Source organism: Microlunatus ginsengisoli (assembly GCF_039537205.1).
GTDB lineage: Bacteria > Actinomycetota > Actinomycetes > Propionibacteriales > Propionibacteriaceae > Microlunatus > Microlunatus ginsengisoli.
Genome location: NZ_BAABAB010000025.1, coordinates 1 through 88593, shown reverse-complemented (window position 1 = coordinate 88593; position 88593 = coordinate 1). Strand labels below are relative to the sequence as shown.

The window sequence follows — 88593 nt, the reverse complement described above, 5'->3', positions numbered from 1 at the left end:
TACACCCCAGCTGAAACACTGGCCAAACACATCGGTGTTGCGTTGACCCCCTGAGCCCGCCGCGAAGTCGCGGTTGGACGCGCGAAGTGGGCCGATCGGATGGGGCGGAGATCTGGACGCGCGAAGTGGGGGTGTAGGCGCTGGGGCGTGGGGGGACGGAGGCATGCCCGAAAGGGCAGCCGCCCCGGCCCCGCGAGCTCTGGTCGGCGCCGACCGTGGCTGGGATCATCGATGGTGACTCCGCTGGAGGTGAACCGATGCCGACCGGACCTGCGCTGCGCGCGGGCGACACCGTCGTCTGCCCCCTGATGGACGGGCCCAAGCCGCACGTGGGCGGGCCGATCACCCCGGCCGCCGCCGTCCCGACGGTGCTGATCGGCAACATGCCGGCCGCGGTCGCCAACGCGATCCCGGGCGGAATCGTCTGCGTCTCGCCGGCACCGAACGGCATCGCGATGGGCAGCATGACGGTGATGATCGGCGGCTTCCCGGCGGCCCGGCTCGGCGATCAGAGCCTGCACGGCGTGCCGATCGCGCCCGGTCCCGGCTGCCCGACCGTGATCATCGGCGGCTGATCCGCGGGTGGTGATCGCCGGCGGCCGACCGGCTCAGCCGCGGAACGGCACCGCCGCGGTCCGCACCACGAACCGGCGATAGGGCTCGTCCTCGTCCAGCGCCCCGCGCAGCCGTCCGGTCACCTCGACCGCGATCGCGCCGACCGTCGGCTGCGTCGCGGGGTCGTCCAGCTCCGGACAGCTCACCGCGATCGTGCCGTACGTCCCGGGCGGCACCTGCGCCGGTGTCCCGACCCCACCGAAGACGGCGGGGTCGGACGAGACGAAGCCCGCCTCCAGCGGCCCCGCCGGGTACCAGCGAGACTCCGTGCCGTCCTGGTCCTCGACATGGACCACCACCGAGCCGGGGTCCAGCTGGAACTCCGCCGCCGCCTCGCCCGCGCCGACGGCCTGCAGACCGATCCCGATCCCGGTGACAGCCGCGGCATAGAACGTCGCGACGGCGACGGGTTGCTGCCGGGCCCGGGCGGCGACCCGCTCGGCGAGGGCGGCCACCGGATCGAGCGCGGGATGTCGCAGGTCGATCTCACGCTGCACTCCCGCCAGCTCGGCCCGCTCGTCGGGGTCGGTGTCGGTTCGCCAGGTCCCGATCGCGGGGCTGCCGTCGCGCGACGTCCGGACGAGCAACCGGGCCGAGCCGTCGCCGCCGACCACGAGCTCCTCGTCCACCTCTCGCGGGCCGGGTGAGACCCACTGAATCCGGGCGATCTCGGCCATCACTTCACCTCGGCGGTGAACGACTTCTCGAACAGCGTCTTCAGCTTGTCGTTGAACTGCTTGACCATCGGGTTGAACTGATCGGCCCGGATCGAGGTGTTCTTCGACGAGCCCATCAGGCTCTGCACGCTGTAGGTCACGTTCTGGTCCGGCGCGGCCTTGCCCGTCCCCAGCGGCGAATGCCCGCCACCCGCGGCGGCCGCCTTGTCCGCGTCCAGCTGGGCCTTCATGTGCGCCACCAGGGCGGCCATCTGCGGATCGGGCGGACCCAGCGCCGCGACACCGCTCGGGGGCGTGGTCATCACCCGGTTCACCTCGGCGGCGATGGTCGACTGGAGATCCGCGACGCCGGTGGCCAGCGCCGGCTTCACCACCGTGCCGATCAGGTCGGCGGCGACCTCGGTGCAGGCCCTCCTCGAGTTCACCGAGACGACGTCGTACGCCTTCCGGTACAGCTCCGTGGCCCGGGTCATCTTCGGCGCCGGTGCCGGCGCGCCGCCCGGGGCGGCTCCCGGTGCCGCGCCCCCTGCCGGTGCTGCCCCGCCCGCCGGTGCCACGCCGGGTGGTGGTGCCGCCGCACCGATCGCGGCGGCCTTGACCAGAGCCGCCATCTTGGTCGCGAACGCGGCCGGGGTGACGCCGGACTCGATCGCCGAGCCGGCCGTACCCCAGGTCGCCGGCAACGCCATCAGCTGACCGGTCAGCCCGCTGGACGGGAAGATCACCGGCAGCCCGAAGAACGTGCCCGGCCCACCGGCCGAACCGACCGTGCTGCCCGCTACGCCGGCCGCGTTGGCCTGCTGTGCACCACCGGTCGCGGTCATCGCCGGCACCGACGACTTCACGTTGATGCTGGTGTCGCCGACCCCGGCCACGTTCACCGTCGCACCCTGGGCGGCGTCGAGCGCGGCCTCGTACGCCGCGACGATCTGGGTCGTCATCCGCGCCGCGTCGAAGCCCGCGTCGACGCCCTGCCCGGAGATCGTCACGTTGCTGAAGTTCGCCGTGCTCTGGAAGGCCACCGCCCGCGGCACGCTCGGACCCAGCTTCGGATCCGATGCGGCGGTGAGGCCCTTCTCCAGCTCGGTGCGGACCGCGGCGTCGACGACCCCGGTCCGGGCCGCCGCCGCCATCTTGGTCTTCACCGCGGCCCGCTTGGCGCGGAACGCGTCCGTCACGGCCGGCAGCGTCGTCTTCAGCTGGGCGATCAGCGGCTTCTTCAGCGAGGCCAGCACCATCCGTTCGACGGTCTTCTTGTCCAGCGCGGCCATCGCGCTCGGCGCGCCTGCGGGTGCGGCCTGGTGCAGCAGCGCGTTCAGCATCTCGTTGCTTTGGCTGTACTCGTCGTCGATGCCGAGCAGGTGGCCGTACTCGTGGGCGGCGATCACCTTGTCGTCGTTGGTGTAGCCGCCCTTGTTCAGGTAGTAATTGCCGGCGTCGATCGGATTTCCGGTCTTCGGGTCGGCCTGGACCGACTTCGGGTGCACGATGATCACCTGGTCGTGCGCCTCGGCGAGCCCGAAGACCGCGACCGAGTTGAAGGTCACCGGCAGCCGCTTCTTGGTGTTCGGTTCGGTGAAGTTGAACTCCTCACCGACCAGCGTCAGCTTGCCGTTCCACGGCTTCACCTGCTCCTTGACGATGTCTTGGCACCAGGTTCGCCGGTCGTCCGGATCGTTGGCCGGGATCTCGGTCGGGCTGCCGAGCAGGGCGCCGAGCGGCGGCGTGCCGGGCGGTGCTCCGGGCGCGGTCGGGTCGACGCCGTTGCGGGACTGGTTGAGGAACTGGATCCGGACGGTCACCGTGACGCCGGTGTCGCCGCTGCGGGTCATGTCGTAGGAGACGTCTCCGCCGTACTTCTGTGCGCCCGCCTTGCCGCCGGCGCCCGGCTGGTTGTACAGCGTCTCGTCCGGTGGGGTCTCCTTGACCGCGACCCGCTGCAGGGCCCCGTCGGCAATCTGCCGGACGGCCGCCAGCACGGCCTGGTTCCCGGCCAGCCGCTGCAGATCCAGCGACGGCGCGGGAGCGGTCCCGGCTCGGCCGGCGACCCCGCTCGGGTCGGCCACCCGGGTAGGCGTTCCCTTCTGACGCACGGGCGCGGCCTGGTGCTGGGGTCCAGGCACTCGCGCATGCTCCCCCATGGCAGAACTGAACCACCCGGGCCGAACGGCGGTCTACGTGGCCGGTGGTGCGGTGCCCGGACGGACCCGAGGATCTGCGCGTTCGGGCAGGCGCGCCGTCAGGCTCCGGCGTCCACCCTGGTCAGCCGGAACACCGGGAACACCCGAGAGGTCTTGGTCTCGTAGTCGGCGAAACCGGGGCGCAACTCGACCATCCGCCGCCACAGTTCGTCCCGCTCGCTCCCGGTGATCTCGGTCGCGTCGACGGTGAACGTCTCCGTGCCGACCTCCGCGGTGATCCGTGGATGCGCCTTGAGGTTGTGATACCAGTCGGGATTGGTCGGCGCGCCGCCCTTGGTCGCCGCGATGACCATCTCCCCGCCGTCGGGCAGGTAGACCAGCGGATTGACGCGCTCGAGCCCGGATCGGGCGCCGCGGTGATGGATCAGAATCATCGGTGCGCCGGCGAAGGGGCCGCCCACATTGCCCTGGTTGGCCCGGAACTCATCGATCACCTTGTCGTTCCAGCCGCCGCCCGGTCTGGAGGCATTCGTACTCACCCCCTCACTGTAGGAGGGGCAGTGGACGGACGCCCGCGCCGTCGGTCAGTCGTGCGTCATCGCGTCGATGCACACCGTGATCGCCAGCACCAGCGCCGGATCGACGCCGGGGTGGATCTCGACGCCGTACGTGTCGCGGAGCCGGAACCACTTCTTCGACACCTCCGCGACGGTGTCGCCGTCGCGCTCGATCTCGTACTCGTGGTCGACGATGTTGCCGTGCGCCTTCAGGTCCGGCGCGCCGTCGACGTCGATGGTGAACCGCTCCCGGATCCCGACCAGGGCCTTGCGAACCGTCGCCTTGCCCGCCGCGCCCTCGATCTCCATCGAGTCGCGGACCCGGAGCATCCGCTCCTTGATCTTCGCCACCTCCCGGCCGGAGGTGTCCTCGATGATGAACGTGTCGCGCACCCGGAGGGCCTTGCCGTCCACCTTGTACGCCCGCTGCCCGGCCTCGTTCTCGATCCAGTAGTCGTCGCCGATCGCGATCAGCTTCTGCCGCATCTGGAAACGCAGCACCGGCGCCTCGTTGCGGCCCAGTCGGTCTCGCAGCCCCATCAGATCCCGTCCCTTCGTCGTCGATCTCCGACCCTAGGCACAGTTCGCCGCCGAGACATGACCCGAAACGGATGATCCGGGCAGCGACCAGGAATCCGGGCGGGTCAGCGGCCGCGGTGGCCGAACAGCCAGCGATAGCCGAGGTAGTTGGAGATCATCCCGACGCCCATCGCGCAGATCTTCGCGAACGGAGCCAGGATGTCGTGGGACAGCTGGGGGACCAGCAGCTGGCCGAGATGGATCACCGTCCAGATCACCGCGGACTGGATCACCAGTGCCGAGACCAGGGTGACCGCGACGAACTGGACCACGGTGCCCTGCACGCTCCGGGTGGTACGGAAGACGAAGGCCCGGTTGAGCAGGTAGCTGACGCAGAGGGTGATCGAGGTCGAGATCACGTTGGCGACGAGCGGTGCCAGACCGACCACGACCGCGAACAGCGTGAACAGACCGAGGTCGAGCAGCGTGTTGAAGCCGCCGACGAGGACGTACCGCCAGAACGCGCCGCGCGGCCGGGCCGGCTGGTCGCCCGTGCCGCTGCCAGCACTGCTCGCCGTGCTGTCCGGCAGGGAGCTCATCGGGGATCCGGCCCGCGTACGGCGCCCCAGCGCAGGTACTCCAAGCGGGCCGCCTCCTCCCGGGCTCGCAGCACCCCGTTGAGCACGAGGCCGACCACGAAACTGAGGATCGCGATCAGGATCAGGGAGGAGGCCAGCACCGCGGTCGGCAGCCGGGGAACCAGGCCCGTCCGCCAGAACTCGACGACGACCGGGATGCCGAGGATGAGCCCGAGCAGGGTGAACAGCGCCGACACCAGGCCGTAGAAGACCACCGGGCGCTCGTGCTGGAGCAGCAGCCCGATCAGCCGCAGGATGCGGAAGCCGTCGTGGTAGGTCCGCAGCTTGCTCACGCTGCCCGCCGGCCGGTCCTTGAAGCCGACCGCCACCTCCGTCTGCGGCACCCGGAGCCGCATCGTGTGCACGGTGAGCTCGGTCTCGATCTCGAACTCCCGGGACAAGGCCGGGAACGACTTGACGAAGCGGCGGGAGAAGACCCGGTAGCCGCTGAGCATGTCTGTCACGGTCTCGCCGAACAAGAAGCCGACCAGCCGGTTGAACAGCCGGTTGCCGGTCTCGTGCCCCGGCCGGTACGCGCTCTGCCCGGTGGTCTCCCGGCGGACCCCCAGCACGTGGTCGAGCGGGCCCTCGCGCAGCGCGGAGATCATCGCGGGCGCGGCACCGGCATCGTAGGTGTCGTCGCCGTCGATCAGCAGATAGATGTCGGCGTCGACGTCGGCGAATGCCCGCCGGACCACGTTGCCCTTGCCCTTGCGCGGCTCGGTCCGCACGATCGCGCCGGCCTCACGGGCGACCGCGGCGGTGTTGTCGGTGCTGTTGTTGTCGTAGACGTAGACGGTGATGTCGGGGACCGCCCGCTTGAGATCGCAGACCACCTGAGCGACGGCGGCCTCCTCGTTGTAACACGGCACGATCGCAGCGATCGTGGGCGTGCTGGTCATCACATCTCCCTCTGCCGGCCGCCGGTGGTCTCGGCGGGTTGTTCGAGGGTAGTCGAGCCCGGCTCGCCGCGACGGGTCTCGACACGGACTCCGCGGCGGCGCGATGGGCCGGACCGGGGTTGTCCGACACCTATCGTTGTGCCGTGCTTCGCCCCGACCCTCAGCCGCAGCCGCCGCACCAGGCTGCCCGGCTGCGCCGGATGCTCGCGTCCACCGATGTGATTGCGGCCGTTCTCGCGCTGTTGTTCGCCGGCTTCTTCGTGGTCGGCGGCTCCTTCGCCGCAACGGACAGCACGATCTGGTTCAGCGCCTCGGTCGGCGCTGCGCTCGGCAGTCTGCTGATCGTGCTGCTGCTCGCGGTCGTGCTGTACCTGCCGATCAGGATCGGTTATCGCTGGTTGGACCGGCGCTGGGACTCGGCGGCGGACCCCGACGCGGCCGCTGCGGCGCAGGTCATTCCCATGCGCCGGGCGCTGCGCCGGTGGTTGCTGCCCAGCGTCGGCATCCTGCTGGCCGGCTGGATTCCGTGGCTGCTGATCCACTACCCGGGCAGTGTGGACTCCGACACCATTACCCAGTTGTTCCAGTCGTTGGGCCTGGCGCGGCGGGTCGACCATCATCCCTGGTTCGACACGGCGATCTTCGGCTGGTTCTGGGATCTCGGTCGCCCGTTCGGCAGCTACAACCTCGGGCTGTTCGCGTTCCTGCTCTTCCAAGTCGTGGCCACCGCGTTCGCGATGGCGCTGGTGCTGGTCTATCTCGCCCGGCTGGGCCTGCCGAGAGGCCCGCGGCTGGTGCTGACCGTGTTCGTCGCCGCCTTCCCGACCTTCGCGATGTCGGTGGCGGTGATGAGCAAGGACACCTTCGCGGCGATCTTCTGGCTGCCGTTCTTCGTGTTGTACGTCGAGGCGCTCCGCACCCGCGGCCGGTTCCTGATGCGACCCTGGATCGCGCTGGGGGCCGTCGGGGTCTGCATCCCGCTCGTGCTCGCGAAGCGCCCGAACGTCTACGTCCTCGTGCTCTGTGTCGTGGTCCTGCTGCTGGTCGTCGCGCGAGGCACCCGGCTCCGGCTTCTGCTCGGCACCGGCGTGGTGCTGGTCGTCACGAGCGTGCTCTGGCCGCACGTGGTCCTGCCCGCGCTGGGAGTGGCGCCCGGCACGGGCACCGACTCGCTCTCGATCCCGCTGCAGCAGACGGCACGCACGGTGCGGCAGCACGGCAAGGACATTTCGCCGGCGCAACGAGCGGCGATCGACCGGGTGCTGCGATATGACGGACTGGCCAAGGCGTACGTCCCCCGCCGCTCGGACTCGGTGAAGGGTCGCTGGGACGACGAGGCGCCGTTGAGTGCGAAGCTCGCGTACTTCAAGGTCTGGCTCACGCAGCTCTTGCGCTATCCCGGGACGTACTTCGCGGCCACCGCGAACAACACCTACGAATACTTCGCTCCCGTCTCGCGACTGGATTTCCAGAGTGACCTCGACCTGCGCCGCTACATCGACTTCTGGGTGTCGCGGAGCTTCAAGGGGACGACTCGGGCCCAGGTCGAGGAGGTCGCGCTCGCGCTGCGCCCTCCGGCCGCGCTGGCGCCGGTGCGGTCAGCGGTCAACCGGGCCACGACCACCTTCACCACGGGGAACCTGCTCGCGAGCAAGGCCTTGTACTGCTCCTGGATCCCGCTCCTGGCGCTCGGCTTCGCGCTGCGTCGACGAAACTGGTTCCTCGCCTTGGCGACCGTGCCGCTGTTCCTCAACCTCGCGATCCTGGTCGCCGGCCCGATCGCCCTGCCGCGCTACATGATCCCGCTGATCCACGGCAGCGTGCTGATGGTCGGGCTGCTGCTCGTCCCGATCCGTTGGCTACCCGCGCGGCTCGACCCGGTGGCCGAAGGTGACCGGCCGGCGGCCGTCTCGGACGCGCACCACCCTGGTTGATCGCCGCCGTGCCGCCCCGCGCGACCAGGTCAGTCGGACTCGTCCGCAAGCGCGAAGGCGTACCAACCGTCGCCGCGATCGGTGTACTGCCAGGACGGCTGGGTACCGTCAGGTGCGGCGCCGGGCGGGCCTGAGGGCAGATACGCGAACCCACTCGCCTCGTCGGCGTTCTCGTAGAAGTAGTAGCCGCCGTCGTCGGTCTGGCACGCGGTGATCCCATACAGACCGACCCCGGACGGACACGCGATCGGGAAGGCTCCAGGGGTGTCGGCATCGGCCGGCGCGGGAGGAGCCGGTGGCGGCCCCGCGAGCACGACGAGCCGGTCGAACGCGGCGCGGCTCAGTCCGAAGCGGACTGTCTGCGGCAGGTCGAGGCGGGTGGCGACGAGAAGGAGCGCGATCAGCACCGGCACCGCGACGAGGAACGGCGGGCGCTGTCCACGACGCAGCGCGCTGATCGACATCGCGAGCCAGGTCGGAACCGCCAACACGAACAGACACCAGGAGACGACCACACCGATGGGCGTTCTCTCCGCGTAGCTGTGCGCCCACGCGTTGACGGCAACGGCGAGGATTGTCACCGCGAGGAGCAGACCGGCTGCGCCGCGCGAGACCGCCGGCGCGTGCTCCGCCGTGCGGGGCATCGAGCCCGCGTCAGCCGACATCGTGCTCCCCCGGGTTGGAGACGGACCCGCCGTCGGGCCGCTGCACGGCCAACGGTAGCCGCGTCGCGGTCAGGCTGGGTCAGATCGGCATCGTCGAGGAAGCCGCGCTAGCAGACGCCGGGAATGTCGGCTCCCGGCGTGATCGGGTATTCGACGAAGTCCACCTCGCTGGTCTCCGGCACGCTGATCATCACGTCGTCCGGTGCCCTGCCGACGATAGCGAAGCCGGCATTCAAGTCGCAGGAATCGCCGGCGGTCACCTGATACTGGCCCGGCTGCAGCTCGACGACATACCGTCCGCTGCCGTCGGTGACCGTATGGATCTCGTTCGCGTAGGTGGCATTGACGAGCCACTCGAATCGGACATACGCGTTGGGATACGGCCGCCCGGTCTCGCGGTCGGTGATCTGACCGGATACGACACTCGTACCGCCCGTGTTCGTACCGCCCGTGTTCGTACCGCCCGTGTTCGTTCTGCCCGTGTTCGTTCTGCCCGTGTTCGATGTATCGGTGTTGGATGTGTCACCGCTCGGGGTGTCGCCGCTCGATGTGCCACCGTACGGCGATGCGCACGCCGCCAGCACCAGCATCATGACTGCCACGATCGACCACTTCTTCATGCCGCCCCCAACCCGTCGCGACCGCGTGAGCACGCGCACTCTCCAGAACCCCGCGGATCCCGATCTGATACAGCTCAGCGGCTGTTCGGGCACCGGCCGGGCGCGCGGCTACGGATCTGGAACTCGTGGCGGGCCGCTTCAGGCGGAGCCTCGGCGGCTTGCGGCGCCCCGCTGCGACGCTCGAGTTGCGTCGTCAGGTCACGCTAAAGCGCCGGTGTCTCCGGTCATCACCAGTTCCTCGGCTATCTCGCGCAGCTTGCGGTTCGTTCTGCTACTCGCCTGCTGCAAGACGGTGAAGGCCTCCTCCTGAGTGACCACTCGCGTGCTCATCACGATGCCGATGGCCGCGCCGATGACGCGAGACGAACGAAGGGCCGCTTGGAGTTGCTCGACCTGGTCATCTTGAAGCACACCCTCGCGGTGTAGCTCCAAGATCATCTCGCGATCGATGTCGACGTGCGCCTCCAAGTCGTCGATTCTGAGCCGATCCTCCGCCGCGAGGGACTCGATAGCCTCGACGCGTCGTCGTACTTGCTCCTCGCGGGCCTCGCCGGCGTCAGCGCGACCTTGGGCTATCGCCTCGCGGGCTTCGCTGGCGTCAGCGCGACCTTGGGCTAGCGCCTCGCGGGCTTCGCTCGCATCCGCCCTGTCTGCACTGGCGTCCGCGCGGTTCGTGAGCGCCGCCAACTCTTGCCGAAGGGTGGCAAGTTCGTCGCGGAGTCCGTCGATCTGCTGCTGAAGGCCTGCCTCGCCGTCCAGCTCGTGGTTCATCCTTCGGATTATGCCCACAGATTGCTGAGAATGGGCGAGGGCTGCGCTGGCTTCAGGTGGATCTCGACCCCGAGCGGCCGCGCAATCGTGTGGCCGTCAGTCCGAGCCGGCCCTCCGATCGGTCTCTACAGCTAGCGCTCCCCTCCGTCCAGGTGCATCATGCTGAATGCGCTGCTGGCGCATCGGAGACAGAGCGCAGGCTGGAGCCGCGAGCCGTCGGATTCAGCGGGCTCGAGAGAAAGAACCACAAATGACAACTCAGGCCAGTCAGGTTGTGCTGATCAACGGCTTCGGCGTCCTTTTCGTCGTACTGAATGCGTTCGGACTCGGGCTCAGGCTTCCGGTGGGCAAGTTGTTGGCACAGGCCGTGGCGCATTGGAAGATTGCCGTTTTGACATTGGTCGCCAATTTCGTTGTGATTCCCACCCTGTTCGTCGGCTATCTCGTCACGATAGCTTCATCCATTCCGGACGAGATCAAGGTCGGGTTCTGCATCGCCGCCTTGTCTGCGGGGATGCCGTTCGCCCCAGTTCTTGCCAAGCTGGGCAGGGCAAACATCAACATCGCCACCATGCTCTTGGTGCTCCTGACCGTTGCCACCACCATTGCCCTCCCGCTCGGGTTGCCCCTTGCAATCGACGCGGTCGACGTTCAGCTCAAGACCTCGTCGTGGGATATCGCCTGGCCGCTCCTTCTCTTCCTTCTCCTGCCATTGGCTCTGGGCTGCGTCTTCAGGCTGTTATGGTCCGATCTCGCAAAGCCGCTGCAACGCTGGACCGTGCGCGTTGCGATTCTCTCCTTGCTTTTGAACCTGAACTTCACACTCCTTGTGTATTGGGGCCTTTTCGTCCAAACGTGGGGTACTGGGAGCTACCTCGCTGCGCTTGCCGGCCCGTTCATCGGACTTGGCTGTGGTTACCTTCTGGTCACGGCCGTCCGGGTCAAGAACGTCCCCATCAGGCACGCCGCCGAAATCACCACGGCCGTTCGAAACATCGCGCCCATGCTTTTGATGATGATCTTTCCGTTTGCTGCCGACCCGCTGATCACCGTCTCCATCACGATCCTGAACACGATCGGTATCGTCACCGTCCTGCTCTTCGTACTGGTGTGGCGGCGGACCAACTCCGGTGCTCCTCCGACCGACGAGCCGAAGACCGCCCAGGCGGCTCAGGGAGCCGCGATCGAGTGACCACCCTGGAGATGCGAACCGACGACTGAAGTCGGCCACGTCAGTCGGGCCGAACGGTGTGGAGCCAAGGGGACTCGAACCCCTGAACCTCTTCCGGCAAAGGTCAACATTCCCGCCGTCTGGGTCCGGTCGCGCTCGGTAGAACACCGACGCACAGTGGCGGGCTCACTGCGTAGCGTGGTCGTTGCTGTGCTTCGGCGCTGTACTCCGACTCCGGCCGATCTGCCGACCAAGGTAACCGCCGGCGATCGCAACGGCACCGATGAGGCCAAGTAGGAAGAATCCAAACGCGATCAGCTCAGAGACGAAGCTTGCCGCGTGCTCGTGGATGTACCCCCACGAGATGTACAGCGTTCCGACCGTTGACGTCACCAGTGAAACGACGACCCAGCGGACAGCGATCCAGGCCAGGGGACGGCGCCGCCAACCGTCGAGCCCACCCCATACGAAGGCCACGAGCGCGTAGAGGGCGAACATGAGTAGGCCAGTGCCGAGTCCGTCGTCGTCGGCGAAGATCGGTGGGCCCGCCTGGACTGCGAGGGTTCCGCCCGCGAAGACCAGGACAGCGAACGCGGTCTCAAGCAAGAAGCGGACGGTGCCCTTGGGCGGATAGCTCAGCACGGAGCAAGTGTGCCAAGTGTGAGGACGGGCATCGGATCGAATCACAGCGGCACCCGGCGGCTCAGCGAGCAGCTCGACTCGGGCCAAGCGAGCGGGGATGCAGCGTTCCCTGTCAAGGTCCCGTTGCTGTACTTTGCTGCTGTACTCGGCCCTCGCGGCGAGTGCTACGAAACAGGCTCTGACGAGGGGTGGAGCTGAGGGAACTCGAATCCCCTGACCCTCTGCTGCAAACAAGACCTGGGCCGCCGCTCCGTGGCCGATCTGATGCTCGCTGAGTCCGGGAACGTCCACGCGTGTCCCGGTGCGGGCGCGGCCATTGTCACTCAGTTGGTCACTCAACGGAATGCCAGCGGTGGCCCCGCGAAGATCCTCTGTTCAGCGGGTGCGCTCGACGACGCGCCAACCTTGGTCGGTTCTTGCTAGTCGATACTCGACGCGTACGTTGCCAGCCAGAGTGGTCCAAGCGCGTGCGGTGAGGTGGCTAACGACCGCGTGCCAGCGTCCGGTCTGCTCCATCATGCTCAGCGAAAATGCCCGCTGTTCGAGGTCTGCGCACGGTTCGGCTTTCGTGGTCAGTCTGCTGACGGTGTCGCAGTCCCCGGCGGCTTCCGCCTCGAGGTACAAATCGGCTACGGCGATGGCTGCGCGTTCACTGAAAGCGTGCGGCGATAGGAAGAGATACCAGCCAACGACGACCAGGAGCGCTGCAGCCGCTGCTCGCCAGCATGTGCGATGGGTGAGGCTCCGACGCCGACGACTCCTGGTCGGGACGCCGCTCATGGCTCAGAACGATACTTGTTCGGATGTACCGTGCAGAGGGTTGGCGCGAGCGGTCTTCGTCGGATGATTGCGGTGAGTGTGGCGGCGCGGCCCGCGGCGAAGCGGGGACAGGCGCTGCTTGCCGGCGCTTGCGCCGGCCCTTGATGCGGCCAACGTCCGACGCTACTTCCCTCGCGCGTTGGCAGGTGTGCCCGGCGTTGAGCCGAGCGAATGGACGCCGCCGGAGATGCGGCATTCCTCTGTATCGCTGTCGTCCGATGCCGGAATCCCCATCGAGGAGATTGCGCGGCTGGTCGGGCACCGCGGCACGACGGTGACTGAGCTTGTCTACCGCCACCAGCTGCGGGCGGTGATCCAAACCGGCGCGAGCGTTATGGACCGCTTGTTCTCGTCCGAGTTCGTGCAAGATCGTAGTCACGCAGTTAGTCACTCAGGTGCCGAGGACAGCGGTGCAGAGGTCGGCGAAAACGGGTCGAACATGGCTCTGACAGGCAGAACGGTGGCGTGGAGCCAAGGGGACTCGAACCCCTAACCCCCTGCTTGCAAAGCAGGTGCGCTACCAATTGCGCCATGGCCCCGGGCGGCTGACGAGGGCAGCCGGACCGACGCACGATCGTACGCCACCAGGGCCATCGACGGTAACCGGCGAGACGGCGGTTGTGGACGGGGTTTTCGTCGGAGTACACCCTAAAGGTCCATCCGATGATCCGCGGCGGTGAGAAGAGTCATGATGCAGAGAGACAGTCGAGCCGGGAGGCGCAATGACGGAGGCAGTGCTGCTGGTCGGGACCAAGAAGGGTCTGTGGATCGGGCGGTCCGACGAGGACCGGCGAACCTGGACCTGGTCGGAGCCGGAGTTCTTGATGCAGGGCATCTACGCGACCGGCATCGACACCCGAGGGAAAACCCCGAGGCTGTTCGTGGGCGGCACCAGCGAGCACTTCGGGCCGGGGGTCTATCGCTCGGACGACCTGGGGCACACGTGGACCGAGACCCAGGGCGCCACGGTCAAGTTCCCGGCGGGGCTGGGGGCCAGCGTCGAGCGGGTCTGGCAGATCCAGCCCGGCCCGGCGAACGACCCCGACGTCGTCTACGCGGGCACCCAGCCGTCGGCGCTGTTCCGGTCGGCCGACCGGGGCGAGTCGTTCGAGCTGGTGCGCTCGCTGTGGGACCACCCGCACCGGCCCGAGTGGGATGCCGGGTACGGGGGCCAGGCCATCCATACGATCGTGCCGCACCCCGACGACAGCCAGAAGCTGACCGTGGCGATGTCGACCGGCGGGGTCTATCAGACCGCCGACGGCGGGAACAGCTGGAACCCGTTCAACAAGGGGATCAAGGCGTACTTCTTCCCCGATCCGTGGCCGGAGTTCGGCCAGTGCGTGCACAAGGTCGCCGCGCACCCCTCCCGGCCCGACCGGATGTACGCCCAGAACCATCACGGCGTCTACCGCTCCGACGACGCGGGGCGGCAATGGGTGTCGATCGCCGACGGGCTGCCGGCCGACTTCGGGTTCCCGATCGTGGTCCATCCGCACCAGCCGGACACGGTGTTCGTGTTTCCGCTCACCGCCGACAGCGAGCGGATCCCGCCGGGCGGCCGCGCCCGGGTGTGGCGGTCCACCGACGCGGGCGAGAGCTGGACCGAGTCCAGCAGTGGCCTGCCCGACGGGTTCTTCGCCGCGGTGATGCGGGACGCGATGACCGCGGACAACGCCGACCTGACCGGCCTGTACGTGGGCAGCCGGGACGGCTGCGTCTTCGCCAGCCTGGACGACGGCGAGTCCTGGTCGGAGATCGTCCGGCACCTGCCGGACGTGCTCTCGGTCCGCGCCGCGGTGGTCTGAACGAAAGTTCCCGACTGAGAGCAGCTTCACACGGATCGCCAACTGTCCGGGGTGCCATTTACTCTGGATCGCATGTGGTCGCAGCGCGAGGTCATCGATTATGCGCTGCAGCGTCGCTCCACGCTGGAGACGCTGCGGCGTCCCGGCCGCAACCTCGCGCGCCTGGACGCGTGTGACGCCGACCCGATGCTGACCCGCGCGGCGAAGCACCACGGCGAGCTCAGCGATGCGCCCTGTCCGGTCTGCGACAAGCCGGAGCTGACCACGCTGCGCTATGTCTTCGGCGACCAGCTGGGGCAATATTCGGGGCGGATCAAGGCCACCCGCGAGCTGGAGGAGATGGCGCACGAGTTCGGTGAGTTCAAGGTCGTGGTGGTCGAGATCTGCCTGGCCTGCCGGTGGAACTTCATGATCCAGAGCTATCTGCTCGGCGACGGGGTGAAGCGCAAACCCCCGCGCCGGCAGCCGACCGTCGAGGACCTGTATGGCTGACCCCGACTGGGGCCCCGTCGAACCACTGCCCGGGAAGCGGGCCGGCAAGAACGGATCGACCACGCCGACCAAGGCCAAAGAGCCGAAGACCAAGGGTCGATTGTGGGCGGGGCGGATCGCCAAGGTGGTCGCCGCCGCCGCGCTACTCGGCCTGGTCGCCGTCACCGCGATCGTCTTCATCGGCTACAACACCGTCCAGCGGCCCAACCCGAACGCCGACTTCGAGACCGCGACCACCTTCGTCTACTACAACGACGGCAAGAGCCAGCTCGGCAGCTTTGCCATCCAGAACCGGCAGCCGCTGACGTTCGAGGAGATGCCGGACAGCATCAAGCAGGCGATCGTGGCCGCCGAAAACCGGACGTTCTGGGACGATCCGGGCATCTCGATCCGCGGCATGGTCCGCTCGGCCTGGGTGATCGCCCGCGGCGGCGACCTCCAGGGCGGTTCGACCATCACCCAGCAATACATCAAGATCCTCTACCTGAACTCCCAGCAGACCCTGACCCGGAAGTTCAAGGAGCTGTTCCTCGCCTACAAGATCAACAAGGAGCTGAGCAAGGAACAGATCCTGGAGGGCTATCTCAACACGATCTATTTCGGTCGTGGGGCTTACGGCATCCAGGCCGCGAGCAAGGCCTACTTCAACGTCGACGCCAAGAAGCTCACGGTGCCCCAGGCAGCGGTGCTGGCGGCGGTGGTGAACAACCCGAGCATGTTCGACCCGGGCGTCTCCGACGACAACGTGCCGCGGCTGACCGAGCGCTATCACTACGTGCTGACCTCGATGGCGCAGATGGGCTACATCACCTTCGAGCAGGCCGCGCAATACGCGCCGCTGCCCAAGTTCCCCGAGGTTCCGACCAACGAGCGGTACGGCGGCCCCAAGGGCTTCCTGCTGAAGATGGTCGAGCGCGAGTTGTCCCAGGCCGGGTTCGACGCCGGCCAGATCTCCGGCGGCGGTCTGAGCATCACGACGACCTTCGACAAGAAGGCGCAGGCGGCGGCGGTGAAGTCCGCGCAGACGTACACGAAGCGGTCCGCGGACGCGGCCGGCCAGAAGGCCAGCAAGCTGCACGCGGCGATCGCCTCGGTCCAGGTGGGGACCGGCGAGGTGCTGGCGCTGTACGGCGGACCGGACTACGTGAAGAACTCGCGCAACTGGGCGACGACGGCGCGGCCGACGGCGTCCACGTTCAAGACGTACGCCCTGGCGGCCGGGCTGAAGGACGGCTTCAGCCTGCGATCGATCTTCAACGGGAACACGTTCACCCCGAAGGGCGACAGCACCTCGGTGCGCAACGAGTTTTCCTACCAGTACGGCCCGGTGAGCTTGCTGAAGGCGACGGCGGACTCCATCAACACCGCGTTCGTCGACCTGACCACCCAGATGGACGACGGCCCGGCGAAGGTGATGAAGGCGGCCCAGGCCGCCGGTGCGCCGAAGGGAGCCGGCTGGGACGACAACTCCCGGGTCGCGCTCGGCACGGCCGAGGTGAGCCCGCTGGACCAGGCGAACGCGTACGCGACGTTCGCCAACGACGGCACCTACGTCCCCGCGCACGTCGTCAAGGAGGTCAAGGACGCGTCGGGCAAGGTGATCTATTCCGCCGATCCGCAGGAGAAGCGGGCGGTCAGCGAGGACGTCGCCCGGGACGTGACGTACGCGCTCGAGGACGTGGTCGAGCAGGGCACCGGCTCCACCGTGCGCACCCTCGACCTGCCGATCGCCGGCAAGACCGGCACCAAGGACGTCGCCGACGACATCGTGTCGGCCTGGTTCGTGGCCTACACCAAGCAGATCTCGACCGCGGTGATGTACGTCGCCGGTGACGGCGGCAACGCCGACCTGGACGATTTCCGGCGGCCCGGCGACTCGACATTCTTCGGCGGTACGTATCCGGCGCTGACCTGGGCGGCCTATATGAAGGTGGCCACCGACGGGTTGCCGGTGAAGAAGTTCGCCGAGCCCGCGTGGGTCAACAAGGACTCGGCGCCGAACCAGCCGACGTACGCCCCGACGACCGCGCAGCCGACCCAGACCGAGACCGCCAAGCCGAGCCAGACGCCGACCGCGCCGCCCACCACCACCGCCCCGACCCAGAGTGCGACCACCGAGAGCCCCACCAAGGAGCCGACGAAGAAGCCGACCGGAGGCGCCTCCAGCGGCGGCAACCCCAATGGGAACGGCAATGGCAATGGCAATGGGAAGGGCAATGGGGGCAACGGGAACGGGCAGCAAGGCGCCGACGAAGCCGGCGGCGGCTGATGTCGCTGGTCCGGACCCCCGCGCCGGACACGCCGACTCCCGACGTACCTCCTGCTGATCCGCGCAGCCCCGACGCACCGAACTCCGAGGCCCGGAGCCGGGACGCCCGCACCCCGGACGCCCGCACCCCGGACGCACCGTCGCTCTCCGACGGATTCGTCCGAACCGTCAGCGCCCGGCTGGGCGGCCCGATCGGGCGACACGCGGCGACCGCGGTCTGGTGGACCCCCCAGCGAGTGGTGCTGCTGACGGCGACGGTCTGCTACCTGATCGCGGTGGTCTGGCGGCTGCCCTGCCGGATCACCGCGCCCGGACAGTCCCCGGACCACTTCAAGCTGATGTGCTACTCCGACATCGGCCTGCTCTACTCCGGTCGGGGGTTGATGCAGGGCAACGTGCCCTATCTGGATTCCGGCAACTACGACGTGCTGGAGTATCCGGTTCTCACCGGCTGGTTCCTCGAGCTCGAGCGGCGGCTGGCCGCGCTGTTCGGCGCCGCCCAGGGGGTCGATCTCACCGACGTCCAGCAGGTGCACTCGACCCTGGTGTTCGTCGACGTGAACACCGTGCTGCTGGGCGCCTGCTTCCTCGTCGCCGTGTGGGCGCTGTTGCGCACCATCCCCGATCGGCCGTGGGACGCGATGATGCTGGCCGCATCGCCGTGCGTCGCGGCGGCGGCACTGATCAACTGGGACCTGTTCGCGGTCGCGCTCACGGCGCTGGCGATGATGCTCTGGTCGCGGCGCCGCCCGGGCTGGGCCGGGGTGCTATTCGGGCTCGCCATCGCCGCGAAGCTGTATCCGCTGTTCATCCTCGGACCGCTCTTCTTGCTCTGCCTGCGCAGCCGGCGGCTGCGGTCGTTTGCGGTCCTGATCGGCGCGGCGGTGGTGTCCTGGAGCGTCGTCAATCTTCCGGTGATGGTGCTCGCGCCGGACGCCTGGCTGCACTTTTGGCGGTTCAACGCCGATCGAGGGCCGGACCTGGGCTCGCTGTGGTACGTGCTGAGCCTCGCCGGCTATCAGATCGACCACGTCAACGTGCTGAGCAACGGCTTCTTCGCACTCGCCTGCGTCGGCATCGCGGCGCTGGTCCTGCTCGCCCGCCGGCGACCCCGGCTCGGGCAGGTGGCGTTCCTGGTCGTGCTGGCGTTCGTGATGACCGGCAAGGTCTATTCCCCGCAGTACGTCCTCTGGCTCGTCCCGCTGCTCGTGCTGGCCCGCCCACGCTGGCGGGACTGGTGGGTGTTCACCATCGGCGAGCTGCTCTATTTCGGCGCGATCTGGTGGTTCCTCGGCGGCGAGCTGCAACCCGGCGGCGGTGACCAGGTCCGGCTCTATTGGCTGGCCGTGATCGTCCGGCTCTGCACCCAGGCGTACGTCGGTGCGATGGTGGTGCGCGACATCCTGCGTCCCGAGCACGATCCGGTCCGCGCGGGCGGGCTGGACGACCCGTCCGGCGGGGTGCTGGACGGTGCCGCCGATGTCGAGTGGTTGCGCCGGTCGACGGTCACTGGACCGCGCAGCGAAGCGCGCCCTACGACGAGCGAAGGGCACAAGGCCGAGGACCGTGCCCTGAGCCTGTCGAAGGGAACTGGACCGAGCGGCGAAGCGCGCCCTTCGACGAGCGAAGGGCACGAGGCTGGGGATCGTGCCCTGAGCCTGTCGAAGGGCATCCCTGCAGACGACGGCGAACGTACCGACGGTGACTGAGACCGCGGCCGCGACCCGGACGGACCGTCCCGCAGCGACCCCGGACGTCTGGTCCCGGCGGATGGTGGTCCAGGCGTGGCTGCTCAGCCGCGGGCTGATCGCGCTGGTCGCGCTGCTGCTCGCGGTCTACCAGGGTCGGAGCCTGGTCGACCAGGTCAGCAACTGGGACGTCCAGCACTTCAGCCGGCTGGCGGTCGGTGGCTATCTGTCGGAGCCGAACGGCCAGCTGATGGCTTTCTTCCCCGGGCTGCCCTTCGTGCTCGGTACGTTCGCCCGGCTCGGGGTCCCGATCTGGGTCACCGGCGTGCTGCTGGCCGCCGTCTGCTCCGCGCTGGCCGCCGCCGCGCTGCTCCGGCTCGGCGGCCCCTGGGCGGCGATCGGCTGGCTGTTCGCGCCGACCGCGGTGTTCACCACCGTGCCCTACACCGAGTCGCTGTTCTGCGCCGCTGCGTTCTGGGCGTGGGAGCGAGCCCGGGCCGACAAGTGGGGCGCGGCCGCGGCGCTGGCCGCGGTGGCATGCACGGTCCGAGTGTCGGGGCTGTTCCTGGTCGGCGCCCTGTTCGTGATGATCCTCACCACCCGAAGCGTCTCCTGGACGGTCCGGGCCCGCCGAACCGCGTGGCTGCTGATCCCCGCGGCGGTGCTGGCCGCGTTCGCGACGTACCTCTGGACGCTCAGCGGCAGCTGGACCGCCTGGTATCACGCTCAGTCGACCGGCTGGGTCCGGCAGCTCACCTGGCCGTGGCAGTCGTTCCTGAACACGATCCCGGCGATCCTGCCCGGTGCGTACGCCGACCACCCGTGGTGGTCCGCGGTGTTCCGGGCCGAGATGGCCTCGATGGCGCTCGGGGTGCTGGTCACGGTGTACTGCCTGGTCAGGCGTCGTTGGGCGGAGGCCAGCTGGGTCGGCGTCCAGGTGCTGGCCTTCTCGCTCTCGTACTGGTTCTTCTCGGTCAATCGGGCGATCCTGCTCTGGTTCCCGCTGTGGATCATGCTCGCCGAGTGGGGCACCTGGTCGCCGCGCTCCCGGCCCGCCCGAGTCGTGCACCGGACGCTGGTCGTGCTGGTCGGAGTGGTGATGGTCGGCGGGATGGTGTTCTGGAGCTGGCTGTTCTTCACCGGGCACTGGGCCAGCTGAGCGACCTAGACTCGCCTGCGTGCTGCGATGGATCGAACTCGACGGGCTGGCCAATCTCAGGGATCTCGGCGGGCTGCCGACGACGTCCGGGGAGGTCGTCCAGCCACGCCGGCTGCTTCGTTCGGACAATCTGCAGACGCTGACCGCCGCTGACGTCGACGCCCTGCTGACGCTCGGGCTGACCGACGTGATCGATCTCCGCAGCTCCTACGAGTCCGATGCGGAGGGCCCCGGTCCGCTGACCCGCGAACCCCGGGTCAGCATCCACCAGCACTCGTTCTTCCGGGAGTGGCGCGACGGTGTGGGGGAGGACAAGTACGAGATCGGCGACGCGGGCGAGCGGCCGGAGGTGATGCCGGAGGAGGCGTTGCCGTGGGTCGACCTGGAGCCCAGCGTGGAGCTGGCGAACCCGATCTCCTCGATCTATCTCTCCTACGTCTTGGACCGGCCCGACTCGGTGCTGTCCGCGCTGCGGGAGATCAGCACCGCGCGCGGCGCCGCTCTGGTGCACTGCGCCGCCGGCAAGGACCGGACCGGCACCCTGGTCGCGATGACGCTGTCCCTGGTCGGAGTCGAGCGGGAGGCGGTGATCGAGGACTACGCGGCGAGCACCGAGCGAGTCGAGGCCGTGGTGGGCCGGCTGCTGGCCTCGCCGACGTACGCGGAGAACCTCCGGGACCGCCCGATGGCGTCGCACGCGAGCTATCCGGAGACGATGCGGGTCTTCCTCGAGCACGTCGACGAGCGGTACGGCGGGGTGCCCGGGCTGGTCGAGCGGATCGGCTGGACCCGCTCCGACACCGACCGGCTCCGCCGGCAGCTCCTCGCGCCCTAGCCGCACCCTCAGGAGAGAGTTCGGATAGAGCTGGGAGCTGGCTGGGAGCTGGGAGCTAGACGGCGACGATGCGGTCGACCACGGCGGTGGTCAGCCGGACCTCGACGGGCACCTCGTCGCCGACCGCGGGCGGGCTGACCGAGCGCGGCAGGAAGACCAGCGACGACTGCATGTGCGGCGGCTCCAGGAACCAGCGCTTCTTGCCGGCCAGGGTGTACGGGCTCAGCGCGAGACCGGCAGCTTCCAGCGATCCGGTGGCTACGGAGATGGCGCGGGCCCGCATCGAGCGGGCCGAGGTCGGCGCCTCCAGCCCGATCCCCTGCGCCGTCCCGCCGGCCACCACCACGATCCAGCCGTCCGCGGGCACCCGGCGTTGCCGGTAGCCGGCCCGCTCGCCCCGGCGGACCGAGTGCACGTCCAGCACGGTCGCGGTCACCCGGTAGGCGCCGGGGTCGCCGAGCCACAGCCTCGTTCCCTGCCGCAGCCGGACCGGGGTCGGTGCGCCGCCGGAGCCGCCGAGCTGGCGTCCCAGCGCGACCACCTCCTCGGCAGGCAGGTGCGACAGCCACAGCGGCCCCGGCGCGGCGCTGAGGGCGGCGCGGCCGAGCGACTCGGCCTCGGCGTAGCGACCCTGGTCGCGGATCGGCAGGTGGATGGTCCAGCCCTCGAACCGGATGCGCGGCTGGTAGTCGCGCACGACCGCGAGCCGGTCGGCCGGAAGTCCGTGCCGCCGCATCGAGGTAAGCACCTCGACCAGCACCCGCGGCTCGTCCGCCGCGGTGGTGATCCGTTCCAGGTCGCCCACTCGGGAGACGGTGCTGATCACCCGACGGTCGCCGGCGAGCGAGGTCGCGAGCGGGTCGGCGCCGTCGTACGGCTGCAGGATCACGATGTCGCCGTCGAACGCGTCCCGGACCTGCGCCACCTCGGCGGGCGTGCCGACCGCGATCGCGCCCGAGCGCACGGCCTCCGCGCCCGGCGAGGCCGCGCTCAGCGCCTGAGCCTCGGCGGCGAGCCGGGGGAGGGAGAAGCCGTATCCGTTGCCCTTGGCCACCGGCACCAGCGGCACCGACCCGGCCACGGTCCGCTGGTGCTCGCGCCAACGAGCCTCGTCCAGCCACATCGTCACCCCGGCCACCGGGTCACCGCCGCTTCATGTAGAGGTCGAACGCGGCGTACAGGACGGGATTGATCGGCTTGTCCCACTCGCCGAGGTATTCCACCGCCTCGCCGCCGGTGCCGACCTTGAACTGGATCAGCCCGAGATGCGGATCGTCCGCCTCCAGCCCCTCGGTGATCCCGCGCAGGTCGTACACGTCGGCGCCGGCCTCCAGCGCTTCGGTGATCATTCGCCATTGGATGGCGTTCGAGCCGCGGACATCGCGCTTGGCGGTGGTGCTGGCGCCGTAGGAGTACCAGGCGTGGGTTCCGACCCGGACCCAGGTGGTGGCGGCCACCAGGTCGCCCTCGTGATGGGCCAGATAGAGCCGGATCCGGTCCGGGTCCTCGGCCAGCAGGGCGTCGAACATGGTCCGGAAGTAGGCCAGCGGCCGCGGCGTGAAGCCGTCGCGCTGCGCGGTCTCGACATAGATCGGGTGGAAGGCGGCCAGGTCGTCGACGGTGCCGCGGGTGACCTCGACGCCGGACTTGGCCGCCTTCTTGATGTTGCGCCGCCAGAGCTGGTTCATCCCCTTGAGCAGCTCGTCGGGGGTCTTCCCGGCCAGCGGAAGCTGGAAGACGAACCGAGGCTGGCCGGCCGCGAACCCCTCGTCGTCGCCCGGGGGCCGCCAGCCGAGACTGCGCAGCTGATTGCGGGTCCGGGTGACCGCGTGGTCGATCTCGTCCGGCAGTGCCGCGCTCAGCCGGGTCACCTTCGGGTCGGCGATCGCGGCCTTGATCGTCTCGCTACGCCATCGACGGGCGACCACGGGGGCCCCGATCCGGACACCGAACGCACCCGCCTTCTTGACGTGACGCACCATCGGGTCCAGCCAACCGGCCAGCTCGGGATCGACCCAGTCGATCACCGGTCCCTCCGGCAGGTAGGCCAGGTAGCGCTTGATGCGCGGCAGCTGCCGATAGAGCACCAGCCCGGCGCCGACGATCCGCTCGTCGTCGAACCAGCCGATCGACTCCGAGCGCCACTCGCTCTTCACCGAGCCCCAGGCGGGAGTCTGCAGGAAACTGACCGACGGCCGCGTCGCGTTGAAGGCGACGTGCTCCTGCGCCGTGATGGTGCGAACGGTGTAAGCCACGATGAGCCAATCTAGACGGCCTCGGAACGGTCGACCGACAGCCCCGGCCGGCCGCAGGGCCGTCGTCTGGTGACCGGTGCCGGCCGGGGCTCGTGACGTTCAGACCCGGGATAGGCATTCGCACAGGGGAAGCCTGCCCGCGCGGGGATCGCAAAGCAGGCGGGATGCGTCTGTCCTATCCCGGGCGTTCGGGGAGGGTTTCCCTGGCTGGAGGTTACTGGAATCACGGTTCCCCGACCGGCAATACGACAAGTCTCCCGCGCGGGGCAAAAAACAACGTGAATCGCTGAAATAGGTGCCTCACCAGCGGCTTTGTGAGAGCGCTCTCCGAGATCCGGAGGACCGGAGCCGTCGGTCTCAGGTCCGGATGGCGACCAGATGCCGGGTGGTCGAACTGCCCTCCGGACCGCGGGCATCGAACGCCTCCACCCGCCGCTCCAGCTCGGAGTCGTAGCCGGTCATCCGTTCGTAGTGCTGCCGCAGGTGCTCGCTCCAGGTCGGCACCGAGAAGACCTCGACGTACACGGTGTGATCGGCGACGTCGCGATACAGCACCCAGCTGGTGGCGCCGGTCCGCCGCCGGGACAGGCCGAGGGCGCGGGCGGCGGCGAGGAACTCCTCGACCCGCTCCTCGACGCAGTAGGTCACCTCGACCACGACCGGCCCGTCCACCGGGTCGGGTGCGACGTCGACCTCCGGGTCGGGCCAGGGCGCGCTGATCGTCCGGTCGAGGCTGGCGCTCGGCAGCCGCCAGACCAGCAGCGTGCCGGCACCGACGATCAGCAGACCGGTCGCGACCAGCAGCGCGGGAGAGACACCGATCCACTGCGCGACGGCTCCCCAGACGAGGGCACCCACTCCTTGGCCACCGAGAAAGACCAGCAGGTACGTCGACATGCCGCGAGCGCGGACCCAGCCGGCCAGCGTCAGCTGGAGATTGGTGTTGAACGTCGACAGCATGACCAGCCAGCCCACGCCGGAGGCGAGCAGCAGCACCATCAGCAGCGGGGCGGAGCCGACCACGGCGGTCGCCACCATCCCGACCGCGTAGAGCAGCGTGAACGCCCCGAGCAGCCGGTTCGGACCCAGCAGCCGGCGGATCCGGGTCAGCAGCAGCGCGCCGATCACGGCGCCCGCGCCCAGCGCGCCGAGCAGCAGGCCGTAGCCACCCGAACCGAGCCCCAGCCGGTCCGAGGCGACCACCGCGAGCAGGGCCCACAGCGCACTGGCGGGGATCACGAACAGCGCCGAGCGGAGCAGGATCCGGCGCACCACCGGTGCGTTGGCGACGTAGCGCGAGCCGGAGCGCAGCGCGGGCACGATCCGCTCGGGCTCCCGATCCGGGCCCGGTGCGGGGTGCCAGCGCAGCAGCGCGACGACGACGAAGACGGTGGACGCGGCGTTGATGCCGAACACGACGGCCGGGCTCGAGGCGGCGATGATGACGCCGGCCACGGCCGGACCGATGGCGCGGGCGAGGTTGATGTTCATGCTGCCGAGCGCGGCCGCGCCGGGGATCAGCTCGCGCGGCACCAGCTGGGGCTGGATCGCCTGCCAGGCCGGGCTGGCGAGCGCGGTCGTCACGCCGAGCCCGAAGGTGAGCAGCAGCACCACGCTCGGCGTCGCCAGCCCGAGTGCGGTCAGCACGGCCAGCAGGCCGACGACGGCGATCGCGGCGAGCTGGGTCGCGATCAGATAGCGCCGGCGGTCGAAGATGTCGGCCAGCACGCCGGCCGGGAGCGAGACGAACAGCACCGGGAGCAGGCTGGCGGCCTGGGCCATCGCGGTCAGGGCGGCCGCGTTCGGGCTCGTGACGAGCAGCCACTGAGCGCCGACGGTTTGCATCCAGGTGCCCACGTTCGACACCAGCTGGGCGATCCAGAGCGCGCGGAACGCGCCGATCGCCAGCGGGGCCCAGGTGCCGGGGTGAGGCGCTTGGTCGGTGGTCGTCATCGAGAGCCACGCTATCCATCGCGCAACCCCCTGGTTTTGTCCCCCCAGCCCTGCCTCGAGCCCCGAATCGCGCGGTGCGCCCGGGACTAGGGGGACGAAATCAGGGCTACTTGACGACGACCTTCCCCGGGTTGAAGTTCTGGCCCGGGTCGACCGCGCTGAACAGGCCGTCGATGAAGTGCACGCCGGCCGCCGAGATGTCCTGCTCCATCCACGGTGCGTGCTCTACGCCGACGCCGTGGTGGTGGGACAGGGTGCCGCCGTTGTCCACGAACGCCTGCTGGATCGCGCCCTTGACGATGTCGTACTGGGCCAACACCTCGTCCTCGCCGTGCTTGTAGGCGAAGGTGAAGTACAGGCAGGCACCCGAGTGGTACGAGTGCGACATGTGGCACATGATCCAGCCCTTGACGCCGATCTTGTCGAAGGCGTCGTTGGCCGCGGCCCGGACCGCGTTGTAGAGCGGGATCAGCTTCGACCACGGTGCGGCCGTCTCGGACACGTCGCCCACGGCGTGCCGGTCCAGCAGGAAGTCGCGGATGTAGGGGGTGTCGAACTTCTTCTGGTCGTACAGCTGGCCTGGACCCTTGCCCGCGACGATCCCGCCGTGCTTGCCGACGACGTCCTTGACCATCGCCTTCTGCCGGGACACGTCGGCCCGGCCACCCTCGTACCCGATGAAGGACAGGCAGATGTCGTCCAGGTTCCAGCCGCGCTTCTGGAGCACCTTCATCACGGTCTCGTTGACCAGCTTCGAGATGCCCGAGCTCTTCTTTCGGGTCGCGAAGGAGAACGCCGTCTCGTAGGAGTCCGAGATCCGGGTGACCGTTGGGTGCGCGTCGGAGGTGGAGATCTCCTGCATCGCAGCGATGCCGGCCTCCCAGCTCGGGAACAGATAGCCGAGGATGAGCCGCTCGGTCGGGATCCGGTGCACGTTCACCGTGGCCTCGGTGATCACGCCCAGCCGGCCCTCGCTGCCGAGGATCATCTCGCGCACGCTCGGCCCGGTCGACGTGCTGGGCAGCGGCCGGAGCACCAGCACCTTGCCGGGCAGCACCGCGTGCAGGCCGCGGGTGATGTCGGCGATGTCGCCGTACTTGTCGGACTGCATCCCGCTGGACCGGGTGGCGATCCAGCCGCCCAGCGTGCTGTGGGTGAAGCTGTCCGGGAAGTGCCCGAGGGTCCAGCCGCGCCGCCCCAGCTGCTCCTCGATGTCGGGGCCGAGCGCTCCGGCTTGGATCCGGGCGAGACCGGACTCCTCGTCGATGTCGAGCACCTTGTTCATCCGGCCCATGTCGAGGGAGATGACGGGACGGGTCTCCTCCGGCGGCGCCTCGAGGCTGCCCGCGATGTTGCTGCCGCCACCGAACGGGATGATCACCGCGTCCGCCGCGACCGCCTTGTCCACGATCTGCTGGACCTCAGCCTCGTCACCGGGATAGACCACCACGTCCGGAATGCGGGGGATGTCCTTGGCCCGCAGCCGGACCAGGTCGCGCAGGCTCTTGCCGTAGGTGTGCACGATCCGGTCGAGATCGTCGGAGGCGACGTGGTCGGCGCCCACCACCTCGGTCAGCTCGGCAACGAGATCGCCCGGGATCCGCGCGGCCGGAACGCTCAGCTCGGCGAGGTCCATCGCGCCGACCGGCGGGATATTCACGTCCAGATCGACGACCTTCTGCACGAACGGCGCGAAGTCCGGCTTGTCCTCGTGGTGGAAGGCGACGCCCTCGACGCCCCAACCCCACCACTTCATGTGCTTGACGGTCGTCATTGCCCTCGTTCGTCCTTCGGCCGCTGGAAGACTCAGCTTTCCACTGAGCGTCGACGCGATCGTACGTGCGGATGCAGTTCGCGGTACGTCGTGGTGTAGTCGACCAAGCCGACTACCTCCTTGGCAATTCTGTCCGAGAACTCCATCGGCGTCTCGCCGTCGTCGGGATGCATCGGCTCGCCGAAGGTGACGTAGACCGGTGGCCGGCCCTTGCCCGGCCAGCCGGTGTCGCGCGGCATCGCCTCGTGCGCACCGACGATTGCCACCGGCACGCAGGGGACGTCGCGACTGATGCAGAGCGCCGCCGCGCCCGGCTTGAACGGCGCGAGCTCGCCGGTCTTGCTGCGGGTGCCCTCGGGAAAGAGCAGCAGCGGTACGCCGTCGTCGAGCAGGCTGGTGGCCATCCCCTTGCGCCCGCGCAGGCCGGTGCGGTCGACCGGGAAGGCGTTGAAGAACAGCGAGGTGAGCCCCTTGCGCCACCAGACGTCGAAGAAGTAATCGGCGGCGGCGCCGGCGGCGACGTAGCGCGCCAGCTTGCGCGGCAGCGCGCCGAGGATCAGCGGGGCGTCGAGATGGCTGGAGTGGTTGGAGACCACGACGAAGGGTGCCTGGAGGTCGGCGAGCTGCTCGCGGCCGAGCACCGTGACCGTGGTCAGCCGCCAGACGACCGGCTTGAGGATCAGCCGCTGGGCGACGAAGCGAGCCCCGGCATGCACCGGCGAGGTGAAGCGGCTACGACTCGGCACGAGCCCCACCCTAGTACCGGGGTGGCGTTTTCCCCGATTCACACTGTGTTAACGCGCCCGTCGGGTCCCGCCGCAGCCGGTCCCCGGATCGTCTTCGCGCGGGTTCGACCTTGTTCGCGCGACTAGCTCGACGCGCGGAGTGGGTTACCCGCGCGAAGTTGGTCGCCATCGTGCGGGCGGGCGAGGCAGACCCGCCGGGCTCGGGCCCCGGATCCGACGTCGACGGCCGGGAGGACTGTGGGTGAGCCCTCAGTGGCGGGAGGAATTGATCTTCGCCGAGACGGCGTGGACCGCCGCGCGGGGAGCATGGCGGAGCAGGAAGGTGAGCACCTTGTATCGCCGCGACGGGATCGACACGATCTTGCCCTTGGCCACGTCGGCCAGGGTGTCGGCGACGACCTCGTCGGCATCCAGCCAGAGCGACTCCGGGATCGCCGAGGCGTTCACCTTGGCGCGGTGGTGGAACTCCGTCCGAACCCAGCCGGGGCACAGCACCGTCACCTGGACGCCGGTGCCGGCCAGCTCGACGGCGAGGCTCTCGCTGTAGACCGAAACCCACGCCTTGATCGCGGAGTAGTTGCCGAGCGTGATGAGGCCCGCGGTGCTCCCGACGTTGATGATGGTCCCGCGACCGCGCTCACGCATGGCCCGGGCCGCGGCTCCGCCGAGATGCAGCACCGCGCGGATCATCACGTCGATACCGTGGTCGTGCGGGGCGAGGTCGGCATCGGCCAGCCTGACCCGCATGCCGAAGCCCGCGTTGTTCACCAGCGTGTCGACGGGCGCGTCCGTGCTGGCGATCCGCTCGGCCACCCGTGCCACATCGTCGGGGGCGGCGAGGTCGGCCGGCAGCGTCTCCACCCGGACGCCGTAGCGCTGGGCGAGCTCGTCCGCCGCACTGCCCAGCCGCTCCGCGTCGCGGGCGACGAGGATCAGATCGTCGCCGCGGGCCGCGAGAGCGCGCGCGAACGCGGCCCCGATCCCCGAGGTTCCGCCGGTCACCAGAGCTGTCGGCATGGGAAGACCCTAGGTCAGGCGATCAGGGCGGCGGCCTGACGGGCGATGTCGAGTTCTTCGTTCGTCGGCACCACCAGGACCGTGGTAGGGGAGTCGTCGGTGGAGATCACCCGCGCCTCCTTCGAGCGGACCGCGTTGCGCTCTGCGTCGACGGCGATGCCGAGTCCCTCGAGCCCGGCCAGCGCGGCCGCCCGGACCGGCACCGTGTTCTCGCCCACGCCGGCGGTGAAGCTGATCACGTCGACCGAACCGAGCACGGCGAGGTAGGACCCGACGTAGTGCTTCAGCCGATGGATGTAGACGTCGAACGCCAGCGCCGCGTGCTCGTCGCCGGCGTCCATCCGCGCCTCGATCTGGCGGAAGTCGTTCTCCCCGCACAGCCCCTTCATCCCGGACAGCTTGTTCAGCGTGGTGTCGATCTGCTCCACGCTCATCCCCAGCTGGTAGTGGAAGAACAGGTGCAGCCCGGGGTCCACGTCGCCGGACCGGGTCCCCATCACCAGGCCCTCCAGCGGGGTGAGGCCCATCGACGTGTCCACCGCGACCCCGCCGCGGATGGCCGAGATCGAGGCCCCGTTGCCCAGGTGCAGCACGATCTGGTTCAGCGAGCCGACGTCGCGGCCGAGGAAGTCCGCCGCGGCCCGGGACACGTACCGGTGGGACGTCCCGTGGAAGCCGTAGCGGCGGATCCGGTGCCGTTCGGCCAGCTCGCGCGGGATGGCGTACGTCCGCGCCGCGGTCGGCAGGGTGGCGAAGAAGGCGGTGTCGAACACGGCCACGTGCGGTACGTCGGCGAAGCGGGTCCGCGCGGCCCGGATGCCGGCGATCGCGCCCGGGTTGTGCAGCGGCGCCAGCGGCACCAGGTCTTCGATCGCAGCCACCACGGCGTCGTCGATGAGCACCGGGTCGCTGAAGTCGGGGCCGCCGTGGACCACCCGATGGCCGACCGCGACGATGCCCGCGTCCTCCAGCACGATGCCCGCGTCCGCGATCTGGCGGCGCATCACCTGGATCGCCGCGCCGTGGTCGGCGACCGCCTCGCCCTGCTCCGGTGTCTCGCCGATCCGCTCGACGATGCCCTTCGCCCACACCTCGCCGGTCCCGGGCACCAGCAGCTGGTATTTCAACGAGGAGGATCCGGCGTTGATCACCAGCACCGGGCCGTTCGCCTGGGCGTTCACGCCGCCGCTCCCTTCGTCAGGGCCTGCGCTTGGACGGCGGTGATCGCCACCGTGTTCACGATGTCCTCCACCAGCGCGCCGCGAGACAGGTCGTTCACCGGCTTGCGCAGACCCTGCAGCACCGGACCGATGGCCACCGCGTGGGCGCTGCGCTGGACCGCCTTGTAGGTGTTGTTACCGGTGTTCAGGTCGGGGAAGATGAACACGGTCGCCCGGCCGGCCACCCGCGAGTCGGGCAGCTTCGTCCGGGCCACGTCCAGATCCACCGCGGCGTCGTACTGGATCGGGCCCTCCAGCAGCAGGTCGGGGCGGCGCTGCGCGACCAGGGCGGTGGCCGCCCGCACCTTCTCCACGTCGGCGCCCGACCCGGAGGACCCGGTGGAATAGGACAGCATCGCCACCCGCGGGTCGATTCCGAACTGGGCCGCGGTCTCGGCCGACGAGGACGCGATGTCGGCGAGCTGCTCGGCGGTCGGATCGGGCACGACGGCGCAGTCGCCGTAGACGAGCACGCGGTCGGCCAGGCACATCAAGAACACGCTGGACACGGTGCTGACGCCGGGCTTGGTCCTCACGAACTCCAGCGCCGGGCGGATGGTGTGGGCGGTGGTGTTGGCGGCGCCGGAGACCATCCCGTCGGCCAGCCCGAGGTGGACCATCATCGTGCCGAAGTAGGAGACGTCGGTCATCACCTCCCGGGCCCGCTCGACGGTCATCCCCTTGTGCGCCCGCGCCTGGGCGTACGCGGCGGCGAACCGCTCGAGCAGCTCCGGGTTGGAGGTCGAGACCACCGGTGCGCTGTCGATGTCCAGGCCGAGGGCGGAGGCCCGGGCCCGGGTCCGGTTCTCCTCGCCGAGCAGGGTGAGGTCGGCGACGCCGCGGCGGAGCAGGATCGAGGCCGCCTCGAGGATCCGGTCGTCGGTCGACTCCGGCAGCACGATGTGCTTGCGGTCCGAGCGGGCCCGCTCCATCAACTGGTACTCGAACATGAGCGGAGTTGTGACGCCCGAAGTCGGCAGATCGACCGCAGACAGCAGTGCCTCGGCGTCCACGCCCTCGGCGAACAGCCGCCGGGCGGTCTCGATCTTCTTGGTCGATTTGCTGGTCATCGGGCCGCGGACCCGGGACAGCCGCTCCGCGGTCCGGAACGTCCCGTCGTCGGTCAGCGCGATCGGCAGATCCTGCTCCACGCCCTCGCTGAGCCGGCGGATGGTCTCCGGGATCTCGTACCCGCCGGTCAGGATGATGCCCGCCAGCGACGGGAACGTGCCCGACTGGTGGGCCAGCATCAGCCCCGGGATCAGGTCCGTCCGATCACTGGGGGCGACCACCGCGACGTCCGGCGTCAGCCGGGCCAGCACGTTCGGCAGGCTCATCGCCGCGACGATCAGGCCGAGCGCCTCGCGGTCCAGCCAGGACTTGTTGCCGAGCACGAGCTCGGCCTGCGCCGCGTCCATCAGCCCGGCGAAAGTCGGCGCGGACAGGATCGGGCTCTCCGGCAGCGCGGCCACCAGCTTGTCGGGCAGGTCGCTCAGGGCCTGCCGAGTCACGGCCAGCTGGTCGGGATCGACCCGGTTCGCGATCACCGCGACTGGCTGCGCGTGCTGGGCGGTGAGCTCGTTCAGCGCGGCGTCGGCCGCGGCCCGGATCTGCTCGGGGGTCCGTTCCCGGCCGTGGACGACCAGAACGACGGGCGAGCCGAGGTTCGCCGCGATCCGGGCGTTGAAGGACATCTCGGTCCCGGTGGTGACGTCGGTGTAGTCCGACCCGACCACGAGCACCACGTCGTAGCGATCGCTGAGCTGCCCGAACCGCTCCACGATCATGTGCATCGCCTCGTCGGCGTTGTCCCGAGCGAGGTCGTAGGAGACTCCGGCGGTCTCCTCCAATGTCTGGTCGATGCCCGGCTGGGTGATCAGCATGTCGGCGATGTAGTCGAACCCGGCGTGGATCAGCGGCCGGAAGATCCCGACCGACCCGACCTCCCGGACAAACGCGTCGAGCAAACCCAGGGCCACGGCCGACTTGCCGGTCTGGCCCTCGGCGGAGGCGACGTACACACTGCGAGTCACAGTGCAGGACCCTATTAGGGTCGCGCGATCCCGGTCGAGGGTCCCACACCTCGGCCGGAGGCGCCTATGTTGGATCAGGTGGGGACCAGACCGCCCGACATCGCGGGACTGACGGAGTGGCACCCGCTTGCCCGGGGCGGCTTCGCGATGGTCTGGCAGGCTCGGCAGGCGACCCTGAACCGGCTGGTCGCGGTGAAGGTCGACGAGCGCCGGCTGGACACCGAGAGCGAGCGGCAGCGGTTCCTGCGCGAGGCCGGCGCGGCCGGCCGGATGTCGGGACACGCCGGGATCGTCACGGTGCACGACGCCGGGATCCTGCCCGACGACCGGCCGTATCTGGTGATGGAGTTGTGCCCCGGCGGGTCGCTGAACACCTGGGTGAAGCGGGAGGGGCGCCCGAGCGAGGCGGCTGTGGTGGAGGTCGGCACCCGGATCGCCGGGGCGTTGGCGGCGGCCCACGCCCGCGGCGTGATCCATCGCGACGTCAAACCGGCGAACATCCTGATCGACGCGTACGGCCAGGCCGGCCTGGCCGACTTCGGACTGGCCGCGCTGCCCGAGCCCGACGCGCCGCCGACGGAGGCGCTGGAGGCGCTGACCCCGGCGTACGCACCACCGGAGGTGCTGGCCGGCGAGCCGGCGACCGAGGCCGGCGACGTCTATGCACTGGCCGCGACCCTGTATGCGCTGATGGCCGCGCACTCGCCGCACTGGAACGAGCCGGGAGTGCCGACGCCCGCGGAGATCGCGGCCCGGCGCGGCGAGCCGATCGAGCGGGTGGCCGACGTGACTCCCGCGCTGATGGATGTCCTGCTGGCCGGGCTGGCGGACGACCCCGCGGACCGGCCGACGGCGGCGGAGTTCGCCGAGCGGCTGGCCGGCGCAGGGCGGGCGGCCGATGCCGCCCCGGTGGGGACCGCATCGGCGACGGTTCCGGGCGGTCGGGACCAGCCGGGCGCCCGGCAGCGCAACTGGGTCGTGCTGGCCGCCGTCGGCGTGATCGTACTCGGGGTGATGGCGGCCTGGCTGGTCGCCGGCCGCACGCCCGGCTCGGGCGCCGCGACGCCGCCGCGCGGTGCGACGAACCCGGCCCGCAGCGCGGCGACCCCGGCCGGCACGGCCGCACCGGGCTCGTCCACCGGTCGTGCGGCGGCTCGGACGTCGCCCGCGTCGGCGCCGACCGCGCTGCCGACCGGATTCGTCGACTGCACGGCTCGGGCCGGTGCGCCGGCGTTCTGTCCGGCCGAGCCGGAGTGCTGGACGAGCGTGTTCTCCTACATGGACTCCCCCTATCAGGCGGTCGCCCAGAGCTGCTCGAAGGCGCACGTCTACCAGACGTTCGCCGCGGTTCGGCTCGACTCGCAGCCGCGGCGCAAGTCCCAGCTGAACGCCGCGCCGGAGGTCAAGGCCGCCTGCACCCGGGCGGTCGCGAACCGGCTGCTGCGTGGGGTCGAGGTCGACGGCAGCTGGGAGGTGATGGCCATCCCGCCGCAGTTCGAGCACGACACTGTCTACCGCTGCATCGCCGGCAAGGGCACCCGGACCGGGGCGCTGGAGCTGCGGCCGAGCTGACCGAGGGCTCGGGTCCGCTCGGGAACGCTCGGGACCGCTCGGGACCGGTCAGGTCGCGGATCGGGCCCGGTCGACCGCGTCGAGCAGCCGGTCGAGCAGCCGGTCCAGGGACAGCGCGCTCGCGTCGTCGAACCCGCCGGCCTCCCAGATGGCGGTCGTCGTCGGATACCGCTCCGAATCGAAGTACGTCGTCCAGAACGAGCTGCGGGCACCCCAGTAGGCCTCGTACGACACCCCGGTGCTGCGCGCCTCCGCCTCGTCGCCGATCATCGCCCGGGCCGCGCCGAGCAGCTGCCAGCGGACGAAGTTCGCGGCCGCGACGGTGTCGGCGCCGGTGAACCCGGCCGCGGCGAGCGCGGCGTACAGGCTCTCCTCCACGTCGAGCACGTTCGGCCCGAGCGGCAGCCGGGACTGGTTGTGATCCAGCAGCCAGGGGTGGCGCCGGTACAGCGCCCAGCTCTCTCGGACGAACGACTCGAGCCGGTCTCGCCAGCCGAGGCCGGGGGCGGGCCGGTCATGCTCGGCGTAGACCGTGTCGATCATCAGCTCGACCAGCTCGTCGCGGCCGGGGACGTAGGTATAGAGCGACATCGCGCCGACGTCGAGTGCGGCGGCGACCTTCCGCATCGACAGCTGGGTCAGGCCGGCCGCGTCGGCCAGCGCGATACCCGCCTCGACCACCTGACCGAGGGTGAGCCGGGGCCGTGGTCCTCGGCTGCCCGGGGGCGGCTCGGGGTTCCAGAGCAGGTCGATCACCCGGCGCCCCTCGGCGGTGCTCTCGGGTGGTTGCTCCGGCGCGGTCATCGTCTGGCCTCCTTTCCGTACAGTGTATGGTAATGTCGGATCAACTCGGTACGGCGTACGAAATGGGGTTGCGGATGATCCACACCGAGAAGCTGACCCGGACCTTCACGGCGAAGAAGGGGAAGACGGTCGAGGCTGTGAAGGGCATCGACATCGACGTGGCCGAAGGGGAGCTGGTGGCCTTCCTCGGCCCGAACGGGGCCGGCAAGTCGACCACGCTACGGATGCTCACCACCCTGCTGCCGCCGACCTCGGGCTCGGCGAGCGTCGCCGGGCGGAGCATCGTGACCGATCCGGCGGGGGTCCGCTCCCGGATCGGGTACGTCGGTCAGGGTTCCAGCGCCGGCCACCAGTTCCGGGTGCACGACGAGATGATGGCGCAGGGCCGCTACTACGGGATGAGCTCGGCCGCCGCCGCGACCCGGATGAAGGAACTCGTCACCACCCTCGACCTGGGCGGCTTGGAACTGCGCCGGGTCAGCACCCTGTCCGGTGGTCAGCGGCGCCGGCTGGACGTGGCGATGGGGCTGATGCACTCGCCGGAGCTGTTGTTCCTGGACGAGCCGTCCACCGGGATGGACCCGCAGAACCGGGCCAACCTGTGGGAGCACATCGCCCGGCTGCGCAGCGAGCACAACACCACGATCGTGCTGACCACGCACTATCTGGAGGAGGCCGACGCGCAGGCCGAGCGGGTGCTCGTCATCGACCACGGCGAGATCATCGCCGACGACACCGCGCCGGCGTTGAAGGCGCGGCTGGCCGGCGACCTGATCTCGGTAGCGGTCGCGCCCGGCGCGGTCGATTCGGCGGTCCGGCTGATGGCCGACACCGGCGACGAGATCGCGACTCGGCCCGCCGGGCCCGAGGTGGTGGTCTCGGGCCGGTTCGACGGCGGCACCCGGGCGCTGCCGCCGCTGCTGCGCCGGCTCGACCAGGAGGGGATCGAGGTGCTCGAGGCGGACGTCCGGGTGCCGACGCTGGACGACGTCTTCCTCAGCCTGACCGGACGCAGCCTGCGCGAGGGCGAGAACAACGAGGACGCGCCGGTCGTCGAGGGCAGGGCCGCATGAGCGCGCCCGCAATCACCGCCATGGTTCACGACACCCGGGCGGTCTTCATCCGGGAGATGTCGCTGATCCTGCGCGACCCGTTCTCGATCATCTTCTCGCTGATCCAGCCACTGGTCTTCCTCGGGCTGTTCGGGCCGCTGCTGGCCGGCTCGATCGACCCCACGGTGCTGAACGGTGCGTCGCCGCTGCAGTGGTTCCTGCCCGGCGTGGTGGTGATGATCTGCCTGTTCGGCACCTCGATGACCGGATCGAACCTGCTCTACGAGATCAGCCTGGGGTCGTACGAGCGGACGCTGGCCGCGCCGATCCACCGGTCCGCGATCCTGGTCGGCCGGTCGCTGAAGGAGCTGGCCCCGCTGGTCGTCCAGGCGGCGATCATCGTGCTCGTCTCGATCCCGTTCGGGTTCGTGTTGTATCCGGTGCAGGTGATCGCCGGGCTGCTGCTGCTCGGCGTGTTCGGGGTGGGTATGGGTGCGCTGTCGAACGCGCTGGCCATCGCCGCCCGGAAGAGCGAGTGGCTGTTCTGGGGAGTGCAGCAGTCGCTGCTCTTCCCGCTGCTGATCCTGTCCGGGATGATGCTGCCGCTCGAGGCGGGCCCGCGCTGGATGCAGGTGATCGGCGCCTTCAACCCGCTCACCTACATCGTCAACGCCGAGCGGGCGCTGTTCTCCGGATCGTTCACGGATCCGTCCATCCCGCTGGCCGTCTTGGCCGCCCTGATCACCTGCGCCCTCGGCATGTGGGCCGGCATCGCCCAGGTCCGGCGCAGCACCACCTGAGCGGCCCCCGGGCGTGTGCCCTGAGCCGGTCGAGGGGCCCGGGCATGTGCCCTGAGCCCGTCGAAGGGCCTGCTATATAGCGCTCGACAAGCTCAGCGCGCGGGTACGTCAGCCGAGCCGCTCGCGCAGCCAGGCCAGGTCGGCCGCCTGACCCTCGCGCCCGCCCGGCGTCTCGACCACGACGGGCACGCCCGCCTCGCGAACCGTCTCCACGATCGCTTCGCCCGCGATCTCGCCCGCGCCGAAGTTGGCGTGCCGGTCGGCGCCGGAGTCGAACGTGTCCCGGGAGTCGTTGGCGTGGATCAGGTCGATCCGCCCGGTGATGCTGCGGACCTTGTCGACCAGCCCGACCAGATCCTCGCCGCCGGCGTGCGCGTGGCAGGTGTCCAGGCAGAAGCCGACCGTGTCGCCACCCTCGGCACCGCCGATCGCCTCCCACAGCCGGGCGATCCGGTCGAGGTGCCGGGCCATCGCGTTGTCGCCGCCGGCGGTGTTCTCGATCAGTAGCGGAACCGGCATCTCCAGCCGGTCGATGCACTTGAACCAGTTCTCGAATCCCAGCTCGGCGTCGTCGGTCTTCAGCACGTGGCCGCCGTGCACGATGACTCCGGCCGCCCCGACCTCGGCGGCGGCGGTGACGGTCTGCTGGAGCAGCTTGCGGCTGGGGATCCGGATCCGGTTGTTGCTGGTGGCGACGTTCAGGACGTACGGCGCGTGGACGTACAGCGCGATGCCCGCCGCCTCCGCATCGGCCTTGAGCCCGGCGGCGCCGCCGGCATAGGCCACCTTCGGGCCCTTCCAGCCCTGCGGATCGCCGAGGAAGAACTGGGCCAGCCCGGCCCCGCGAGCCTGGGCCTCCGCGATCGGATCGTCCTGCTCGCCGTGCCCGCCCATCACCAACGCAGTCATGGTCCCGAGGCTAGTCGGCGCCTCCGACACCTGGACTCGCCTCTGGCGCCCGGACTCGTCTCCGCCACCTCGCCGGCTGGCGCCACCGACACCGCCCCGATCGTCCGCCTTGCGCGCCGACCCCGACCTGTCCACCCGACCACCTCCCCGCTTGCCAAAATCCGGCCGCGGCCGGAAAGTCGGGGAGGATCGGGCCCCGAAGCGCCCCAATTTCCCGCCATGGGTGGACTACGAAGCTCCTCGATCCGGATGGGTCGAGCCGACCCTGGATCGCCCCAAATTCCAGCCCCGGCCGGAAGATCGGGACAGAACCCAGCCCGAGGCGCCTCAGTTTCCAGCCGCGGGCGGAAAGGGAGGTGGGGTCTCGAGCCGGAGGCCCCCAGTTTCCGGCCGCGGCTGGAATGTCAGGTCGGAACGGACCCGGAGTCCCCCCGGTTTTCAGCCGCGGGTGGAACCTGCGAGGGGGCGACTCAGCTCGGAGTCGCCGCGTCGACGATCAGGGAGACGGATCCGGCGGGGAGGTGTCGGCGATCTGAGCAGGAGCCGTCTGCTCCTGGGCAATCAGGGTCCGCATCGGCGGCTTCGCCTGCTCGAGCTCGGCCTCCAGGTCCGTCACCCGGGCCCGCAGCAGCTTCAGCTCGTCACCTCGGCGCTCGAAGACGATCACCACGGCGACCACGGCCAGCCCGATCAGGGCTCCCAGCCCGACCCCCCACAGGGTCGCGTACCGGAATCCGGGCGCCTGGACACTGAGGATCCGCTGCCCGTCGTGCGCGGCGTTCGAGCTGCCGACCACGATGGACAGCGTCATCAGGTTGGGGATCGCCAGCACGACGGCGGCGATCAGCAGACCGATCTTGACCTTCCAGCTGAGCGCCCGGCGGCCGACCTGGGCGAGCAAGAGCAGCGGCAGGAAGGTGAAGATGCCGCCGTAGATCAGCCCGAGCATGATCCCGGTGCTGATCCGGCCGTTCGCCTGGCGGCCGATCGACTGCGCCCAGGCACGCGGTACGAACGCGGCCAGGATCAGGTACACGGCGACGGCCACGATCAAGACGGCGATGGCGATGACGAGACGGCGCAGCCAGACCTTGACCACGTTCTCCCGATCCTCGACCGGCTGTACCGGCTGCACCTGGCTCGTTGTCGCCTGCTCGGAGCCGGCGGCCGGCGGGGCCGAATGCTCGCCCGGGTTCTCGGTCACCCGCCGATCATCTCAGGACGTCGAGCCGGGACCCTGCTGCCACCAGTCCCGGACCCGCCCGGCAGCCATCCCGCCCAGCCCGCCTGCGACCGAACCCACCTTGCCGATCACCTTGAACAGCGGATCCGCCGAGGTGGTGAACGTCTGCTTGTACGCGTTCGCCGCCGCCTTCACATCCTCCGACAGCGGCGCGTCCTTGTCCGCCGAGCGGCGCGCGTAGTCGCCAGCGAGGATCGCGCGATACACGTCCCCGGCGGCCCACTTCTGCAGCTCGGCGGCGCGCAAGGCGGCCAGCGGATGCGTCTGGCCGGTGATCTGGAGCAGCTTCAGCAGTGAGTCGCGGACATCCCCGGACGACTCGTACTCGCTCGCCTGGTCGAGGAAGCCCGACACGTCCATCTCGTCGGGATTCTCGGCGCCGGCCAGCGAGGCGTGCACCCGCAAGGCGACCTGCGGATCCTGACAACACAGCAACCCGGCCCGGTCACCGGTCAACTCCGCCTTGCGGTGCCACTCGCCCAGGCCCATGACGATCGCCCGAAGCCCCCAGGCGCCGATCGGCAGCCACTGGAGTGAGGTGGCGATGTTGATGAGCTGGAGCAACATCGTCTGATAGACAGCATGCCCGGACAGCACGTGCCCGACCTCGTGCCCGACCACGAACCGCAGGCCGTCCTCGTCGACGAGGTCCAGCATTCCGGTGGTCACCACGATCACCGGCCTGTCCAGCCCGACCGCCATCGCGTTCGGGCGCGGGTCGCGCTGGACGTACAGCTCGGGCACGGGTTGTAGGTCGAGTGTGGTGGCGCACTCGGCGACCAGCTGGTGGATCTTGGGGTACTGCCGCGGCGACACTCGGACCGACGAGGCGAGATAGAACAGGCGCACGCTGCGGTCGCCGATCGCACCCGAGATCGCGCGGAGCACCTGGTCGAAGCCGGGAATGGCGCGGAGCGCGACCAGTGCGCCCCGGTCGGCGGGGTGCTCGTACGCCCGTGAGCTGAGGTCGGGGAACCGGACCCGACCGCCGCCGAGGGCCCAGCGCGACTCCTGCGTCATGCGTTCGAGCGTACGCGGCGGGCGGACCAACTGATTGGAGCAGATCGTTCGGGGAGTAACCCGAAGGATCTACTCCAAACCCGGCCGCGGACCGGCGGCGACGACCAGCTCCAGGAAATAGGCGTGCAGCCGCGGGTCGCCGGCGACCTCCGGATGGAACGAGGTGGCGAGCAGGCCGTCCTGGCGGACCGCGACGATGTGGTCGGGTCCGCCGTGCGGGTCGGGTGCGGTCGCCAGCACCTGCACCGCCGGCCCCGCCGACTCCACCCACGGCGCCCGGATGAACACGGCATGGAATGACCCGCCGGGCAGCCACGGGGTGGCCAGCTCGGTCTCGAAGGAGTCGACCTGGCGGCCGAACGCGTTCCGCCTGACCGTGATGTCGAGGCCGCCGAACGTCTGCTGGTCCGGCGGTGCGTCCACCAGCCGGTCGGCCAGCAGGATCATCCCGGCGCAGCTGCCGTACGCAGGCAGCCCGCCCCGCAGTGCCGCCACCAGCGGGTCGCGCAACTCGAAGGCTCGAGACAGCTTGTCGATCGTGGTCGACTCCCCGCCCGGAATCACGATCCCGGCCAGCCCGGCCAGCTCGCTCGCCCGGCGCACCAGCCGCGGCTCGGCACCAGACGAGGCCAGCGCGGCCGCGTGCTCGCGGACGTCCCCCTGGAGGGCGAGGACCCCGATCGTCGGCCGGGTGGTCACCAGCCCCGCTCGGCGAGCCGGTGCGGCTCGGGGATCTCCTCGACGTTGATCCCGACCATGGCCTCGCCGAGCCCGCGCGACACCTTCGCGATGACGTCGGGGTCGTCGAAGAACGTGGTCGCCTTGACGATCGCGGCGGCGCGCTGCTCGGGGTTGCCGGACTTGAAGATGCCCGAGCCGACGAACACGCCCTCGGCGCCGAGCTGCATCATCATCGCGGCGTCGGCCGGGGTCGCGATGCCGCCGGCGGTGAACAGCACGACCGGCAGCTTGCCGGCCTCGGCCACCTCCTTGACCAGCTCGTACGGCGCCTGCAGCTCCTTGGCGGCGACGTACAGCTCGTCGGGGGAGAGCGAGGTCAGCCGGCGGATCTCGGCCCGGATCTGGCGCATGTGGGTGGTGGCGTTGGACACGTCGCCGGTGCCGGCTTCGCCCTTGGAGCGGATCATCGCCGCGCCCTCGGTGATCCGCCGCAGCGCCTCGCCGAGGTTGGTGGCGCCGCAGACGAACGGCACGGTGAACTGCCACTTGTCGATGTGGTGGGCGTAGTCGGCTGGGGTCAGCACCTCCGACTCGTCGACGTAGTCGACGCCGAGCGACTGCAGCACCTGGGCCTCGACGAAGTGCCCGATCCGCGCCTTGGCCATCACCGGGATCGAGACGGCGGCGATGATGCCGTCGATCATGTCTGGATCGCTCATCCGTGACACCCCGCCCTGGGCCCGGATGTCGGCCGGCACCCGCTCGAGGGCCATCACGGCGACCGCGCCGGCATCCTCGGCGATCTTGGCCTGCTCCGGGGTGACGACGTCCATGATGACGCCGCCCTTGAGCATCTCGGCCATGCCGCGCTTGACCCGGCCCGTTCCGGTCGTGGTCGTGCCGGTGCTGCTGGTGACGGGGGTGGACTCGGACATCTGCTGGGCTCCTGTGCTGAGATCTGTGCGCGCCCACATCCTAGGTCCGTGGGTCTCGGTAGGGCTGCGAGTTCCCATCTGCGGAGCGGGCCCTGCACCCGAACCGGCCGCTCGATTCGCGTCGGAGCGGCCCGCCCAGGTAGCCTTCTGCGTTGGTGTCCGCCCCGCGGGCGCCACAGGGAGCCGTCGGTCCCGACGACCGAGCCGGCTCCCGATCGCATCGCCCTCCTGCCATGGGACGTACCCATGGCCGCCGAGACCAGAGGAGGTGGAGTTCGCGCATGCGCCCGTACGAGGTCATGGTCATCTTCGACCCCGACACCGAGGAGCGGTCGGTCCAGCCGACGCTCGAGAACTACCTGAAGGTCATCACCAGTGGTGGTGGCACCGTGGACAACCTGGACATCTGGGGCCGTCGCCGGCTGGCGTACGAGATCCGCAAGAAGTCCGAGGGCATCTACGCGGTGATCAACCTGACGGCCGAACCGGCCGACGTGAAGGAGCTGGACCGCCAGTTCACGATCAACGAGCAGATCATGCGGACCAAGGTGATCCGCCCCGACCTGCACTGAGATCGGAGTCGTCGCGGAACTGTCGGAGTCCTCTGACAGGCTGCGACCCGCATCGGATCCTCACGCACGGAGACATACATGGCAGGCGAAACCACCATCACCCTCGTCGGCAATCTCACCGCCGACCCGGAGCTCCGCTTCACCCCGTCGGGTGCGGCGGTCGCGAACTTCACCGTGGCCTCCACGCCGCGGCAGTTCGACCGCAACACCAACGAGTGGCGCGACGGCGAGGCGATGTTCCTCAACTGCGCCGTCTGGCGGCAGGCCGCGGAGAACGTGGCCGAGTCCCTCCAGAAGGGCATGCGGGTCATCGTCCAGGGTCGGCTGAAGTCGCGCAGCTACGAGACCCGCGAGGGTGAGAAGCGCACGGTCTTCGAGATCGACGTCGACGAGATCGGCCCGGCACTGCGCTATGCCACCGCTCGGGTCAGCCGCAACAGCGGCGGCGGTCAGGGCGGTGGTCGATCCAACGACCGCGGCCAGGGCGGCGGTGGCTACGGCGGCGGCCAGCAGGGCGGCGGCAGCTACGGCGGCGGCGGGGACGACCCGTGGGCCTCCGGCGGCGGCCAGGGTGGCGGCGGCTCTCGTCAGCAGAGCTCCGATCCGTGGGGATCGCCGCAGGCCGAGGAACCACCCTTCTGAGCAACCTGCCTCACCAGGCAACACCGAACACACGACACGACAACCGGCACATTCCGGCACCGGGCCCGCTCTATGGGTGGAGCGGCGCCGCGGGAGCCGGGCTCTGAAAGGAGAGCACCACAATGGCCAGCACCCCACCCGACAAGCGCAAGCCGAAGAAGAAGTCCAACCCGCTTCGCGCCGGTCAGCAGATCGACTACAAGGACACCGCCACGCTGCGGAAGTTCATCTCCGAGCGCGGCAAGATCCGCGCCCGCCGGGTGACCGGCCTGTCCGTCCAGGAGCAGCGCCGGGTCGCCATCGCCATCAAGAACGCCCGCGAGGTTGCGCTGCTGCCGTACGCCTCGACGGCTCGCTGAGAGGAGACGGCAGATGAAGCTCATCCTCACCGCCGCGGTCGACAACCTCGGCATCGCCGGCGACGTGGTCGAGGTCAAGGACGGTTACGGCCGCAACTACCTCGTGCCGCGTGGCTTCGCCATCGGCTGGACCAAGGGCGCGGAGAAGCAGATCGACGGGATCAAACGGAGCCGCGACGCTCGCGAGATCCGCGGTCTGGATCACGCCCAGGAGGTGCGGGCGCAGATCGAAGCGCTCAGCATCACGCTGCCGGTCCGGGCCGGCGCGACCGGCAAGCTGTTCGGTGCGGTGACGCCGAACGACGTGGCCGGTGCGATCAAGAAGGCCGGCGGCCCGTCGGTCGACAAGCGCTCCGTCGAGATCGCGAAGCCGATCAAGAACGTGGGCAACCACACGGTCGGCGTGAAGCTGCACGACGCGGTCATCGCGCACGTCCAGCTTGCCGTCGTCGCCGACTGACCACCGTGCACCGCGTGCGAGCCGACCGGGATCTTCCGGTCGGTTCGTCTCGTTTCTGCGGCCGGGGTGCCGGCGACCCGCGTACGCTCGATCGCGTGACGGCGGGGTGGCGCGCGTGATCCAGATCGACCCGGAACTGCAGTTCCGGCGTGAACGCGACGCCAAGGTGCGGGTGGTCGTCACCGTGGTCGCGGGGCTCTGCATGATCGCCAGCGCGCTGCTGCCGCACATCACCGTGGTCAGCGCCGAATACTACGGCCGCTCGCTGCTGCGCGTGCAGTACTTCTTCCTCAAGGCCGACGCCACCGCCGCGGGCTGGGGATCGGCGAGCGATCCGATCCTCGTGGCCAGCGGCATCAACGCCGCCTACTACGGGCTGGCCGCGCAGGAGGCGGGGCTGGTGCTGTCGGCGTTCTCCATCTGGGCGTTGTTGACCGAGGGCGTCGGGCGCTGGGTGCGCCGGCTCGCGGTGGTGGCCGGCTGGCTGCTGGTGATCAGCGCGCCACTGGTCATCACCGGCTGGCGGCTGCTGAATGCGGGCGGGGTGCCGACGAAGCTCGGTGCCGCGAGCCTGTTCGCGCTGGCCGCCGGGCTGATCATGGTGATCGGGGCCCGCGCCGCGAAGCGTCGGTTGGACTCCACCTGGTACTGGTCCAAGCCCGATCTGATCACCTGATCACCTGATCACCGGTTCCCGCGCCTCGCGTTCCCGCGCCTCGCGTTCCCGCGCCTCGCGTTCCCGCGCCTCGCGTTCCCGCGCCTCGCGTTCCCGCGCCTGACGCTCCCGCGCGCTCCGCACCCCGCTCCCCGCGCACCCCGCACCGCGCGCGCTCCGCACCCGCCCCGGAAACTGTGCAGCTGTTGCAGACGCGCCCGGCGTGTCGCTGCAAGACACGCACAGTTTCCTGGGGAGAGCGGGCTGGGTTCCGGGGGAGGGCGGGAATCAGACGGCGCCGGTGCGCATCCAGGCGCTGCCCCGGATCCGCCAGAGCAGGGTGAGCATCCGGGCGGCGACGTACCAGCCGTAGGCGACCCACAGCCAGACCAGTCCGGCGCCCGTGTGTTGCACGACCAGCGCCGCGGGGACGTACGCGAGCAGCGCGATCAGCCCGGCCAGCGCAAGATAGCGGCCGTCGCCGGCCCCGATCAGGACGCCGTCGAGGACGAAGACCACACCGGCGATGGGCGTCGCCAACGCCATCACGACCAGCACCTGGGAGAGCAGCGCCTGCACGGCCGGGTCGGGACTGAACAGCCCGACGTACAGCGGCCGGGCCAGCACCAGCGCCGCCCCGAACACCAGGCCGAACAAGATGCCCCAGCCCATCATCCGCCGGGTCATCGCGCGGCCGAGCGCGACGTCGCCGGCCCCCAGGGTCCGGCCGATGATCGCCTGTCCGGCGATCGCGACGGCATCCAGCGCGAAAGCGAGCAGGGTCCAGATCGACACACTCACCTGGTGCGCGGCCAGCGCCACCGCGCCGAACCCGGCGGCGACGAACGTCGTCAGGGTGATCCCGGTCTGCAGCGCGGCGGTGCGGAGCACGAGCCACACCCCGGTCCGCGCCGCTCCCAGCACTCCCCCCGGCCGGAAGTGCAGGGGAGCGTGCGAGCGCCGCATGCCGCGGACCACCACGGCGGCTAGCACCAGAGCCGCGCTGCCCTGGGCGATCAGCGTGCCGAGCGCCGATCCGGCGATGCCGAGCCCGACGCCGTAGACCAGCAGCAGGTTCAGGCCGACGTTCGCCAGGTTGGTGGCGATGACGACGTACAGCGGGGTCCGGGTGTCCTGCAGCCCGCGGAGCACGCCCGTGCTGGCCAGGGTCAGCAACACGCCGGGCAGCCCGAAGGCGGCGATCCGCAGGTATGTCCGCGCCTGCTCCGCGACCACCGGCGACACGTCGTAGAGCCCGACCACCGGTTCCAGCACCGCCTGCAGCAGCACGGTGAGGCCGACGCCGACGAGCACGGCCAGCACCATTCCGTCGAAGCCGGCGGTCAGCGCACCGACCCGGTCACCCGCACCGAGCCGGCGGGCCACCGATCCGGTGGTGCCGTACGCCAGGAAGATGCTGAGCCCGATCAGCACGCCGAGCACGTTGCTCGCGATGCCGAGACCGGCGAGCTGGTCCGTGCCGAGATGACCGACGATGGCCGAGTCGGCCAGCAGCAGCAGCGGCTCCGACACGAGCGTGGCGAAGGTCGGGATCGCGAGCGCGAAGATCTCCCGGTCCAGGGTGCGGCGGCTCGCGGTCACGCGCTATTGCTATCAGTGCTCCCCGACCACGCCGGAGGATCTGGTCGCGCTGAGACTCACAGGCTTGCACAGGCGACACGCCACCACGTTCGGGCCGGGATCGTCGGGGGTGGGCTCACCATGGGAAGTCGTGGAGTCCCGGCCGTGCCACGGCTGCGGGGACACTTCCCATCCACGCACCAGCGCGGTACGTCGTCCGGGGCTCCACGCCGATCGTGCGGCGGTCTGCCGTGAGTTGTCCACAGCCTCGTCCCCAGCTGTGGAGAATCACACTGATGTGATTCAGGCGCGGACGGGGCTACTTCCAGAGGGTGGCGATGCCGAAGGCGGCGGCCATCCCGCCCATGCCGATCAGGATGTTCCAGTTGCCGAGGTCGCTCATGAACGGGATGTCCGATCCCGCGATGTAGTAGACCACCAGCCAGGCGACCCCGAGCAGGCCGACCGTGATGAAGGTCGGCGGAACCCAGCGGCGGCTGCCCGGCTTGACGACCTTCTTGGGCTTGGCCTCCTGCTGAGCCTTCGCTCGCTTCTTGTCCTCGGCGGCCTTGCGGCCTCTGGATTCCGGCACCACACTCTCCTCGCGTTGAGTAGGTAGCGTAGTCAATGAGCCGGAGCCGAGTCATTTTGCCGCGCTCGTGCCCGACCCTGACCTCGAGGAGCCACCCGTGCGCGACCGCCTTCGCCGCGTCGGTCGGGTGCTGCAGCGGGCGCGCGCCGCGCAGCGCTGGCGGGATCGGCGGCGGAGCCGGGTGGGTCGGCTGGTGACCGCCGTTGTCTGCGTGCTCGCGGGCCTGATGATCGCCACCAGCGCACTGAACGCGCGGGGCACGGACCTGCGACCCGGCCGGAACACCGACCTGGTCAGCCTGATCCAGTCCCAGTCGCGGCGGAACGCGCAGCTGAGCAGTCAGCTCACCGAGATTCGCCGGCAGGTCGACGCGCTCTCGGCGGCCAACAACGCGCAGGAGCCGGACCTCGGCCCGGAGCTGCGCCGCCAGTCGGTGATCGCCGGGGTCGAGGCCGTGGCCGGTCCGTCGGTGACCGTGACGCTGACCGATGCACCGTCATCGGTGGCCGCGAACGGCATCGATCCCGATCTGCTCGTCGTCCACCAGCAAGACATCCAGGCCGTGGTGAACGCGTTGTGGTCCGGCGGCGCCGAGGCGATGACGATCCAGGGGCAACGGGTGATCGCCACCACCGGGGTCAAGTGCGTCGGCAACACGGTGGTGCTGCACGGTGTGCCGTACGCGCCGCCGTACGTGATCAGCGCGATCGGCGATCCGGTCCGGCTGCGGGCCGCGCTCACGTCCTCTGAGGCGATCAAGATCTATCAGCAGTACGTCGCCGCCTACGACCTCGGTTATCAGGTGCGGCAGGATGCCCGCTCGACCTTCCCCGCCTACGACGGCTCGCTCGACCTCGACTGGGCCCACGTGAACCGGGAAGTCTCGCCTTCCGCGTCCCCGACCCGCTGAGCATCGCTCGGGCTCGCATTTGCGCCCCGCCCGGCACCCGCCCACTCACTCCGCACCGCGGAGGTCGAGTCCGCACCTCGCGCGCAGGGCGCGGAGTGCACCTCCGGGGCGCGGAGTGAGATCCGGCGCGTCGCTGCGGCCCGTGCTGGCGCGGCGCCGGCGCCATTCGCGGGGCGTGGCAGTCCGGAGCACGAGAACGAGGCGGCGCCGGACGTACGACGTCGGCGAGAATGGGCGGGTGGCTCCGCGCATCCTCGTGATCGACAACTACGACTCGTTCGTCTACAACCTGGTGCAGTACCTCGCCCAGATCGGCGCCGAGGTCGAGGTCTGGCGCAACGACGACCCGCGGTTCGCCGATCCGTCCTTCCACGAGGGGTTCGACGGGGTGCTGCTCTCGCCGGGGCCGGGCACGCCCGAAGAGGCCGGAGTGTGCATCGACGTGATCCGGTCGCACGCCGGCACGGTCCCGATCTTCGGCGTGTGCCTGGGGCTGCAGTCGATCGGGGTGGCGTACGGCGGCGTGGTCGATCGGGCGCCCGAGCTGCTGCACGGCAAGACATCCCTGATCGAGCACGAGGGGGTCGGTGTGCTGGCGGGACTGCCGAGCCCGTTCACCGCCACCCGCTATCACTCCCTGGCGATCGAGCCGGAGACCATGCCGGCCGAGCTGGAGGCTACCGCGCACACCGCCAGCGGCGTCATCATGGCGGTTCGCCACCGGACGCTGCCGGTCGAAGCCGTCCAGTTCCATCCCGAGTCGGTGCTGACCGAGGGCGGTTACCAGATGCTCGCCAACTGGCTCGCGGTCTGCGGTGATGCCGAGGCTCCCACCCGGGCGGCGGGGCTGGCGCCGCTGATGTCGGCCGGCTGAGCGTCCCGCGCCGAACTCCGGTCGGCCGTGTTCACTCCCCGGGCTTCGGCCGCACGATCGAGGCATCGGGTCGGCTCGCGGTCAGCCGGAAGGTGCGGGCCGCCACTCCCGCGCCGTCGCCGAGCACCCAGAGCGTTCCCGAGTCGGCGTCCCAGGCGGTCTCCCAGCCGGGTAGTCGGGTCGGGAAGAGCGGCTCGACCGCGAGCTCGGTGCCGGCGTAGGCCCGGAGATCCAGGGCCACCTGCGGCGTCGCCCCCTCGCGGCGGAAGACGGTGACCAGGGTGTCGTCGGCGCCGCGCAGCCCGAGGCTCAGCCAGGGGTCGTTCCAGCCGGGCAGCCCGGTGGGCCAGGTCGGCCGACGCTGCGGGATCGAGCTCCGGATCGACTTGTACGTCCGCACGGCCTCCGCGACCAGGTCTCGTTGGGCCGGCCTCAGCCGGTCGAGGAATCCGGACAGGTACAGCCGGCCGAGCAGACCGAGGGAGAGGACGTACGCCGTCTCCTCGTCGTCCATCTCCGCGCTGGGGTACGCCCAGCTCCCCGCCTGCTCGGGGAGGATCGTCATCGGTGCGGCGACCGAGATCGGAGCGTACGCGCGCGGATCCTCCTGGTCGGTCGTGGACTGGAGCTGGAGCCTGGACAGCATGGCGAAGTCCATCCGCATCGCGCCCGACGCGCAGTTCTCGATGATCAGGTCGGGGTGCCGGTCGAGGACGGCGTCGAGCCAGGCCAGGTGCGCGCGGTTGTGCTCCAGCAGGCCGGCACCGACCGAGTCCGCGTCGAAATCGGTGCCGGGACCCGGATCGATGTTGTAGTCGAGCTTGAAGTAGCCGACACCGTGGCTGCCGACCAGCCGATCGATCACCTCGTCCAGGTGCGCCCGGGCCGCTGGATGCCGGAGATCCAGGTGATACCGGCCGGCCTCCCGGAGGCGCGCACCCGCTCGTTGGAAGAAGGCCGCCGGCGGCAGCGTCTCGGCGACCGGACTGTGGACACCGACGACCTCCGGCTCCAGCCAGAGCCCGGGCACCATGCCGCGGCCGCGGATCGCCTGGAGCACCTCGTCCAGACCGCCGGGAAACCGCGTGCCGGACGGGCGCCACGCGCCGACGCTGTCCCACCAACCGCTGCTGTCGTCGTACCAGCCCGCGTCGATGCAGAAGGCCTCGGCGCCGGCCAGAGCGGCCTGCTCGATCAGCGGGAGCAGTTTCGCCGTGCTCGGATCGCCCATCAGCGTGTTCATGTAGTCGTTGTAGACGAGCGTCGGTGTGGTGTTGTCGGGGTGCGGGCGCCGGGCTGCGCGCCGGTGACCGGTCAGCGCACCGACGACGTGCTCGAGGTCGGTACCGAACGCAACGGTGGCCGGAACCGTGCTGAATCGCTCGCCGGTCCGCAGCCCGGTGAGCCAGCCGTGATCGACGTCGGTCGGTCCGCTGAGCGTCAGCCGGAGCGCGCCGTGCACCTCGGCCAGCTCCGAGCGCCAAGCGCCGTTGTGCTCGATCTGCCAGCCGATGGCCCAGCCCGCGTCCTGATCGACCACCGCGCCGAGCGGCAGAGCGTCCGCCGTCGACCAGGTGCCGGTCGAGACCCACCGGTGCGCGCCCTTGCGGGTCGCGCCGGATGGGAGGCGCAGGTCGACGAGAAGGTCGGCGACTCGATCGAGCTGCCACCGGCTCTCGCCCGTCCACTCGCCCCTCGCGCCATAGACCAGCGTCGTCTCGAGTGCGCCGGCCGGCGCCGCCGCGACCCCCGCGTCCGCCGTCGACGCGACCTCTGCGCCGGCTGCCGACACCAACGCCGCGGCCGCCGCTGCCGCGGGCGTCGGGGGCGTGCTGCCCGGCGTCGACGCCGCTGCCGCTTCCGCCGTCGACGCCGCTGCCGCTTCCGCCGTCGACGCCGCTGCCGCTTCCGCCGTCGACGCGCTCGCGGCTTCCGCCGTCCACGCGGCTGCCGCTTCGGCCGTCGGCGTCTTCTCGGTCGTCGCGTCCGCTGGCGCCCCGGTCGGACCGCCCGTCGGCGCGTTCTCGGGGCCGTCGGCCGGCGGGTCGGAGCGACCGTCCGGCACGGTGGCCACCGCTGAGGCGCGCCGCAGGACTCGTGCGGTGACCGGGGCGCTCAGCGAGGTCACCGCCGTCAGCACCTGCCGTGCACTGCCGGTGTTCACCACGGTCGTCGTCGCACTGAGCGTGCCCGGCGCCCGGCTGGTCAGAGCCAGCGTCGCCGCCAGTGCCGACTCCGGATCCTCGAGGTCGAGCGCCCAGCCGTGCTGGATCGGGTGATGGGAGCGATAGCGCAGGCGCTCACCGACCAGGGTTCCGCTCAGCCGCTTCAGCGGGTGAACATGACCGTCGCCGACCGTGAGGACCTCGACCAGCGGCACAGCCGGACCGTCGAAACGCGCGCGCACGGTCTCGGTGTCGACGCCGACGAGTGCCGGCGGCCCGTCGTTCGGAACCGCGATCTCGACGGCGATTCCCGGAAAGTCCAGCCGCACCGTGTCCATCGCCTCGCCTCGCCTCGCCCCGACCCTCTCCGCTCCTGCGCCTGACGTCCATCCGATCACAGGTCGCAGTCCGATCAGAGGTCGCAGTCCGATCAGAGGTCGTAGCCCGATCAGAGGTTGCAGTCCGATCAGAGGTCGCAGTCCGATCAGAAGTCGCAGTCCGACCAGAGGTCACAGGGAGCGGGGCGAGACTCGTTCGGGACGACCGGCCACAGCCGTCGGTCACCGACGGGCCGGCGGTCCGCGCCTCACCGGACACCTCGCGGTCGAAACTGGACACTGATCCGTGGCCCGACGGGCCGAGCCGTCTTCGGGATGGAGTGCTCCCACGTCCGCTGACAGCTGCCACCCATCACGATCAGATCGCCCGGACCCAGCTGCTTGCGGATCGTGACGCCGCCTCCACGTGGACGCAGGTGCAGGAACCGGGCGGAGCCGAGGGAGAGGATGGCGACCATCGTGTCCTCCGACTTGCCGCGCCCGATCGTGTCGCCGTGCCACGCCACCGAGTCGCGGCCGTCGCGGTAGAGGCACAGGCCTGCGGTCCGGAACGGCTCGCCGAGCTCGAGGCGGTAGTGCCGGCTCAGCGCCTCCCGGGCAACCGCCAGGCTCGGGTGCGGCGGCGGGTCAGCCTCGTCGTAGAAGGACAGCAGTCGGGGGACGTCGACAACCCGCTCATACATCTGGCGACGCTCGGCCCGCCACGGGACCTCGTCGACCAGGTGGTCGAACAGGTCGTCCGCACCGGCGATCCAGCCCGGCAGGACGTCGATCCAGGCGCCGCGGCCGAGCTCCTCGCGCACGATCGGAGCCAGCGGGCGCACTGCGACGCCCTCGTCGAGATCGAAGAGCGAGCCTTGGAGGACGGAGCCCTGCACTGTCATCGGCATGAGCAAACGCTAGCACGAATAGAACATGTATGCGATAGTATTTCGAACGTGATCTCGAATCATCGAGATTGCGAATCAGTCGAACACAGCGCTCAGGAGGTGGCCAGCTCCCATGCCTCACCGTCCGGACTCGCGACCACGACGACATAGCCGTCGAGGTCGCGGACCCAGAGCTCGCGATGGCCCGGGCCGTTGCCGCCGCCCTCGGGTGGATTGCGATGCGGTTCCCGGACGACCTCCGCACCGAGCGTTGCGGCTCGGGTCACCACGTCGTCGAAGTCGCTGACCTCGCCGAACCAGACCAGCACGCCGTTCCCGCGGGGTCGCTCGGGGTCGCCGATCGTGCCGTGATGGTGCGCGACGTCGAGCCGGTGCAACTGGAGCACGAGGGTGCCGCCGGCCAGCAGCCGTTCGTATTCCGGACCGCCGTGGTCGCTGGTGAGACCGAGTAGGGCCTGATACCAGCTGCTGGCGGCCTCCACGTCGGTCACCGCGAGCAAGGTCTGCGGTTGAGGCGCGCGCACGGGCGCCACCAGCCCCAACCGGTTCCCGGCCGGATCGTCGATCTCGACCAGCCAGCGCTCGCCGTGATCGAGGTACGGTCGCTGGACGACGGCGCCGCCGGCTGACTCCACCCGGGCGAGGGTGGGGTAGAGGTCGTCGACCTGCAGCCAAAGCAATGGTCCGGCGGCCGGGTCATCGGGACGCCGGTCGTTGACCCACTGGCCGATTAGGTTCGGCGCCTCGAAGTTCTCGTCACTGGTTGACCAGCCGAGCACGTCGGCGTAGAAGGTGGCCGCCCGCGCGATGTCGTGTGCGGGCAGCTGGAGGTAGTCGACGGTTCCGCGTCGCGGCCACTGATGCGTCATCTCGGGCTCCTGGTGCTTCGTGGGTGGTGATCGGCCTTGATGGATCGTCTCGGGAACCGTCTCCCGGTCCGACCATGCGGCCCCGCTCGTGCGCTAGCGGGCGCCCTCGGGCCCAGGCGTGGGCGTGGACGTGGACGCCGGTTCAGTGGACGCCGGTTCGGTGGGCGCCGGGATCGAGCGGGCCGAGTCGTCGAGCAGCAACGACGCGGAATGGCGCCACCAGTCCCGGTACGCATCCGCGGTCCAGCCGCGATCGCGGACCAGACGGACGTACATGGCCGGGTCCATCAGCACCCAGAGGGTGTCGGTCGCCGCCTCGGGTGTCCAACCCGTGCGGAGCGTCCCCACTTCGCTCAAGACGTCGACGATCCAGCGTGCCGTGACCGCCCGCTGGCCGGCCAACTGATCCGCCAGTGCGCGGAGATCGGGCGACGCCCGGGCGCCCTCGAAGGCGGCCAGCACGAGCCCGGCCGACCGGGTCTGGGCGGCGGTGACGACGTCGGCGGCGAGGTCGAGCACGACGGACGGCTCGGCGGCGGCGCGGGCGTCGACGGCCCAGTCGCGCTCGATCATCGACACCGGCTCGTCGTCACCGGCGATCGCGACGTCGATCGCCGACTTCAGCAGGGCAGCCTTGGTGCCGAACGCGGCCTCGACCGTCGGCACTGACACGTCCGCTCGCCCTGCGACCAGTCGGAGTGTCGTGCCGGCGTAGCCCTGCTCGAGGAAGGCGGTTGCCGCGGCGTCGATCACCCGGCGACGCGTCGCGCGTGCCTGAGCCGTACGCCGGTCGGACCGGTAGGCACGCGATGTCGGCGCCGAAGACTTCACCTCGACCACTATTCGCTATGGCAGTGCCATAGTCAATGGACAGGAGGTCGGGCGGCGCCGCTCAGCTGTTTCCGGTCCCCGGTGTCGCCGTCCCGTTCGGATCCGGCGGATTGGGCGGGCCGGTCGTCGGCGGCGGGGTCGGCGGGGCGACGGCGACGGTCAGCGTGATGGTCGTTCCGCGCGAAGCGGTCGACCCCGCAGCTGGGTTCTGCGCGATCACCAGATCGGCCGCGACGCCGCCGTTGGTCTGCTGGTCGACCCGCTTCACCTTGAAGCCCGCATCCTCCGCCTCGGCCTTCGCGCGGTCGTACAGCTGCTCAGTAAGGTTCGGAACCTCGGACTTGCCGGTCGCGAAGGTCAGCGTGATCGTGGTGTCGAGCGCGGTGGTCGAGCCTCCGCTCGGGCTGACCGACAGCACCTCGTTGGCCTTGGCGTCGGCCGACTCGCTGCTGGCCTCCTTTTTGGTGACGTTGTTGAAGCCGGCGGCGACCAGCTCGTCCTCGGCGTCGTTGACGTTCTTGCCGACCAGGTCCTTCGGCACGGTGCCGGTCTTCGGGCCGTCGTTGACCGTGATGGTGACCGAGCTGTTCTCCGCGACCTGAGTTCCCGAGACCGGATCCTGCCCGGTGACCGTGCCCTTGGTGTCCGCGTTGCCGTTGGTCTTCTTGACGATGACCTTGAGGTTGCGCGAGGTCAGCTGATCGGTGGCCTGCTGCTGGGTGTACGTCAGCACGTTCGGGACCTCGACCATCACCACCTCGGGCGCGCGGTTGAGGTAGCGGTAGATCCCCCACGCCCCGAGCCCGACCACCAGCAGCCCGAGGATCACCAGGAACGCGATCAGTCCGGCCTTGCTCTTGCGCTCCTCTTCTTCCGGCTCCTCGGTCTGCACCGGCGGCGGTGCGGCGACAACGCGGGTCGGGGTGGCCGCCTCGCTGGTCACCCGGGGTACCACCGCCGTCGCCTGCTGGCCGACCAGCACGCGGCCGATGTCGGCCTTCATGTCGCGGGCCGTCTGATACCGGTCCGCCGGGTCCTTGGCCAGGGCCTTGAGCGTGATCGCGTCGATGTCGGCGGAGATGGACGGATCGAACGTGCTCGGCGGGACCGGGGTCTCGCGGACGTGCTGATAGGCCACGCTGACCGGCGAGTCGCCGATGAAGGGTGGGCGACCCACCAGCAGCTCGTACATCAGACAGCCGGCGGAGTAGAGGTCGCTGCGCGAGTCGACGGTCTCGCCACGGGCCTGCTCCGGGGAGAGGTACTGCGCGGTGCCGATCACGGCCGCCGTCTGGGTCATCGTCGCGGACGTGTCGGCCACGGCGCGGGCAATGCCGAAGTCCATCACCTTGACGCCACCGGTCGGGGTCAGCATCACGTTCGCCGGCTTGATGTCGCGGTGCACGATGCCGGCCTTGTGGCTGTAGCTCAGCGCGTCCAGCACGCCCTGCATCAGTTCGAGCGCCCGCTCGGGCAAGATCTTGCGACCGTCGCGCAGCACGTCGCGCAGCGTCGGACCCTCGACCAGCTCCATCACGATGTAGGGGATCGAGACGCCGGTGACCGGGTCGGGGTCCTCGCCGGTGTCGTACACCGCGACGATGGTCGGGTGGTTCAGCCCGGCCGCGGACTGTGCCTCGCGCCGGAACCGGGCCTGGAACGTCGGGTCGGTCGCCAGGTCGGTCCGCAGCATCTTGACCGCCACCGGCCGGCCGAGCCGGGTGTCCACCGCGCGATACACCTCGGCCATGCCGCCTCGCCCGAGCACGTTACCCAGCTGGTAGCGCCCCCCGACCATCCTCGGCTCGCCAGTCACGGGTTCGATCCTCTCCACTCGCCGGGTCCTTGTCGAGTTGGGGTCGGCTGACCGGCCCGGCTCCCCGGGGTTCGTCGGCTCACAGGGCCGCCTCCATGACCTTCTTCGCGATCGGGGCGGCGAGCCGGCCACCGGCGATGTCGTTGCGCGGGATGTCGGCGTCCTCGACGATCACCGCGACCGCGATCTCGGGGTCATTGGCCGGGGCGAACGAGGTGAACCAGGCGAACGGCTTGCGCTTGGGGTCCGACTGCGCCGTTCCGGTCTTGCCGCCGACCTCGACGCCCGGGATCTTGGCGTTGGCGCCGGTGCCGCTGTCGACCACCGTCACCATCATCTGCTGGAGCTTGCGCGCGTTGTCGGCGCTCATCGCTCGGGACAGCACCTTCGGCTTGGTGGTCTCCAGCGGCTTGAGGTCGGGGGCCTGCACCATCGAGACGATGTAGGGGTCCATCACCACGCCGTCGTTCGCGATCCCGGCCGACACCATCGCCATCTGCAGCGGGCTGGCCGCCACGTCGAACTGGCCGATCGAGGCGAGCGCGAGCTGCGCCTTGTTCATGTTGTCGGGGAAGACGCTGGCCACGCCGCCGAGGTCGGAGAGGTGCCGCTGGTTGAAGCCGAACTTGTCGGCCTGCTCCTTCAGCTTGTCCTGGCCCAGCTGCAGGCCCACGTTGGCGAACGCGGTGTTGCAGGACACCCGCAGCGCCTGCGTCAGGGTCACCTCGCTGCCGCCGCAGTTCGTGCTGTTCGGCAGATCGGTGGTGGTGCCAGGCAGTCGCAGCGGGTTCGGCGCCTTGACCTTGGTGTCCGGCTCCATCCCGTCCTCCAGCGCGGCCGCGGTGGTGACCAGCTTGAACGTCGACCCGGGCGGATAGATCTCCCGCGCGGCCCGGTTGCTCAGCGGCTTCTGCGGGTCCGCGAGCAGGCCGGTGTAGGCCTTCCGTGCGGCGTCGATGTCGTGGGTGGCGATGTCGTTGGGGTCGTACGTCGGGCTCGTCACCAGTGCGAGCACCGCCCCGGTCTTCGGGTTGAGAGCGACGACCGCACCCTTCTGGTCGCCGAGCGCCTCGTACGCCGCGCGCTGCACGTCCGGCACGATCGTGGTCTGCACGCTCGCTCCTTCGGGCTGCTGCCCGGTGACCGTGTCGACCAGCCGGCGGACGAACAGGGAGTCGGAGGTCCCCGCGAGCTGCTGGGTGTAGGTGGCCTCCAGCCCGGTCGAGCCCTGGTCGTAGGAGTAGAAGCCGGTGATCGGGGCGTAGAGCTTCCCGTCCGGGTACGTCCGCTGGTACTTGAACCGGTCGTTCGACGGCTTGCTGGTGGCGATCTCGGTCTTGCCGGCCGCCAGGATCGCGCCGCGATCGCGGGAGAACTCGGCGTCGCGAACCCGCCGGTTCTGTGGGTTCGCGGCCAGCGCGTCGGTGCGGACCAGGCTGTTGAACGTGATGTTGCCCAGCAGCAGGGCGAACATCACCATGGTCACGAACGCGACCCGCCGGATCGGCCGGTTCACGTCAGCCCCCGAAGGTGTAGCCCCCGAACGGTCAGCCCCCGAACGGTCAGCCCCCGAACCGGCAGCCTGCGAGCCGCCGTCTCCCGGAAACTGTGCAGCTCTTGCGGTTTCCCCCGGCGTGTCGCTGCAACAGCTGCACAGTTTCCGGGGAGGGGGAGGGGGAGGGGGAGGGGGGCCGGGGCGAGGGGGCGCGGGGCGAGGGGGGCCGAGGCGAGGCGGGCCGAGGCGGTGCCGAGGAGGGCCGGGGAGGAGGGACGGCAGGTCATCAGGCCACCCGCACGATCTGGGTGGTCTGCGCGTCGGGGGAGAAGTCGTCGTCCAGGGTGGCAATCGGTTTCCGGGCCTGGTGCGAGATCACCATCAGCAGGCCGACCACGACCCAGTTGCTGACCAGCGACGAGCCGCCCTGGGACATGAACGGGGTGGTCAGCCCGGTCAGCGGCAGCAGCCGGGTGACACCGCCGATGATGGCGAAGACCTGCAGTGCCATCGCGAAGGACAGGCCGGCGGCGAGCAGCTTGCCGAACGGCTCACGGCATTGCAGCGAGGCCCGCAGACCCCGGGCCACGATCAGCCCGTAGAGCAGGACCACGGCCATCAGCCCGGTCACGCCGAGCTCCTCGCCGATGGCGGCGGCGATGAAGTCGCTCCGAGCCAGCGGCGTCAGACCCGGCCGGCCGAGCCCGAGCCCGGTGCCGAGCAGACCGCCCCAGGCCATCCCGAACTGGGCCTGGATCACCTGGTAATAGAGGTCGAAGTTCGAGAACGGGTCCAGCCAGGCGCCGACCCGGACCTGGACGTGACCGAAGGAGGTGAACCCGAACCATGCGCCGGCGACGAACAGCAGCAGACCGAGGACGACCCAGCCGGCTCGTTCGGTGGCGACGTACAACATCATCACGAACAGGCCGAAGAACAGCAGGGACGTGCCCAGGTCGCGCTGCACCACCAGGATCGCGAGGCTGATCAGCCACATCAGCAGGATCGGGCCGAGATCGCGCGCCCGCGGCAGGTCGATGCCGAGGATGCGATATCCCGCCAGCGCGAGCACGTCGCGCTTCTCCACCAGATAGGAGGCGAACGCGATGGCGAGCAGGATCTTGGCTGCCTCGGCGGGCTGGAAGCTGTACGGCCCGAGGTGGATCCAGATCCGGGCGCCGAACTTCTCCTCGCCGATCAGCGGCAACATCGGCAGCAGCATCAGCGCGATGCCGGCCAGGCCGAGGGTGTAGGTGAACCGCTGCAGCGGCCGATGGTCGCGCAGCACGGCGACGATCAGGATGAACAAGATCACGCCGAGAGCGGTCCAGATCAGCTGCTGCCGGGCACCGTGGGCCGGCGGGTTGCTGATCAGGTCGATCCGGTGGATCATCGCCAGCCCGAGCCCGTTCAGCAGCACCACGCAGGGCAGGATCACCGGGTCGGCGTACGGCAACCGGAACCGGACCGCCAGGTGCGCGCCGACGGCCATCAGCGTGCAACTGCCGGCGAGGTAGGGCAGGGTCGGCGAGAGCTCGCCGACGACGTTGAGGTCGACCACGACGTACGCCGACAGCGTCAGCACCAGCGCGAAGATGACCAGCACCAGCTCCACCCCGCGGCGCTTGCGCGGGACGACGGTGACCGAGTTCAACACTGGGGCTCCGGGGTGGCTCGCCCGGTCGGGGCTGCTGTGGTCGGCGCGGGAGTGGTCCGTTCGGGTGTGCTCTGCGCCGGCTTGGCTGGTGAGCTCTCGGCCGGCTTCGGGCTGGTCGTGGACTTCGGGGTCGAGTTGGTGGTGGACTTCGGGGTCGACGAGCCGGTCGGCTTGGGGCTGCCCGACCCGTTGGACGTCGGGGTCTTGCCGGCGCAACGCTTGACCGCGTCGGCGAGTTCCTGGACCGTGACGCGGGCCGCGTCCAGGCTGCCGACGTCGATCGTGGCGCGCACCCGCTCCTGGTAATACGGCGGCAGGTCGGCGACGGCGATCGGCTGCACCTCGTACACCTGCGACAGCGGGACTCCCGGCACCGACTCCGAGATGCCCTTGAAGATCGCCACCTGGTCTCCCGCGGCGCCGACGTAGTACTGCGTCTGGGTCCAGGAGTACGCCGCGCCCAGGCCGGCCGCTAGTACCAGCAGCGCGGCGGCGATCAGGAGGATCGGCCGCACCGCGCGCCGGCGGTGCGGAGCGCGCGGGTTGTAGCGGGCCTCGTCCTCGACCTCGGTCTCGCCCGGTCCGGATGCGGCCGCGTTCGGACCGTCGGCGCCCGGGTCCAGCCGGCGGGTGACGATGGTGTCCTCGGCGGCCTCCTTCGTGTCCACCGGCGGTACGTCCCGCTCGGCCGCGGCGCCGAGCACGGCACTGTCGTCGGTCCCGGCCTCGGTGACCACGTCGGCGAGGATGACGGTGATGTTGTCGATCCCGCCGGCCTCGAGGGCGAGCTCGACCAGCCGGCCCAACGCCAGCCGCAGATCGGGCTCGGCGAGCGTGGCGGCGATGTCCTCGTCGTCCACCAGGCCGCACAGTCCGTCGCTGCAGAACAGCAGCCGGTCCCCGGCCTGGACCCGCACCAGGCTCATGTCGGGCTCGGAGCTGACCTGGCCGTTCAGCACCCGGAGCAGCAGCGAGCGGTGCGGATGCACGCTGGCCTCGGCCTCGCTGATCTTGCCGTCGTCGACCAGCGACTGGACCCAGCTGTGGTCGTGGGTGAGCCGGCGCAGCTCACCGCCGCGGAGCAGATAGGCCCGGCTGTCACCGATGTGCGCCAGCCCGAGCTCGGCACCGTCGAACAGGGCGCCGGTGACCGTCGTCCCCATTCCCTCCAGGCTGTAGTCGTCCTCGACCAGGTCGGCGATCCGGTCGTTCGCCCGGTGGATGGCACCGGCCAGCAGCTCGAGCATCTCCTCGCCCGTGGCCGGGGTGTCGATCCGCCGGATGGTGTCGATGGCGACGGCGGAGGCGAGGTCGCCGGCGGCCGCGCCGCCCATCCCGTCCGCGACGACCAGCAGCCGGGGGCCGGCGAAGCCGGAGTCCTGATTGTTCTTGCGGACCAGGCCGATCTCGGAGTGGGTGACGATCCGCAGCTGGAGCGGGACCGATGTCTCCTCGGTCGGCGGCCCGTCCGCCGGATCCTCCGCGGCCCGCGATTCCTCGCTGTCCGTCGGCACTACGGCTCCAGCTTCATGATCGTCTTGCCGATCCGGACCGTGTCGGCGAGCGTGATCATGGTCGGCGCGGTGATCCGCTGGCCGTTGACGTAGGTCCCGTTGGTCGACCCGAGATCCTCGATGTAGTGCCCGTCCTCGACCGCGGCGATCCGGGCGTGCCGGGTGGACACGTAGTCGTCGTCGAGGATCAGCTGGCAGTCTGCGCCGCGGCCGATCATCACCACGCCGCCGTCCAGCCCGGCCGACGTGCCCGCCTGCGCGCCCTGGGAGATGACCACCTTGTGCGGTGCGCCGCGGCGGCGCTTGCCCTTCTTCGGCGGCGGCGGCTCCTCGAGCGGTCGCGGCTGGTCGGGATTGGGCACGGTACGTCCGAAGAGGTCGCTGCGGATGACCGAGACCGCCGACAAGATGAACAGCCACAACAAGGCCAGATAGAGGACCTTGATGATGGTCAGCGTGATCTCGGACATTCCGGCGTCACCGTCCGGACGGGGCGTGCACCAGCATCCGGGTGGAACCGATCTCGATCCGGCTGCCGTCGCTCAGCGGCGACTGGCGCACCTTCTGACCGTCGACCACGATGCCGTTGGTTGACCCCAGGTCGACGATGTCGATGCTCTCCTCCGGCCCGTCGGTGCGGACCCGGATCTCGGCGTGCATCCGGGAGACGCCCGGATCGTTGATCCGGAGGTCCGCCTCGGTGCCGCGACCGATCACGAAGCCCGGCGGGGTGAGCGGGTGCCGGGTGCCGTTCACCTCCAGCACGAGCTGGTGCCGGGCCGGGCGCGGAACGGTCGCGTTCCACGCCGACGACTCGGCCGGAGCCACGGCCTCGTCGCGATAGAGCGGAGGCGGCTCGGCGTCGGGGTCGTTGCCGGTGTACGGGCTGCGATCCGCGGACGGGGCGCGATGGTGGGCCGGGCCGGCGGCGGCTGCGCCTGCGGCGGGTGGACCGGCGGTGGGCCCGAGCGGGCTCGACCCGGGGTCGCGGTGCGGGCCGGACCACGGCCGGCTGGACTCGACCCCGGCGACCGCCTCGCTGCTGACGGTGAACCGGCCGACCGGCAGGGCCTCGTCCAGCTCGAAGTGGATCCTGATCGGACCGTTGAAGACGTATCCCATCTCGCCCGCGTGCCGGCGCAGCTCGCCGGCCAGCTCGGTGGTCAGAGTGGCGCTGTAGGGAACCAGCTTGTCGTGGTCGTGCTGGGAGAGGTTGACCACGAACTCGTTCGGCACCAGCCGCTTGTCCCGGGACATGAGCTTGGCCTCGGTGTCGAGCTCGCGCTGCAGTCGCGCCGCGATCTCGACGGGCTGCACGTCACCCTTGAACGCGCGCGCGAACACGCCGCTGACGGCTCCTTCGACCTTCTTCTCGAAGCGACCGAGAAATCCCATGACCCTCCTCTCCCATCTCCGATGCAACCTGCATCGTATCTGCGGGCGCCAGCATGCCCGGGGATCGCGAGCCGCGCGCCACGCCGCAGCGCCGGGCCCCAGACAAATCATCGGATGGAATCCTCGTCGGAGTTACCACGCAGACTCCATCCGATCCTGCGCCGCGGCGCCCGCGTGCCGGGCGGCCGGGAGCGGAATCGTGGCACGAGCACGCCGCGGGCCGTGCTAGCCTTTCCCGGCTGGTGCGTAGGACGTACGCATCGGGCGCGAGTGGCGGAACGGCAGACGCGCTGGCTTCAGGTGCCAGTGTCCGCAAGGACGTGGGGGTTCAAATCCCCCCTCGCGCACACACATTGCGGATCGGAGCAGATCTTTCGGGTTGTTCCACCGAGGATCTACTCCGGTATCGAGCGCCGGCTCGGGGCGGCTCAGCCCAGGTGCGCAACGACCGCTCGTCGCCAGACGTCTCGATCGGCCGGAACCGAGGCGACCACCGTGCGGGTGTCGGGCATCAGCTCGGCCAGTCGCTCGGCGGTGGACAGCGGGTGGCCGGGGTCGCCGGCCCAGGGCAGCAGCAGGGTCGGTGCGGCGATGCCGGCGACCGCCGACGGGTCCGGCAGGTCGCTGAGAGCGGCCCCTTCCAGCACGAACGGCAGCAGGTCCTCTCCGATCGCCGGCTCGGTCACCGGCTCCAGATCGGCCACCACGGGCGGCGGGGGCAGCACGGCCGACGTCGCCGTGATGAACGCGGCCACGCCCCGCTCCCGGACCAGCTGCGCCGCCTGCCGGTATGCCGCACCCTGCGCGACCCGGGTCTCCCACGCGGTCGGCGGGATGGTCAGCACCAGCCGGCGAAAGCGGTCTGGCCGGGCGACCGCCGCGTGCAGGATGGTGGCGGTCCCCATCGACGCCCCGATCGCGTCGACCGGCTCGTCCGCGCCGACCGCGTCCAGCAGGGCGAGCAGATCGTCCGCGAGCCGCGGCCAGCTGTAGCTCATCGGGTCCGGCGACCCGGTCGAGCGGCCGTGCCCGCGGGCGTCGTACGCCAGCACCCGGCGACCGGTCAGCCCGGCGGTCAGGTCGAGATCCATCCGTCGGGTCAGCTCGCGACTCGCGGACAGGCCGTGCAGATCGACGACCAGCGGGCCCTTGCCGCGGAAGTCGCCCTCACCGCGGAAGTCCCCCTCACCGCGGAAGTCCCCCTCACCGCGGAAGTCGTAGTCGATCGTCGCGCCATCTCGTTCGAGCTTCACCGGATCGATCGTGCCAGGTCGGCGACGGCCGGACCGAGGTCGGGCAGCCGGGCGTCGGGCCCGAGCCTGTCCCGCCGGCCCCGCCCGCCGAGCGCGCCCTCGCTCAGGGTCGCAGCTCCAGCACCAGGTTGAAGGGCGTGCTCGCCGCCTCGCGCACCCGGCCGAAACCCGCCTCCCGGGCGACCCCGGTGAGCCGGGCCACCCCCGCCTGGGCGCCGAGCGCGCGGCCGACCGGCTGGGACTGCGAGGCCGGCGTGCAGATCAGTGTCGAGGCCGCATAGAACAGCCGGCCGACCGGGTTCAGGTTGTCGGCCACCGTGTCGCCGGCGCGCGGCTCCACCAGCAGCACCACCCCGTCCGCGGCCAACGCAGCACGCGTGTGCCGGAGTGCGCCGACCGGGTCGCCCATGTCGTGCAGGCAGTCGAAGAAGCAGACCAGGTCGTAGCCGGTGCCGGGAAACGAGCCGGCCGGTGCCACCTCGAAGGTCGTGTTCGCCACCACACCACCGGCGGCGGCGGCCGACCGGGCGGCGGTGATGGAGGACTCGTGGTAGTCGAACCCGACGAAGGTGCTGCGCGGGAAGGCCCGGGCCATCAACACCGTCGACGCGCCGTAGCCGCAGCCGACGTCGGCCACCAACCCGCCCTCGGCCAGCCGCTCCGGGACTCCCGGCAGGGCCGGCAGCCACTCGCTGACCAGCGATGCGGCGTACCCCGGCCGGAAGAACCGCTCGGTGCCCGCGAACAGGTCGTGGTGGTGTTCGTGCCAGCCGAGGCCCCGGCCGGTCCGGAACGCCTCGGTGACGAGTTCGTCGCCCTTGGCCGCGCCCGTCACGACCTGGAAGCCGCCGGCCACGAAGGCCGGGCTGTCGGCGTTGGTGAACGCCTCGACCTGCTCCGGGCTGAGCGACCACCGGTCGAGGCCGTCGCTCCGCCCGTCGTAGCTCACGTAGCCGGCCGCGGCCTGCGCCGACAGCCACTCGCGGACGTTCCGCTCGGTGGTGCCGGTCGCCGTCGCCAGCTCCGCGGACGTGCTCGAACCGAGGTCGGCCAGCGCCCGATAGAGCCCGAGCCGGTCGCCGATCACGACCAGGCTCGCGTTCAGCACGGCACCGAAATCGCCGACCGCCTGCCCGACGAGCTCCTGCAGCAGGTCCGCGTCGATCTCGGTCCGCGGAGCGGTCGTCAACTGGGTCATGGGAAGCCTCCTTTGCCTGTGCCGGCAGGGTTGCCGACGTCGAGCACCCTCGTCGGTACGTCCTGCGACGCCCTTGCAGCCGGCGGGCACGGGCGTTGCAAGGTTCCTGCCACACGACGGACGATGCTGTGGCCATGACTCCCGAACCGCGCCGGACCATCCCGTGGGTGGCCGCATCGCGCGACGACCTGCTGGCCGGGGCGGTCGACCGGCGAGAGGTACGCACCGCCGACGCCAAGTCCGGCGCCACCTTCGAGCGGCTGGTGGTCGACGGCCGCCCCTGCTTCTGCAAGACCCTCTCCGGCTCCGACGACTGGATCATGCGGGTCACTGGCAACACGACCAACTGGGAGTTCCGGGTCTGGCGGGCCGGGCTCTACCAGCGGGTGCCGGACTGCATCGACCACGCGATCCTCGGCATGGCGCTGGAGGGGGCCGGACCGGATGCCCGGCTGAGCATCCTGATGGCGGACCGGACCGCCGATCTGGTCCCGGCGGGCGACGAGCCGATCCCGCTGCGGCACCATCGTGACTTCCTGGACCATCTGGCCGCGTTCCACGCCGGCTTCCTAGGCTGGCGTGACGACCTCGGGCTCTATGCTCTCGCCGACCGCTTCCGCTTCTTCGCACCGGACAACATCGCGGCCGAGCTGACGGTGACCGACGTGCCGATCCCGCTGGCGGTGGCCGACCGGGGCTGGCGGGCGCTGCCCGGACGCGCCCCCGGGCTGGCCGAGCAGGTGTTCGCGGTGCACGCCGATCCCGGGCGGCTGGCGCGGGCGTTCGCCGGCACTCCCATGGCCTTCGTCGCCGGTGACTGGAAGCTGGGCAATCTCGGCCGGCGCCCGGATGGCCGGACCGTGCTGCTGGACTGGGCCTATCCGGGCGAGGCGCCGCTCTGTCTCGAGCTCGCCTGGTATCTGGCGCTGAACGCGGCGCGGATTCCCGAGTCGAAGGAGTCCGCCATCGGGGCCTACCGGGCCTCCCTGGAGCGACACGGGATCGACACCGGTGGCTGGTGGGACCGGCAGTTCGACCTGTCGGTGCTCGGAATGGCCGCCATCATCGCCTGGGAGAAGGCCGTGGGCTCCGAGGAGGAACTCGCCTGGTGGTCGCGGGCGGCGGCACGGGCCGAGCGGTGGTTGTGACCGGCGCGCCGACGCGGCCGGGCCGCTCGGCCTATGCGGGCGGCGCCGAACGCTGGCACTCGGATGCCGCGCTGGTCTACGCGCCCCTCGCCGAGCACCTGATCGCTCGGTCGCCGCTCGCTCCCGGCGGTATCCGAGCGCTCGACGTCGGCACCGGGACGGGGGTTGCGGCGGACGCGCTGCGGGCCGCCGGTGCCGCGGTAGTCGGCGCGGATCTGGAGCCGGACATGGCGCGGTTCGCGGCTCGTCGCGGACCGGCGCTGGTGGCCGACGTGGCCCGGCTGCCGTTCGCCGACGCCGGGTTCGACCTGGTCGTCGCGGCGTTCGTGGTGAATCACCTCGCGGATCCGGCCGCCGGTCTCGGCGAGCTACGGCGGGTGACCCGGGCCGGTGGAGCCGTGCTCTGCTCGGTGTTCTCCGTGGACCGCTCGGCGGCCAAGGCCGCGGTGGACCGGGTCGCCCTCCGATACGGCTATCACCCGCCCGACTGGTATCGGCAAGTGAAGGTGTACGCCGACCGGGTCGGCACCTCCGCGGCACTGGCGGCGGCGGCTCGGACGGCCGGGTTCGCGGAGGTCGAGGTCTCGTGCCAGCCGGTCGACGTCGGGCTGGCGGATCCAGCGCTGGTCGTGCGGGCGCGACTCGGGATGCCGCAGCTGCGGACCTGGTTCGACTCCCTCGACGCGCGGCGACGGGCATCGCTGGTCGGCGAGGCCACCGAGGCCGTCCGCGAGACCGGCGAGCGGTTCGCGCCGGAGGTGATCGAGGCGGTGCTGCGGCCCCGTTCCCCGGTGCGGATCAGCCGAGCAGGAGACGGGCCGCTCGTTTGAGCGCGTCCCCGTGCTCGCCGGCGTCGACGATCAGCTGGTCCACCCAGTGCGCGGCCTGGCTTCTGATCTCGGCGGATCCGGTCGCCACGGCCAGGTCCGCCGCGAGCCACCAGGCCTCCAGCGCCGCGACCTGGGGCAGCACCGCCAGCTGCGCGCGTACGTCCTCGGCGTCGTACGCCTGTCCGGCGCGGGCCAGGGCGGTGGCCAGCAGCACGCCCCCGATCGCCCGGTAACGACGGTCGCCACGGTCCTCGGCGGCGTCCCGGACCCGGGTCGCCGGCTCCAGCGCCGCGCCGGGATCCGCGGCGGACAGCGCGAGCCGCGCGAGCAGCACGTCGGCCCGTTGGTCGAACCGCCACCGGTTGGTGAACCATCGCTCGGCCGTCGCGTCGACCGCTTCGCGCAGGTGCGCCGCCGCCTCGTCCAGGTCGCCGTCGCGCAGCAACCCGTCGGCCAGGTCGAGGTGACACTGGGCCCAGATCTCGGTCGACCCGGCGCGGGCCAGCCCGGCCCGGGCCAGATCGGTCGCCTGCGGCGCGCCCAGATTCCGCAGGATCCAGCTCCCGTAGGTTTCGGTCACCCCGGCGTAGCGCACCCCGGTTCCGCGCCGATCCAGCTCCAGCCCCAGCCGGTCGAGCACGGCAAGTGCCTCGGCGGGCCGGCCGACCATTCCGTACGCGTGGGCGGTCATCTGCAGCGTGTGCTCGACCCAATAGCCCTGCAGACCCCGGTCCGGCTCGGCGCCGAGCAGCGGTTCGAGCCTGGACAGGGCCTCCGCCGGCCGGCCTTGATGGACCCGCAGGATGCCCGTCCACGCGGGCATCCCGACCGCCGTCGGCGGGTTCAGGCCGGCTGCCTCGGTCAGCAGGTCGTCGGTGAGTCGCAGCTCACCACGCCCGCGATGGGCCAGGGCGACGGCGATCAGGCAGCTGGCCTTGATGCCCGGGTCGGTCGCGGCGGCCGCTCCGGCGGTGCCGAGCCGGATCGCCGTCGCCGTGTCGTGCCGGTTGCGGGCGGCCCAGGCCCTCAGTTCGAGCGCCTCGCCCGTGCTGTCGCCGGCCATCGCGGCCTGCGCGTCGGCGTCGGCACCGTCCAGATCGCTGCGGGCCAGGCGGATCCGGGCCCGGCGCAGATGCAACTCGGGCGTGTTCGCCGCGGCGAGGGCCTCGCTCAGCAGGGCGTCCGCACCCGGTAGGTCGAGCCGGGCCCGGGCGAGATCCGCGGCAATCACGAGACCGCCGACCAGCGTCGGAACGTCGCCGCCTAGGCGGGCGTGCCGGATCAGCTCCTGCGGTGCGGGATCGGGCCGCTCGGCGATGATCGCGGCCGCCCGACGGTGGATCCAGGACCGCCTGGTGCCGCCGGTGTCGGCCGCGACCGCCGACCGGATCAGGTCGTGCCGGAAGGTCAGCACGGCGTCGTGCTCGACCAGGAAGGCCCGGCGGACGCCCTCGTCGAGGTGGTCCAACACCGTCAACGCGGGCGTGTCGAGGACGCCGGCCAGCAACTCGAGGTCGATCCGCGGTCCGAGCACGGCAGCGGTCCGCAGGGTGGTCGCGGCCTCCCCGGTGGCCGCCAGTCGCTCGGCCACCGCGGCCCGGACCGTCCCCGGCAGGTCGTCGGCCGAGCGGGACAGCTCGGTGACGAGCAACGCGTTGCCGCCGGATCGGGCGTACACCTCGGCGGCTCGGGCGGCGCCGACCATCGCCCGGACGTCGGCCAGGTCCAGCGGCGGCAGTGCCAACCGGATCGCATCCGGCGGGAGGGCGAGGGCCGGATCGTTGGCTGCACCGAGGACCAGCAGCCGGTGCTCGGCGCGCCGGCGGAGGATATGACCCAGCCAGGCCCGGGTCCGGGGGTCCGCCGACTGCAGATCGTCGACGACGAGGACGAGCCCGTGCGGGCAGACGATGCGGTCCAGCACCGCGCCCACGTCGTCGAAGGCGCGCTGCTGCAGCGCGGCGGTGGTCGCGCCGGGGCCGGGCAGCCCACGATCAGCGGGCTCGGCGGGACGGCCGAGGGCCGGCGGCGACCCTCGGCCGGCGCGATAGCCGGCCAGGGCATCGAGCACGGGTTGCAGCGCCAGATCGTGGTCCTCCGCCCGCGCGGTCAGCACGATCGCCCCGCGCCGCCGCGCGGCGGCGGCCCAGCGCTCGAGCAGCGCCGTCTTGCCGGCGCCCGGCTCGCCGAGGACGACGACGACGCGAGCGCCGCTTCGCGACTCGGAAAGCGCGGCGTCGAGTCCGGCGAGCTCGCGATCCCGGCCGACGAACAGCGGATCGGGTCGGGCCTGCGGCGCTGCCGTCTCGAGCACCGGTTCCTCGCGCAGGATCTGCTCGTGCAGCGTGCGGGTGGCCGGAGCCGGATCGACGCCCAGGTCGTCGGCGAGCCGCTCGGCCAGCCGCGCATAGGTCGCCAGCGCGGTGGCGGGGCGGCCACCGCCGACCTGGGCGCGCATCAGGATCCGCGCCGCCGACTCGTCGTATGGGTCGTGCTCCAGCGCGGCCCGGGCCTGAGCGGCCGCCTCGCCGACCTGGCCGGCGGCCAGTGCGGTCTCGGCCGCGATCTGGCGGGCTTCGGCGATCAGCGCCGTGGTGGCGGCGCGGGCAGCCGCGGCCCACGGCGCGTCCGGCTCGTGGGCCAGCAGCGGCCCGCGCACCAACGACAAGGCACCGTCGATCGCTGCCCGGGCGCCGCCCAGGTCGCCGGCGTCGCGGCGCCCGGCGGCCGCCCGGATCAGCGCCTCGCACTCGGCCCGGTCCCACCAGTCGGCCAGCAGGGCGTACCCGCCCGTGCTCCGGACCAGCCGATCGGCGCCGACCAGCGCGCGTCCCCGGCTGACCAGGACGGCCAGGTCGCGGGACGGGTCGGCCGGCAGATCGTCGGGCCAGACCGCGTCGATCAGGGCCTCGTTGCTCACCGGCGCGCCCTCGGCGAGCCCGAGCACCGCCAGCACGAGTCGCGCCTTCCGGCTGCGCAGGTCGGCCAGGTCGGTGCCGTCGAGCGCGAACGCACCCAGCAGCCGTACGCCGAGCCGTGCCGGCCGCTGTCGGTTCACAGGCACCAGCGTGCTCTTCCGACGCGACGGCTGACCAGCACCAGGCCGCGATCGACGGCCGGGAGCGGCTCCCTCGTCTATGCTGCCGAGCATGCTCATCCTCGGACTCATCCTGTTCGGCATGCTCGTCGGTGCCGGCGCGCAGTTGATCCTGGGCAAGCGGGCCAAGGGGATCGACTGGACGCTGGCGTTCGTGGCCGGACTGGTCGGGTCCTTCGTCGGCGGCCTGCTGATCAGCCTGCTCTCCGGCGACGGGCTGAAGTTCCGGCCGAGCGGGATCATCGGCTCGTTGGTCGGTGCGCTGCTCGTCACCTTGGGCTGGCAGTGGTTCCGCCGGCGCTCCAAGTCCAACGCCGCGCACTGAGCGCGGTCTCTCCCGGGCCGTAGCGGACGGGTCGGCCCGGGTGGTGCTGACGACCGTGGGCTCGCGCATGGCGGGCCATCGGGCGATTTTTTGCCAGCAATCCAAAAGTTCGCAATAGTAAGGCATGGGACAGCGGTGTCCGACGAGACCCGCCCACGAGAGGCAACTCCCCCATGCGCTTCGTGATCGTCCCCGGCATTGGTGGCTCCGACTCCTTCCACTGGCAGAGCATCTGGCAGGCCGAGTGGGGCCCGATCGCCTCCCGGATCGAGCCCGCCTCCTGGACGGCGCCGGACGCCGCCGACTGGATCGCCGCCGTCGACCGGGCGATCACGGAGGCCGGTACGTCCGACGTGGTCCTGGTCGCCCACAGTCTCGGTTGCTGGGCCGCTGCCGGCTGGCTGGCCGAGGCGCAGCGGTCCGTCCGCGGTGCCTTCCTGGTCGCGCCGCCGGACCCGGACGGCCCGGAGTTCCCGGCCGCCGCTGCCTCCTTCGCCGACCTGACCCCCGCGCCGGTCGGTGTCCCCGGCCTCGTGGTCGCCAGCCTCGACGATCCCTACTGCCGGCCCGGTGCCGCGGCCGCGCTGGCCCGCGGCTGGGGGCTGCCGGTGAGCCGGGTGGGTGCGTACCGGCACCTGAACTCTGCCAGCGGGATCGGCGGCTGGCAGCAGGGCCGGGTGCTGCTGGCCAAGCTCCTCGGCTCCACCGCCACCGCTGTCGCCTGAGGGCGCGCCGGGAGCCTCCCGGCCCGGCGGCCACTGTCGCCGATCGACCTCGGAACCAAGGGAGAACGTTTTCTGGCGCACCGTGTCGCTCGTCCGTGGTCGATTCGCGACAGTGAGGGCTCGCCATGGTCGGCTCGCGGAGTGCGTGCGGGATGGCTGCGCCGAGCGGAGTGCAGGTCTGGCGCGGCAGGGCAGGGTGGCGCCGGGGGCGCACCCCAACGGAGATGGGGATGGCCGATGAGTCGCGCGCGGCCGCCGGGTCCATCCGAACATGACCGACACGATCTGCCATTTCGCGATGTCGCTGGACGGCTTCAGCGCCGGGCCCGAGCAGAGCCTGGAGAACCCGCTCGGCATCGGCGGCGAGCGATTGCACACGTGGATGTTTCCCGACGACCGGCCGATCCACGAGGTCGATGCGCGGATGCGTGAGCTGGTCGGCCGCCCGCGCGGGGCGTACGTCATGGGCCGCAACATGTACGGCCCCATCCGCGGGGAGTGGACCGGGGACTGGCGCGGCTGGTGGGGCGACGAGCCGCCCTACCATGCGCCGGTGTTCGTCCTCACCCACCATCCGCATGAGCCGATCGAGATGACGGGCGGGACCACGTTCCACTTCGTCACCGACGGCTTCGACGCCGGCTACGCCCGGGCGGTCGAGGCGGCCGGCGAGGCCGGGATCGCCATCGCCGGCGGCGCGTCGACAGTCCGCCAGGCGTTGAACGCCGGGGCCGTCGACGAGCTCGTCGTGCACACGGCGCCGATCCTGCTCGGCGCCGGCGAGCGCCCGTTCGACGGAGTCGAGGGCGTCACCTTCGAGCCGTTCGAGACGGCGCACTCGCCGTGGGCGTCGCACACGCGCTATCGCGTACGGAGCCGAACGGACGCGGGCTGATCGGGCCGGACGTGCGGTACGGCAGACTCGATGCGTGGAGCACGACGGGAACGGCTGGGTGCAGTGCGGGCTCGGCCATCGGCACTGGGGCCGCTTCGGCGCCGCCGGCCTGTTGCTCCACCGCTCGGCGGACGGCGCGGGCACCCTGATCCTGATGCAGCACCGAGCGGTCTGGACCGCGAACGGCGGCACCTGGGGCATCCCGGGTGGCGCCCGGGACAGCCACGAGTCGGCGGCGCAGGCCGCCCTCCGGGAGGCCGGCGAGGAGGCGGGGGTCCGGTCCGAGGACGTAGCCGTGACCGGCGAGTTCGCCGACGACCACGGCGCCGGGTGGGGCTACACGACGGTGCTGGCGCGGCTGGTCCGGCCCTTCGTCCTGGTGCCGCAGGAGGAGTCGGAGGAGTTGCGCTGGGTCCCGGTGGGCGAGGTCGACGGCCTACCGCTGCACCCCGGTTTCGCGCTCAGCTGGCCGGAGCTCCGGGTGCGGCTCGAGCACGCAGCCTGAGCCGGCCAGACCCGGCTCGGGTCTCAGCGCGGGGGCGCGGGGACGTACTGCGCGCCGTACCACTGCTGGCGCATGGAGGCCTTCGCCCGGGACAAGTGCGTGCCCTGGGCGATGATCCCGGCCAGCACGAGGACGAGGTAGCCCGCGTACCACCACCAGTGGGTGTCCAGCTTCGCGGTGACGTCGCCGGCGGTGAACGCTCCGGCGTTCAGCAGCCCGACGATCAGCATCAGACCGAACACAACCACACTCGCCCCGGCCACGGCGGTCAGCACCGCCAGCAGGATCGCCGGTAGGTCGCCCGCGATCGCGATCACGGCCAGCAGCACACCGGCCGCGACCCCGACCAGCACGGTCAGCCAGGACCACTGGACCCGGAACGCCGCCATGATGCTGGTGCCGACCGTGAAACCGATCGCGGCCATCCCCAGCACGACGGCGACCTGGTAGGAGAGGTAGGCCAGCACGCCGAACAGGATCGCCACCACGATCCCGACGATCCAGCCCAGCACCGCGGACAGGAAGCCGCTGCCGGTGAGGCCGGCCACCAGACCTGCCCCCAGCAAGAAGCCGACGAACGCTCCCCACAGGCTGATCAGCGCGCGCATCGCCAGATAGCCGCGGAAGCACAGCAGCACTCCCACCAGCACGGCGATGATCCCCACCACGATGTCCGTCACGACACTTCTCCCACATGATCGACTCGTCCCGGCCGACCTTGTCAGGGCGCGGGTCGGGCCGCCGGTTCCATCATCTCCATCGGCCGAAATGGGGGGTGTGCCGACATGCCGGCGAGCCAGGTGCGATAGCCGCCGTCCAGGTTCGCCGCATCGTGACCGAGCTGGGCGATCAGCCGGGTCGCGGTGTGCCCGCGCTGACCGACGGCGCAGGCGACCACGACCGGTCCGGTGATCTCGGTGTGCCGGTCGCGCAGCTCGGCCAGCGGGACGTTGACCGCACCGGGGAGCGAGCCGGCGGCGAACTCGGCGGGATCGCGGACGTCCACGATGCCAACTCCGGCGGCGACCAGGCTCGCGACCTCGTGCCACTGGACGGTCCGGATCAACCCGCCGGCGAGGTTGTCGGCGATCATCCCGAGCATCACCACCGGATCCTTCGCGGCGCCGTACTGCGGCGCGTAGGCCAGTTCCAGGTCGGCCAGCTCGCTCGCCCGGAGCCCGGCCCGCATCGCGGTTGCGATCACGTCGATCCTCTTGTCGACACCGCTGGTGCCGACGGCCTGCGCGCCGAGGATCGCGTCGGTCTCGGGGTCGACCAGCAGCTTGAGCGCCAGCGCCGATGCGCCGGGGTAGTAGCCCGCGTGGTCCAGCGGATGGGTGTGGATCACCCGGACCGGCTGGCCGGCCGCGCGCAGCCGGTGCTCGCTCCAGCCGGTGAGGGCGACGGTCAGCCCGAGCACGCCGACCACCGCCGTGCCGAGCACGGGGCGGGCCGTGATCCGGTCCCGGCCGACGATCGCGTCGGCCACCAGCCGGCCGTGCCGGTTGGCCGTCTGGGCCAGTGGTACGAGGGTGTCGGCTCCGTCCACGGCGTCGCGCTTGACCGCGACGTCGCCGACGGCGAAGACGTGCGGGTCGCTGGTCCGCTGCCGGGAGTCCACGGCGATCCCGCCGCGCGGCCCGAGCTCGAGCCCGGCGGCTGCGGCCAGACCCGACTCCGGCGTCACGCCAGCGGCCAGTAGCACGAGGTCAGCCGGGATCTCGCCGTCGCCGGTCAGCACCGAGCTCGCGGTGACCGCGGTCACCGCCGCCGACGTCCGGACGTCGACGCCGGCCTCGACGAGCCGGTCCCGCACCAGCGCCGCGAGCTCGACGTCGATCGGCGGCAGCACGTGGTCGGCGAGCTCGACCAGCGACACCGCGATGCCGCGCAGCCGGAGGTTCTCGGCCAGTTCGAGACCGATGAATCCGGCGCCGATCACCACCGCGGCTCGCACCCCATGATCGAGCCGCGCCATGATCGCGTCGAGGTCCTCGACGCTGCGCAGCGCGAGCGCGCGATCGACGCCCGGGATCGGCGGCCGGGTCGGTGCGGCGCCGGTGGCCAGCACGAGCTCGTCGTACGGCTGGTCGGCGACGCTGAGCGTCCGCAGGTCCAGCACCGTGACGGTTCGAGCGGCGAGGTCGATGCCGAGCACCTCGTGCCGGGTCCGGACGTCCAGCGCGAACCGCTCGTGCAGCCGCTCCGGGGTTTGCAGCAACAGGTCGTCGCGATCGGCGATCACGCCGCCCACGTGATAGGGCAGCCCGCAGTTCGCGAACGAGACGTGCTCGCCGCGTTCGAACACGACGATCTCGCGCTGCTCGTCGAGCCGGCGTAGCCGGGTTGCGGCGGACATGCCGGCCGCCACACCGCCGACGATCACGGTCCGCCGCCGGTGCACGGCGCTCACCGCCCGAACAGGCCGGCGAGGAAGCCGCCGGATCGGGTGGTGCCGCGCTCGCAGCGGCAGCGGTCGGCCGGCGAGACATCGCGCATGACCGCGTCGACGTGCTGCCCGCAGCCCGTCCAGGTGGTCTTGCCGCAGGTCTTGCAGGTGATCGGACGGCACATGGGAACTCCCTCTGAGCTGAAATGCATCATCTATACCCCTGGGGGTATGTGGTTCTACTCTACAACACCCCGGGGGGTATGCTCGAAGTCATGCAGTTGGAGCAGCAGACGACCCAGCCGGTGATCCGCCGGCTCCGCCGCGCCGAGGGCCAGCTCGCCGGCGTGATCCGGATGCTGGAGGAGGGCCGCGAGTGTGAGGACGTGGTGACCCAGCTCGCCGCGGTCAGCAAGGCGCTGGACCGGGCCGGCTTCGCGCTGATCGCGGGTGGGTTGCGCGAGTGCCTGGCGAACGAGTCCGAGGACCTCGCCACCGACAAGCTGGAGAAGCTGTTCCTGGCCCTCGCCTGATCCGGACGGCCGGATAGCCCGACCGGCACGGCAAGTGTCGACGCTGTGCTCGGCCTTCCGGGTGGACAGCCGCGACCGGAAACTGTGCAGCTGTTGCAGCGACACGCCGGCGGCGGCTGCGGCAGCTGCACAGTTTCCGGAAGGATGCGGGCTCCGGAAGGACGCGGGCTCCGGAACGGCGCGGGCGGGAGGGCCTCAGCCCAGATCGACGTCGGCGACCGCGGACTGGGTGGTGGTGAAGATTTTCACCGACCGTACGTCCAGGGTGTCCGGGGCCAGCACGGTCAGGATGTGGTGACCCGGCGGGGGCAGCCCGAGCTCGAACCGGCCGTCCGGACCCGTGCTGGTGGTCGCCCGGACCTCGCCGGTGGTCGCGCTGATGGTGAGCAGCGCGCCCCGCAGCGGCGCGCCGGCCCGCCGGACGGTGCCGGTCAGCAGCAGGGGACCGTCCAGCCGGATCAGGGGCTCGGTATCCGGCTCGAGCAGGTCCACCACCTGCGAGCGGGGCGTCCAGCCGTCCGCGTTGGCGATCATCAGATAGCGGTCGCGGCCGGGCAGGGCCAGGGTGAAGCTGCCCTCGTTGTCGGCCCGGCTCCAGTCCAGCGGCTCGCCGCTGAGCCGGACGGCGGTGACCACCGCATGCGGGTGGGGCCGGTCGTCCGGCCGGACCACCCGGCCGCGGACCACGATCTCCGCGCTCTCCCCGGCCGGCGCGACGGCGCTCTCCCGGTCCACCTCCGCCGGCACCACCGGTGCCACGCCCCGCCGCGGCACGAACCAGATCACGCCGCAGGCGAGCAGGCTGACCACCGCCGCCAGCCCGTACGTCGTCGCGAACGCCGCCGGGCTGGTCACCGTCTCGCCGTTCACGGTGATCGTCAGCCCGGTCAATAGCGCGGCGATCACCGCGCTGGCGGTCGAGGTGCCGAGCCCCCGCAGCAGCGCGTTCAGTCCGTTGGCCGAGGCGGTCTCGGTGATCGGCACGTTCGCCATGATCAAACTGGGCATGGCCGCGTACGCGATCGCCGAGCCGATGCTGACAACGGTCGAGCCGAGCACGATCGAGAACAGCGAGTGACCCAGGAAGATCCGGCCGACGTACGCCGCGGCCATGATCGCGCAGCCCGTGATCAGGGTGATCCGGCCGCCGAAGACGTTGATCATCTTCCCGGAGACGGGCGAGAACACCACCATGGCCAGGCCGCCGGGGACCATCGCCAGCCCGGCGGCGACCGGACCGAGGCCGTACCCGCCGGTGACCGGAGGAAGCTGCAGCTGCTGGGTGCTCACCAGGATGTTCGCCATCAGGGCGAAGCCGACCAGGATCGAGGCCAGGTTGGTCAGTAGCACCGGCCGGCGGGCGGAGGTCCGCAGGTCGACCAGCGGCTGGCTGACCTTGAGCGAATAGGGCACCCAGATCGCGAGTGAGACAGCGGCGATCACCAGCAGCAGCAGTGTGATCTCGCTGCCCCAGCGACCACCCTTGGAGATGACCAGCAGCAGGCAGGTCAGCGCGGCCGACAGCAGCAGCGCGCCGGGCAGGTCGAACCGGCCGCGCGACTTCACCCCCGACTCGGGCACCACCAGCAGCACCGCGACCCCGATCGCGACGCCCACCACGACCGACAGCCAGAACACCGACGACCAACCCAGCCGGCCGAACATGAGCCCGCCGAGCGGCAGCCCCAGGGCGCCCCCGATGCCGAGGGTGGCGCTCATCAGCGCGACCGCCGACGGCACCCGCTCCTTGGGCAGCTCGTCGCGCATGATGCTGATCCCGACCGGGATCAGCGCGGCGGAGAAGCCTTGCAGCGCCCGGCCGGTGATCAGCACCGGGAAGCTGCCGGCGCTCAGCGCCGCGATCAGCGAGCCGGACACCATCAGCACGATGCAGACGAGCATCATCAGCCGCTTGCCGTACATGTCGGCGAGCCGGGCGACCACCGGTGTCGCCACGGCGGAGGTGAGCAGGGTCGCCGTGATCAACCAGGAGACGTCGTCGGAGGAGATGCCGAACAGCTGCGCGAAGCTCGGCAGCAAGGCCACCACCAGGGTCTGCTGCAGCGAGACCGTGGTGCCGGCCAGGGAGAGCACCGCGATGATCGCCCCCGTGGGCCGCCGCGATGCCATGCTCCGCATCCTAGGCACCACCCCTTCCCCCGACTTGTCAGGTTCTCAGCGCGCTATAGCGCGCTGAGAACCTGACAAGTCGGGAAGGGGGTGCGGTCAGGGGACGCGGAGCAGATAGCCGTCGGCGAGATTCTCCTCCTTCGCGGTGCCGCCACCCCAGACGAAGATCTCGTCGACGCTCGCGGCGGTGGCCGCCGCGAACCGGGGCGGGCCGGGCAGCGGTGCGATCGCGGTCCAGTGCCGGCTGACCGGATCGAGCAGCTGGCCGCGGCCGGAGTCCGCACCGGCGGACGGTTCGCCGATCACAATCCGCGAACCGACCACCAACCCGCTGGCCCGATCGAGGCCGTCTAGGTCCAGCGGGTCCGGCAGGTCGGCCCAGCGGTCGGCGTCCGGGTCGTAGATCCCGCCCGATGCAGCAGAGCCGCTGGTCGCGTCGCCATGTCCCGGCCAGACGATCCGGGCGCCGACGGTGGTCGGATCCCAGCCGGTCACCTTTCCATCGACCGGCTTGGTCCAGGTGTCGGAGTCCTGGTCCCACCAGGTGATCCGAACCCGCGCGGCCGCGCCGCCCGATCCGGTCGCGAGCGGCGGGCCCGCGAGCATCAGTCGCCCGTCGAACCAGGTCGCCTGGCGGTAGTCGGCGCTGCCCAGCGGGTCTGCCGGCAGCGTGCGCCAGGAAACCTCCGCCGATGCGGTGTCCAACGCCTGCAACCGGACGGCCTTGCCGTCGGAGAAGCCCGGCACCGCGAACACCCGATGGTCGCCGGCCACCAACGTGGCCGACGGATCGCTCGGCAGGGCCAGCCGGGCCCACCGGTCGGCCGTCGGCTCGTAGCGGAGGAGTGCCGCTGCTTCCTGCTCGGTCTTCTCGATCAGGACGTACGCGGCGTTGCCGACCACCACCCGCGACCGGTGTCGGCGCGACCGAAGTCGAGCGCCACGTGCCGGTGGCCGGGTCGAAGGAGGCGCCGTCCCGCTCGGCCGGCCGGAACGGGCCGGCGCAGCTGCCGGTGTCGGAGCAGGGCTGGTCGGCGCGACCGCCGAGCACGACGAACCGGTCGCCGACCCAGGCCGCGACCGCGTCGTGCCGGGCCGACAGCGGGGCGGCCGGCAGCTCTGTCCAGCGGCCGGCGGCCAGCGTCGGGGCCGCGGTGTCGCTGGGCCACGGGTCGGCGCCGGCGGCGGAGCAGGCGGCGAGCAGCAGCAGGGCGACCAACGCGACCAGCCGCCGTACTCCGTCTCGCACGCCACCCATCTTCGCCGAGTTGTCAGCCTCTCAGCACGCTATAGCGCGTTCAGAAGCTGACAAGTCCGGGTGAGCTACTCGGGGTAGGGGCCCCAGGCGTCGGTTCGGGCGGTGGAGGCCTTCTTGCCCAGCTTGCCGACCTTGATCATGCTCGCCAGCGAGTCGAGGATCACCCGGGCCGAGATCAGCGATGTCTGCTCCGCCCAGTCGTACGGCGGCGAGCACTCCACCACCTCCATCCCCGAGATCCCGCCCTCGGAGATCAGCCGGACCAGGCCGAGTGCCTCCCGGGGGAGCAGCCCGCCCGGCTCCGGCCAGCCGGTGCCGGGCACGAAGCCGGAGTCGATCACGTCGATGTCGAAGGAAAGATAGACGGCTTTGGCGCCCTGCCAGGCCAGTTCCAGCGCGGTCTCGGCGATCTTCTCGATGCCGACCCGTTCCACGTCGGAGACGGTCATGATCGTCGTCCCGCGGGCCCGGCCGACCTTCACCCCGGCCCGCGGCGCCTGCCAGCCGCCGATGCCGATCTGCACCAGGTTGGTCGGCGGCGCGTTCTTGATGTCGGTGGCGTGGAACCACGGCGTGGTGTGCATCCGCTCGTCGAGGTCCAGTTCCTGGGTATCGACGTGCCGGTCGAAGTGGATGATCCCGACGTTGCCGTCCATGTGCGGCGCCAGCCCGCGGATGGTCGGATAGCCGATCGAGTGATCGCCGCCGAGCACCACCGGGAACACCCCGCTGCTGACCACGTGGCTCATCGCCTTGCTGATCTGGTCGAACGACTTCTCGAGATTTCCCGGGATGGTGCAGATGTCGCCGATGTCGACCATGTTCAGCTGCTCGCGCAGGTCGACGCCCATCTCGAAGTTGTACGTCCCGAACAGGTTCGTCGCCCGCCGGATGCCCTGCGGCCCGAACCTGGTCCCCGGCCGGTACGTCGTCCCCGCGTCCAGCGGCGCCCCGAAGATCGCCACCTCGGCGTCTCCGACCTCGTGCACGTCCTCGACGTACGGGCACTTCATGAACGTGCCCCGCTCGCCCGCGAAGTGGGGGATCTCGCCGCGGGCGAAGGTCGGCAGGGTCCGGTCGGTGATCGAGTCGGCCGCCTCGAGGCCGTAGGCGAGTCCGCGCTCGATCTCCTCGCGATGCCGGCTGTCCGGCAGCCGGGCCTCCGCCTGCTGGGCCCAGTGACCGTCGCGGTCCGGGCGATCTCGATCGTCGGCCGAAGCCCGATCGTCGGCGGGGGGCTGATCCGAACTGGTCACGACCTGGACTCCTTCACGCGTTCACGAGCTGAAGTGACACCGACCTGCTGGTGGCCACATTGCACCACATGACCTCGCTCGGCGAACGTGCCGGGAAAGGGTTGTATGGGCTCGATTCGGGTGAGGCGATCGACACCAAGCTGTTACACCACCGTCGCTTTCGTTCCGGCGCGTTAACACAGCACATCGGCCGGTGTAATCGCGCTCGGCTGGAATGGGCGTCGACCCGTCAGGCGCGACGGGGCGCGACTAGGGTTCCGTCGCTGCTCACGGCCGAAGCCGGCCGCGAGGGTGGGCCTGGACCGAGAGTCGCAGGCAGGTGACGCCGGTCGGCACCTGTTCCACGGCGGGACAAAAGCCCGGGAGGCCGTCAGGGCCCCGCAACCGCGTCGCAGGGGCTCCGATCCTCACCTCGAAGGAGTCACATGACCGCCGCCGCGCCCACCATCGGAATCGTCGACCACGACACCTCCGCCGCCGACGATCTCGGCGACTTCGGCTACCAGCAGGAACTGCACCGCTCGATCGGGACGTACGCCTCGTTCGCGGCCGGGTTCTCCTTCGTCTCGATCCTGACCACGGTGTTCCAGCTGTTCGGGCTGGGCTACAGCTTCGCCGGGCCGTTCTTCTTCTGGACCTGGCCGGCCGTCTTCGCCGGGCAGATCCTGGTGGCGCTCTGCTTCGCCGAGCTGGCCGGCCGCTATCCGATCTCCGGCGCGATCTATCAGTGGTCGCGCCGGCTCGGCGGCCACGTGGTCGGCTGGTTCTCCGGCTGGACCATGATCATCGCTCAGATCGTCACGGTGGCGGCCGCCGCGATCGCCATGCAGGCAGTGCTTCCGGCGATCTGGAGCGGCTTCCAGCTCGTCGGTGGCGATCCGTCGCTCACCAGCGTCACCGGCGCCACCAACGCGATCGTGCTCGGCCTGATCGTGCTCATCATCACCACCTTGATCAACTCGGTGGCGGTCCGGGTGATGGCGGTGGTCAACGCCGTCGGGGTCACCCTGGAGCTGGTCGGGGCGACCTTGCTGATCATCGCGCTGTTCTCCAACGCCCAGCGCGGGCCGGGCATCGTGTTGAACACCTCGGGTCTGGAAGGCGGGTTCGGCGCGCTGCTGGCCGCGTCGCTGATGGCCGCGTACGTCCTGGTCGGATTCGACTCCGCCGGCGAGTTGTCGGAGGAGACACACAACCCGCGCAAGACCGCGCCGCGGACGATCCTGCGGGCCCTGATCGCGTCCGGGATCGGCGGCGGGCTGATCATCCTCGGCGCGCTGATGGCCGCGCCGGTGATCAGCCCGGAGATCGGCACCGGCGGCCTGCCCTTCATCGTCACGGCTCGGCTCGGTGACGTCTGGGGCCGGGTCTTCCTCTGCATCGTGGTGATCTCCGCCTTCGTCTGCACGCTGGCGATCCAGACCGCGACCACCCGGATGATCTATTCCATGTCACGCGACGAGGTGCTGCCGTTCGCCCGCCACCTGCGCAAGGTGTCCCGGCGCGGTGCGACCGTCCAGGCCGCGGTCCTGGTCGGCGTGGCCGCCGCGGCGATGCTGCTGATCAACCTCGGCCACGCCGGCGTGTTCACCGCCCTGACCAGCACCTGCATCGTGCTGCTCTACATCGCCTACCTCTGCGTCACCGCCCCGATGCTGTATCGCCGGCTGAAGGGCTGGCCGACCTCGCTCGGCGAGCAGCGGGACGAGGACGGCAAGCCCGTGTTCAGCCTGGGCCGGCTCGGCCTGCCGATCAACGCGCTCGCGGTGTTGTGGGGCATCTTCATGACGATCAACCTGGTCTGGCCGCGACAGGCGATCTACGACCCGGAGGGCACCAACCCGGTGCTGCAGTACTTCGGGCTGATCATGGTCGGGGTGACCGCGCTCGGCGGTGTGATCGCGTACAACGTCAAGAAGCACGACTATCGCAAGGCGATCGGCATGCTGCCCAGCTCGCACACCGGGGCCGAGGCGGAGGAAGCCCCGGTGCCGGCCTGAGTTGCCCGCCGCTGTACACCAGACGCTGTACACCAGATATGGTGCACAGCGACTGACAGGTGGGTGGGGATGGGCGCGAACTGGCTCCGGGTCCGGCCGGTCGAGGAGGCGGATCTGCCGAGGATCCGGGCGATCGTCAATCACTTCATCGCCACCTCGGCGTTCAACTTCCGCACCGAGCCGCAGACGGTCGACGACTGGCACGCCGACTGGCGGCGGTTGGGCGAGACCCATCCCTGGCTTGCCGCCGTCGACGGCGGGCGGGTGGTCGGCGTCGCCTACGCGGCGCCCTGGAACTATCGCACCGCATATCGGTGGACCGTCGAGACCAGTGTGTACGTCGACGCCGACACCCAGCAGCGCGGCGTCGGTGACGCGCTCTATGCGAACCTGCTCGGCCGGTTGCGCCGGCAGGGCTTCGTCAGTGCGGTTGCGGTGATCGCCCTGCCCAACCTGCCCAGCGTGCGGCTGCACGAGCGCCACGGGTTCACCCCGGTCGGGATGCTGCGCAACGCCGGGTTCAAGCTCGGCAGCTGGCACGACGTCGGGTTCTGGCAGTGCGTGCTGGCCGACCCCGGCACCGAACCGGCGCAGCCGCCGTGGCCGGTGGAGCTCTAGCCGAGCCGTCAGCTGACGACCACGTCGGAGCCCTGGACCTTGGCCGTCAGCGCGGGTAGTGGCGCGGTCGCCGGGCCGTTCACCACCGAGCCGTCGGTGATCGAGAACTTGCTGCCGTGGCAGGGACAGTCGATCGTGGTGGCGACCGTGCCGACCGTGCAGCCCTGATGCGTACAGATCGCGCTGAACGCCTTGAACTGGCCGGCGGCGGGTTGGGTGACCACGACCTTCTGCTGGTCGAAGATCTTGCCGCCGCCGACGGGGATCTCGGCCGTCGGCGCCGTCAGCCCACCGGTCGGGGCCCCGCCCGACGGCTCGGCCTCGGGGCCGTACGAGGCGCATCCGGCCAGTCCGCAGGCCGCCAGCGTGCAGGCGGCACCGCCGATCAGCGCGCCGCGGCGGCTCAGCCTGGTGTCACCGAGCGTGGAGTCCATGCTCGAGATCCTCTCAGAACGTGAACCCGCGGTAGACGAAGAACCAGACCGCGGCGGTGGCGAACAGCGCGGTGAGCAGGGAGAAGACCAGGCCGCCGAGTACCGGCAGCACCCAGCCGGGCGCGTCGTCCCTGGTCAGCACCAGCATCTTGCAGACGAACGCGCCGAAGAACAGGCAACCGAGGATCGAGTGCACCAGGGCCCGGCTGCTGAAGTCCTGAAACCCGAGTGCATACAGGCAGTGCACCGCGACCGGGGTCACCAGCAGCACCGCGATCCGGCCCGACCAGCGGTGCACGGGACCGAGCCAGGCGCCGTGCAGCGGGATCCGGCCGAAGATGGCCATCCCGGTGACCAGTTGGACGATCGCGAACAGGAACGCCGCCGTGGTCAGCCAGGTCTTCGCCGCGAGGCCGCTGGAGAAGCCGGCCAGGTTGATCGCGATCCCGGTCGGTGCGTGCAGCCGGCCGAACAGGCCGAGGCCGATCGAGACGGCGGCGCCTATGCCCATGGCGACCAGAACCGGTCCGAGCCGGGTAGCGGGCTGGTCTGCCCGGGCCGGAGGCGCGGCCGGGTCGGGTGTGGTGGCGGTCATCGAAGCCTCCTAGAGTTCCGCGTCGCCGTCGACCGGTGCGCCGACCAGCTGCTCGCCGTCGACGACGACCTTCCCGTCGGCCGGCAGGTCCGGAGCCGGCTCGGACGAGCCCTGGGCGTCGGTGGCCACGCCGACCAGCGACCCGTCGGGCAACCGGATCCAGCCGATCGTGGTCGTGGAGCCCTTCGCTCGATAGATCCCGGCCGGCGGCTTCGCCTGCTTCAGCTCGAACTCCCACCGGCGTCCCGCGTGGCTGAGCCTGCCCTCGAGCCGGCCGTCGTCGTCGAGCTCCGCCTTGATCCGGTAGCCGTTCTTCGAGGTCAGCGTGACCTCGTCGCCGTCGACGGTCCCGCGTAGCCAGGCCTCCCGGGACCGGCCGTCGCAGACGTACGCCGCGGACCGGTCGCCGAGCACGGCGATCGCGACGGCGAACTCGCGGCCCTCCGTCCGGCCGGCGTAGGTGGCCTTGTGTGGAAAGGCATCGTCGTCGGTCGGGCCCGGGGGCGTCGCCGCGGCGGATGTCTCCGGCGTCGCTGCCGGCGACGGGGGTGCCGCCGAGGAGGGTGCCGGACCGGCCGCAACCGTGGCCGACGCGGCCGGCGCGCCGGTGGTCTCGGCGCCGCCCGGGTGGATGACGAAGTTCGTGACCAGGAGCGCGACGAAGAAGGCTGCCACCACGCCGAGAGTGACGAGGGGACTTCGATGGGTCATGCGCTGCACCTCGCGTCGCTGATCTGATGCATCGTGCCCCTCGATGCTGCCTGCAGCCAAGAGGTCCGGCGGCCGACGGTGATACCGCCGAGTGTCTCACAGGCAATGCACAGTCGCTCGCTCTGGAATTGTCAGAACCACCGGGCATGCTGGTCTCATGGATCTCAGCCAGCTCATCATCGTCGCGGTGGCGGTGGCCGGCGCGGTGATCGTCGGGCTGCTGGCGATCGTTCCGACCGTGCTGGAGCTTCCGCACCGCCGCGAGTCCCAGCCTCCCGCCTCGCCGACCCCGCTCTCCCCGCGGCCCTCGTCGCGCGCCGAGCACGACGACGACGACCACCGGCTCGCCGCCTGACCCGCCGCGCCCGGCTCAGCGCCGCGGCAACTGCAGCCGGGTGTCGTTGACCAGCTCGATCAGGTCGCCGGCCGTCACGTCGAGTGTCTTGCCCTCGCTGGTGTTGCTGGCCACGACGGTGATGATGAGGTCGGCGTCGGCGTAGTACTGCACCTCGACCCCGCCGGTGCGGACGCTGGTCCCGGCCACCCGGTAGTTGTTCCCGTCCATCGTGGTGAAGACCTGGCAGCGCTTGCCGATCCGCTCGCCGCAGCCGTCGGCGAACTCCTCGTCGGTCGCGATCTGCAGATAGACCTCGGTGCCGCCGCCGGTGCCCCGGCTCAACCCGGTCGCCAGCGCGCCGCCGTCGCCGCGCCAGTAGGAGTCGCTGGCCGCGTCGGGCCGCAACTCCCAGGTCATGGTCGAGAAATAGCTCCGCCGGCGATCGAGATGCTCGACGATCACCTGCGACATCCGGCTGCGCCAGCGGTTCAGGGTGACCGTCCGGCAGTCGAGCTGGGTCCGGGTGCAGCGGCTGGACGGCCACGGATTCTGCCCGCTGCTCATCGAGCGGGTCGGGGTGGCCGACGGCGTCGGCGCCTGGGCGACCTCGCTCGGCGTGGTGGTGCGGACCAGCGCGCCGGCGAGCAGCGCCACCACCGTGGCCGCCGCGATGCCCGCGAGGGCCCGCCGCCGACGTACGCCCCGGGCGAGCCGGCGGCCGCGCGCCAGGTCTCCGATGCCGGCGTTCGCGGTCGCGGCGGGATCGACGCGTCCTGCCAGCCGGGCGAGCTGGCGGGTCAGCGAGGCCGGGTCCCCTCGATCGGGGTCGGTCCGGCCGAGGTGCTCGAGCGCGTCGTCGAACAGCGACCCGGCCCGGTCCGGGGAGGTCGCGATCACCCGCCCGATGGTGGCCTGGTCGAGCCGGCCGAGCAGGGCCAGCACCACCACCGCCTGCGCGGTCGGACCCAGCGCCGCCAGGTCGTCGGCGAGGTCGCCGGTGCCAGCGGCGGCGACATCCCGTAGCTGGACCCGGTCGCCGGCCGCGCGCCGCTGCCGCGTACGCCCCCAGCTGGGATGCAGCAGCGCCCGGAACGCGGCGACCGTCCGATCGGCGTCCGGACCGAGGGCGTACGTCCTGGCCAGGGCCTGGTCGACCGCGCGGTCGGCCTGGGCGAAGCCCTCGTCGAGCCCCGGATACAGCACCCGGGCGCAGAGCTGGAGCCGGGGTCGGAGGGCGGCGGCATCCTCGACGAACACGGCGTCGTGCCCGAGGTCGGTCATTTCCTACCCCCTCATACACCCCTCTCGGGATGATAGTTCGCCCCCGGTGAGCCCTCCGGCCTTCGGTCGTGGGTGACAATCGAGACGTGAGTTCGTCCGCCCGCCAGCCGTTTCGGCGCTATGTCGCGATCGGCGACTCCAGCACCGAAGGGCTGGAGGACAAGTACCCCGACGGCAGCTATCGCGGCTGGGCCGACCGGCTGGCCGAACACATCGCGAATACCCAGGACGAGGTCCTGGAATACGCCAATCTCGCCGTCCGCGGGCTCCGGCTCAACGAGATCCGCAACACCCAGTTCGACGACGCGCTCGCGCTGAAGCCCGACCTGATGACCATCTTCGGCGGGGTGAACGACGTGCTGGTGCCGGCACACGACCTGGCCGGCATCCGGGCGGACTACGAGGCGATGTTCTCCGAGGCGACGGATGCCGGCATCACCGTGCTGACGTTCACCGTGCCGGACCCGTCCGCGTACAACCCGTTCGGCAAGCGGCTGAAGGACAAGCTGTTCAAGTTGAACGACATCATCCGCTCGGTCGCGGACCGCTACGGCGCGCTGGTGGTGGACTTCGAGCACCATCCGATCGCGGAGGATCCGCGGTTGTGGTTCGAGGACCGGCTGCACGGCAACCAGCTCGGCCACGAGAAGGTCGCGGCGGCGCTGGCGTGGCGGCTCGGACTGCCGGGCTTCGACGAGTCCTGGGAGGCCGAGCCGGAGGGGGAGCTGGTCCAGCTCGGTCCGGCGACGAGCCTGGTCAGCGACTTCGACTGGGTGGTGCACTACCTGGCGCCCTGGCTCGGCCGGGGGATCCGCGGCATCCCGCACGGGCTCGGGATCACGGCCAAGCGACCGGTGCCGACGCCGGTGGAACGGACCGGCTCGCCGGCAATTCGTGACGCCTGAGGCCGATCCGGGCGCCGCGTCCCCCGGTGCCGCGGTGTGGCGCTTCGACGGGCAGATCGCCGGGCTCGGCACCAGCGCCGGCCCGCGGATCGTGGTCGGCCGGTGGTTCGACTCCCCGCTCGGGTCGTTCGCCGACGTGATGCTGGAGGAACCGGCCGGCCGCCGGATCCTGATGGCGCCGAGTCCCGACGTGGCGGACTTCGTGGCGGGGACGTACCGGTTCGACGAGGTGGTGGTCGGGCCGGTCACGGTCTCGGAACAGACCTCGGTTCGCGGTGCGCAGCGTGCCCTGAGGATCGAGGCTCCTGGGCTGTCGCTCCGGATCAGTATCGGACGGCGGGCCGCGCTGGGCGTACTGCTCCGGCTGCAACCGCGGCGCCTGGTCGGCTCGCCCCGCTGGGCGTCCCTGCTGGACCCGGTCGCCCGGCGCGTGCTGCCCGGCGTGCGGACCCGGGGCTCCGCGGGTGGCGGCCGGCAGGAGTTCTACGGTGCGTCCGACCTCCACCGGCTGGTCTCGGCCGAGGGCCGCTGGCGTGGCACCGATCTGGGCCGCCTCGGCCCTGTCGACCCGCCCGTCACCTTCGGCTTCGGCTCCGCCCCGCGGCGCCCCTCCCTGACCCGGATCGTGACCACCGTGATCGCCGGATCGGAGTAGATCCCTCGGGTAGTAACCCCGACGATCTGCTCCGATCGGTGGCTGCCGTTATCCACAACCGGGATCACTGTTCGACGTCGTCCACAGATTTCGGCTCGAGCCGGCACGTTTCCGGACGGATCCGGAGATTGCCGGTGTGAACGAACGAATCGATCCGAGCAGGTCGCTGCTTGCCTTGGCGGCTGCTCAGGCAGGGGTCGTCTCGCGGGTCCAGGCCGCGGCGCACGGGTTCGGCGACGAGTCGTTGGCTCGCGTCGTCCGAGATGGCCGGTGGCGCCGACTCGGCTCGGGCCTCTACTACTGCGAGTCCGGGCCGGAGCCGTGGGCCGCGCTGGCCTGGGGCGGGGTGCTGCTGGGCGGGGAGCATGCCGTGCTCGGCGCCGAGGCGGCCGCTCATCTGCACGGCCTGCAGGACCACCCGCCGGAGGTCATCACGGTCCTTGTCCCGCATGGCACGAGGCGTGCCCCCCGGGGCAGCTGGCAGTTCGTGCAAACGCGAGCGTGCGTTCGTCGTCCTCCTCGCGGCGCACCACCCCGCCTCGATGTCGAAGACGTCGTTCTGGATCTGTGCGATCATCCGGATCGCGAGCGCGTCATCGCGCTCACCGCACGCGCAGTCCAACGCAGACGAACCACTCCACAGCGACTGGCGGCGCGCCTGGCCGAGCGACCCCGACACAGCCAGCGCCGGTTGATCCACGGCGTGCTCGCCGATGTGGTCGAGGGTGTGCAGAGCCCGCTCGAGCACCGCTACCTCACCGACGTGGAGCGCGCTCACGGCCTCCCGGGTGGTCGCCGCCAGCACCGCTCCCAGGGATCGGTGCGGGATGTGCTGTACGACGAGTACGCCACGGTGGTCGAGCTGGACGGTCGGGTCGGACACGATGACGAGGGATGGTTCAAGGACATGCGGCGCGACAACCGATCGACCCGCGCGGGCGAAACGACGCTGAGATACGGCTGGGTGGATGTGGTGGAGCGGCCGTGCCTGGTGGCGGCAGAGGTCGCCGTGGTGCTTCGCCGCCGTGGCTGGACCGGTGTCGCAGAGCTGTGCCCAGCCTGCGCGCGGACAGTGGAGTAGATCGTTCGGGTACACCACCGAGGATCTACTCCAATGTTCAGGCGAAGAGGGCCTGGCCGACGTACTCGCCCTGTTTCACCCCTGGCGGCACGGCAAACAGGGCCGACCCGGTGTGCTGGATGTACTCGCTGAGCCGGTCCGCGCGGCCGATCTTGGTCTGGATCGGGGTGAAGTGGGTGACCGGGTCGCAGACATAGGCGATGAAGAACAGCCCCGCGTCGAGCCGGCCGAGCCCGGTGCTGCCGTCGACGAAGTTGTATCCCCGGCGCAGCATCTGGACCCCACCGTTGTTGTCGGGGTGGACCATGGCGACGTGGGAGTCGGTGGCGATCAGCGGCTCGCCGTCACTCCCGGCCAGCGTGAAGTTCAGCGGGCTGAACTCGGTGCCGCCGGACAGCGGCGCCCCTTCGGCCTTGGTCCGGCCGATCACGGTCTCCTGCTCCCCGAGCGGCTGTCGGTCCCAGATCTCGATCGTCATGTTGATCCGGCGGGCGACCAGATACGAGCCGCCGGCGAGCCAAGCCCCCCTCGGGTCCCCGGCGCCCACCCAGACGTGCTGGTCGACCAGGGCCGGCTCCTCCGCCTTGAGGTTGGCGGTGCCGTCCTTGAAGCCGAACAGGTTCCGCGGCGTGACCTGCGCCGTCGAGGTCGAGGACGTGCGCCCGAAGCCGAGCTGCGACCAGCGCACGGCAGCCCGGCCGAACGCGATCCGGGCCAGGTTCCGGATCGCGTGCACGGCCACCTGCGGGTCGTCGGCGCAGGCCTGGATGCACAGATCTCCGTCGGACTTGGCCGCGTCCAGGTTGTCCTGCGGGAAGTGCGGCAGCCGGCGGAGCGAGTCCGGTTGCCGATCGGCCAGCCCGAAGCGGTCCTTGCCATCCTTGCGGAACAGCGTCGGCCCGAAGCCGAAGGTCAGGGTCAGCCGGGACGGCGGCAGGCCGATCGCCTCGCCGGTGTCGTCGGGCGGTGCGTCGTAGGACCCCGAGGTCGGGCCGAGCGGACCGGCGCCCTGGCCTTGAGTCATCCGCGCGGCGGCGGCCGTCCAGTCCTGGAGCAGGCCGATCAGCTCGTCCCGGGACTCGGTGGTCAGGTCGAACGCCGCGAAGTGCAGCCGATCCTGGGCCGGCGTGACGATGCCGGCCTGGTGCTCGCCGTAGAACGGGTACGACGTGGAGGCCGGCGCCGGCTGGGCAGCGGTGTTCTCGGCGTTCCGGTCGGCCAGCTCGACCGCACCGGCGCCGATCCCGATGCCGACCACGCCGGCTCCGGCCGCCGCCCCGAGCAGCCCACGCCGGGAGACTCGGGGCTGCGGGGAGCGCTCCTCGACCGGCGCAGCGTCGCTTCGCGCTCTGAGTTGGTCGACGGGCTCAGGACTCACGGGACGTCACCATCTCCTCAGACGACGGCTGCGGCCAGCTGGGACAGCGGCTCGCTGAGCGCGTTGACGGCGTCGGACAGCTGCTTGACCTGGTCCTGGCTGAGCTGGTCGTAGGACACGAACCCGTCGCCCTGCTTGGTCTTGTCGAGCAGAGCCTGTAGCGCGGCGAACTTCTCCGCGATCTGGGCCGAGAGCTGCGGGTTCTTCTTCTCCAGCAGGGGCTTCAGTCCCTCGAAGGCGACGCGGGCGCCGTCGATGTTGGCCTGGAAGTCCCACAGGTCGGTCCGCGACCAGTACTCCTCCTCGCCGGTCACCTTGCCCGTGGCGACCTCGTCCAGCAGGCCCCTAGCGCCGTTGGCGATCTGGTCGGCGGTGAAGCTCACCGTGCGGGTCTTGTCATACAGCGTCTTGGTGTTGGCGAGCAGGTCGTCGGCATACTCGGCCCGCTCGGCGGTGGTCATCGCCGCGTAGTCCTTGGCGCGCGCCGGCCACAGGTCCTTCTCGA

83 protein-coding genes, 2 tRNA genes, 1 pseudogene and 1 riboswitch are annotated in these 88593 nt (G+C 70.7%); of the genes and pseudogenes, 34 read left to right on the top strand and 52 right to left on the bottom strand.

Features of this window, described 5'->3' with window-relative positions:
* The first annotated feature begins 257 nt into the window (after positions 1 to 257).
* A complete protein-coding gene (locus ABD747_RS17635; RefSeq protein ID WP_344806980.1) occupies positions 258 to 575 on the top strand; it encodes a PAAR domain-containing protein in 318 nt (105 codons plus the stop codon).
* Between the two features lie 33 nt (positions 576 to 608).
* On the opposite strand, the gene ABD747_RS17630 is transcribed toward ABD747_RS17635, so the two are convergent.
* The 6 genes from ABD747_RS17630 to ABD747_RS17605 all read right to left on the bottom strand — a co-directional run bounded on the left by ABD747_RS17630 (position 609) and on the right by ABD747_RS17605 (position 6049).
* Entirely contained in the window at positions 609 to 1292 is a 684-nt protein-coding gene (locus tag ABD747_RS17630) for a hypothetical protein (protein WP_344806978.1), read from the bottom strand.
* Positions 1292 to 3415, bottom strand: a complete 2124-nt coding sequence (locus ABD747_RS17625) for a hypothetical protein (protein WP_344806976.1) — start codon at positions 3413 to 3415, stop codon at positions 1292 to 1294. Before ABD747_RS17625 ends, ABD747_RS17630 begins: the two co-directional genes overlap by 1 nt.
* Before the next feature lie 116 nt (positions 3416 to 3531).
* The gene (locus ABD747_RS17620) at positions 3532 to 3972 is read right to left on the bottom strand and encodes a nitroreductase family deazaflavin-dependent oxidoreductase (RefSeq protein ID WP_344806974.1); all 441 of its coding nucleotides are present in this window, start codon (positions 3970 to 3972) and stop codon (positions 3532 to 3534) included.
* A 45-nt stretch (positions 3973 to 4017) separates the two neighbouring features.
* Entirely contained in the window at positions 4018 to 4530 is a 513-nt protein-coding gene (locus ABD747_RS17615; protein ID WP_344806972.1) for an LURP-one-related/scramblase family protein, read from the bottom strand.
* Between the two features lie 104 nt (positions 4531 to 4634).
* Positions 4635 to 5108 carry a GtrA family protein gene (locus ABD747_RS17610; protein WP_344806970.1) on the bottom strand — a complete coding sequence of 158 codons (474 nt, stop codon included), beginning with the start codon at positions 5106 to 5108 and terminating at the stop codon, positions 4635 to 4637.
* A complete protein-coding gene (locus tag ABD747_RS17605; protein ID WP_344806968.1) occupies positions 5105 to 6049 on the bottom strand; it encodes a glycosyltransferase in 945 nt (314 codons plus the stop codon). Before ABD747_RS17605 ends, ABD747_RS17610 begins: the two co-directional genes overlap by 4 nt.
* 143 nt (positions 6050 to 6192) lie before the next feature.
* Here ABD747_RS17605 and ABD747_RS17600 point away from each other — a divergent pair, with 143 nt between their 5' ends.
* Positions 6193 to 7983, top strand: a complete 1791-nt coding sequence (locus ABD747_RS17600; RefSeq protein WP_344806966.1) for a DUF6020 family protein — start codon at positions 6193 to 6195, stop codon at positions 7981 to 7983.
* A gap of 29 nt (positions 7984 to 8012) precedes the next feature.
* On the opposite strand, the gene ABD747_RS17595 is transcribed toward ABD747_RS17600, so the two are convergent.
* From ABD747_RS17595 to ABD747_RS17585, 3 genes are all read right to left on the bottom strand, one after another.
* Positions 8013 to 8627, bottom strand: coding sequence for a hypothetical protein (locus ABD747_RS17595; RefSeq protein ID WP_344806964.1), 615 nt, complete (start codon positions 8625 to 8627; stop codon positions 8013 to 8015).
* A 128-nt stretch (positions 8628 to 8755) separates the two neighbouring features.
* Positions 8756 to 9241: a carboxypeptidase-like regulatory domain-containing protein gene (locus ABD747_RS17590; RefSeq protein ID WP_344806962.1), complete on the bottom strand. Its 486-nt coding sequence runs from the start codon at positions 9239 to 9241 to the stop codon at positions 8756 to 8758.
* A 225-nt stretch (positions 9242 to 9466) separates the two neighbouring features.
* A complete protein-coding gene (locus ABD747_RS17585) occupies positions 9467 to 10039 on the bottom strand; it encodes an ANTAR domain-containing protein (RefSeq protein ID WP_344806960.1) in 573 nt (190 codons plus the stop codon).
* A gap of 250 nt (positions 10040 to 10289) precedes the next feature.
* Between ABD747_RS17585 and ABD747_RS17580 the strand changes: the two genes are divergently transcribed.
* A complete protein-coding gene (locus tag ABD747_RS17580) occupies positions 10290 to 11231 on the top strand; it encodes a bile acid:sodium symporter (protein ID WP_344806958.1) in 942 nt (313 codons plus the stop codon).
* Between the two features lie 165 nt (positions 11232 to 11396).
* On the opposite strand, the gene ABD747_RS17575 is transcribed toward ABD747_RS17580, so the two are convergent.
* Together ABD747_RS17575 and ABD747_RS17570 are read right to left on the bottom strand one after the other, a co-directional pair.
* Positions 11397 to 11852, bottom strand: coding sequence for a hypothetical protein (locus ABD747_RS17575; protein ID WP_344806956.1), 456 nt, complete (start codon positions 11850 to 11852; stop codon positions 11397 to 11399).
* Between the two features lie 1285 nt (positions 11853 to 13137).
* Positions 13138 to 13210 (bottom strand) — tRNA-Ala (locus ABD747_RS17570).
* 183 nt (positions 13211 to 13393) lie between these two features.
* Between ABD747_RS17570 and ABD747_RS17565 the strand changes: the two genes are divergently transcribed.
* The 6 genes from ABD747_RS17565 (at position 13394) to ABD747_RS17540 (ending at position 20922) form a co-directional block, all read left to right on the top strand.
* Positions 13394 to 14479: a WD40/YVTN/BNR-like repeat-containing protein gene (locus tag ABD747_RS17565; RefSeq protein ID WP_344806954.1), complete on the top strand. Its 1086-nt coding sequence runs from the start codon at positions 13394 to 13396 to the stop codon at positions 14477 to 14479.
* A 72-nt stretch (positions 14480 to 14551) separates the two neighbouring features.
* A complete protein-coding gene (locus ABD747_RS17560; RefSeq protein WP_344806952.1) occupies positions 14552 to 14971 on the top strand; it encodes a DUF5318 family protein in 420 nt (139 codons plus the stop codon).
* A complete protein-coding gene (locus ABD747_RS17555; protein WP_344806950.1) occupies positions 14964 to 17240 on the top strand; it encodes a transglycosylase domain-containing protein in 2277 nt (758 codons plus the stop codon). The genes ABD747_RS17560 and ABD747_RS17555 overlap by 8 nt, the downstream gene beginning before the upstream one ends.
* Positions 17240 to 18949, top strand: coding sequence for a glycosyltransferase family 87 protein (locus tag ABD747_RS17550; protein WP_344806948.1), 1710 nt, complete (start codon positions 17240 to 17242; stop codon positions 18947 to 18949). The genes ABD747_RS17555 and ABD747_RS17550 overlap by 1 nt, the downstream gene beginning before the upstream one ends.
* Before the next feature lie 61 nt (positions 18950 to 19010).
* Entirely contained in the window at positions 19011 to 20087 is a 1077-nt protein-coding gene (locus ABD747_RS17545; protein ID WP_344806982.1) for a hypothetical protein, read from the top strand.
* Positions 20088 to 20106: 19 nt separating this feature from the next.
* Positions 20107 to 20922, top strand: coding sequence for a tyrosine-protein phosphatase (locus ABD747_RS17540; protein WP_344806946.1), 816 nt, complete (start codon positions 20107 to 20109; stop codon positions 20920 to 20922).
* Positions 20923 to 20977: 55 nt separating this feature from the next.
* On the opposite strand, the gene ABD747_RS17535 is transcribed toward ABD747_RS17540, so the two are convergent.
* From ABD747_RS17535 to pta, 8 genes are all read right to left on the bottom strand, one after another.
* On the bottom strand, positions 20978 to 22060 hold the full coding sequence (locus ABD747_RS17535) for an alanine racemase (RefSeq protein ID WP_344806944.1): 1083 nt from the start codon (positions 22058 to 22060) through the stop codon (positions 20978 to 20980).
* A 4-nt stretch (positions 22061 to 22064) separates the two neighbouring features.
* Positions 22065 to 23177 carry a lipid II:glycine glycyltransferase FemX gene (locus tag ABD747_RS17530; RefSeq protein ID WP_344806942.1) on the bottom strand — a complete coding sequence of 371 codons (1113 nt, stop codon included), beginning with the start codon at positions 23175 to 23177 and terminating at the stop codon, positions 22065 to 22067.
* Positions 23178 to 23534: 357 nt separating this feature from the next.
* On the bottom strand, positions 23535 to 25130 hold the full coding sequence (locus ABD747_RS17525; protein WP_344806940.1) for an MFS transporter: 1596 nt from the start codon (positions 25128 to 25130) through the stop codon (positions 23535 to 23537).
* Between the two features lie 106 nt (positions 25131 to 25236).
* On the bottom strand, positions 25237 to 26904 hold the full coding sequence (locus tag ABD747_RS17520) for an FAD-binding oxidoreductase (protein WP_344806938.1): 1668 nt from the start codon (positions 26902 to 26904) through the stop codon (positions 25237 to 25239).
* A 32-nt stretch (positions 26905 to 26936) separates the two neighbouring features.
* On the bottom strand, positions 26937 to 27650 hold the full coding sequence (locus tag ABD747_RS17515) for a lysophospholipid acyltransferase family protein (protein WP_344806936.1): 714 nt from the start codon (positions 27648 to 27650) through the stop codon (positions 26937 to 26939).
* A 249-nt stretch (positions 27651 to 27899) separates the two neighbouring features.
* The gene (locus tag ABD747_RS17510; RefSeq protein WP_344806934.1) at positions 27900 to 28667 is read right to left on the bottom strand and encodes an SDR family NAD(P)-dependent oxidoreductase; all 768 of its coding nucleotides are present in this window, start codon (positions 28665 to 28667) and stop codon (positions 27900 to 27902) included.
* Positions 28668 to 28681: 14 nt separating this feature from the next.
* Positions 28682 to 29848 carry an acetate kinase gene (locus ABD747_RS17505; protein WP_344806932.1) on the bottom strand — a complete coding sequence of 389 codons (1167 nt, stop codon included), beginning with the start codon at positions 29846 to 29848 and terminating at the stop codon, positions 28682 to 28684.
* Entirely contained in the window at positions 29845 to 31920 is a 2076-nt protein-coding gene (pta, locus tag ABD747_RS17500) for a phosphate acetyltransferase (RefSeq protein ID WP_344806930.1), read from the bottom strand. Before pta ends, ABD747_RS17505 begins: the two co-directional genes overlap by 4 nt.
* A 78-nt stretch (positions 31921 to 31998) precedes the next feature.
* Here pta and ABD747_RS17495 point away from each other — a divergent pair, with 78 nt between their 5' ends.
* Entirely contained in the window at positions 31999 to 33492 is a 1494-nt protein-coding gene (locus tag ABD747_RS17495) for a serine/threonine-protein kinase (protein ID WP_344806928.1), read from the top strand.
* Between the two features lie 48 nt (positions 33493 to 33540).
* Here ABD747_RS17495 and ABD747_RS17490 read toward each other — a convergent pair whose 3' ends face one another.
* Complete coding sequence (locus ABD747_RS17490) at positions 33541 to 34296, bottom strand: TetR/AcrR family transcriptional regulator (protein WP_344806926.1); 756 nt, start codon at positions 34294 to 34296, stop codon at positions 33541 to 33543.
* Between the two features lie 32 nt (positions 34297 to 34328).
* Between ABD747_RS17490 and ABD747_RS17485 the strand changes: the two genes are divergently transcribed.
* A complete protein-coding gene (locus ABD747_RS17485) occupies positions 34329 to 35369 on the top strand; it encodes an ATP-binding cassette domain-containing protein (protein WP_344806924.1) in 1041 nt (346 codons plus the stop codon).
* Positions 35366 to 36148: an ABC transporter permease gene (locus tag ABD747_RS17480; RefSeq protein ID WP_344806922.1), complete on the top strand. Its 783-nt coding sequence runs from the start codon at positions 35366 to 35368 to the stop codon at positions 36146 to 36148. The genes ABD747_RS17485 and ABD747_RS17480 overlap by 4 nt, the downstream gene beginning before the upstream one ends.
* 108 nt (positions 36149 to 36256) lie before the next feature.
* Here ABD747_RS17480 and ABD747_RS17475 read toward each other — a convergent pair whose 3' ends face one another.
* From ABD747_RS17475 to pdxS, 5 genes are all read right to left on the bottom strand, one after another.
* Positions 36257 to 37057, bottom strand: a complete 801-nt coding sequence (locus ABD747_RS17475) for a deoxyribonuclease IV (RefSeq protein ID WP_344806920.1) — start codon at positions 37055 to 37057, stop codon at positions 36257 to 36259.
* Between the two features lie 496 nt (positions 37058 to 37553).
* The gene (locus ABD747_RS17470; RefSeq protein WP_344806918.1) at positions 37554 to 38261 is read right to left on the bottom strand and encodes a hypothetical protein; all 708 of its coding nucleotides are present in this window, start codon (positions 38259 to 38261) and stop codon (positions 37554 to 37556) included.
* 12 nt (positions 38262 to 38273) lie between these two features.
* Positions 38274 to 39320 carry a M48 family metallopeptidase gene (locus ABD747_RS17465; RefSeq protein ID WP_344806916.1) on the bottom strand — a complete coding sequence of 349 codons (1047 nt, stop codon included), beginning with the start codon at positions 39318 to 39320 and terminating at the stop codon, positions 38274 to 38276.
* A 69-nt stretch (positions 39321 to 39389) separates the two neighbouring features.
* The gene (gene pdxT, locus ABD747_RS17460; protein WP_344806914.1) at positions 39390 to 40019 is read right to left on the bottom strand and encodes a pyridoxal 5'-phosphate synthase glutaminase subunit PdxT; all 630 of its coding nucleotides are present in this window, start codon (positions 40017 to 40019) and stop codon (positions 39390 to 39392) included.
* Positions 40016 to 40936: a pyridoxal 5'-phosphate synthase lyase subunit PdxS gene (gene pdxS, locus ABD747_RS17455; RefSeq protein ID WP_344806912.1), complete on the bottom strand. Its 921-nt coding sequence runs from the start codon at positions 40934 to 40936 to the stop codon at positions 40016 to 40018. Before pdxS ends, pdxT begins: the two co-directional genes overlap by 4 nt.
* 281 nt (positions 40937 to 41217) lie before the next feature.
* On the opposite strand from pdxS, the gene rpsF reads away from it, so the two are divergent.
* From rpsF to ABD747_RS17430, 5 genes are all read left to right on the top strand, one after another.
* Entirely contained in the window at positions 41218 to 41508 is a 291-nt protein-coding gene (rpsF, locus tag ABD747_RS17450) for a 30S ribosomal protein S6 (protein ID WP_344806910.1), read from the top strand.
* A 78-nt stretch (positions 41509 to 41586) separates the two neighbouring features.
* Complete coding sequence (locus ABD747_RS17445; RefSeq protein WP_344806908.1) at positions 41587 to 42150, top strand: single-stranded DNA-binding protein; 564 nt, start codon at positions 41587 to 41589, stop codon at positions 42148 to 42150.
* Between the two features lie 122 nt (positions 42151 to 42272).
* Positions 42273 to 42509, top strand: a complete 237-nt coding sequence (gene rpsR / locus ABD747_RS17440) for a 30S ribosomal protein S18 (protein WP_344806906.1) — start codon at positions 42273 to 42275, stop codon at positions 42507 to 42509.
* Positions 42510 to 42522: 13 nt separating this feature from the next.
* Positions 42523 to 42969 carry a 50S ribosomal protein L9 gene (gene rplI / locus ABD747_RS17435; protein ID WP_344806905.1) on the top strand — a complete coding sequence of 149 codons (447 nt, stop codon included), beginning with the start codon at positions 42523 to 42525 and terminating at the stop codon, positions 42967 to 42969.
* A gap of 115 nt (positions 42970 to 43084) precedes the next feature.
* Positions 43085 to 43645, top strand: a complete 561-nt coding sequence (locus tag ABD747_RS17430) for a hypothetical protein (protein WP_344806903.1) — start codon at positions 43085 to 43087, stop codon at positions 43643 to 43645.
* Between the two features lie 267 nt (positions 43646 to 43912).
* On the opposite strand, the gene ABD747_RS17425 is transcribed toward ABD747_RS17430, so the two are convergent.
* Together ABD747_RS17425 and ABD747_RS17420 are read right to left on the bottom strand one after the other, a co-directional pair.
* Positions 43913 to 45226, bottom strand: a complete 1314-nt coding sequence (locus ABD747_RS17425; RefSeq protein ID WP_344806901.1) for an MATE family efflux transporter — start codon at positions 45224 to 45226, stop codon at positions 43913 to 43915.
* A gap of 298 nt (positions 45227 to 45524) precedes the next feature.
* Positions 45525 to 45797, bottom strand: coding sequence for a cell division protein CrgA (locus ABD747_RS17420; protein ID WP_344806899.1), 273 nt, complete (start codon positions 45795 to 45797; stop codon positions 45525 to 45527).
* A gap of 97 nt (positions 45798 to 45894) precedes the next feature.
* Between ABD747_RS17420 and ABD747_RS17415 the strand changes: the two genes are divergently transcribed.
* On the top strand, positions 45895 to 46707 hold the full coding sequence (locus ABD747_RS17415; RefSeq protein WP_344806897.1) for a DUF881 domain-containing protein: 813 nt from the start codon (positions 45895 to 45897) through the stop codon (positions 46705 to 46707).
* Positions 46708 to 46945: 238 nt separating this feature from the next.
* Complete coding sequence (locus ABD747_RS17410; RefSeq protein WP_344806895.1) at positions 46946 to 47581, top strand: aminodeoxychorismate/anthranilate synthase component II; 636 nt, start codon at positions 46946 to 46948, stop codon at positions 47579 to 47581.
* Between the two features lie 31 nt (positions 47582 to 47612).
* Here ABD747_RS17410 and ABD747_RS17405 read toward each other — a convergent pair whose 3' ends face one another.
* The 10 genes from ABD747_RS17405 to ABD747_RS17360 form a co-directional block, all read right to left on the bottom strand.
* Positions 47613 to 50084 (bottom strand): glycoside hydrolase family 36 protein, encoded by a 2472-nt coding sequence (locus ABD747_RS17405; protein ID WP_344806893.1) that lies wholly within the window; start codon positions 50082 to 50084, stop codon positions 47613 to 47615.
* Between the two features lie 248 nt (positions 50085 to 50332).
* A complete protein-coding gene (locus tag ABD747_RS17400) occupies positions 50333 to 50974 on the bottom strand; it encodes an alpha-ketoglutarate-dependent dioxygenase AlkB (protein ID WP_344806891.1) in 642 nt (213 codons plus the stop codon).
* Positions 50975 to 51066: 92 nt separating this feature from the next.
* Positions 51067 to 51843 (bottom strand): VOC family protein, encoded by a 777-nt coding sequence (locus ABD747_RS17395; RefSeq protein ID WP_344806889.1) that lies wholly within the window; start codon positions 51841 to 51843, stop codon positions 51067 to 51069.
* A 93-nt stretch (positions 51844 to 51936) separates the two neighbouring features.
* Complete coding sequence (locus ABD747_RS17390; RefSeq protein WP_344806886.1) at positions 51937 to 52674, bottom strand: TetR/AcrR family transcriptional regulator; 738 nt, start codon at positions 52672 to 52674, stop codon at positions 51937 to 51939.
* A 61-nt stretch (positions 52675 to 52735) separates the two neighbouring features.
* Positions 52736 to 54472 (bottom strand): Stk1 family PASTA domain-containing Ser/Thr kinase, encoded by a 1737-nt coding sequence (pknB, locus tag ABD747_RS17385; protein WP_425562556.1) that lies wholly within the window; start codon positions 54470 to 54472, stop codon positions 52736 to 52738.
* 97 nt (positions 54473 to 54569) lie between these two features.
* The gene (locus ABD747_RS17380; RefSeq protein WP_344806882.1) at positions 54570 to 56006 is read right to left on the bottom strand and encodes a peptidoglycan D,D-transpeptidase FtsI family protein; all 1437 of its coding nucleotides are present in this window, start codon (positions 56004 to 56006) and stop codon (positions 54570 to 54572) included.
* 265 nt (positions 56007 to 56271) lie between these two features.
* The gene (locus ABD747_RS17375; RefSeq protein WP_425562555.1) at positions 56272 to 57639 is read right to left on the bottom strand and encodes an FtsW/RodA/SpoVE family cell cycle protein; all 1368 of its coding nucleotides are present in this window, start codon (positions 57637 to 57639) and stop codon (positions 56272 to 56274) included.
* Positions 57636 to 59156, bottom strand: coding sequence for a PP2C family protein-serine/threonine phosphatase (locus ABD747_RS17370; protein WP_344806878.1), 1521 nt, complete (start codon positions 59154 to 59156; stop codon positions 57636 to 57638). The genes ABD747_RS17375 and ABD747_RS17370 overlap by 4 nt, the downstream gene beginning before the upstream one ends.
* Positions 59156 to 59626, bottom strand: coding sequence for an FHA domain-containing protein FhaB/FipA (locus tag ABD747_RS17365; protein WP_344806876.1), 471 nt, complete (start codon positions 59624 to 59626; stop codon positions 59156 to 59158). The genes ABD747_RS17370 and ABD747_RS17365 overlap by 1 nt, the downstream gene beginning before the upstream one ends.
* 7 nt (positions 59627 to 59633) lie before the next feature.
* A complete protein-coding gene (locus ABD747_RS17360) occupies positions 59634 to 60551 on the bottom strand; it encodes a DUF3662 and FHA domain-containing protein (RefSeq protein WP_344806874.1) in 918 nt (305 codons plus the stop codon).
* A gap of 264 nt (positions 60552 to 60815) precedes the next feature.
* Here ABD747_RS17360 and ABD747_RS17355 point away from each other — a divergent pair.
* Positions 60816 to 60898 (top strand) — tRNA-Leu (locus ABD747_RS17355).
* An 81-nt stretch (positions 60899 to 60979) separates the two neighbouring features.
* Here ABD747_RS17355 and ABD747_RS17350 read toward each other — a convergent pair.
* Both ABD747_RS17350 and ABD747_RS17345 read right to left on the bottom strand, forming a co-directional pair.
* Positions 60980 to 61804 carry an alpha/beta fold hydrolase gene (locus tag ABD747_RS17350; protein WP_344806872.1) on the bottom strand — a complete coding sequence of 275 codons (825 nt, stop codon included), beginning with the start codon at positions 61802 to 61804 and terminating at the stop codon, positions 60980 to 60982.
* 103 nt (positions 61805 to 61907) lie between these two features.
* The gene (locus ABD747_RS17345; protein WP_344806870.1) at positions 61908 to 63002 is read right to left on the bottom strand and encodes a class I SAM-dependent methyltransferase; all 1095 of its coding nucleotides are present in this window, start codon (positions 63000 to 63002) and stop codon (positions 61908 to 61910) included.
* 134 nt (positions 63003 to 63136) lie between these two features.
* Between ABD747_RS17345 and ABD747_RS17340 the strand changes: the two genes are divergently transcribed.
* Complete coding sequence (locus tag ABD747_RS17340; protein WP_344806868.1) at positions 63137 to 64150, top strand: hypothetical protein; 1014 nt, start codon at positions 63137 to 63139, stop codon at positions 64148 to 64150.
* Positions 64141 to 64980 carry a class I SAM-dependent methyltransferase gene (locus ABD747_RS17335; RefSeq protein ID WP_344806866.1) on the top strand — a complete coding sequence of 280 codons (840 nt, stop codon included), beginning with the start codon at positions 64141 to 64143 and terminating at the stop codon, positions 64978 to 64980. Before ABD747_RS17340 ends, ABD747_RS17335 begins: the two co-directional genes overlap by 10 nt.
* Here ABD747_RS17335 and ABD747_RS17330 read toward each other — a convergent pair.
* Entirely contained in the window at positions 64949 to 68044 is a 3096-nt protein-coding gene (locus ABD747_RS17330) for a BTAD domain-containing putative transcriptional regulator (protein ID WP_344806864.1), read from the bottom strand. The genes ABD747_RS17335 and ABD747_RS17330 overlap by 32 nt on opposite strands.
* Before the next feature lie 85 nt (positions 68045 to 68129).
* Between ABD747_RS17330 and ABD747_RS17325 the strand changes: the two genes are divergently transcribed.
* The 4 genes from ABD747_RS17325 (at position 68130) to ABD747_RS17310 (ending at position 70527) form a co-directional block, all read left to right on the top strand.
* Positions 68130 to 68402 carry a GlsB/YeaQ/YmgE family stress response membrane protein gene (locus ABD747_RS17325; RefSeq protein WP_344806862.1) on the top strand — a complete coding sequence of 91 codons (273 nt, stop codon included), beginning with the start codon at positions 68130 to 68132 and terminating at the stop codon, positions 68400 to 68402.
* Between the two features lie 173 nt (positions 68403 to 68575).
* Entirely contained in the window at positions 68576 to 69127 is a 552-nt protein-coding gene (locus ABD747_RS17320; protein WP_344806860.1) for an RBBP9/YdeN family alpha/beta hydrolase, read from the top strand.
* A 271-nt stretch (positions 69128 to 69398) separates the two neighbouring features.
* Positions 69399 to 70022 carry a dihydrofolate reductase family protein gene (locus tag ABD747_RS17315; RefSeq protein WP_344806858.1) on the top strand — a complete coding sequence of 208 codons (624 nt, stop codon included), beginning with the start codon at positions 69399 to 69401 and terminating at the stop codon, positions 70020 to 70022.
* Between the two features lie 34 nt (positions 70023 to 70056).
* The gene (locus ABD747_RS17310) at positions 70057 to 70527 is read left to right on the top strand and encodes an NUDIX hydrolase (RefSeq protein ID WP_344806856.1); all 471 of its coding nucleotides are present in this window, start codon (positions 70057 to 70059) and stop codon (positions 70525 to 70527) included.
* Between the two features lie 23 nt (positions 70528 to 70550).
* On the opposite strand, the gene ABD747_RS17305 is transcribed toward ABD747_RS17310, so the two are convergent.
* The 3 genes from ABD747_RS17305 to ABD747_RS17295 are packed head-to-tail and all read right to left on the bottom strand — an operon-like array spanning position 70551 to position 73101.
* Positions 70551 to 71207, bottom strand: a complete 657-nt coding sequence (locus tag ABD747_RS17305; protein WP_344806854.1) for a TM7S3/TM198-like domain-containing protein — start codon at positions 71205 to 71207, stop codon at positions 70551 to 70553.
* A gap of 41 nt (positions 71208 to 71248) precedes the next feature.
* On the bottom strand, positions 71249 to 72940 hold the full coding sequence (locus ABD747_RS17300) for an FAD-dependent oxidoreductase (protein ID WP_344806852.1): 1692 nt from the start codon (positions 72938 to 72940) through the stop codon (positions 71249 to 71251).
* On the bottom strand, positions 72937 to 73101 hold the full coding sequence (locus ABD747_RS17295; RefSeq protein ID WP_344806850.1) for a hypothetical protein: 165 nt from the start codon (positions 73099 to 73101) through the stop codon (positions 72937 to 72939). The genes ABD747_RS17300 and ABD747_RS17295 overlap by 4 nt, the downstream gene beginning before the upstream one ends.
* Before the next feature lie 90 nt (positions 73102 to 73191).
* Here ABD747_RS17295 and ABD747_RS17290 point away from each other — a divergent pair, with 90 nt between their 5' ends.
* Entirely contained in the window at positions 73192 to 73449 is a 258-nt protein-coding gene (locus ABD747_RS17290; RefSeq protein ID WP_344806848.1) for a metal-sensitive transcriptional regulator, read from the top strand.
* Between the two features lie 195 nt (positions 73450 to 73644).
* Here ABD747_RS17290 and ABD747_RS17285 read toward each other — a convergent pair whose 3' ends face one another.
* The 3 genes from ABD747_RS17285 to ABD747_RS17275 form a co-directional block, all read right to left on the bottom strand.
* Positions 73645 to 75579: an MFS transporter gene (locus ABD747_RS17285; RefSeq protein ID WP_344806846.1), complete on the bottom strand. Its 1935-nt coding sequence runs from the start codon at positions 75577 to 75579 to the stop codon at positions 73645 to 73647.
* A gap of 96 nt (positions 75580 to 75675) precedes the next feature.
* Positions 75676 to 76485, bottom strand: a complete 810-nt coding sequence (locus ABD747_RS17280; RefSeq protein WP_344806844.1) for a Kelch repeat-containing protein — start codon at positions 76483 to 76485, stop codon at positions 75676 to 75678.
* A 417-nt stretch (positions 76486 to 76902) separates the two neighbouring features.
* Positions 76903 to 78093: an agmatinase family protein gene (locus ABD747_RS17275; RefSeq protein WP_344806842.1), complete on the bottom strand. Its 1191-nt coding sequence runs from the start codon at positions 78091 to 78093 to the stop codon at positions 76903 to 76905.
* Between the two features lie 238 nt (positions 78094 to 78331).
* Positions 78332 to 78461, top strand: a riboswitch (guanidine-I (ykkC/yxkD leader).
* Positions 78462 to 78518: 57 nt separating this feature from the next.
* Here ABD747_RS17275 and ABD747_RS17270 point away from each other — a divergent pair.
* Together ABD747_RS17270 and ABD747_RS17265 are read left to right on the top strand one after the other, a co-directional pair.
* A complete protein-coding gene (locus ABD747_RS17270) occupies positions 78519 to 80093 on the top strand; it encodes an amino acid permease (protein ID WP_344806840.1) in 1575 nt (524 codons plus the stop codon).
* Positions 80094 to 80162: 69 nt separating this feature from the next.
* Positions 80163 to 80711 (top strand): GNAT family N-acetyltransferase, encoded by a 549-nt coding sequence (locus ABD747_RS17265; RefSeq protein WP_344806838.1) that lies wholly within the window; start codon positions 80163 to 80165, stop codon positions 80709 to 80711.
* An 8-nt stretch (positions 80712 to 80719) separates the two neighbouring features.
* Here ABD747_RS17265 and ABD747_RS17260 read toward each other — a convergent pair whose 3' ends face one another.
* Genes ABD747_RS17260 through ABD747_RS17250 form a run of 3 tightly spaced genes read right to left on the bottom strand, consistent with a single transcriptional unit; the run spans position 80720 to position 82451 of the window.
* On the bottom strand, positions 80720 to 81145 hold the full coding sequence (locus tag ABD747_RS17260) for a Rieske (2Fe-2S) protein (RefSeq protein ID WP_344806835.1): 426 nt from the start codon (positions 81143 to 81145) through the stop codon (positions 80720 to 80722).
* 13 nt (positions 81146 to 81158) lie between these two features.
* Entirely contained in the window at positions 81159 to 81740 is a 582-nt protein-coding gene (locus tag ABD747_RS17255) for a DUF6529 family protein (protein ID WP_344806833.1), read from the bottom strand.
* Between the two features lie 9 nt (positions 81741 to 81749).
* The gene (locus ABD747_RS17250) at positions 81750 to 82451 is read right to left on the bottom strand and encodes a hypothetical protein (protein ID WP_344806832.1); all 702 of its coding nucleotides are present in this window, start codon (positions 82449 to 82451) and stop codon (positions 81750 to 81752) included.
* A gap of 157 nt (positions 82452 to 82608) precedes the next feature.
* Here ABD747_RS17250 and ABD747_RS17245 point away from each other — a divergent pair, with 157 nt between their 5' ends.
* The gene (locus ABD747_RS17245; RefSeq protein WP_344806830.1) at positions 82609 to 82806 is read left to right on the top strand and encodes a hypothetical protein; all 198 of its coding nucleotides are present in this window, start codon (positions 82609 to 82611) and stop codon (positions 82804 to 82806) included.
* A gap of 15 nt (positions 82807 to 82821) precedes the next feature.
* On the opposite strand, the gene ABD747_RS17240 is transcribed toward ABD747_RS17245, so the two are convergent.
* Positions 82822 to 84069 (bottom strand): hypothetical protein, encoded by a 1248-nt coding sequence (locus tag ABD747_RS17240; RefSeq protein WP_344806828.1) that lies wholly within the window; start codon positions 84067 to 84069, stop codon positions 82822 to 82824.
* Positions 84070 to 84155: 86 nt separating this feature from the next.
* On the opposite strand from ABD747_RS17240, the gene ABD747_RS17235 reads away from it, so the two are divergent.
* The 4 genes and pseudogenes from ABD747_RS17235 to ABD747_RS17225 all read left to right on the top strand — a co-directional run bounded on the left by ABD747_RS17235 (position 84156) and on the right by ABD747_RS17225 (position 86710).
* Positions 84156 to 84974, top strand: coding sequence for an SGNH/GDSL hydrolase family protein (locus tag ABD747_RS17235; protein ID WP_344806826.1), 819 nt, complete (start codon positions 84156 to 84158; stop codon positions 84972 to 84974).
* On the top strand, positions 84964 to 85629 hold the full coding sequence (locus ABD747_RS17230; RefSeq protein WP_344806824.1) for a hypothetical protein: 666 nt from the start codon (positions 84964 to 84966) through the stop codon (positions 85627 to 85629). The genes ABD747_RS17235 and ABD747_RS17230 overlap by 11 nt, the downstream gene beginning before the upstream one ends.
* Before the next feature lie 136 nt (positions 85630 to 85765).
* A pseudogene (locus tag ABD747_RS26750) lies at positions 85766 to 85915 on the top strand (type IV toxin-antitoxin system AbiEi family antitoxin domain-containing protein); the annotation flags it as partial.
* Between the two features lie 84 nt (positions 85916 to 85999).
* The gene (locus tag ABD747_RS17225) at positions 86000 to 86710 is read left to right on the top strand and encodes a type IV toxin-antitoxin system AbiEi family antitoxin (RefSeq protein ID WP_344806822.1); all 711 of its coding nucleotides are present in this window, start codon (positions 86000 to 86002) and stop codon (positions 86708 to 86710) included.
* 37 nt (positions 86711 to 86747) lie between these two features.
* On the opposite strand, the gene efeB is transcribed toward ABD747_RS17225, so the two are convergent.
* Entirely contained in the window at positions 86748 to 88088 is a 1341-nt protein-coding gene (gene efeB / locus ABD747_RS17220) for an iron uptake transporter deferrochelatase/peroxidase subunit (protein ID WP_344806820.1), read from the bottom strand.
* 17 nt (positions 88089 to 88105) lie between these two features.
* Positions 88106 to 88593, bottom strand: a 488-nt coding sequence (locus ABD747_RS17215) for an EfeM/EfeO family lipoprotein (protein ID WP_344806817.1), incomplete at its 5' end; no start/stop codon positions are given.

Excerpts from the sequence above, each read along its gene's own strand:
- ABD747_RS17340 (WP_344806868.1), top strand. The coding sequence starts at position 63,137 with ATGACTCCCGAACCGCGCCGGACCATCCCGTGGGTGGCCGCATCGCGC.
- ABD747_RS17240 (WP_344806828.1), bottom strand. The coding sequence starts at position 84,069 with ATGACCGACCTCGGGCACGACGCCGTGTTCGTCGAGGATGCCGCCGCC.
- ABD747_RS17610 (WP_344806970.1), bottom strand. The coding sequence starts at position 5,108 with ATGAGCTCCCTGCCGGACAGCACGGCGAGCAGTGCTGGCAGCGGCACG.
- ABD747_RS17580 (WP_344806958.1), top strand. The coding sequence starts at position 10,290 with ATGACAACTCAGGCCAGTCAGGTTGTGCTGATCAACGGCTTCGGCGTC.
- rpsR (WP_344806906.1), top strand. The coding sequence starts at position 42,273 with ATGGCCAGCACCCCACCCGACAAGCGCAAGCCGAAGAAGAAGTCCAAC.
- ABD747_RS17400 (WP_344806891.1), bottom strand. The coding sequence starts at position 50,974 with ATGCCGATGACAGTGCAGGGCTCCGTCCTCCAAGGCTCGCTCTTCGAT.
- ABD747_RS17595 (WP_344806964.1), bottom strand. The coding sequence starts at position 8,627 with ATGCCCCGCACGGCGGAGCACGCGCCGGCGGTCTCGCGCGGCGCAGCC.
- ABD747_RS17250 (WP_344806832.1), bottom strand. The coding sequence starts at position 82,451 with ATGACCCATCGAAGTCCCCTCGTCACTCTCGGCGTGGTGGCAGCCTTC.
- pdxS (WP_344806912.1), bottom strand. The coding sequence starts at position 40,936 with ATGTCCGAGTCCACCCCCGTCACCAGCAGCACCGGCACGACCACGACC.
- ABD747_RS17245 (WP_344806830.1), top strand. The coding sequence starts at position 82,609 with ATGGATCTCAGCCAGCTCATCATCGTCGCGGTGGCGGTGGCCGGCGCG.
- ABD747_RS17550 (WP_344806948.1), top strand. The coding sequence starts at position 17,240 with ATGTCGCTGGTCCGGACCCCCGCGCCGGACACGCCGACTCCCGACGTA.
- ABD747_RS17345 (WP_344806870.1), bottom strand. The coding sequence starts at position 63,002 with ATGACCCAGTTGACGACCGCTCCGCGGACCGAGATCGACGCGGACCTG.
- ABD747_RS17295 (WP_344806850.1), bottom strand. The coding sequence starts at position 73,101 with ATGTGCCGTCCGATCACCTGCAAGACCTGCGGCAAGACCACCTGGACG.
- ABD747_RS17615 (WP_344806972.1), bottom strand. The coding sequence starts at position 4,530 with ATGGGGCTGCGAGACCGACTGGGCCGCAACGAGGCGCCGGTGCTGCGT.
- ABD747_RS17565 (WP_344806954.1), top strand. The coding sequence starts at position 13,394 with ATGACGGAGGCAGTGCTGCTGGTCGGGACCAAGAAGGGTCTGTGGATC.
- ABD747_RS17630 (WP_344806978.1), bottom strand. The coding sequence starts at position 1,292 with ATGGCCGAGATCGCCCGGATTCAGTGGGTCTCACCCGGCCCGCGAGAG.
- ABD747_RS17445 (WP_344806908.1), top strand. The coding sequence starts at position 41,587 with ATGGCAGGCGAAACCACCATCACCCTCGTCGGCAATCTCACCGCCGAC.
- ABD747_RS17480 (WP_344806922.1), top strand. The coding sequence starts at position 35,366 with ATGAGCGCGCCCGCAATCACCGCCATGGTTCACGACACCCGGGCGGTC.
- ABD747_RS17360 (WP_344806874.1), bottom strand. The coding sequence starts at position 60,551 with ATGGGATTTCTCGGTCGCTTCGAGAAGAAGGTCGAAGGAGCCGTCAGC.
- ABD747_RS17325 (WP_344806862.1), top strand. The coding sequence starts at position 68,130 with ATGCTCATCCTCGGACTCATCCTGTTCGGCATGCTCGTCGGTGCCGGC.
- ABD747_RS17260 (WP_344806835.1), bottom strand. The coding sequence starts at position 81,145 with ATGGACTCCACGCTCGGTGACACCAGGCTGAGCCGCCGCGGCGCGCTG.
- ABD747_RS17395 (WP_344806889.1), bottom strand. The coding sequence starts at position 51,843 with ATGACGCATCAGTGGCCGCGACGCGGAACCGTCGACTACCTCCAGCTG.
- ABD747_RS17490 (WP_344806926.1), bottom strand. The coding sequence starts at position 34,296 with ATGACCGCGCCGGAGCAACCACCCGAGAGCACCGCCGAGGGGCGCCGG.
- ABD747_RS17605 (WP_344806968.1), bottom strand. The coding sequence starts at position 6,049 with ATGACCAGCACGCCCACGATCGCTGCGATCGTGCCGTGTTACAACGAG.
- ABD747_RS17320 (WP_344806860.1), top strand. The coding sequence starts at position 68,576 with ATGCGCTTCGTGATCGTCCCCGGCATTGGTGGCTCCGACTCCTTCCAC.
- ABD747_RS17265 (WP_344806838.1), top strand. The coding sequence starts at position 80,163 with ATGGGCGCGAACTGGCTCCGGGTCCGGCCGGTCGAGGAGGCGGATCTG.
- ABD747_RS17545 (WP_344806982.1), top strand. The coding sequence starts at position 19,011 with ATGGTGGTCCAGGCGTGGCTGCTCAGCCGCGGGCTGATCGCGCTGGTC.
- ABD747_RS17485 (WP_344806924.1), top strand. The coding sequence starts at position 34,329 with ATGTCGGATCAACTCGGTACGGCGTACGAAATGGGGTTGCGGATGATC.
- ABD747_RS17290 (WP_344806848.1), top strand. The coding sequence starts at position 73,192 with ATGCAGTTGGAGCAGCAGACGACCCAGCCGGTGATCCGCCGGCTCCGC.
- ABD747_RS17475 (WP_344806920.1), bottom strand. The coding sequence starts at position 37,057 with ATGACTGCGTTGGTGATGGGCGGGCACGGCGAGCAGGACGATCCGATC.
- rplI (WP_344806905.1), top strand. The coding sequence starts at position 42,523 with ATGAAGCTCATCCTCACCGCCGCGGTCGACAACCTCGGCATCGCCGGC.
- ABD747_RS17520 (WP_344806938.1), bottom strand. The coding sequence starts at position 26,904 with ATGACGACCGTCAAGCACATGAAGTGGTGGGGTTGGGGCGTCGAGGGC.
- ABD747_RS17405 (WP_344806893.1), bottom strand. The coding sequence starts at position 50,084 with ATGGACACGGTGCGGCTGGACTTTCCGGGAATCGCCGTCGAGATCGCG.
- pknB (WP_425562556.1), bottom strand. The coding sequence starts at position 54,472 with ATGGTCGGGGGGCGCTACCAGCTGGGTAACGTGCTCGGGCGAGGCGGC.
- ABD747_RS17255 (WP_344806833.1), bottom strand. The coding sequence starts at position 81,740 with ATGACCGCCACCACACCCGACCCGGCCGCGCCTCCGGCCCGGGCAGAC.
- ABD747_RS17635 (WP_344806980.1), top strand. The coding sequence starts at position 258 with ATGCCGACCGGACCTGCGCTGCGCGCGGGCGACACCGTCGTCTGCCCC.
- ABD747_RS17590 (WP_344806962.1), bottom strand. The coding sequence starts at position 9,241 with ATGATGCTGGTGCTGGCGGCGTGCGCATCGCCGTACGGTGGCACATCG.
- ABD747_RS17510 (WP_344806934.1), bottom strand. The coding sequence starts at position 28,667 with ATGCCGACAGCTCTGGTGACCGGCGGAACCTCGGGGATCGGGGCCGCG.
- rpsF (WP_344806910.1), top strand. The coding sequence starts at position 41,218 with ATGCGCCCGTACGAGGTCATGGTCATCTTCGACCCCGACACCGAGGAG.
- ABD747_RS17525 (WP_344806940.1), bottom strand. The coding sequence starts at position 25,130 with ATGACGACCACCGACCAAGCGCCTCACCCCGGCACCTGGGCCCCGCTG.
- ABD747_RS17365 (WP_344806876.1), bottom strand. The coding sequence starts at position 59,626 with ATGTCCGAGATCACGCTGACCATCATCAAGGTCCTCTATCTGGCCTTG.
- ABD747_RS17585 (WP_344806960.1), bottom strand. The coding sequence starts at position 10,039 with ATGAACCACGAGCTGGACGGCGAGGCAGGCCTTCAGCAGCAGATCGAC.
- ABD747_RS17315 (WP_344806858.1), top strand. The coding sequence starts at position 69,399 with ATGACCGACACGATCTGCCATTTCGCGATGTCGCTGGACGGCTTCAGC.
- ABD747_RS17465 (WP_344806916.1), bottom strand. The coding sequence starts at position 39,320 with ATGACGCAGGAGTCGCGCTGGGCCCTCGGCGGCGGTCGGGTCCGGTTC.
- ABD747_RS17560 (WP_344806952.1), top strand. The coding sequence starts at position 14,552 with ATGTGGTCGCAGCGCGAGGTCATCGATTATGCGCTGCAGCGTCGCTCC.
- ABD747_RS17555 (WP_344806950.1), top strand. The coding sequence starts at position 14,964 with ATGGCTGACCCCGACTGGGGCCCCGTCGAACCACTGCCCGGGAAGCGG.
- ABD747_RS17270 (WP_344806840.1), top strand. The coding sequence starts at position 78,519 with ATGACCGCCGCCGCGCCCACCATCGGAATCGTCGACCACGACACCTCC.
- ABD747_RS17285 (WP_344806846.1), bottom strand. The coding sequence starts at position 75,579 with ATGGCATCGCGGCGGCCCACGGGGGCGATCATCGCGGTGCTCTCCCTG.